This window comes from Moorena sp. SIO1G6 (assembly GCF_010672795.1).
Lineage (GTDB): Bacteria > Cyanobacteriota > Cyanobacteriia > Cyanobacteriales > Coleofasciculaceae > Moorena > Moorena producens.
Genome location: NZ_JAAHFZ010000015.1, coordinates 50,543 through 152,498, shown reverse-complemented (window position 1 = coordinate 152,498; position 101,956 = coordinate 50,543). Strand labels below are relative to the sequence as shown.

Below are 101,956 nucleotides of genomic sequence, written 5' to 3'. Positions count from 1 at the left end.
CAGCCCAGGTGGGGTCGCAATTTGGCTCGAAGTTGGTTAATCTGTTCCATGAGGGTTTGTGGTCTTTGTGGTAATTTCCATCAAACCCTCTCCCTGGCACTTTTTGCAACTTTTGTCCTGTACTGAGACCTGATAGTTATGCAAACCGCCGTAAGAATTAATAATTTTTCATTTTCCATTCTCCATTCTGACAAACAACCTACCCTTTACCGAACGCCGAAGGCGAACAATCTTTTTGAATTAAAAAGTAAGAATGAAGAATTTATAATTTGGAATTAACCATTCTCAATTCTTCATTCTACATTCTCAATTCTTCATTCTTCATTCTGAAGATTCTTCTTTGTCGATGTCTCTCGGATTAGGAACATCAAAAATAATCACAAATTCAGCCTCGGGCATGAGGCGTTTAAGAGCCGACCTATGACCCTCCGCATCGGATCGGTTGCGGAAACGAGCGACAACGACTCGTTGCATCTGTGGTAACAAGCGAACGATTGCCCATGGGTATAGGCGTTGACTGTAAGACATAATGAAATTACCTCCTTTTGAGTGGGAGACCCAGAGCCAGCCCGTGACGCTCTAACATCTGTGGGCTGGCTCTTCACTTATCTCCTTTTGAGTGTTCTCTTTTATAGAATAGCATAAAAATCGCACAATTATAACATATTTTGAAAATTTTTGTAACAATTTTGTGAGGGAGTAGGGAGTAGGGAGTAGGGAGTAGGGAGTAGGGAGTAGGGAGTAGGGAGTAGGGAGTAGGGAATAGTAAATGCGATTGACCATAGGTTACGCTACGCGATGCTCCTTTGGAGCCGCTGCGCGATCGCATTTACTGATCACAGCTAGATGCGATCGCATTTACTGATCACAGCTAGATGTGATCGCATTTACCTACCACAGCTAGATGTGATCGCATTTACCTACCACAGCTAGATGCGATCGCATTTACTGACCACAGCTAGATGCGATCACATTTACTGACCACAGCTAGATGCGATCGCATTTACTGATCACAGCTAGATGTGATCGCATTTACCTACCACAGCTAGATGTGATCGCATTTACCTACCACAGCTAGATGCGATCGCATTTACTGACCACAGCTAGATGCGATCACATTTACTGACCACAGCTAGATGCGATCGCATTTACTGATCACAGCTAGATGTGATCGCATTTACCTACCACAGCTAGATGTGATCGCATTTACCTACCACAGCTAGATGCGATCGCATTTACTGACCACAGCTAGATGCGATCGCATTTACTGATCACAGCTAGATGCGATCACATTTACTGACCACAGCTAGATGCGATCGCATTTACTGACCACAACTAGATGCGATCACATTTACTGACCACAGCTAGATGCGATCGCATTTTCCTACCACAGCCATCTGCGATCGCATTTTCCTACCACAGCCATCTGCGATCGCATTTTCCCACCACAGCCATCTGCGATCGCATTTTCCTACCACAGCCATCTGCGATCGCATTTTCCCACCACAGCCATCTGCGATCGCATTTTCCCACCACAGCCATCTGCGATCGCATTTTCCCACCACAACCGATTCCCGATTCCCGATTCCCGATTCCCGATTCCCGATTCCCAATTCTCAATTCCCAATTCTCAATTCTCAATTCTCAATTCCCTGTAGTATCACCTGTCCAGGGATATATTTTTCCTCTAGGATTGAAAATTGTTATGATCACGGGTTATTCAACAGAAAAACAAAGGGAGCTTTTGCCGAAATACCACTTGCAATTCCTGAAGCTTACAATAGCGATGGTTAATTGAAGCTCAAACTGCTTAATTGAGTATAACGGAAAAAGAAACTAATAATTGTTCGATCTTTTTTCGGTTGCTCAATCGGTCTGGACTAGATCTATCGCAGTTTTCAATTGGTTGAGGTAGATTTTGGAGTTTAGGCAAAAGGCAAGAGGGAACAGGGAAAAAATCCTGTGTACTTCATAGGTATGAGGTAAGCATTCAGCCGTCAGCCGTCAGCCGTCAGCTTATTTTATTCACAAGTTGTTCGGTGTAGCGTGCGCTATGGGCATAAACTGTTTCGGTAGCGTGGCCAAAGGCCTTTAGCTGAATACTTACGATCTGAAAAACCCTATAACCACAGGATCGCTATCAAAAACGCGTTCGCGTAGCGTGACCAAAGGTCAATCGCGTGCATCTCATTAAAGTTTGACTCGGTGATGGGTTACTACCGACCGTTGATTAGCTGACGGCTGAGGGCTGATAGCTGAATGCTTACCTCCCTACTCCCTACTCCCTGCTCCCTACTCCCTAATTCCTACCCAATTGAAAACCTTGAATAGTCGCTTGTTAACCAAATCACAACTTCAGCACAAATCATGAAAAACTCAGAAATACCAATCCCAAATCCCGCCCAAACCATGATGGCGGATGACCAATCCATGACCAATTCACCAGAAACTATGGACAATCAAGACCTAGGGATGGCAACCGCCCCATCCATGGAAAGCCCAAAAGAAGTCATCAACGTTGACGCCCAACATTCCTATCCTCCCTATCCTCCCTATAACCCACCATCCCTAACCCTTGACACAATTACTACTGTGACTATGCCAGTGCTGACTCCTGGTAACAATGGTGACGCCGTACGATTTTTGCAGCAGATCCTAATCAGCTTGGGCTACACCATTGTTAAATTTAACGCCAATTTTGACCGATATACCTACCTAGGTGTGACTCAATTCCAACGCAACAACCGTTTGAAAGTGGATGGAGTAGTTGGCTGGCATACCTGGCGTAAGTTGGGTGAAGCTAGTGTCTCCCGGCGTCGTTACTAGGGCATAGGGAGTAGGGAGTAGGGAGTAGGGAGTAGGGAGTAGGGAGTAGGGAGTAGGGGAGTCAGATCAGTTTTCCCTTTTGCCTCTTGCTTCTTGCCTATTCTGTATTCCCGATTCCCGATTCCCGATTCCCGATTCCCGATTCTAAATTCTAAATTCTAAATTCTAAATTCTAAATTCTAAATTCTAAATTCCCGATTCCCTGTTCCCTCCTGATTAATCATTCGCCAAGGAAAAATTGACACAAATATCCAATATACTGCTCGCTTTGTGTATGCTTTAATTACACAGATACCTCTCTAGCATTTTCATTGTTTCACATCTCAACTGAAAATGCTAGGGTTGATCAGATACTTTAGAAAAGTTAGCAATCAAAAAGACAACCGGATCAATCCGGTCATTTATTATCATCCCTCTACTTAACGTCGAGGACTTTCAACTGCAAGTTTTTTTGGTAGGCGCGGATTTCTCGATCCACAGTTGCCACTGTCAAACCTTTCTCCAAAGCCTGGCTGATCAGCATCCTATCAAAGGGATCGCGATGGAGCAGGGGCAATTTTGATAACTGAGTCACACTACCTTCATCAAGATCGAGACTAGCAATTTGGTGAAGTTCACGCTGCTTTGGCAAAAACTTCTCTGGTGGCTCTGGCAATGGTAGCTTACCCAGTTGATACTTGACTATTGCCTCCCAAACTGAAACAACACTCAAGTAGACTTCGTTATCTGGGTCGCGGATGATGTCTCGAACATCTGTTGATAGCCGAGTGTCGCCACTGATGAACCATAGGAAAATATGCGTATCTAACAGAATTTTCACTATTGCTCAAACCCGTCTAGAATCTCATCTGGCAACGGGGCATCAAAATCATCAGGGACTTTAAACTGGCCGAGACAGAGTCCAAATGGACGTAACTGCTTTTGAGGAGTAGTTTCAGACTGCTGCTGTCCATACTTGCCCAACAGAAAATCAATGAAGTCTAATACCTGCTGCTGGAATACAGGTGGTAGCGCTTGCCATTTAACAAACAGCTCTTCCCTAGTTGCAGTAGGAGCATCCATGATTTATTACCTTAAACTATAGTCCACTTTATTCTAGCTGGGAGTAGGGAGTAGGGAGTAGGGAGTAGGGAACAGGCAAGAGGCAAAAGGCAAGAGGCAAGAGGCAAGAGGGAACGCTGAGCTGACTCCCGATCTCCCCACACTTTCGACAGTTGAGAAAACCGTTGCACTGAGCACATAGTTCCGACACTCCCCCCCGAAGTCCCTTTTTAGATCAATTTTGATCAAAAAACCGTTGCACTGAGCGCACACTTGAAAAAACCGTTGCACTGGCCGCACACTTCCGACACTTGGGACACTCCCCTTGCTTGGAAGTTCCTTTTCCTATCAATAGTGATCAGAAAACCGTTGCACTGAACGCACACTTCAGAAAACCATTGCACTGGCCGCACAGTTCCGACACTGTTGCCTATTGCTAGCATGCCTATTCCCGATTCCCTATTCCCTGCTCCCGATTCCCTATTCCCTGCTCCCTTCTAATTGCTATACTCAAAGCGTTGCCTCTGGAACCATCATCATGCACCAAATTCACTTGAAGGAAGCAGAGACTAAACTGGCGGAACTACTTGAAGCAGCAGCAGCAGGGGAAGAGGTTGTCATCCTCGGTAGTGATGGGAAATCTTTTAGAATTGTGCCAATGATTGTAGTACAAGCAACCCCTAAGTTTGGCAGCGCTAAGGGGCTAGTCAAAATTTCAGATGATTTTGACTAACCGTTATAATATTATAGGGAACAGTGTATCTATTGATTTTTAAATCATTATAAAAAGCAAATGTAGCAATGCCTGCTAAGGATATATTTCATGATGTTGTCAAAAAAGCGCTTGTCCAAGATAATTGGGTAATTACTCAGGACCCGTTAACGTTAGATTTACGCGATCGCCAATTGCATATCGACTTAGGTGCCGAAAGGCTAATTGCTGCACAGAAGGAGAATCAGCAAATTGCCGTTGAAATTAAAAGCTTTATTTCATCTTCTAGTGTCTTTCAATTTCATTTAGCGTTAGGGCAGTTTTTGAATTACCGGATTGTACTACGCCTCAAACAACCACAACGAGTACTTTATTTGGCTGTTCCTTTATCCATTTACGACGATTTTTTTGGTGAAGAACTCCCTCAACTTAGTATTAAAGAGTTTCAAGTCAATCTGTTAGTCTTCGATCCTAACCAGGAGGTAATTGTGGAATGGATAAATTAAATCAGTATCGTGAAGCGATTAAGAAAATATTAACCGATTACAGTAAAATAAAACCTTCGTTTGGTGATATAGACCGCTATACTTCCTTTGATCTAGAAAACGACCACTATCAAATATTCAGTGTGGGTTGGGAAGAGCATCGTCGTGTCTATGGTTGCTTGATTCACATTGATATTATCAATGACAAGATTTGGATTCAATATGATGGGACGGAATATGGTGTAGCGAATGAGCTTACTGATTTGGGAATTCCTAAGTATGATATTGTATTAGCCTTTCACACTCCGTTTATGCGTCAGTATAGTGATTTTGCGGTGGGTTGAAGGGAATAGTGAGTAGGGAGTAGGGAGTAGGGAGTAGGGAGTAGGGAGTAGGGAGCAGGGAGCAGGGAGCAGGGAGCAGGGAGTAGAGAAGTGCGGCTCGTTCCAACTAGGAGCCTCTAGAAACTAGAGGGGTATGAGTTGGGAGAATCGTGAGGAATAACAACCTCAAAAGATTCTTAACTGTCTAGCGGATGTGGGTGAAAACCCCACCCTTGCGGAGATAAGTGACTCCCTACCTTGGCCACACCGAACAGGCGACATCCTGTAGAGTGAAGCTGGCACCAGGGCGCAATCAGTTGAAAAGAAGCAGGTAACAACACTGGCGCTAATGGGGAGGTGACATGGTTAAACAAGTCCTAGAAAAGTGTCCTACTGACCTACCATAACCTGAACAAAACATATGGAATGTATCCCCTACTCTCACAGAGTTATTTTCTCTAATATCTGTAATCTCCGAGAGGGGGATGGGCAAAATGGACTGGCCTAAATCACCAGAACAATCCAAAAGACGGAACGAGTAAAAACGACAGCAAAAAGAGGTCTAGGGAAAGGTCGAAACCCTGGTAAGTTATGTCAAACTTAATCCCTCCTGTCGGGTAGGATGTGACCGGAAACTGGTCACGGGTATCAAGTATATAGATGTTGGAGAAGAGCATGGGTAGACACAGCCAAAAAGCTAGTGACCTTTGGAAAGGGCATCCGTGGAAGAAACTCCGCCAAAACCTTTTCCGCCTACAAAAGCGACTATATAAAGCAGTTCGAGATGGTGACCTGAGAAAAGCTAGGTCTCTACAAAAATTGATAATGAAATCCCGTTCAGCTCAGTTATTGGCCATCCGTCAAGTGACACAGCTTAACAAGGGTAAGAGAACCCCTGGTATTGATGGGAAGACATCCCTCACATACCAGCAGAGATTGAAACTTCTTGAGCAATTGAACCGTTTTGGTTCTGACTGGAAACATAACGGACTGAGGGAAGTCCCGATAGCCAAGAAAAACGGGAAGACGCGAATGCTAAAAATCCCGACAATCGCTGACAGAGCATGGCAATGTTTAGTTAAATTCGCTCTTGAACCTGCGCACGAGGCAACCTTTCACGCCTGGAGTTACGGGTTTAGGACTGGACGCAGCTCGCATGATGCCCAAAAACATGTGTTCGACCATCTGAACTCAAGAAACAACGGCATAACAAAAAGGGTAATTGAACTAGACATCAAAAAGTGTTTTGACCGCATATCCCACAGCTCAATAATGGATAGATTGCTAGCACCGTCGTCTATTAAACAGGGGATTTTTAGATGCTTAAAAGCGGGCGTCAATCCGGAATTCCCGGAGCAAGGAACACCCCAAGGAGGTGTGGTCAGCCCACTATTAGCCAACGTGGCACTAAATGGAATAGAAAGCCTACATCCATCCATCCGCTACGCGGACGACATGGTAATATTCCTAAAGCCAAAAGATGACGCCCAAAAGGTGTTAGATAAGGTGAAGGGATTCCTAGCTGAACGTGGCATGGAAATCAGTGAAGAAAAGACCAAGATTACTCACTCGACAGACGGATTTGACTTCCTGGGTTGGAGATTCCGAGTCCAGAAGAATGGTAAGTTCCGAAGCATTCCCTCAGCGGACAACTTAAGAACTATCAAAAAGAAGATTAAAGCCGTGGTCAACAACTCGAACTATGGTGCAAAAGTAAAGGCGCAAAAACTAGCTCCCATAATAAGGGGCTGGAGAAATTACCACCGGAACTGCAAGATGGACGGCTCCAGGAATTCACTTTGGTTCACAAGTCATAGAGCCTTCAAGGTATTCCTGAAAGAGAAGAAAATCAATCGATACGAAGCCGAAAGGTTAGTAAAGAAAGCATTTCCGGGAGTGAAATACAAGGAAAATAAGCATATTAAAGTCAGGGGCACCAAGTCCCCATACGACGGAGACTTGATGTATTGGAGCGAAAGAAACTCTAAGCTCTACGATAATGCTACTTCCAAAGCCTTGAAAAAGCAAAACCATTGCTGTGGACATTGCGGACACAGGTTACTAAGTGACGAAGTTGTCCACCTCCATCACGTAGATGGAAACCACGATAACTGGAATCCCAGGAACCTAATGGCAATTCACCAGAGTTGTCACCAATACACACACAGTAGCCAAAAAGATACTTAGGAGCCGTGTGCGGTGAAAGTCGCACGCACGGATTTGAAGGAGAGGTGCTCCCCTTAATCGGGGACATCGACTCTAACTAGGCAAGAGGCAAGAGGCAAAAGGCAAGAGGCAAGAGGGAACGCTGAGCTGACTGCCCAGCTCCCCAGCTCCCCATCTCCCTATCTCCCAGCTGGCTATGCCATAATCACTATATATAGCAATCCTATCTGATTCGTGAAAGAAATGGGCTGCTTTAAGGCAGAAGGCAGAAGGCAGCTATGCTGAAGGGACCGGAGTTGGAACTAGTTTTTAAGAAGTCCAGTGATTTTACAAATGATTTAGGATTGCTATAGCGTTTCTCGTAGCTATGAAGTACACATTATTTTTTGCTTCTTCCCTCTTTCCTCTTTATTCTTATCTGCTCCCTGCTCCCTGCTCCCTGCTCCCTAAGACCCAAAAATTTGTACCTCACAAGTTGTATAATTGCTATAGACAACAATGGGGGAGTCATGAACATGAGCGAGGTTGTTTGAACTCTCCACGGGTTGAAACCACGTGGATTCTAAGCTGATGTTACTTCGCGGGTTAAAACCACGCTGCGTAACGCTTCACGATAGGATCTAGAAAGAGAATCCAGTCTGTATCGTTGTGGCAGGTTATTAAACTAAGCCAGTGAGTCACCTCACTGACTCGTCTTCAAAACCGTACGTGACAGTTTCCCGTCATACGGCTCCTCATTATAGGAACCATTTTCATTGGTACCTCTAGAACGGGTTGGCATCTAACTCAGATGAGTCGATTTTCTTTCCGTGCTTTATATCGTGGCAATGTAGGTGAAGTAACTCTAGGTTTTTGTCTGAGTTATTTCCACCGAGTGAGCGTGGTATTATATGATGCTTTTCCATTAAATCTCCATCCTTGAAGGTGAGACCACAATGGGCGCATACCCCTTTTTGCCTTTTCAAAAGTCTTCCCAATTGAGCTGGTCATTTCAGGGTGCTTCTGCATTCTGGTGCTCCAATAAATCAGGTCGCCATCGAATGGACTCCGGGTTTCTTTGACTTTTACGTGTCTGACTATTTTAGTCTTGGCGTGTTTTGGTAGGTAATTATCCTCACCGGTCATGAATACCCAATTGTCTATTTTCGGGGCTTCCCATGGTTTCTTGGGTTTTTCGACCTTAGTTCCCCAATATTTCTTATTTACCCAGGTTTTTGATTTATTAGGATGTCTCCTATATCCCCATCTTTGAAGTTTGTTCCAGAGTAAGTTATCTAGCTTGGAAAATATTTCCTTACTAACTACTGAGCTGTAATAATTACACCATCCTATTGTAATGGGTTTGAGTTTTTTAATTAAAGCCGTTTGTGATGCGGCTTTATGTTTATCAATGACTTCTGAAAGTCGCCCATAATACTCTTCTATTTTCTTCTTGGATGGTTTGATTAAAGTTTTGAAACCTTGTTTTGATTGGTGTTTTCCTACTCCGTATTGTCGGATGTTGAATCCGAGGAAGTCAAATCCTTTAGAGGTGTGGGTAACTTTGGTCTTACTAGGTTTCAATGCCAAGCCTATGTCTTTTAGCCAATCCTCAATGATTCTTTGACATTCTTCTACCACTTCCTGGTTCTTATGCATTATGACGAAGTCGTCTGCATATCGAATTAGACTTATGCTATTTCTTCTCTGGGTTTTGCTCCTTCCTTTTTCTTTTATTGTTTCAGCATAGGTCTTGATTCTTTCTTCCATTCCATGGAGGGCTATATTCGCGCTTGAGTGGAGATATTATCCCACCTTGAGGAGTACCCTCATCTGTAGGGGAGAATGTGTTCCTATCCATCACACCTGCTTTTAACCATTGTTTGATTAATTTTCTCATGGATGGATATGTATTTAATTTTGTAAGTAGAGCATTGTGGTTGATTTTATCAAAGCATTTTGATATATCGGCATCTAAAACCCATTTTGGTTTTTGTTTAATGCTAATATATATTGCTTCGATGGCATCGTGACAAGACCGTCCTGGTCGGAACCCGTAGGAGTTGGGTTCAAAGATTGCTTCCCATTCAGGTTCTAAAGCCTGTTTGGCTAGAGCTTGTAATGCTCGGTCGTATATGGTAGGTATCCCTAGAGGCCGTTTTTCAGTTTTTCCGGGTTTTGGAATCCATACCCTTCTTGTTGGTTGCGGCTTCTTGTATATTTTCAGGCTGGCTACTAAGGCGAGTCTTTGCTTATCAGTTAAAGCTTTTTTCCCGTCTATTCCGGCAGTCTTTTTGCCTTTGTTTTGTTGGGTTACCTTTCTGACCGCAATCATTTTTGCTGACCAGGATTTCATCAGAGTCTTTTGTAGCTTTCTTACCACGCGGATATCGCCACGTCTTGAGGCTCGATATATTCGGTTTGGCAACTTAAAGACAACTAATTCTAGCTTGCGCCAGTTGGTTATCTTCCATTCCGACTGTGGGGCGAACCCCCGAGTTTTAGACTTGTTCATTGCTACTTCTGACTATATCTTTTCCTATAACGTGAATCTGTCTGCGTATCCTAGACATTACTCTAGGCATTAGCTTCTGACTCAATCTTTCCTTCATAGGCCATGCGGCTAACTACCTACTTGGAGACCGACCTCTACCAAGAGTACCTATGAGGTTACTTCGTTCCTGATAACCATTCTTTGAACTTTTAGGGTGATACTATCCACCGGGAGTTTAGGGAAATCATTGTAGAAGCCTTGAATCCTACAATCCTTTGTACTCCGTAACTTATTGTTTGTAGCGTTTCAGCCTTTTTTCGCTACGTTAGGGTGACGGTGGTTCGGGTGTATCTTCCTCTCGTACCCATGAGTTCTATTGCCTGTTACTAACCCCACCTTAGGCTGGTAGAGCTTCACTATTCGACCCCGCTTTAACCTAGAGCTTGTTAATTCTCATTGGTTAGGGGTAGGGCTGTCACTCGGATTTCACGAGGGTTGGTATCTCACCAACATGGTTATCAAGTTGTCAAGGTTCATTTACCTTGCAGTTAATCCCCCTGATTCCATAAAGGTTTTCAGGTTTCTAACTAACGAATCGCACCAAGGCTGCCCTACCGACCTCGGCTAGGGGAAACCCTAGCTGTGTCACTACTTTCCGAAGGATGTTGCATGCTCCAATTACGGTCGATGTCCCCTATTACGGGGAGCACCTCCGCTTCAGAACCGTGCGTGAAACTTTCGCCTCACACGGCTCCTAAGTATCTTTTTGGCTCCAATGTAATTGCTGGTGGCAACTTTGATGTACAGCCATAAGGTTGTCCTTTTTCCAGTTGCTGTGATTTCCATCGATGTGGTGGAGGTGAACTCGTTCTTCATCAGTGAATTTCATACCGCAATATCCACAGGAATGGTTTTGGTCGCTTAGGGCTTTTGAGGTAGTATTGTCGTACAGTCCGGAGTTTCTTTGACTCCAGTAGACTAAGTCTCCGTCATATGGTGACTTAGTCCCTTTGACATTTACGTGCTGATTTTGTTTGTACCCTACGGCTGGAAAAGCTTTCTTGCATAGTTCGTTGGCTCTGTACCGTTTTACTTTCTTTTCCTTTCGGAATTTACGGTTTGCGGTTTTAGCCATAAACCATAAACTATCTCGGGAACTGCTCATGTCACAGCTTTTGTGGTAGTTCCTCCATCCACGCACTATTGGTGCTAACTTTTTGGCCTTAACTTCCGCTCCATAATTCGAGCAATTGACCACGGTTTTAATCTTCTTGCGTATATTCCTATGGTTCTCCACTGAGGGAGTGCAGTGGAATTTTCCGTTTTTCTTGACTCGCATGTGCCAGCCTAGGAAATCAAATCCGTCTGTCGTTTTGGTTATCTTGGTCTTTTCTTCGCTGATTTCCATCCCTCTTTTTGCTAGGAATGTTTTAATTTTCTCTAGCACTTTGTCAGCTTTATCTTTTGGTTTGAGGATTATAACCATATCGTCTGCATATCTAATGCATCTGTTTCTGGGGTTTATTTCCTCTACTCCGTTTAGTGCTATGTTGGCGTATAGTGGACTGACTACACCTCCTTGGGGTGTGCCTTGCTCCGGGAATTCCGGATTGATGCCTGCTTTTAGACATCTGAATATCCCCAATTTCAGACCCGCAGGTGCTAGCAATCTATCCATAATGGAGTCGTGGGAGATGCGGTCAAAACACTTTTTGATGTCTAGTTCGATTACTCTTTTGTTGATGCCGTTCTTGTCCGATTTCAGGTTTAAGAATAGTAGTTTTTGTGCGTCTTGGGCACATCTACCTGTTCTGAATCCGTAACTGAAGGCGCTGAACGTTGCTTCATGAGCTGGTTCAAGAGCGAATTTTGCTAGACATTGCCATGCTCTATCTTGAATTGTTGGTACTTTCAACATTCTCGTACCCCCGTTTTTCTTAGTTATCGGGATTTCCCTTAAACCTTGGTGCGTCCAATTTTCCGCACTGGAGCCTAGTATTTTGAGTACCTCGAACCTTTCTTTGTAGCTTAGGGATTCTTTCCCGTCTACTCCGGCAGTTCGTTTTCCTTGATTGAGTTGTGTCACTTGTCGGATAGCCAAAAGTTGTGCTGACCGGGATTTCATTATCAGTTTCTGTAGAGACCGAGCTTTCCTTAGGTCGCCTTCTCGAACTGCTTTATATACTCGCTTTTGTAGGCGGAAAAGGTTCCGGCGGAGTTGCTTCCACTTTTGGCTTTTCCAGAGGTCACTGTATTTCATACGTGTCTACCCATGCTCTTCTAGAGTTTGTATATCTTGATACCCGTCACCAGTTTCCGGTGACATCTTACCCGGCAATAGGGATTAGACTTGGCATAGTTTACCGAGGTTTCGACCGTTCCTCAGACCTAATATTGTTGCCGTTTTTACTCGTTCCGTCTATCAGATTGTTTCGACGATTTAGGGCAGTCCATTTTGCCTATCCTCTTCTCGGAGATTCCAATTGTCCTGCAAAGAACATTGTGAGAATGAGAGGATGAAGTCGCACATTTTGTTTTCAGATTGTGGCTTTGCGGTTAGACACTTTTTCAGGACTTTTGCTACTGTTACCCATGTCGTCTCCCCAAAGCGCGGTAGTGTGGCTAATCTGTTTCACCTCTAATTCCGCCCTGGTGCCAGCTTCACTCTACAGGTTGCCGCCTGTTCGGTGTGGCCAAGATAGGGAGTCACTTGTCTCCTCAAGGGGTGGTTTTTCACCACCATCCGAAGGACAGTTAGAACTTTTGAGGTTATATACCTCGCGAGTCCCCCTAGTTATACCCCTCCTGTTTCAGGAGGCTCCTACTAGGAACGAGCCGCACTTACAGTCAGCATTTATCAACTCTCCTGCTCGGGACCTATAAAGCCCACGCTTAACTCGCCTTCCGCTTTCCTTCCACCCTTCGGGTTTTGCACCAAGTGTAGGTAGAAAATCACGATCTAGAAAGCTAGCTTTGCTTGTGTAAATTAGAGTCGATGTCCCCTATTACGGGGAGCACCTCTCCTTCAGAACCGTGCATGAAACTGCAATAGCGGCTTCCACCACGTCATCCAAGCTTGCTGAGGGACGACCGTAACGCAAATTCTCTAAAATACTGTCATTAAAAATAAACGTATCTTGACTGACCACCCCAATATCCCGTCGCCAATCTTCCAGACGATAATCTGCTAGAGGACGGCCATTGACTAGAATATCTCCTGCCGTTGGTTGATACAGCCCGATGAACAAATCCACAATCGAAGACTTACCTGCCCCCGACTCCCCGACTAAGGCAGTTACCTTGTTTCGAGGCAGAGTAAAAGTTAGATTCTTAAGGGCAAAATTATCATCGTTACTATAGGAAAGGCTTACAGACTTAAACTCAATATCTTCCCTTAGTCCTCTAAACGGCTCACTGCCCGAGTGCTCAAATACCTTATCTCTCTGGTCTAAAATCGTCTCTAACCGTACCATCCGAGCGCTGTTATCCACAAGAAATGTAATCGTGCCTGAAGTTCCTTTCAAGCGCCCCGATAACCGTTGCAAGGCCAGCAAAAAGGTCAACAACAGGGGTAGGATGGTGGCCTTACCCCCTTCAAATAGTACTGCGGAAGCGGCCAAAATTCCCAGGGCTACCATGGGCAAGGTATCTAAAATTGGCTCCGGCAGGTACAAGACCACTGCCCGCTTTTTTAGTTGTTTCTCGATGTTACCTAATAGCTGATTTGCCCCCGTTAGTGTCTGTGGCTGGGTACCAAAGGTATGCAACAACCTCAATGCTTGGATGCTCTGAGTAATATACTTAACCGACTCCACCTGGCTTGCCGTCACCCGCTTTACCACTCGTCGTAATCGGGGAATCAGCTTGTACTGCACATAAGCCACTGCCAGGATCAGCACCGTTGCCGCCCCTGCCAAGATGGGGGATAGGCGCACGATAATAACCAGGTAAACCAAGGAGAACGACAGATTTAGTACCAGATTGTTGAAGTATGTGATCTGCAGATCCACTGCCAAAGCCGCATCATTGGCAAAAAGTACTAGGTCACCGACCTTATAGCGGCTCACACAGCCATAGCTAAAAGTCATAATCCGTTCAAACACTTTGCCCGTCACATAGGGCTGTGCTTTGGCCGATAGGTAAGCTGTCGATACCTTATTGACATAGTTACTGACACTTAAGCCGATTTGCAGCACCACTGCCCCAAAGATTAATACTAAAAACATTTGCTCTGGTGGCAAAGGCAGAATCTTAGCAAGGATTTGAGCTATTGTTGGATTGGTTGGTGTGTCTGTTCCAGGGTCATCAGTCCCGGTTAAGTAACCAATTGCTAGATAAATAACACCTAGGGTGCTGCCCTCTAGGACGGCACTGACGAGATTAGTAACCAGGTTAATCCCAATCAGCCACCAGTTTTTCCGGGCTGTCTCCCCGACCAGAACATAGGCTGGCGATCGGAAATTAGGAATGAGTTTTTTCAGTTTTTTCACAATTAATATAGGTTTTTTATTTGAGATTTAAATATAAGATTGAACTAAATCGCCCCAAAATCCTTAACCCCATAAAACCCAATCCTTCTAGACTGCCTACGAGTAAACTCTCCCACAGAAGAGTTACCATCCGGATCGATTACCCCTGTTACCTGCTGCCATAACTCAACCGGAGCCAACGATACCTTATAAATGCGATCGCCACTCTTGCACACGTGATACCACTTGCTTTCCTGGCACTGACTACACCAAAAAGCCTCTAGCCACTCTCCTTCCAGAGCTACTGTGGTTTTACTGGCTATCAGCATCAAGGCATATTTTTGTTTAACACCACGCTGCTGAAGTTGTCCTGCTCGATCGGCAAACAACCGATACTTTTGACTAACGCTATCAAGGTAGCAACCATGAATGGGACATAAAATAGCTCTTCGTTTAGAACGCTTCCGGTTGCGTTGACATCGTTTGGTTTGAGGTGTTGATGGTGGCATTAGGGAATTTAGAATTTAGAATGCGCGAATTGAGAATGAAGAATTGAGAATGAAGAATTGAGAATGAAGAATTGAGAATGAAGAATTGAGAATGAAGAATTGAGAATGCGCGAATTTAGAATCGGGAGGCAAGTGTAGAACAGGCATCTTGCCTGTTGCCCAACCCTAGAACCGGCATCTTGCCTGTTTCATTTCCGGGCAGCCAGGATGGCCACCCCACTCCTATTCATTCCGCCCCTCAGCAATGCCCTTATAGCTGATACGCGACACGCTGATAGCTTACATTCAACTCACAAAATTTTCTGAATACGGCCTCTTGCCACTATTCGCGCATTCTAAATTCGCGCATTCTAAATTCCCGATTCTCTACTCCCTACTCCCTTCTTCTCCAAGAAGTCCCACAAATTCTCGCAAAGCCACACTAGAACCAAACTGCCATCCCTTATTAATGTATTGGGGAATTGTTTCTTTCACCGGGAAATTTGGAAAAATTTCGCTGGTTTGAACCTCTAAATAGCGGCCACTTTCAAATCGATAGATGTGAATTGTGTCCGCTTTGTAAATCCAAACTTCTGGAACAGCTAGAGGAATGTAGTCGTTAATATCAGTAATTGAAGTCAGGTCAATTTCTAGGGCGAGATCCGGTGGTGGATCTTGGCTCAGGTCTAGTCTTCGCTTTCCTAAAATTGCTTGGTAATTTTGGATGTAGAAACAAGCATCTGGCTCCACTCCAGGCATTCCCCCTTGCCTGAGGGTAATGGGATCAAAGCTCTGCCAATCTTTTCCTTCATAGCGTAGCAGTGCTTTAACTAAGTCAGCCAGTATATCAGCTTGGTTACCGTGTTCAGGAAGAGGAGCCATGAGCAAAATCTGATTATCTCGAAATCGCATGCGAATACTAGCCCGGTCACCAAGCTTTACCAACAGCTGCTCATAGTCTTCCCAAGTTCCTGGGAACCGCAATTGAGTTCCAGGAGCTAGATCAATAGTGGTTGGGGTGATGGTGGGCAACATATCGCAAAGGGAACAGGGAATTTAGAATTTAGAATGCGCGAATTTAGAATCGGGAATCGGGAATCGGGAATCGGGAATCGGAACCCACCCCTAACCCCTCCCAGGAGGGGAACGGTAATCGGGAGCAGGTGGAAGAAGAGTGGCAAGTGTAGAATAGGCATCTTGCCTGTTTCATTTTATTTAAAAGCTAATAGCTGATAGCTGATAGCACCTCAAGTAGCACCTCAAGTAGCGCATTAGCTGATAGCTTACCCTAAAACTCTTCCCCCTACTCCCTATTCCCTGTTCCCTGTTCCCAGATCCGCTGTTCCCTACTCCCTACATTACAAATCATCAGGATTGACCCCAAGGCTACGCAATCGTTCTGCCAATCGTTCAGCCCGTTGGTGTTCCTGTTCAGCCCGTTCTGCTGAAGTTGGAATCCAATTACCAGCTTCATCATACCAACGCAGCCACAACCCTTCTGTTTCTTGATATTTCCCCTGCCAAACTCCTAACCCTAATTCCAGCCTTGGAAACCAAAATTTCGGTTCAGAAAGTTCTACCGCCTGATACTGTATGGGCATTAATTGAAACACCCGGAACTGGTTGTCATAACGGTCAAAAACCACATAATAAGGAATCCGCATGTACTGCTCATAAGCTTGCCATTTAGTAGGTGGCTTGTTCGCAGACCTTAGGGTTTGTCCTAAATCTTCGGCTTCGGTACCTGGTGATAGGAGTTCCACCACTAAAAATGGGGCTATTCCTTCCTGCCAAACCACATAACTCCAGCGCAGGTCTAGTTGTTGTTGAGCGGGAGTCACACCCAATACCAGAAACCAATCCGGTCGCTTGTGCCATAACGAATTACGGCTATCGTAATATAAATTCAGGTCTGTACCAATGAACATTTCCTCCCTAGGGTAGTTGGGAGGTTGGCAGGTTTCTCGCAATAGTTGGGGTTGGAAGTCATGAAACTCGTCAGGCAAACCAGGCTCCTCTGGGTCTTCACTAGGTAGATCATACATAGTGGGCATAGTTTCCCTGGGAGGACGGGGTGGGTCAGTGTGGTACATGATCCTCTGTTGAACCTGATAGTTTGAGCATAGCATCTTGAGCTTTAGGGAATAGGGAGCAGGGAGTCGGGAATTTAGAATTTAGAATGCGCGAATTTAGAATCGGGAATTTAGTGCGTAGGGTGCGTTAGGGGCGGGCTTGCCCTGATTTTCAACCTCGTAGCCAGCGTTGGGATAGTCCGCCCCGTAACGCACCACCAAGTAGAATTTAGAATCGGGAATTGGGAGCAGGGGGGACAAGAGTGGCAAGTGTAGAACAGGCATCTTGCCTGTGGCCTCAACTGTAGAACAGGCATCTTGCCTGTGGCCTCAACTGTAGAACAGGCATCTTGCCTGTGGCCTCAACTGTAGAACAGGCATCTTGCCTGTGGCCTCAACTGTAGAACAGGCCTCTTGCCTGTGGCCTCAAGTGTAGAACAGGCATCTTCCCTGTTTCCTCAAGTGTAGAACAGGCCTCTTGCCTGTGGCCTCAAGTGTAGAACAGGCATCTTCCCTGTTTCCTCAAGTGTAGAACAGGCCTCTTGCCTGTGGCCTCAAGTGTAGAACAGGCATCTTGCCTGTGGCCTCAAGTGTAGAACAGGCATCTTGCCTGTGGCCTCAAGTGTAGAACAGGCATCTTGCCTGTGGCCTCAAGTGTAGAACAGGCATCTTCCCTGTTTCCTCAAGTGTAGAACAGGCATCTTGCCTGTGGCCTCAAGTGTAGAACAGGCATCTTCCCTGTTTCATTTTATTCAAAAGCTGATACGCGACACGCTGATACGCGACACGCTGATAGCTCATACCTCATACCTCATACCTCATAGCTTACCCGACTCCCGACTCCCGACTCCCGACTCCCTAAAACCATAGACACACAATCTCCCCCTTAATCACTTTCCTGCTGTTGACATCACAACTAATGAAAAGTGGTGTGGGGAGAGACTGAGATCAACAGGACCATCGAAGCCCACTCCTAAAATTAAATACTAGATAGTTATTACTATCTAGTATTTAATTTTAGTTCGTAGGGTGGGTTAGGCTGGGCAAGGATTTTGAGGGATTACCAATCAGTTTGTATCCGCGCCGTAACCCACCTTCTTGAAATTTCGCGCCTGACTACGGACGCTTTTTAATTAGCGCGGGTTGCCAATTTTATTTTTTAGATGATTTCCTAAACAAACCAGTAAAACAAACTAGTAAACTAAACTATTAGTAGTTAGACCCCAATTATTTATTCTTATTAACTGAGAGCTTTCAGGATAATTTAGAAAATTGGTGGGATAATTTTGTTTAATCCTAAACATAGTTTTCTTAAACAATCTAATCCCCATCCTACCCTTTATCATTAATAACTAGATAATCATATAGTCGTTAATTGGCTTTTATGAAATTAGTTAATGTAAGCATTCAGCTATCAGCTATCAGCTATCAGCTATCAGTTATCAGCTTATGGGCTATGGACAGGCTACTTGAGGTGCTTATGGGCATAGGGTAAGCAAAGGGAACAGCTTTTGAATAAAACCGGTAAGCATTAGTTTAATCTGAGTTATGGAAAGCTGTTCGCGCAGCGTGAGCTTTTAGCTCACGGCTGACCGCACCTCAAGTAGCGTGAGCTTTTAGCTCACGGCTGACCGCTGACGGCTGAATGCTTACTAGTTAATTAATAACTTATATAGCACTACGCATTCAGATGTTTAACATTCCTAAACTCCGAAACTTAGTCATAGCTTACTTCTGACTTCTTACTTCTTACTTCTTACTTGCGCCTAGCGCTATAGCGAGCACCGATTGAAATAAATTATTTACTAAAGCAAGTCAAAAAAACTAGTAAAACCAACGCTTATTAGTTAGGCGTTAGGTACCAATTATTTATTCTTAGTAACTGAGATATGTCAGGACAATTGAGTAAATTTGTGGAATAATTTGTGGGATAATTTTGTTTAATCCTTAATTTAATTTTAGGGAACAATTTTTCCAGGAATTAATACTATCAAAAAACGGCGCATAAGTCAAGGTCATAAGGCAAAAGGCAATAGGCATGCTAGCAATAGGCAAGCTAGTGCTGTAGGGAGCGGTTAGCGATAGCGTAACCCCACAAAAGCCTCACGCTTTGTTGGGTTTCGTTGCCTCAACCCAACCTACGCCATGATCTAAAGTCAGTCAACCAGGGGAAATTGCTTATCCTTTTGCCTCTTGCCTTTTGCCTCTTGCCTACTCCCGACTCCCGACTCCCTACTGCCTACTTAAGGCTTCACAAAGAACCTGATCATACTGTTTAGCAATCACTTCAGGAGTAAAATTCTCTAGTAAATACTCACGACCAGCCTGACCTAGGGAGTTTACTAACTCCTGATTAGCGGCCAGAGAGCGGATATAGTCAGCCAGACCTTGGCTGTCTCCATTCACGAAGCTGGCACCGCACTTAGCCTTGGCAATCAGCTCAGTTAAGTACGCTTGAGGAGAGCAAATTACCGCCACGGGAACCCCAGCAGCTAACGCAGAGTAGAGTTTGCTAGGAGCCACTAAGCTTTCCATACCAGGAATCACACTTACTAAGGAGAGATCGCAAGCGGTTAATGAGTAAGGCAGCACGTCTTTGTCTTGGTAGGGCAAAAACCGAAAATTAGTTAAACCTAAGCGCTTCACGTCCTCGATTAAGGCTTCTCGCTTCGCACCACTACCAATACAGACAAACTGAATCGGTTCGTCTTTCAGTAATTTAGCAGTCTCAAGAATCGTATCAATATCATGGCAGCGCCCCATATTACCAGAGTAAAGCACCGTAAACTTATTCACTAAGTTGTGCTTCTGGGCAAACCAGTTATCTGGCTTGGGAAGTGGCACAATCACATCTGGGTTAGCCCAACTGTGAATCACTGCAACCTTGTTAGCTAGTTTAGGACAAGTATCTATCACTCGTTGCTTCATGGCTGAACTGAGGACAATAATTGCCTCCGCTTTACGCCAAACCCGACGATTGAGACCTCTCCAAAATCGAGCCAAGGGATGATCGTGACCAATGACTCCTAACTCCACAGCAATGTCTGGATAAAAATCGTAAATTAGGCAAACATAGCGCATACCAAAAATCCTACGAGCCAGGTAGGCAACCACAGGGAAAAACGGTGGCGCAGTCGTTAATAACACCAAATTACGACGACGATAGTTTTTAACTAAGTGCAAGAAAGCTCGCACAGCAAAAATTAAGCCATTGACAGCCTTGCCACGAATCCGCTGAGGCCAAAGTTGAGCCGCACGCGATCGCTTAATTTGTACTTTTCCCAATTTTTCATACATTGGTGCAGTGGCAGTCTCAAAAGCATAGCCTGGTTGCCCAGTAAACACCTTAATATCCATCCCTTGTTTGCCCAATTGCATCACCAACTCTTGAATTAGCTGGCCAGTCGCAGCATAGTCAGGAGGGAAAAACTGAGTTAGTACAGACAGCCGCAGAGACTGGTCACTAACTGTATTTGTTGGTAACCAGTCTTTAATTGGGTTTGATGTTTTTAGTTGTTTAAGTAAAATCATAGCTCCACTGATAGTCTTTTCAATTGGTTGAAGTACTTTTGTTTTAGGGAGCAGGGAACAGGGAGTAGGGAGTAGGGAGTAGGGAATCGGGAATCGGAAATCGGGAATCGGGAGTAGGGAGTAGGGAGTAGGGAGTAGGGAGTAGGGAATCGGGAATCGGGAAGAGGAGGCACGCGGAGATAGCGCGCGGAGTATGGGGAGATGGCCATCTGGCCATCTCCCCAGCCACATTTAAAATTCAGATGTAATTAAGATCTGTAGCGTTTCTCGTACTAATCAGGTACAAAGAATTTTTTCTCTGCTCCCTGCTCCCTGCTCCCTGCTCCCTGCTCCCGACTCCCGACTCCCTACTCCCTGCTCCCCACTCCCTGCTCCATGGAAGAGCCATGAACAGACTGCCATGCTCTCCAAATCACCAATCCCAGTAAAATCGTTGTACTACCGACAATTACCGGACTGCGAGGAAACTGAACAGAGACTAGGGCTAAACTGCCAGCCCATAACGTGAGGGCGTAAATCAGTAACACCGTTAGTCGATGAGACAAACCTGCCTTTAACAAACGATGATGGAGATGGCGTTGATCAGCCTGGAAAGGTGAACTGCCGTGACATAATCTCAGGGTAATCACAGCAGACATGTCTAAAAGGGGTACTGCCAAGACCAGAAAGGGTAAGAGGACTGTGGTAGCTACGGCACTCTTGACCAATCCAATCACACTCAGGCTAGCGATAGTGAAACCGATGAAGTAGGAGCCACCATCTCCCATAAAAATTTGGGCTGGATTGAAGTTGTAGTACAAAAATCCTAATAAACTCCCTACTAATGCCGCACTAATTAGTGCGGCCTCGGTTTCGCCCATGAACAAACTGAGGAGCAAAATCATCACCCCAGCAATACCAGCCACTCCTGAAGCCAAGCCATCCAGTCCATCAATCCAGTTAATCCCGTTGACAACCCCTGTCAGCCAGAGGACGGTAAGAGGTAAGCTGAGCCATCCTAAGTGTACAATTCCCACTCCTGGAAGGCTGACAACGCTAATCCCCAGCCCCATTTGCCAAGCGACACTAGCAACGACCGCTTGGAGTAACAAGCGCGTTAACGGCGATAAATTCACCAAGTCGTCTGTGACGCCAATCAAGAAAAAGCAGAAACTGCCGAGAAGAACTGCCCAAACCTCTGAAGAAACGTCAGGGGGAAAATCAGCCAACCCTCCTAGACTCCAGACTAAAAACAGAGCAAGTAAGGTGCCAGCACAAATAGAAATTCCCCCTAAACGCACCATCGGTTGTCGATGCACTTTACGCTCGGCTGGTAAGTCAGTGTACTGATACTTGATGGCAGCCGCTTTAACTAAAGGAATAGTCTTGAAAACAATTAAAGCGGCAATAATGAAGGCAACTACATAATATCCAAAGGAAACCATGGTGCAATAGCGTAAGAATTATCAGATCTCAGAACCAGGATTTATAGCACTACGCATTCAGATGTTTGACATTCCTAAACTCCGAAACTTAGTCATATCTGATTTCTGACTTCTGACTTCTAACTTCTGACTTGCGCGTAGCGCTATACCTAAGGGGCTTGTACTTCTGAAGCATCTAATTCTTGTATAAGCTGATTTCCTTGCTCTAATAAACTTGGCCACTCTGCACAATTAGAAGCCACACAAGAATCTAGCTGCTGCACAAGCTGTTGAGCAGCCTCGACCTGCTTTGCGTTATCCACCAATGTTGCCGTATTGCCTGATACATTGGTACCTGTGATGTCTGAAACATTAGGACCAGTAATATCTGAAATATTCAGACCAGTAATATCTGACAAGTTATTCGCCAGCCCAGGCAAAACTGGAGTGAATCCCACCGCCAAAGCAGTGATTGCCAAAATACTGGTAGTTTGATTTTTAATTGAGGAAATGAGTTTCATGATTTACCTCTGTGAATTTACCTCGTGAATTTACCTCGGTGTAACGTGTTAGCTTGCCTTAAAGGCAGTTGAGTCTAAACCAGAATCTCATAAAATGAGATCCACCAGAGAGAGAACATCGCCAATTGAGCCACCAACACCCAAAACAAAACGGGCTCCGTCACCTTGACCAGCAATATCTCTTACGGCTGGAGTAATTACAAGAGGGATACCTTTAAAAGGGACTATTGATGCCCCTATTGCTAAATCTTGTCCCGTCCACTCTGTAATTAAACTTACCGACGGGAGCACTCCCACACCCAAACTACCAAAGAAACCAATACTGTTTTCCCCATTAGTTATTTGTTCTACACTGCGAAACCGACCTGTACCAGCTCCTACAGTGATTACTACACGACTAAAAGGGTCATTAATGTTACGTCTGAGGTTAAACACCTTGGTAACTGCCCCGTAGTAGGTATTCTCGAAATCATTAAATTCAGTCGGACTACCTTCTGGTAATCGTCCCACGTTAATAATTCCTTCTCCTCCTAAAGCAACAGCCCATCCCGGAGCAAATTGAGCATGCAACTTGGCATTCACACCGCCACTACCAAGGGGTCGGCTACCACCAAAACTAGCGATCGTATAGGACAACTGTAATCCCACTGAGTCCCTCGCGTCGCCAAGACCGAAGCCAAATCCTAATGTTCCATCCCTACCACCTCCAATCAAACCACCGCTATTATTGCTAAAGCGCGTGCGAGATTGAAAGCCAAAGCCAACAAAGCCTCTGTAGTTATCAGCTCCAAATCCGGAGGGATTGGAAATGTTAAACCCTGGAGAAATTGAAGAAGTCTTACGGAAATTAGGCGCTAATTTGTAAGAATCTAGTTGCTTTTGTAACTTGCGGATTTGCTCTTGAGTTGATGGAGGAATTGGGGAAGAGTTTGGGGATTCAGAGGAGTCACTAGATTGAGAAACTAGTGTTCTCGATACTAGTTGATCAGGTGTATAGGCTGGAGTAACGTCAGCACCACTGGTTCTAGAGTGCCAAGTCAAAGATGAACTAGATCCTAACCATTGACTGGAAAAACGGCTTCTTGTTGACGTTAATCTTGCTTGAGTTGTACCGGTTTCAGTTGTTACCTTGGGAACCGAGTTAACTTGATTACCAGCAACTATTCCAGCTCCCAAGACTGGAGTTGCTAAGTTAGAGATGGCACCGAGATGGTTAATTCGTTGTGGACTGGCTTTAATCTCAGGGTCAGTAGTACGGAGGGCCACGGGAGTTGCTCCCAGCATTACATTTACCGATGGACCCTTAACAGTAGGAACAGAGGTTCCTAAATCCTTGTAGTTAGATTGTGAATTAGCAGTTGCTGGAGCTTGACCCCCTAGAAACCAGGGAGTTAACACAGCAAAACTGTAAGTTGCAAGCTTGGAAATGTGCATCATGCCTTAAGCTGACTCTGAATTTGAGTGTCAGTCCGTAACGTTTGAATAGTCTAAGTGTGGTGTAGCGCACTCCCAGAAAAACGATGCAGTAATTCAGAAGTGTTGAACATTAATAAAACTTAACAAATATCTAGGCAAAAATAGGTTATTATTTACTAATATTTACCTATTGAATAATTTTAAATTATGAGTGATTCCATTAAAAAAATCATCAAATATATCCTCAAAGATTTACCTAAAAATGATGATCCAGTCCTAAATACTAAATTATTCGTAAGTTGTTGGGTTGGTTATTGTTTGGATCAAAGCTTAAGCAGTATGAGGGATTTATTTCAACGATTAAATTATACGGGAATTAATCTTCATATTTATACTTTTTCCAAAGCTAGCAAACAAAGAAGTATTGAACCATGTCTTGAGGCAGTCGCTCATGGTTTGAAGTTACCGTAAGACAGTTGAGCCTTAATCAATGGAGGCGCGCTTTCCTATGGCGAATTAAATTACGGGGTCGCGCCTCAAGTTTTAACCCTTTTTTGCATAACCTACCAACCATAAAGGCTCAACTGTCTTAGGTTTCGTCTCCGGGGAAACCCCCAAGACCGCGCTGCCTCGCTTTTAATAATTTTTGAAAAGTTACTTCAAAAAAAACAATTTAATAAATCTCAATTTAATCCCTCCAATAAAAATAGCGCAACGCTACCAAATTTGTCCGATTGATTCAACAATAATAACTCTAACCAGCAAATTACTTTTTAAAATTGGTTATAGCCAAGTTAAACTAATTAGTGGATTAAATTTATCAACAGGAGTTCCCGAAGATACTTTAATAAATTTTGGCTCAAATCATGACTATAACTATGGACAAGAAATGATAGATGCATTGCCCAAAAATGCTATAGCCGTAATGGATAGAGGCTTTGCTTCTCTAAATTTTATCAAACAAAATAGCCTAATGAATAATTATTTTGTGCTAAGATTACCTAATAATTATAAACTACAGTTTTTGGAAAAATCTGAGTTTATGAAGGTCGGCACTGGTCAAAAATCAGGAATTTACAGAGTTATTAATTTTTGTGATCTAGAAAATAGATCTGAATATAAGACCTCTCCAAAAACTTGAAAGTATCTCAGTAACTGCTTTTCAGCCCTCAAATTGACCAAGTCAATTAAACCGTTGAATTAACGCTATAATAGGCTTTACGAAGCTATTGATATTAATTTATCACCAAAACTATGAGCAGATATAACCTCAATTGTTTCAGCACTTTCAGAGGCTTTTGTTACTTGTAATACTAAGGCTCCTGTTCCTGGGGGGGCGACATGAGAGCTAAAAAGTAGACTGTATAAGCTTCATAGCTCTCATACCTCGTAAATAATTATCGAGCTTATGACGACTTAAACGCATCAAATTTTCAACTAATTCCCAACATTTATCCATAAAATTAATCCACTTTTGGCCATAATTACCAATATAAAAACTGGACGGTGCGCTTTCCAATGGGCGAGTAAATCGCCCTTGGGTCGCACCGCTATGTCTTTTAGTTGTTCGCCCATATTATTTGACTCTAGCCACATACTTTTGAACTCCTTTTTTATTAATTTTATCTCCTTGAGATGTAGCAAATAGATAAGCAAAAGATCTTAAAAGAACTAAAGACAAAAAACGTTTTCCTACTACATTACTGCCTTCCATATTATATCCACCACTTTGATAATCTCGAAACATTTCTTCAATACCAAAACGTTGTCTTGATGCAGTCGCTCATGGTTTGAAGTTACCGTAAGACAGTTGAGCCTTAATCAATGGAGGCGCGCTTTCCTATGGCGAATTAAATTACGGGGTCGCGCCTCAAGTTTTAACCCTTTTTTGCATAACCTACCAACCATAAAGGCTCAACGTAATCAGGTTTCGTCTCCGGGGAAACCCCCAAGACCGCGCTGCATCGCTTTTTATAAGCAGCAATTGCTTCCGAGGTACTGCTCATATTTGTTATAATAAACCAACCTTCTTTTGTTACGGATTTTCGATAACTCTTTTTCCATTTACAGGCGATATTAAATCCAGCAATTTGTTTATTTTTTGTCACTTTTACATTTTCAAAAAATAAAGATATTCCCGGTTTTAATCCACAATTTTTTAAGGAAATCCAACCCGAATTATTAAGTTCAATTTTTTCCGATTCTTTTAGTCTTAAACAAAATGTAAAACCTTGTGTATCTAGCCATTTAGCCAATTTTACTGAACAAAATTCTCGGTCTCCTTGACAACATCATAGCTATCAAATAGCCCTATAATAGTTGATAAGCTGTTATGCATTTAAGCTGTGATAACAGCATTACCTTGATTTTTAATTTTTCGATCCCATTTAATAACTAATCCTCCTTCATTTAAAAGATGATTGAGCAAAATTTATAACTCTTCGATAGATTCAAAAAGACGATTAGCAATATATTCTTTAGCTGAATGCCAAACTAATTCAATTAAGTTATAGTCTGGGCTATATTTTGGCAAATACTCTAAATGTATATTAGACATCTCCAGAAACTCGGTTTTGACCCAGGCAGTGCAAGGGTTTGAGGTTAATTTTTGGAGATGTCTATTAGGCATTTCAGTTTCTATTTTATCGATATATTCGGCTTTCTTATGAAAACTAGCATTATCCAAAATAATTACTATTTTTGGTCCTTTTTTCACAAAGTATTCTTTTTTATTACCTGCTTTTATCCATTCATTGATTAGCTCTTCATAAAAAAGCTTTAAGACTTCATAAAAACTTTTACTATTGCTTTTTTTAAGAAAATCTACAAATCTTTTCTTATCTGAATATCGTAAAGCTCCCATTACATTTACTCTGCCTTTTCTTCTGTCTCCTCTGACTTTTTTTCGCTTCCCCTTTTTACACCAGTTTTTCCTCCTTATTACTCTTAAACTGAAACCACTCTCATGAGGGGCTGTGTGGCGAACCTGCGTCGCCACCTTGAAAGCCCCGTCCCAAAACCATACCTGTAAAAGCTCTGGGTTTTCTTTTTCTATTTTTAAATATTCGGATAATTTTTCTTTGAATGCTTTTCTTTTTTCAGAATCTCTCTTCGATTCTAAGCTATACTTTGACCAGACGTAAACGTACTTTTTTTTTTCTAATATCCTTCGCACTTGTGATCCACTTAATTTAATTCCTGTTACTTTTTCTAAATAGGTTGCTAATCTTTGGGCTGACCATCGCCCAAATTCATATCCTAATTCTTGTGGTTCTTTTTCGACCGTATCTAATCAAATATCTATGTACTTATCTGTAGCTTTTTGATGATTACCTTTCATTCTTTGATCTTTAAGGGTTTCTAAGTTATCTGGGTCTCCGTGGACACACCAGTAACAAACTTTATTTTTTGAGCAGCCAATAAAATTAGCAATTTCTTGCTGTGTTTTGCCATCATTTAATAATAGCAAGATCAGAAGTCTCTCTCTAATATATCCATTTTCTTCTATTTTTAGAGCTTTTTGAATTTTTGGTTTTTGCTCTGATGTGAGATGATTTTTAGCTGGCATCTTTTTTTATGGAATTGTTGTTAACTCTATTATACCCAATTTAAATGCGCAACAGCTTATAATTTTTTTTTGCTCTGAAAAATTACTTGAACCAAGTTTTGAAAGAAGTTCAAAATAAATTGGTATTGCTCGATTTTTATAAATTAGACTAATCATCAATAAATTTTTGTCCTTCCAATTAGTTCTATCGAGGGCTAAATAAATTTTCTGCTGTTTATTAAATCTTTGAAATATCCATTCTCTAATAATTGGAAACCACAAGGATTTTATTTGAAATATTGGTAAGGACAAAAATCTCTGCAACTTTTTACGTCTTGATCTAAATTGAATGGGTAAAGGTAATGACTCTGCGATTTTTTCAAGTTTAACATTTTTGGTATCTTGTATAATAATGACTACAAGGTTAAGAAATAATAATTGAGATTCGGAAAGTAGATTTTTTAGATGTTTTTGATATAATTCTGGTAGCATTTTAAATTGATAGGTCGTCTTGACAATTTCTGACCTATCTTTTTTTACCATAATTCGCTCAATTTAATATATATCAAGGGTTACAGGGCGCTTGTCGCCCCCCCAGCTCCTGTTCTCAATCTTACCAAACCGCATATTGTCAAAATTACCTCAGAATATTTACTAGAATTTAGGCGAAACCTTTCTCCCGCTATTTTAAAAATTTTCACCAATCTAATTACGTGTTCTACAAATATTCTGTTTGAAGATAATAGCTTGTTATATTTCTTTTCCTGTGAGGTTAATTCACCATTTTTTGGTTTTTTATGGGGAGTTTTTATTTGTTCTTCTCCAAGGTGCGCTTTCCAATGGCCGGGGAACCCGGCCTTGGGTCGCACCTCTATATAAGCTTTGTCTCCACTCAGTCGTTGTTTATCATCAAATTTTTTTAAACTTTCCCGACAAATATTTATATCACTTTTGGGGCCAGGTTTACCCACCACTACGTCCACAATATCTTCCCCTTTTGGCAACACAATAAAGCGGTGCGACCCAAGGGCGATTTACTCGCCCTTGGAGGCGCGCACCGTTTGGTTTTTAAATGTATGACTTTTCTTCTTACCAGAATAGAAATTTTTTTGCTGATTATAATCTTTTGGTCTTTCTCTGACTTGTTCAGCGCTATCTACTATTAACTCATATTCAGTCAAAGCTTCCCGAATTATCTCCGACTCTTCTTCGCACTTTTTTACTTGTTCTAATAGCGATGCAGCGCGGTCTTGGGGGTTTCCCCGGAGACGAAACCTGATTACGTTGAGCCTTTATGGTTGGTAGGTTATGCAAAAAAGGGTTAAAACTTGAGGCGCGACCCCGTAATTTAATTCGCCATAGGAAAGCGCGCCTCCATTGATTAAGGCTCAACTGTCTTACGGTAACTTCAAACCACTCGCTATTGCATCAAGACAAAGAAGCTGGTAGAGCTTCTCTCAAAAGAGATTGCCAGTAGTTAAAAGTAGAGTTTGCTGTAGATTCACTCACCTGAAACTGTAGTCCTAGAAGTTGAAAGTTTATGTGATGTCGTAAGTAAATTAACGTCAAGACTATTTGGTCTTCAAGCGATGCAGCGCGGTCTTGGGGAGGCAGCGCGGTCTTGGGGGTCTCCCCCATGAGCGACTGCCGTGGTTTCCCCCACTCGCTATTGCATCAAGACAGTGATAATTTTTGTGAAGCACCTCCCCCAGGCTTAATTAGCCGGACTTTTTGATTTTGATTTTTTTCTTTATGTTGACGATGTAATAACTTGGCTTGTTCTATCAGTTGATAGAGTTGTTCATGATTTATCCCTAGCAATCGTTTAGTTTGTTTAGGATTTTTCTGGATATAATCCCAAGTATAGCTCATGGATGATATTCCTAAAATTAATTTATCATCCTCTTATTTTACCATAACTTTATTTGTTGGAGAGGTCTAAGGGTCACAGTGGTTAGAACCAGAAGACAGTGAGTGGGATTTGGGCCTTTGGCTTGGGGTGGCGCGACGGCGAGGAGTAGTCATTGTAGGGGTAGTAGTGACAGGGATGTCCTTCGTCATCCCGAGAACTTTAAATGAAGAGCCAATTTACCAAAGCAAATTCCGGATTTTAGTAGAGCCTGTTAATGCTGAAAATGACTTAGGCAATTTAACGCCTGGTTTAGGGAACCAAAACATTAAATCTAGTTTAGACTACCAAACCCAAATTCAAGTCCTGCGTAGTCCTGAGCTAATGGAAGTAGTGCTCGCAGAAGTACAAAAAACCTATCCCGAAATTAGTTATAATTCCCTAATTGGCAATTTAAAAATTACTCGCTTAGGGAAAACTAAGATCTTGGAAATCAGCTACCAGGGAAACGATCCGGATCTGATCCTCACTATTTTAGAGCAATTAGCCAAAGTCTACCTGAACTACTCCCTGAACGAGCGCCAGACTAACTTACGCCAAGGGATTCAATTCATTGAAAACCAGTTACCATCCTTACAAGCCAGGGTAAATCAACTCCAAAACCAATTACAAGCCTTTCGAGAGCGATATCAGTTTACTAACCCAGACAGCCAAGCTGAACTAATCGCTTCTCAAATTACCGCCTTGAAGGAGCAAAACTTAGCCCTTGAACAACAATTAGTTCAAACCCGCTTCTATGTTGGTTCTCTACAAGAAGAAACTGGAGCTCTGGCGGCTCTTAGTGACGCTCCACTATCTCAGCAAATCATTGGTCAGTTAAGAAATGTCGAAACCCAAATCGCTGGGGAATTAACTCGCTTCCAACCACAAAGCACAGCGATTCGACTTCTCCAAAATCAACGGCAAAATCTCCTCCCGATCCTAGAGCAAGAAGCAGAGCGAATTTTAGGCTCCAAGTTAGCAGAAGGTGTAACTGAGGTGCAAAGGCTTGAAACCCAACGTCAAACCTTATTAGTTGCCCAACAACAGCTAGAACAACAGGCTCAACAAATGCCTGCCTTAGCCAGACAATACACCGACTTACAGCTAGAAATACAAATTGCTAGTGAGGGGTTAAACCGTTTTCGGGCTACCCGCGAAACGTTGCAAATCGAAGCCGCCCAAACCGAGATTCCTTGGGAAGTAATTGAAGCCCCAGTTCGGCCAGTGGTTCCGATCTCTCCTAACATCCAACGTAGTCTAACCTTGGGAGCTGTAGCTAGTATTGCTGTAGGCATTGGTGTGGCTTTGATTTTGGAAAGATTAGATAACGTTTATCACAATCTCGAGGAACTAAAACAGCAAAGCAAACTCCATTTGTTAGGGAATATCCCCATTAATAAACAAATAGCAGCAACGCCAAGTAATAACTCCCTAGCCAAAGTAGGAGGTTTATTGTCTAAACCTTTTACGTGGCTAATACCAGCTTTGAAGCAAAAATCAACGCCTTACATCTATTATGGGGACTCCCAATCCTCACACTTTTTGGAAGCCCTACGAGTACTCTATACCAATATTCAATTACTGAGTTCAGACCGCCCAATCCGTTCTCTGGCAATCAGTTCAGCTCTGCCTGGGGATGGTAAGTCAACCATTGCTATTTACCTGGCTCAAACAGCGGCAGCCATAGGGAAAAAGGTGTTATTAGTTGATGCAGATTTGCGTAAACCCCAAGTTCATCCAAGATTGCAATTATCCAACCAGTTGGGATTAAGTAATTTAATTCTCCAAACCCTATCCCCTGAAGACGTAATTGAGCAAAAGTTACCTGTAGCTGGCTTATCAGTCCTAACCTCAGGTCAACTTGTTCCAGATCCTACCAAGCTGATATATTCCCATAAAATGACACAATTGATGGCAGGTTTCCACGAAACCTTTGACCTCGTAATTTATGATACTCCCTCAGTTTTGGGATTAGCAGACGCTAGCTTGCTTACTTCTCACACCGATGGGTTGATTCTGGTAAGTCGCATTGGGAAAACAGATCGTTCTGCTCTGACCCAAGCTCTTGAGAATCTGAAACTGTCTCAAATTCACGTTTTAGGCATTGTTGCTAATGGTGTTAAAGGTGACTCTATTAGCCCTTACAAGTACTACAAATCCGGTTACGGAAACAATCACAAAGAACAGGATTGGGAGGAGGAGGAGAACCTTACCCCGACATTGTTCAAGTAAAAGGGAATCGGGAATCTACCTCACCTATTTTAAACATGCTATATGACCCACCTATTGCTACTAAAATCGCTACAATCAACCAGTGCTTATGCTGGCGTAATCCTGGGATTATCAAGGAGGGAATTGACCAAACTCAGTTAGTGCTTGATGATGGTGAAAATGAACGTCCAGACTTTTCGTTTCTAGTCCTTGGGGATACGGATTCAGATACGAAATATGGAGAGAAGCTGCAAGCACAAATTGCTCAACAATTACGTGAGCACATGGATACTTGTTGCTTTACGTTACACACAGGGGATCTCGTTTATCCCTTTGGGTCGGGTGAGTTTTATCTGGAGAAATTTCTTAAATTCTACCGAGAGGTTTTTGGTATTAGGAGTCCTGTCAAAAAAACTGACACTACTCGACTAGTCTTTAATCACCCGATTTTCCCTGTACCAGGAAATCATGATTACTATGACCTGACTTTTCTGCCCAGATTATTTGCTCAGTTAAGTTTACCTCTACGCCGTTGGTTAAAATCTCAGTTAGGGTTGACGCTAGGTTGGGATAGTTCTAACCAAGGCAAAGCCTATGCTCAAGCTTTTCTTGATTGCTTGAGTCAACCTCACAAGCGCAGTAATTTAGCTGAGTACCTCAACCAACACTATACTGCCAAGACCGAAACGGGAAGATGCCTGCGCTACCAACCTGGTCACTTTACCCGTCTACCTAATCGCTACTATACCTTTAGATATGGTGGCATTGACTTTTTTGCCCTTGATTCCAATACGTTTTGTATTTCTGGCTCTTCGTCTAAACCTAAGGCTGATCCTGACCTAGAGCAACTAGACTGGTTACAGCAACGGTTAATTGATTCTTGGCATGATCCTCAGGTAAGGGGACGAGTGATCTATCTTCATCACTCTGCCTATTCAACGGAAACAACCCGATGGGAGCAGCCAGATGCGATCGCAGTTCGTGGCCATTTACGCCAAGTATTGGATCAGGTGGCTGCTGCTATTGGTTCCCTACCGGAAAAACGGCCACTGGTAGATTTAATCTTAAGTGGACATGCCCATTGCTTTGAGCATTTGCGTACCCTTGATACTAAACATGCTGACTCCAATTTAAATTGGCTAGTTTGTGGCGGAAGTGGTGCTAGTTTGCGGGGTCAGCGCAAAGATGAGGTTGAAGTGATGGAAATTAGTCAGAGCGGTTATGTTCAAATGGTGGCGCGATCGCTTTTATTTATCGGACGCAAAGGTAAAGGCAGAACAGCCCGCTCTCCTCATACGTTCCTACGGATTGATGTACATCAGGGTGTGCCCCCTAAGTTTGTAATTCGGCCATTTGTAGTTGAGAAACTCAAGAATAAGTGGAGTAGTAGTGCCATCAAACCCTTTGTGATCCAGAATTTATAGTAGTTCTCAATGCTAGCTCCCCATCTCCCCATCTCCCCATCTCCCCACACTTCCCATACTTCCCACACTTCCCACACCTCCCACACCTCCCACACTTACCTGTCTTAATCTGGTACTATTTATATAGTCATAGGTCAAAACAACAAATGAGTAAACTGCGCAACATACTAATGGGTGCTGGTATAGCAGCAGTAGGTGCGGTCGGAACTAAAATGGCTGTGGATTATTTCCGCAACCGTGTTGGCGTTCATCTATACCGATGAGGGTCGTAAGATGGTGGCTAGCGTGGGATATACTCCTGATGCAACGGATTACAATATCAATTTAGCTTGCGGCAAAAGAAGCCCCATAACTGCGATCGTGTTACGTGAGTGTGGGGGACGAAACCTTGTAGACGGGAGCCAAACTAATCGGTAGGTTATGAGTAATAGTTTTAAGTTGTCTGAAATAAGGCTCCCGTCTACTTACGGTAATTCCAGGGATGAATTTTGCACAGGGTATGCATGGAATTGCTATAATATATTTACTGATAAACAAAGCCGTTCGCGTAGCGTGGCCTACGGCCTTAAATGCTGGTTTGTTAGCAAAACAGTCTTAAAAAAAAGACCAAGAAAATAGAGCGGCAGCGATGCAGAGGTGCGACCCGTGGCGAATTTAATTCGACGACTGTAAGCGCACCTAAGCGGTCTTGGGGGTTTCCCCCACTCGCTATTGCATCAAGAGAGGGCAGTCCGTTCTTAAAGCCCAGCGCCTCCTAAGCAATAGCTGGATTGGCGCTTGTTGCCTACACTGATTCTATAGAATCAGTGTAGGAGCTGTCACACAGCACACCCTTCGCTGTTGAAGTGAATGGGGAACAAATTACCTCCGGTCAAGATCAAACTGGCGGAGCTGATGAAGTGGATTTTGTCCTAGCTGGTAGTTAAATCGGATTTTTCATTGGATAATCTCTGAATAATAAAAGCGATCGCTTGTCTACGGTGATAAGCGATCGCTTTTATTTCAAGCTAAACTATGATGATCTATACCAATTGTCATCAGGAGTGAGGTACACAGGATTTTTTTCCACTCCCGACTCCCTCGGTGCGCTTACAGTCGTCGAATTAAATTCGCCACGGGTCGCACCGCTCCCGACTCCCGCGCAACCCAGAACGAAAGTACTGACCCAATTGAAAACTGCTGTAAGCTATAGAGTAAACCATTTTTATTCCTTCCGGTCAATGAATAAAAATAAACGACCGAGAGAACAAATTATTGCTGATCTCAGTATCAATTATGTGGAACGATATATATTCTTATGTGGTTACTCAGTAGAACGAGTTGAGCTTGAGTACACTTATGGTTTTGACCTGATTATCTTTACCTATGATGCCAATTGTGAACTTGAAAATGGTAAAATTTACGTCAAGCTAAAGGCAACGGATTTTCTGAGCATGCTAGCCGCCGACCAAGAAACCATAGGCTTTCCCCTAGGACGCTCAGACATAGAGCAATGGTTAAAAGAACCAATGCCATGTATCCTAATTGTATACGATGCTCAAATCGATCTAGCCTATTGGCTGTACTTGCAAGCCTACTTTGAAAACTGGGAAAACTTTGACCCATGGCAAATGGAAGGAACGATTACGGTTAATCTTCCTAAAAAGAATATTGTCAATCAAGATGCCATTAAAAAGTTCGCTCGATATAAAAATGATGTGCTGCGACAGTTACCGGGAGTAATTCGTCATCGTGCTTAGAAAAGTTATTTTTCAAGAGTGTCAGCAGTCAGCATTCAGCCTTCAGCTATCAGCGGTCAGCTATCAGCGGTCAGCTCTGAGCAGATCAAAAAAATGATTACCTGTTTTCTTGATGCAAAGCGCGAGTGGGGGAAACCCCCGCAGGTCGGCGCTGCATCGCTTGTTCAAAAGCATCTCAAGTAGCGTGGCACAGGCTTCTAGCCTGTGAATTAGCCCATAAGCTGAATGCTGATAACTGATAACTGATAGATGATAACTGATAACTGATAGATGATAACTGATAGATGATAACTGATAGATGATAACTGATAAATAATAGCTGATATAAATTTAACTATTAATAGTTATAAAAAGGCATGATAATCAAGGAATGAAAATGCGATCGCCTTTCGGCCACACTAAGCGATTGGCCTTTCGGCCACGCTACGCGAACGCACAAAACCATCCTCTGGGAAATTCCCATAAACCTCAAAATTAGGGAACCTTTTCAGGGGAGGCTTAGTCGATAGATAGAGCAATCCCCTTGAAAAGCTGAATCGGATTGCTATATATATCTAGCGCCATATTAATGGCTACCGGGTGCAATCAGATCTGTTGCAGATATTGACCCATGAGGTAATTTATGCATAAAATCCATTTTTGGGCAATTGCTCCGCTTAGTTTGCTCGGATTATTTGAAATAGCGCTTCAGTCTAGCTCAGTTCTGGCTAACCCTTACTCCAATAACACTCTCCAGAGAGGTTCTCAGGAGCAGATAACTGTGCTAACCAGTAGCTCATCCTTAGCTAAATTCAATACTGAGTTGCTTGGACTAACCAATGCTGAACGGCGAAAAGCTGGCTTGCCACCATTACAGCTTTCTGCTGAGCTAACTCAAGCCGCACAGCTACACGCTGAAGATATGGTGCGCAATGGTTTTTTCAGCCATACTGGTTCAGATGGTTCTAAAATAAGCGATCGCGCTAAAGCAGCAGGTTACCTCTATTCCTATGTTGGTGAAAACATTGCCGCAGGTTACCCGACTCCTGCTCAAACCATTAGGCAATGGATGAAAAGCTCTGGTCATCGCCGTAATATACTCAAGCCTCAGTATCAAGAAATTGGCTTTGGTTATGTCAGCGACCCTTCCAGTCCCTATCGCCACTACTGGGTGCAGGTGTTTGGTTCCCCTCGTTAATACTCAGTCGGGAGTCGGGAGCGGTGCGACCCGTGGCGAATTTAATTCGACGACTGTAAGCGCACCGAGGGAGTCGGGAGCGGTGCGACCCGTGGCGAATTTAATTCGACGACTGTAAGCGCACCGAGGGAGTCGGAATCCTCGTAAACCCCCTTAATAAGTAAGGGAGTTATATCATGTCAGGATAATTACCCTTAATAAAAATCTCCCCATCTCCCCACACCTCCCACACCTCCCACACTCCCCACACTCCCCGCTTGACTCTGGGGTTAGATATATGCCTCCATCCCTTCACAAGAACAAACCAAATTCCTATCCCCAAAGGCATTATCAATGCGCCCTACCACAGGCCAAAACTTGTGTTCCCTTAACCAAGGTGCCGGGTATGCCGCTTCCTCACGGGTATAGGGATGGGACCATTCACTGACCATCAAGGCTTCTGCAGTATGGGGAGCATTCTTCAGCTGATTGTCGGTTTGGTCTACTTGACCCGATTCAATTGCTTCAATTTCCTGGCGGATGGCAATCATGGCATCACAGAAACGGTCGAGTTCCTCCTTCGACTCACTTTCAGTAGGTTCCACCATCATTGTCCCCGCTACAGGCCAGGATACCGTTGGAGCATGGAAACCATAATCCATCAGGCGTTTGGCAATATCATCCACTTCGATGCCCGCAGACTTTTTAAGCGATCGCAAATCCACAATACACTCATGAGCCACTAATCCATTGTTCCCCTTGTACAGAACAGGATAGTAAGGGTCTAACCGCTTAGCCATGTAATTAGCATTAAGAATAGCTACCTTAGTCGCCTCAGTTAACCCCCCACTCCCCATCATGGCAATATACATCCAGGAAATAGGTAGAATGCTGGCACTTCCCCAAGGTGCCGCAGAAATGGCACCAATAGATAAATTTGAAGGTTGAGGCTGTAAGGTTTTGGGCAGGAATGGTACTAAGTGAGGCATCACCCCAATTGGTCCCATACCAGGTCCACCCCCACCGTGGGGAATACAGAAGGTTTTGTGCAGGTTCAAGTGACACACATCTGCCCCAAAGTCCCCCGGACGGCACAGTCCCACTTGGGCATTCATATTCGCCCCATCCATATAAACCTGTCCCCCATGGTTGTGGACAATGGCACAGATCCCTTTAATCTCTTCTTCAAACACACCATGGGTAGAGGGATAAGTCACCATCAGAGCAGCTAGGTTTTGGCTATGGTGCTCGGCCTTATTCCTCAAATCATCTAAATCAATGTTGCCCATCTCATCACAAGCAACAGCCACCACCTTTAAACCAGCCATCACCGCACTGGCGGGATTGGTTCCATGGGCAGAAGTAGGAATTAGACAGATATTGCGATCGCTTTCTCCCCGGTTTTCATGGTACTTACAAATAGTGAGTAATCCTGCATATTCCCCTTGGGAACCAGCATTAGGTTGAAGAGAAATGCCAGCAAAGCCAGTAATTTCTGCTAACCATTCTTCCAGCAGCTGGAATAGAATTTGATATCCCTGAGTTTGGGAGACCGGAGCAAACGGATGAATCTTACCAAATTCCGGCCATGTCACTGGCATCATCTCAGCAGTGGCATTCAGCTTCATGGTACACGAGCCCAGAGGAATCATCGACGTGTTTAGAGCCAAATCCTTACTTTCCAGGCGGTGCAAATAGCGCAGTAACTCCGTTTCTGAGTGATAGCGGTTGAATACTGGGTTGGTTAAGTAGGTACTATGGCGAGCAAACGGTTCATTAAAATCAGCTGCCACCTTACGTGTTACCTCAGCCGCCAACTCTTCCACAGTAAAGAGTAGGGATGCACTGCTTGGTTCCCCTAAACTTGCAAAAATTTCCCACAAGTCTACTAAATCCCTAGCCGTCGTTGTCTCATCCAGGGAAATCCCGATAGTAGTTGAATCAATAATACGTAGATTAATTTGACGTGCTTCAGCTGCTTCGATAATTTCTGACACAGAGCGATCGCTTAATTCTACGCGCAAAGTATCAAAAAACGGTTCTGAGCTAATACTGTAACCTAAGCGTTTAAGTCCCTCCGCTAGGATAACCGTTAATTGATGAATTCTCTCGGCAATACGTTTGATGCCTTGTCGCCCATGATAAACTGCATACATTGAAGCTATCACGGCCAAAAGCACTTGCGCAGTACAAATATTGCTTGTGGCTTTGTCACGACGGATATGTTGTTCACGGGTTTGCAGTGCCAAGCGCAGTGCTGGTTTACCATTAGCATCTTTTGACACACCAACAATACGTCCTGGTACTTGCCGTTTATAAGCTGCACGAGTAGCAAAATAAGCTGCATGAGGTCCCCCATATCCTAGGGGAACACCGAAGCGCTGGGTGCAACCTATAGCAATATCAGCCCCAAATTCTCCAGGGGGTGTAAGCAGGGCAAGGCTTAGAATATCAGCTGCCACAGTTACTAAAGCTTTAGCACCATGAGCCTTATCAATAAATTCCCGATAATCGTATATGGTGCCATCCGTTGCTGGGTACTGAAGCAGAGCTCCAAAAATCTCTTCGTCAAATTCAAAAGTGCGGTGGTCACCAACAATCACCTCAATGCCCAAAGGTCTAGCCCTGGTTTGTACCACTGCGATAGTTTGAGGATGACAGGTTTGGGAAACAAAGAAGTGTTTGGCTTTCGTTTTACACAGACCATAGCTCATGCTCATAGCTTCCGCTGCTGCTGTTCCTTCATCCAGCAAGGAAGCATTAGCAATTTCCAGACCAGTCAAGTCTATAATCATAGTCTGGAAGTTGAGTAGTGCTTCGAGTCGTCCCTGAGCAATCTCTGCTTGGTAAGGGGTGTAAGCCGTGTACCAACCAGGATTTTCCAGAATATTCCGTTGAATTACAGGTGGGGTAATGCAGTCGTAATATCCCATGCCAATGAAAGACCGGAATACTTGATTCTTAGACGCAATTTCTTTTAGCTGAGCTAGGGAAGCATACTCGCTTTGGGCTGGTGGTAACTGCAGGGGTTGATTAAGCCAAATAGCGGCGGGTATGGTTTGCTCAATCAGGCTATCTATAGTGGATATACCCAGGACGTTGAGCATTTGCTCTATTGCATCTGGATTTAGACCTATGTGTCGATTGACAAAAGCATCGGTAGATGGTATTGTTTGTGATGCGGAAAGAATAGGGTCAGATTTCAGCAACGACTGAGTATTTGCTCTATTTTTTTGATCCTGGATATCCAAATTCTGCATAGTAAACTAATTTGTGAATTAAGCAGCGAAGGTGGGGGTCACTTTTGAGGGCTGTGACCCCCTAAGTTGGTAAATCTATAGATACACAAAGCCCGGATGTATAACTAAAGCGATTTAGACCTAAAGCAATTTAGTTCTAAATATACACTATGAAAACCTAGGATACTACAACCTAGAGGTATTGCTAGATTGGTTCTAGATACACAACTTTATACAGCCGGGTTTAGTTATGACAACCCTACTGATCAGATTTTTACCAAAAAATTTGGGTCATTAGCCCCGTCCTTCCAGGACGGCTTTGTGCTAAGATAAAGACATAACAAAAAAATAGTATTCTAGATGAACATGATCTTAAATAAGTAGACAGTGTAAAAAACCTGTTTTGAGATAATCAGGTTGCACAATCAAGTCTAACGATTTGGAAGTCTATGAAAGTCTAAGATCCCTAAGAAAATGTTTATCTTAATATGTTAATTATTTTAGGTACGGTGGGGCACACCGAAACCTAGGTTATAAACCAAATACGCTTGGGTCGAGGCGACCTCTATTTTTCCTGGCTCCGGCCTGGTTAAATAAGTCACCCCATTGTTCGCGCAGCGTGGCCTACGGCCAAGCAAGAATCCCCGTCCTTTCAGGGCGGGGAGTGTCATAGTCTACTCTGCCTCGACTTTGGCACGGTACTCCTCAGGAGAAAGGACACCCTCCAGTGGGTTATCAGGGTCATTCAGCCGCACTTTAATTAACCAACCTTCACCATAGGGGTCTTCGGCAATCTGTTCAGGAGCCTCAATCATCTCCTCATTTCGTTCTACCACCGTACCCGATAGCGGTGAATATAGATCCGAAACTGCCTTGACAGATTCAATGGTACCAAAGTTTTTGTCATTTTCCTTGTTACCCTTCTCAATGGTGTCGTCAATGTCTGGGAGTTCCAGAAGAACTAAGTCACCCAGTTGGTCAATGGCAAAGGCGGTAATACCAATAGTGGCAATTTCGCCATCAAGCCGGACATATTCGTGGCTATCAAGGTATTTGAGGTCATCAGGATATTCAAAGGCCATGTCAACTCCAAAATCAGCAGCAATGCTAATTATCCTTCCTCATTTGTCTTTCGTCCAGCAGCTCTTTGACCACTGACCGTTGACTATTGACAGGGAACCGTAAGAAGTAGTAATGCACTCATGGTTAACTTATACCTACCTAAATCGTTAAAATACCATTACTAAAATATCACCACTAATTGGCAATCTATGGTATTATTCCTTTTATTCCGTCAAAAGGAATAATTTTAACCAAGACTGGCTATTGCTTTGCCTGTTTATGCCACAAATCACTAATAAATTAAAATCAAAATACATGATGTCAGATAGGAGCTGCTCCGATCTGGAAGTTCAGTAGGCAAGCATTTCTAGAGTTTCTCGTAAGTAACGACGTACGCGGCTATCAAGACTATAGTCCTGAAATTGTTCACCCAAGGGATGTTCCATTTGCCAGCGTTGAAATCCTGAACTAGCTGCTATGGCTTGTTTGAGACTGTCCCAAACTTGAGTGTCGTGATCTAATTGTCCGGATTCGGATTTAACGAAGCTTGCCATATGCACCTTACCAAAATTTAATACAGATGAATCTAGTTGGGTAATGCTTAAGTGGTGACATACTCCCACACTTAATCAAAGATTACAGTGTGGGCTTCTTACCAACTCCACCTAACGGTTTGGATACTCGGTAAGCTTTATTAACGACACGGGATGCCCCTCCGCGCCGGAACAATACAATAATCCGGAACAATACAATAAGTTCTATTTTTTAGGCACGTAGGTGGCGGTTAGCTCTTAATTTATTTTACCTACTACATCTAGTATAGACGATATTCAATTGTAATTGTTTCCTTATTCCATGCAATAAGAGCGCAAAATTAATCCCACATCTCAATGCGCATTGAGATGTGGGATTAATTTTGCTAGAAGCTAAATAACCTTTAACCTTCAACCTTAAACAAAACAACCTTCCCAGCAAGGGACCCCTGGGTAAGAACACCCCTCAGCCCTACTTCAGGGAGAGAGTCCGTCGCTTGGTTACCATCTGATAGGTTTCAATGATATCTTTTTCCGTCCAGTCGTTGAATTTATCAACACCCATACCACATTCGTAGCCAGCATTGACTTCCTTGACATCATCCTTAACACGCTTGAGGGAATCCAAAACTCCTTCGTAGATAACTTTGCCACCACGCCGCACTCGTAAACGGCAATTGCGCACGGCTTTGCCTGAGAGTACATAGCAACCCGCCACGGCACCACGACCCACTGGGAAGACAGCTCGAACTTCTACTTCACCCAATGGTTCTTCTACCTCTTCTGGCTCTAACAGACCTTCCATCGCACCTTGAACATCATCCAGGAGTTTGTAGATGATGTTGTATTCCCGCACATCTACCCCTTCCTGTTCAGCTGCTGGTCGAGCACCAGGAGCTAAGGTAGTGTTAAAGCCAACAATAACTGCACCACTAGCAGCCGCTAAGTCCACATCCGTTTCGGTGACTTCCCCAGGGGCAGCCAGTAGAACTCGAATTTGCACTTCACTTTGGGGCAGCTGTTCGAGGGATCCCAGAATAGCTTCCACCGAGCCTTGAACGTCTGCCTTCAAAATCAAGTTGAGTTCTTTGAGTTCACCTTCTTGAGCCTGGGCTGATAATTCAGTGAGGGTAACTCGCCGTGATTTCATGCGAGTTTGCAGGCGAGATTGACGTTGCTGTTGAGCTCTTTCACCAGCAACTGCCCGGGCTTCTTTTTCGCTCTCAAAGACTTCAAACTCATCACCAGCAGCTGGAACATCACTCAAGCCAAGGACTTCCACAGCAAACGAGGGAGTCGCTTGTGCGACTCGCTGTCCTCGGTCATCAAGCATGGCTCTGACCTTACCGAAAACTGAACCAACAACCAGGCTATCACCGATCCGCAAAGTACCGTTTTGCACTAAGAAGGTGGCAACAGGACCTCTGGCTTTATCTAGGTGAGCTTCAATCACCGTACCTTTTGCTGGTCGATCCGGATTAGCAGAGAGTTCTTCTAGCTCTGAGACCAATAGAATCATCTCCAGCAGTGAATCCAAGTTTTCCCTTTGGATAGCACTCACTGGTACCATGATCGTTTCACCACCCCATTCTTCTGGAACCAAGCCCCGTTCTGATAATTCTTGCTTAACCCGATCAGGTTGAGATCCGGCTTTATCAATTTTGTTAATAGCAACTACCATGGGAACTTCAGCAGCTCTAGCATGACTAATGGCTTCAAGGGTCTGAGGTTGCACCCCATCATCAGCGGCTACTACTAGCACAGCGATATCAGTTACTTTTGTTCCCCTTGCCCGCATGGCTGTAAAGGCTTCGTGACCGGGGGTGTCTAGGAAGACAACCTGTTGAATTTTATCCTCATGCTCAACATCTACGTGGTATGCGCCAATATGCTGGGTAATTCCACCGGCTTCTCCTTGAGCCACTTTTGCTTCACGAATGGCATCGAGTAGAGTCGTTTTACCGTGGTCAACATGACCCATAATTGTCACCACAGGTGGACGCCGCTCGAGGTTTTCCAGGTCTTGGACATCCAGCATTTCCACCTTAGTCGCAGCAGAGGCTTCTTCTTCCATCTCGACCTTGACTCCCACTTCCTCAGCTACCATTGTGGCAGTAGGAACATCCAAAGTCTGGGTAACACTCACAGCTATGCCTTTGAAGAAGAGCATTTTAACAATGTCAGTTTCTGCAATAGCCAGTTCATTAGCCAGGTCTCTAATGGTGAGTGAGTCTCTCAAAACAATTTGTTCTGGGCGTTTGGGCTGACTTTTCTGTGTACGACGGCGATCGCGATGATCGGACTTGTTGCTACTACTGGTTTTAGCAGGCTTCTTCTTGTGGCTAACACTCGCAGTATTTGCTTGGCTTTGCTGTTTTTGCAGAGACTTTGGTTTGGGAGGACGAGCCAGAGAAAGACTAACTGAAAATGAACCATCGATTTTGTTATCGATTTGATCTGATCCTGTTTCGAGATCATCTTCATCATCCAGAATCATTTTAGGTCGCCGCTTGAGTTTGGCGGATTTAGCCTTCTGGGCTTTGTCTTCGTCTTCTCCATTTTCTGCCTCCCACTCTTTCTTCTTAGCAGGTCGGGGGACAGATGGTCGCCGGAGCTTGACCTCCTTGAGCAGTTCCTCGGATTCATTGACTAAGGTGTTGGTGTCTTGATCAGAGACATCATCTGTCAGACCCGTTGAGTCAGCATCAATTGCTGAATTTTCTTTCTCAAGACCTGGTTTGCTCCTTTTTGGAGGTCGCTGGAGTTCAGGAACGGGTGGTCTTGGTGAACTAGAACGCTTTGGTGGTGATGTTTCCGAGGGCGTTGACTGTTTATTGATAACAGGGGATTTGTTAGGAGTTGGACTCTTTACTGACTTTGAACCGGAAGAACCCTTTTGGTTTGATTTTATCGGTCGCTCAACCTTAGCAGGCTGAGTTTTTGGTTGTGATACTCTTACAGGGGGTCCAGTTAATTTGGGTTTTTGTGTACTCTCCTGTGAAATGTTCTGGACTGGTTTAGTGGCTAGTTCTGGTTTAGCGGCTGGTTCTGGTTTAGCGGCTAGTTCTGGTTTAGCGGCTAGTTCTGGTTTAGCGGCTGGTTCTGGTTTAGCGGCTGGTTCTGGTTTAGCGGCTAGTTCTGGTTTAGCGGCTAGTTCTGGTTTAGCGGCTAGTTCTGATTTAGCGGCTGGTTCTGGTTTAGCGGCTAGTTCTGGTTTAGCGGCTAGTTCTGATTTAGCGGCTGGTTCTGGTTTAGTATCCTGCTTAATCTTGGTCTCCTGTTCAGTGACCTGCTTAGGTCGATTGAGAGTGCTAGGCTGACGTGGGGGTATAGCAGTCGGCTTGATGGGAGGTTGGGGTGGGATTGCCATTTGATTACTTCTCTGGCTAGAAGTATTGCCAGAACTGCGTTTGTGCTTACGAAGCTCCACAATTTGCTGCTTCCGCTCCCCTTTGGGACGTCGAACTAATTTACCAGAGCTTAACTTAGAACCTTTATTTGCCGATGACTCACCTTCGCTATTGCTTACAGCTGCTAGTTGGTCAGAATATTTTTCGGCTGTCGTGCGAATCCGTTGGGCATCCGATTCTGTAATCGTGCTACTGTGACTTTTAACTGCAATATTGAGTCCTTCACAGATGCTCAAAATTTCCTTGTTGTCCAAATTCAATTCCCGTGATAATTCGTAAATTCTGACTTTGCCGCTGTTCATGCACTATTCCCCTGTCGTACCTACTTGTTGTTAAACCATACTCAACTACTCGAATGACTTTTTACTTGATCAAGCTTTATTGGAAAGCTTAAACGATAAGATAAGCGATGCTCAACAGATAATCAACCATCCATGCTTTTTCGTTGGTGTGTTCACCTCAACGGTAGTTTGATAAGTTTATCTATTATCGCGTGCTTCTTTCCTGTGAAAAAAGCCAAGCAGCATTCAACATTGACGGTTCGGTTAAACCGCCTAATCAGCGCGTATGCCTTTAAAGGTAGCTAGCGTATAATCAAAGTAAATTCACCTCCTTAAGAAACCAGAGCATCAATAGAACTAATGACTTCCTTTCTATCCTAACGATTACTTATGTTCGCCGGACGAACATACATGGAAGCTTTTTCGGCTAGATTCACCCTTTAATTACCTAAATTGGGTTTGGTTGGCATGGTAGCTAAACGCTGCCATAAAGTTTCGTACAGATTTTTTGGCACCGATGCACGCAGTGATCGCCCCAGTCGGTTTTTCTTTTGAGCCGCCGCTAGGCAACTCAGTTGAGGACATAAGTAAGCCGAACGACCCATACCCTGATCTAATTGTACCTTTCGTGACGGATAGACTCGGACAATACGCCAAAACTCCTGTTTTGGTGCTACTTTCCGGCAGCTAAGACAACGTCGATAGTTGGGTTTCATACGGGTTTTCGGTTTGGAAAATCTCAAAAGTCCTCCTTCTTTAAAGGGTACGGTAGATGGAGGCTTGTAGGGCGTTTGCGATTGGGCAAACACCCTGTTTACGTGATTGACTTACCCAAATGAAACCAAAAATCAATGCCAGAGGGCGGTAAAAAGGGTGTGGGCTAACCGGTGGTGTGAAACCGGTGCTGTGAGCAGAAGATGAAAAACTATAGTAGAGATAGTCACACCCTTGAGAGAAGGAGGAATAACACAAGAAGAAAATCACCACACCCACCGGGAGTAAGGGGTAGAATGGGATAGGGGGTAGAGTAACCCAGCAGAAGTGGAAGGATTGAATAAGTCATTGGTTTGGAAGAAAACTGTCAAAGAATTCTTGACCACAGCCGAGACCCTGCACCCCACTACCATTCTAAACCGACAAGCTTAGGGGTATCATTTTATACCATTCCCATTCTCAACCTTGGCCAAACTTTCCTCACCTCAGGGTTAACCCCTAAAATTACTTATTCTTCTTGAGTACTCAAATCAAGCACTGGCTCAGCATCAAGCACATTTTCTGGTGTTTCTACTCCTTCTTGGTAATCTTCCTGTAACTCACTGCTATCGACATCATCTTCTTCTAGGCTCTCCTGTTTAGAAATGTCTGTAGTGTCTTTTTTGTATTCCGCAGCATCTTTAATGTCAATCTTCCAACCCGTAAGGCGGGCAGCAAGGCGAACATTTTGTCCTTCTTTGCCTATAGCTAAACTCAGCTGGTCTTCTGCTACTAAAACATGAGCTTGACGTTCTTCTGGATTGACTAGTAGCACCTGATCAACTTGGGCTGGGCTAAGAGCGTTAGCAATATAGGTAGATGGGTCAGGAGACCAACGAATTACGTCGATTTTCTCACCTCGTAATTCATTCACCACAACTTGAATGCGGGAACCTCTAGCACCAATGCAAGCTCCCACCGGATCAACATCTCGCTCCAGGGTATCTACAGCAATTTTAGTCCTTGGTCCGACATGACGAGAAGGAGGATTAGCTTCCCGTGCTACTGCAACAATCCTTACCACCTCATCGTCTATTTCTGGGACTTCGTTGCTAAACAGATCGACCACTAATCCAGCCGCCGCTCTGGATACCACCAGCTGAGGACCACGGTGAGGGCCTTCCCGGACTTTTTTGAGATAAACCTTAAAGGTGGAGTTAATCCGATAGTTATCATTGGGTAGCTGTTCCCGTTTGGGCAGTTCGGCTTCTACCTCTGGCCGACCAAAACCACTGCTGAGCGCCATAATCACAGACTGCTGCTCAAACCGTAGCGATCGAGATTGCAGAACGGTTCCTTCTAGGTCTTGAAACTCTTCCTTAATCAGCTTACGCTGCTGGTCTCGGAGTTTTTGAGAGAGCACCTGTTTGGTTTGAATCGCTGCCATGCGACCAAACTCTCCTTGGTCTGGAGTCACATCCAAAACCACTGAGTCTCCCAATTGTGCTTCAGAGGCAACTTCCTGGACTTCTTTGAGAGAAATTTGATGGTCACTATTTTGTACCTCTTCGACAATGGTTTTGGTAGACAAAACGCGGAAGCCTTCTTCTTCAATATCAAGATCGACTTCAAAGTTGTCAAAATATTCTTCGTCAAAATGAAATCGTTGGTCTAGCCGTTGAGAACGGCGATAGCGCTCATACCCTTTTAGCAGTGCTTCTCTTAATGCCTGTTGAACTGCAGACCTAGGTAAATTGTGGCTTTGACTAATTTCTTCTATCATTGCCTTAAGTCCAGGCAAACTAACTATTGACATCAGCAAATCTCCGTCTTAAATCTATCCATGGCAATTGTCTTGGGATTTAAAGTAAATCAAGTTCAACTTCAATCCTGAGCCTTGAAGCTTGTACGGGAGAAGCACTTGTAGATCATAGTCAAGCCATTGTCTTTACAAGTACTGCACGCCTACCAACCTTCAAGCAAAATTTAACCCCCATCATCGAGTTTTACTCTGGACACGAGCTGACGGGGAATGGCAAACGCACGACCCTTGAGATTGAGATAAACTCCGCTCTCATCCCGGCGAATTAACTGCCCACGCCACTCTTGCTGCCCCTGATAGGGTTCAAATGTCTGAACAATCACACCAAACCCTTTGAAAGAAATGAATTCTCGGTCTGTGGTTAAGTCCTGTGTGATCCCAGGACTGGAAATTTCCAAAACGTAGGTGTCTAAAATGATTTCCTTAGCATCTAACTGAGCTTCTAAAGCACGACTCATGCGTTCACAGTCATCCAAGCTAGTGTCACGGATGGGGTTGCGGATATAGACACGCAGCACGGGTGGGCGTCTGTTGGTCTGGAAGAGAGCCTCTACAATCTCTAATCCTAAATCTTGAGCCAATGGCGTTGCCAAATCGATTAGTTGTGGAATCAGGGGATGAGTCATGGCACCAATCCAATAAAAAAAGTGGGGTCAACCCACTTCATGGCAAAATCTTTTCCAAGAAGTCTAACCGCCCAAAAGCTTCTGCACATCTAGTTAGCACAAGCCCAATCTCTAGTTACTGGTCTTGAGCTATTGGTCACAAGGTCATGGGCTCGAAGACTCTAAACCCTAGGACAAACCGGAAACTTCCCGCAGAATCATTGATTAGGAGTTACCAGCTTGCCGTTGCTATGTTTGAGTGTGACAGCTCCCACACTGACTCGTTGAGTTCAGTGTAGGCAACAAGCGCCAATCCAGCTATTGCTTTCGGCAAAGCCGACGCTACGCGAAGGTCGCCGCTGGGCTTTAAGAACGGACTGCCCTCTCTTGATGCAAAGCGCGAGTGGGGGAAACCACGCCAGTTGCTCATGGGGGGAACCCCCAAGACCGCACTGGCTCCCCAAGACCGCTTAGGTGCCCTTGACCTAGGCGAATTAAATTCGCCACGGGTCGCACCTCGGCATCGCTGCCGCTCTGTTTTCTTGGTCTTTTTTTTAAAACTGTTGTGCTGACAAACCAGCATTTTTGGCTTTGTTTATCAGTACCCATATTATAGCAATTCCATGCATACCCTGTGCAAAATTAATCCCACACTCATGGCGTAGCATTGAGATGTGGGGCTTCTTTTGCCGGAAGCTAACGCAATTAGCAGCTCAAATGCTTGCCTGATCAAAACTTGAACATGGGGAGTGTTGACGTCTAATCCCTGCTTGGTGTCTGGTGCGTCGGCACTTTCCCACTCCAGAGCCTTAACCTCAGAGCAAGCTGACCCTAGAAGTCAACTTGGTTTTTGTTGACCCATAAGTATTTTAGCTTATGGGCATTATTCGGTCAAACTGTATGATGATCTCTGACTATTTACAATAATTAAAAAAAATGTTTATTTTTTGAATTTCTATATTTTTTGGCTCTACCGAAATTGCTATCTAAAACTTTTAATAAATAATTATTATAATCCTTATGGGGCTGGAGTTTTATTTGTTGAGATAATTTTTTTTATAAAAATACTGCCCAATCATCTTTAATGGTAAATAAGCGCGTTTTTATGCATACTAGGTTCGGTAGAACATATTTTTTTATTTTTAATTATCAATTTAATGGTTTTACTGTCAAGCAAAATAGTTGATATATCCGCATAGAATTTTAAAAAAATAATTAATTATTGGACTAATATTAACTTGATTTTAATACTGTTATTACTGAAATCTTTGACGAATTGCTCTGGTTTCATCTAAGATTTTATCTAAGTCTTCTTCAGATAAGCGCCGGACATAATTTATTTTGAATTCCTCTAACCAAGCTGTGATCAAATACTGAATATCCTGTAATCTATCCTTGGTCTTAATTTCTGCCCCTAAGGCTTCCCTTAAATTTTTCAGTAGGTGTTGCAGGAGTTCGTCGGCAACTGGGTCTTCTTGTATGAGAGTATTAATCCCATCATAGAGTGCCTGAAAAATGTTTTTCACCAATTCCTCTGTTAGTTGCTTCTGGAATTGTCCCAGTCCTGGTACATTCTGAAGTCCCTGATAAAGTGTGGACTGTTTAAGCCCCATGTCCACATAGTGTTTCATGAGAGCCTCTAGATCAGGACGAATTTTGGGTAAGACTTGATCAACCGTCATCTTTACCATGATGGTGGTGAGTTCTGACACTTCATCAATGTCATTAAGGTCAATGTAGGGGCGGACTTCCTGTTGAGACAACCATTTGGTAATTTCACCCCGGCTAATGGAGCCCTGAACTTCGTTAATAACTTGAATGACGACCACTTCTGTCATCTCTTGAGCAATACTGGCAACAAATCCGGAGCGGATTTCTCTGCTAATGGCACTCAGGTCTATTAATTTAGCTTGACCTAAGCGAATGGTAACAGGAATAATTCGTAACCACCGCCATAAGGGTATTAGTAAAAATATGTCATACCAGCGCCACAGCATGGCATCTTGCCACTTGAGTCCAGAATGACGGCGACTGATCAACCAGGTACGAGCCAAAAACTCGGTACTAAATAAAATAAAAAATGGGAAGTCAATCAGTCCGAATAGGTCTATAAATTCGCCATTTTCTCCAATTGGACGGTAATAGTTAGTTTCTATTAAGGGTTTAATCTCGGTGTTAAAAAATACCAAACCTTCCTCTTGACTATGACTTGCTAAGTACTTTTGAGTCCAGAACTGCATAAATGACTCTTTTGCTGAATCCTCAGGATTTGGTATCTGCTTACGCATCTTATTTTTAATCTTTTCCAAGTTTCCGGTTTTATTGGCTACTTGAAAAGGATTGGTGCCAATCATTTCTGAGCTAAGTTCGCGCAGCTCCTTGAGTTTTTTTTCTACTTCTATAGATTCTTCTATAGAAGATAATCCTATCTTGTTAATCTGGTTTTCCAGTTGATCAACTTTGTCCAAATATTTTTTGGTATCTCGGTTGTCTTCAATACCTTTAACTGGGTCGTAGAGCGGAGTGATATCAGGAATGGGAATCGAGACGGGAAAGCCTTTGGATTTGAGCGGACCAATGGTAAAGCTAAATACCTGAATTTTCTGATTTAGCCAGAAATCCCTTAAGGGGATATAGCTGAGGTCAAACAACACCAACAGCAGATTAATCAAGGCGATGATCGCCATTAATCTTTCAAACCAAAGAATGCGGCGAGTTTGAGCTTTATTAGGTATTTTGACGAATTTTTCTAATTTTTGTAAAGATGACATCGGGAAACTTGGGCTTTATACCACTAGATGGTGATGTTTAACTCAGATGCATTGAGTTTCTTGGCGCAGCCATTCCTTCCTGATAATACAGTTCTAGCGGCTTTTTTAGGATTTATTCTGATTCAGTAGTGTTGATCTTGAGAACTTAAAGTATTTAAGCACTTAGTAACAATACCGGGTTTGCAGCATTCGTGAATTGAATTGCTATAAATTTTCAGATTTGATTTGAAAGCGCTATAGTACGAAACTAGGGCGTGTGTTCACACCCTAGTTACAACTGTATTTAAAAAACTTTTTGAGTCCCTTAGCGCATTGTGACAAACTCTTCTGCAGAACTGGGATGAATTCCAACAGTAGCATCAAAGTTAGCTTTGGTAGCTCCGGTTTTCAATGCGATCGCAATTCCTTGAATAATCTCTGCTGCATGGTCTCCTACCATATGAGCACCCAAGACTTTGTCAGTGTTTTGGTCAACCACTAACTTCATCAGGGTTTTTTCATCCCGACCGGGTAGGGTGTAGTACATCGGTCTGAACCGAGAACGATAGACTTTTACCGCATCCCCATATTTATCTCGTGCTTCGGCCTCACTTAGACCAACAGTAGCTGCTTCGGGTGTGGTAAAAATTGCGGTTGGAACATTCTCGTAGCTCATGATCCGGGATTTGCCACCAAATACGGTATCGGCAAAGGCACGACCTTCATTAATCGCAACAGGAGTTAAGTTCATGCGGTTAGTACAATCCCCTACGGCAAAGATATGATCTTCTGTGGTAAGACTGTACTTATCGACTGCGATCGCACCATTTTCAATTGCTACTCCAGTATTCTCTAAACCTAGATTCTGGATATTGGGTATACGACCTGTAGCAGCTAAACTGACAGCATCAGCAATTATACTTGTTTGTGATTCTCCTTGTACCGTTACATTCAGACCAGCTGATGTCTTTTCAATAGCGATGATCCTACTGTTATTTAGCACCCGGATCCCATGCTTCTCCATGGCTTGTTGAATCTCAGAACCGATTTCAGCATCAAATCCCCGTAAAATCTGATCACGACGAATAACCACTGTCACTTCAGAGCCTAAACCATTGAGAATACAGGCAAACTCGACACCAATATAGCCACCCCCAAGAATCACGATCCGCTTCGGTTGTTCCTTGAGGTGGAAAATATCATCAGAGGTAATCGCGTGTTCAATGCCAGGAATATCGGGCTTGACCGGATGTGCTCCCACTGCAATCAAGATTTTGTGTGCAGTTACTTTGCGTCCGCCAATGTCTATGGTGTGGGAATCCGCGAACTTAGCATAACCCTGAAACAGTTCCACTTTGGACTTATCCAACATACGTTGGTAAATGCTATTGAGGCGTTCTGTTTCCTGATTGACTGCTGTGATCATTGTTGTCCAGTCGAGGGTACTGTGTACCTTACTCCAGCCATATCCCTGTGCCTCTTCAAATTGATCAGGAAAATGGGAGGCATAAACCATCAGCTTCTTAGGAATGCAGCCACGATTTACGCAAGTTCCACCTAAACGGTCAAATTCTGCAATGCCTACTTTTGCCCCATATTCTGCGGCTCGTCTAGCTGTAGCAATTCCTCCGGAACCTGCACCAATAACGAATAAATCAAAATCGTAGCTCATGACTCTCCCAAACTTCTGAATTACTATTCGGTTGAAAGATTACTGATTCTTGGTATATAAAAGCAATAGCTGTCGGAGGGAAAATTTTACTGATCGCCCAAGGTAATTATTGTTGTATCACTCTCAAGTCAATCCACGATGATCAGGACTTACACACCAAACTGAAAACAGTAGAGGCATTGCCGGTAACGCCTCTACTGATAAAGCTTTAAGTAAGGTCGGAGGGATGTTACTTTTTAGCTGACTTCAAGTATGCCAGCATTGTATCTGCATCTGAGACCTCGAAGGGATCGGTAGGGCAGTTATCTGCATAGCCTGGTTCTACAAACATTTTTTCAATCTTGCCGTCATCTACCACCATAGAGTAGCGCCAAGAACGCATACCAAAACCGAGATTATCTTTTTCTACCAACATCCCCATTTTGCGGGTGAATTCCCCATTACCATCGGGTAGCAAGAAGATATTCTGAACCCCTTGCTGTTTGCCCCACTGGAACATCACGAAGGCATCGTTGACCGATAAGCAGATCACTTGATCAACCCCTTGTGCTTTGATCTCATCATAGAGTTCTTCATAGCGGGGTAAGTGGGTTGATGAACAGGTGGGTGTGAAGGCACCAGGAAGGGAAAATAGCACGATACGCTTACCGCCAAAAATTTCCTGTGTAGTCCGGTCTTGCCAGCGGAAGGGATTGGGTCCAGGAACTGACTCATCTCTGACTCTGGTCTTAAATACTACGTCGGGTACTTGATTGATAACCATCTTGTCTTACTCATTCCTTTATGATTGTTACTATTTAATCGTAGTCGTAACGAGTATGAGTTGTCAAGGAAATTTAGCAGATTTAGTTAAACAACAGTTGACGGGTACCCGTCAACTGTCAAGCAACCCTTAATTCCTTAATTTGATGGCTGTGCCAGTGGCGGTAATGAGTAGCAGCACCCCCTTTTCATCAACGTTAATTGTTCCAGTATCCATACCAATGCCAATCACAGCATCTGCTCCTAGTTGTGAGGCACGTTGTTTCAATTCTTGGAGGGCTTCTTGGTGTCCTCTTTCAAAGACTTTTTCATAACTGCCAGTACGTCCCCCAATTAAATCTCGAATACCGGCAAAGAAATCCCGCAGTGCATTGGTGCCGTAAACCACCTCAGCAGTGACAATGCCCAAATACTCTTCAACAATCGCACCTTGAATAACATCAGTAGTGGTTACAATCATCAGTCCTGCCTCAAAAAATGGATCAAATGCCACCAGAATAGCTAATTTCTACGGCTAAATCATGGAATTATCTAAATATAATTACTTAATGGCATGCTACACCATCCTGACGTGCTGCCCTTTGCACCGCCGCAGCAACCGCAGGAGCAACTCGCTCATCAAATACTGAAGGAATGATATGTTCTCGATCTAAATCACTGGGATTAATCAGGGATGCGATCGCAAAAGCTGCTTCGAGACACATATTCACGGTAATGGTTGACGCCCGACAATCTATAGCGCCACGAAAAACCCCTGGAAAAGCCAGAACATTATTAATCTGATTCGGATAGTCACTACGACCTGTAGCCATTACTGCTACATCATCTACTACCAATTCTGGCTGAATTTCCGGGATAGGATTAGCCATAGCCATGACAATGGGCTTGTTTGCCATCGACCTGACCATGTCTGGGGTGAGAACCCCAGGTACACTCACCCCAATAAACACATCAGCATTGCCAATGGCACCAGCCAGAGTACCCGAAGCATCCACAGCAAATTCTTGCTTTTGCTCAGTCAAGTTAGGGCGTTTAGTGGAAATAATGCCTTGGGAGTCGCATATCCAAATTACACCTGCACCAGCTTTACGGAGTAACCGGGCAATTGCCATACCGGCAGCGCCCGCTCCATTAATAACAATTCTTACCTCTTCTAGGGATTTCTTGACTAGCTTGAGGGCATTGGTCAAGGCAGCAAGGGTGACAATAGCGGTACCATTCTGGTCATCGTGAAAGACTGGAATATCTAACTCCTGCCGCAGTCTGGCTTCAATATCAAAGCAACGGGGAGCACTGATATCTTCTAAGTTAATACCACCAAAAACCGGCGCGATAGTTTTAACGGTTTCTACGATCTGATCCGTATCTTGGGTAGCTAGGCAGATAGGAAAAGCATCAATACCAGCAAACTCTTTGAACAGCATTGCTTTACCTTCCATCACTGGCAAAGCGGCTTCTGGCCCTAAGTTACCCAACCCCAACACTGCACTGCCATCGGTGACCACAGCAACCATGTTGCTTTTAATGGTAAGGGAGTAGACCTGTTGTGGGTCAGATGCGATCGCTTTACAAATCCGACCCACACCAGGAGTGTAAGCCATAGCCAATTCAGATTGATGCTTAAGGGGGATTTTGCTGTTTACACTGATTTTGCCACCACGATGGAGGTTGAAGGTACGGTCATAGACATTTAGGATTTGGACATCGGGCACTTCCTTAACCGCTTGTACAATCTGTTCAGCCTGTTCAGTGCTAGCTGCATCTACGGTAATCTCGCGAGTAGCAATTTTCCGAGTTTTCTCCACCACCATAATTTCTCCCAAGTGACCGCCAACAGACGCGATCGCTTGAGTTACGCTGGCTAACATCCCGGCACGGTTGGGGTATGTTAAGCAAATAGTCAAACTGAAACTAGGATTTGGGGTCAGGTCTACCATGCTGTATGATCTGGGATTCTAGAAATATCTTGGCGCAAGCTGATTTCCTGCTATTTCAATCTAGACTAAACTAGACTTTAGTTCATAGTTGATCGCAAGCATGGGATAGGAATAATTTAGGGACCTCCAAAAAATCAACTATGCCATCCCTAGTAATGATAATCATTTAAGATGGAAAAACTGTCAATTGATTATTAATAAACCACTACTGACTGCAAGCTTTCTTGCCATCGGTGCTATTCTGGCAACGATTGCCAGTTTCGTTTTCGGCGTGCCCTGGCTGGTGCCAATTTTAGGAGCAGCAGTACCCTATCCGATCTTTTTGTTTCACGTTCGTCACCGTCAATACATGAGGGCCCTAGGGTGGATGCTGCTTTGGGCATTGTTTCAAAGTCTTGCGGTTGGGATTGGAACCGCATTGGCTCCAGAAACCGCAGCTCAGGTAATCCTAAATGGCTCTGACTACATCGAAGAGCAGCTTCTTTGGATTCGTACAGGAGAAGGAACAGAAGGATCCCTACGTTTGTTTCTGCCAGATCATGTCCAACAGTACACAGTTTTTTGCTTTCTATCCCTAGTGACTTTTGGAAGTGCAGCGCTAGTGCTGGGAACTTACTTGCTCAATTACATGAATTTCTACGTAGCACAGCTAGTACAGATCAGTGTCAATCCGTGGCTAGCTGCCCTAGTGGGATGGCCGCCCTGGTCTGTGCTGCGAGTGGTGGGATTTATCTGTACCGGAGTGGCTCTAACTGCTTTGGGACTTAATCTCGTTGCTAAAATCACCAGATCAAATTCCCAGCATCCCTTTCCTCAACGCTATCTCCTGATTGGTATTGGCTTTGTGGTTGCAGATATAATAGTCAAGGCAACTCTAGCACCGATTTGGCAGCAGCTTCTATCGTTTGCTCTTCTGGGCTAAGGTGACCCAGGAGAGCAAAAGCATTCTAGCCTCCAATCAACTGCCAGAAGCGATCATCGTCTGAAATAGCCTCAAAATCCGGATCATTACTGGCTTCTTCCCGATACCTTGGATTTAGCTCAATCGCCTGCTCTAGGTTTTCCACAGCTAAGGTTACTCGACCCTGGGAAGAATAAACTATTGCTTTGTTATAATAACCAGCAGCATACTCAGGTTGAATCTCCAAAGCCCGATTAATGCTTTCCAATGCCTGATCATTCTGTTCTAGCTTGACTAAGGTAGAACCTCTGTAATTCCAGGCTTTATGGGAGTCGGAATTTAATTCAATAGCCTTGTCAAAAGAGGCAACAGCTTCTTGGTATCTTTCTAATACATCTAGAGCCATGCCTCGATTCAACCAGGCTACTGTATTATCTGGCTGAACTTGAACAGCTTGGTCGAAGGAGCCAAAGGCCTCTTCATGCTTTTGTAGCATTCCCAGTGCGACTCCTCGGTCAACCCAAGCTTGATGATAATTTGGCTGAATTTCTAGGGCTTTGTCATAGGAAGCGATCGCATCTTCGTAGCGTCTCAACCGTCTTAGGGTCATGCCCCGGTTTAACCAGGCTTTGTAGTGGTCTGGTTTGAATTTAACCACCTTATTAAAAGCAACCACTGCTCCTTCATACCGCCGCAGTTCCATTAAAGCCAGGCCTCTTTGATACCAGCTATCTGGGTCATCTGGCTTGATTTCAATTACTTTGTCATAGGAAGCGATCGCATCTTGATACTGCTGTAGTTCCCATAATGCCATACCTCGCTGGTACCAAATATCAGGGTTATTCGGTTGAAGGTCAAGAACTTGATCATAGGAAGCGATCGCATCTTGATACTGCCCTTGAGAGAATAGAGTATTGCCCTGATTCACATAGTCATCTGGATTCAAGAACAACTTAGGATGGTTAGATTTGAGGCGTTCTAATTGTTCTGTCAGAGTTTGAGTGTTTTGCAGCACTTCAGACAGAGCAGCTTCTGCAATGGATGTTGGGGAAATCTCTGCTAGTTGTTGTAGAATCTTATCCTTCTCGGTTTGAGCATCAGATTCGACCTCAGACAGCTGAGCAGCCAAGGTTGTTTCCAATTTGTCCAGATTTTGAAGGATTATATCTTTTCGATTTTGAATGTCCGACTGTAAATCATAAAGTTGAGTTTTAGCCTCTGTTTCTAATTTTTCCAGACTCTGAATGGTCTGAGCCTTCTGGGTTTTAATTCCTGATTGAGAGTCATAAACTTCAGTGTTTAAGTTAGCCTCTAGCTCTTTCAGATGCTGGAGATTCTTATCAATTTGCACTTCAATCTTCGACTGGGATTTTGAAAGTTGTTCAGTAATGTCATTTCCTAATTGCTCTAGCTTCTGAAGAGCTAAATCGATTTTATGTTGAGCTTTTTGTTCAGCATCCACCTTAATGTCAGATAGCTGAGGAGTAAACTCTGTCTCTAGCTTTTTTAGATTTTCTAGTATTAAATCCCGTTGCTGTTGAGCCTTGGCTTCAAGTTCAGACAATTTTGAGGCAAACTCTGTCTCTGATTGGTTCAGTTTATCCAATACTTTATCTTGATGCCCTTGGACATTGGCTTTGAGTAAAGATAGTTGAGGAGCAAAATCAGAGGTGAGTTTTTCTAGATTCTTGAGGTAACTGTTCCTTTCTTGATCAGCCTTTGCCTTAAGCTCAGACAGTTCAACAGCAAACTCAGACTCTGATTGATTTAGTTGCTGCAGGACTTTATCCTTATGTTCTTGTACATTCCCCTGAAGTTCAGATAGTTGAGGAGCAAAGTCAGCACTTGATTTTTCTATGGTTTGCAGGTAATCTTTGCTTTGTTTTTGAGTCTTGGCTTTCAAGTCAGACAGTTCGGAGCCAAACTCAGTCTCTGATTGGTTCAGTTTCTTCAGTATTATCTCTTTCTGGGCTTGCACATCCGCCTGGATTTTCGATAATTCAGGAGTAAATTCAGCCCCTAATTTTTCTAAATCTTTTAAAGTTAAGTCCTTTTGGTTTGCCGCAGTTTCCTTAAGAGCAGACAGTTCGGAGCCAAACTCAGTCTCTAATTGATTCAGTTTCTTCAGTATTGTCTCTTTCTGGGCTTGCACATCCCCCTTGAGTTCAGATAATTGGGGGGCAAACTCAGCGCTTAAGTTTTCTAGATACTTCAGAAAACTATCCCGTTGCTTTGTAGCGTCTTGCTCGAGTTTAGACAGTCTTGATGCCAAGTCAGTCTCTAATTGTTCTAGCTCTTGTTGAGTATCGGTTTTTTGCGTCTTGATTGTCGTTAATGCCTGTTGCTGGGACTGAGACAATTTCGATAGCAGCTTAGATAGATTTTCTCGTTTAAAACTTAGGTCTTGTTTAAACTCTGCCGCCTGCTGATCTAGCTCCAAGGCAATCTCTTCAGTTTTTTCTAGGATACTTTGAACATTTTTATTAGCACTGGCAATCCTATCTTCCAAGTCAGTCATTTCATTGAGGTGAGCTCTCACGATTTGCGCAACCTCACGAATCACAGACCTTCTTAGCAGCCACAACGCTGCGATCGCGGCCACCAGTAGCAGTACCAGAGTCACCAGCACAATCAGCAAAACATTAGACAGGAGCGTCACCCGCTTAAAGCTAAGATTAGCGTCAGTTTGAACTGGCTTTTGACTTGAGCCCTGAGCGACTATCTGTTTTGGTGGGTCAGGTTCGATGGATTGGGCACTGCCAAGGCCAACAGGCAACAGGAAAAATGACAAAACAATAGTGCTTCGCCACACCAGTGCTAACATGTCTTGATTTTTACGCTTCATCAGAACGTCCTTTCTCTGTTGTTGACACTCCCCGGGCCTTAAGGCGCGGGAATTCTTTCTTCCCAGGGATTCCGACGAACTTGCCCTCAGAAAGCATCTTGACCGTGTGTCCCACGGCTGCAAGCCCACGTAGGCAGACTACTTGAGCGGCTGCCACATCTCTATCTGTGGTATAACCGCAATTTTCACAATGATGGACACGCTCAGCCAAGGTCTTTTTGCCAGTTTCAGTTAAACAATTGGGGCAAATTTGGCTAGTCTTTTTAGAGTCTACTTTTTGGAAGTAAACTCCACGTTTAAAGCAGCACTGCTCTAGTATTTGGAAAAACTGACCCCATCCTGCATCTAAACAGTGCTTACCCAGCATACCCCTGGCCAATCCTTTTGGTTTTACTGTCCCTCCACAGGCTCAGAACCGTGTCCCACAGTCCTAAACTCAACTCGCCACTCTCACCTTGGTATGACAACAATGGTCAACCAGCTGGGGCAAGAGTCTTCCCTGAACTCTGCTCTTTTTGTACCAAGCGTCTTACCGCTACGAACGGTGATCTGTTCCGAGACAGTCAGGCGGGTCAACAACCAATACTAAATTAGTGCCAAATAACACGCTTTGACAACTCTTGAGGGGGAGTATCCATCCCCACCTTTTTGAAGAATGGGGAATTTCGTCCCAGAGACGAAACCACTCTTGCCTCCCCGGATTTGTTAAATCCATTTCTTCTAGTTTGCCACCTCCTGACACTGGCTTCACTAATTTAATTCATCACCTGTTTAATCAGAAGCGATAGAGCCTGAAGCTGGCTCGCACCCCAGGGTATCGTGACCTTGATAGCGTTTACCATTTGCGGTGCGACCCCGGTCGGGTTTCCCGACAAGCGTGAAAGCGTACCAACAGAGGTGAGCTTGACCAATCTGAAGACTCAGTAAAAACCAGATTTGATCAAGTTTGCTGAGATTTAGTAATTGGTCCATGACTGAAAGGGTTAATGCCGTTTGATCGCAGTTTTCAAATCCGTAGACCAATCCGTAGACCACAGTTAACACACTGTTGGTTAAACCAACAGCTCCTTCTCAGCTTACCGCCTAATCAGCTATGGCGCTATCCAAGCTATAGCAAGTCTTCAAAGTAGCACTACAGATGCAGATGGCCAGATCGGGAGATGGCCAGATCTGACAAGGGTAGGTTTTTTACTTTGGAGATAGGTAATAGGTAATAGGTAATAGGTAATAGGTAATAGGTAATAGGTAATAGGTAATAGGTAATGGGTAATGGCTAATCGGTAATGGGTAATGGCTAATCGGTAATGGGTAATCTGTATTTCGGACCGGTCCATTACCCCGACCAGTCGGGGAATATGGGGAGATGGGTCGGTAATCGGTGGAAATTCTGGTAGAAAATCCCACATATTTTGCGAAATTTATTCCCAATGCCAGTACGTACTCGCCCTGCTAGGTAAAAAACCTACCCAAGTGAGGATGGCCAGATCGGGAGATGGCCAGATGAAATTGATGTGCAATTCATCCACCAATTAACGAGAATCCCTACCTTCAGAAGGCAGGGATTCTCGTTAATTGGTTTAATGTAGTATACTGTCAAGGAAACTTAGTACTAGTACAGGGGACACGGAAATAAGCGTGTAGGACCAGCTCCGACCTTTGTAGATGAAAGTGGTGACTTATTTCTGCCAGCCTGGACTAGGTGGAATCAGTACAATCTACGTTCTTCCCACAAGAAGCAGTAGTACGGTACACTCCCCAAGCCAGCATTAGTCAAAATTGATACCTTTATGACTGGGTTGGGTTCACAATTGTCTTCCTCAGATATCACATCTAGGTTGGCCTGGTTAAAGAAGATGCCTGAAACCAGGCTTTTGATAGCTTGGAAATTATGGGCAATCCCAACGAGCACAGATAACAGCGTTTGCCAGACTACGGCAAAGGTTGGTTTGATGGTTTCGTTAATTGTTGTTAGCATGTCAACACCCTTTATAGTATAGATTGAAAAAAAAATTGTCTAAAAATGCACCCTTTAATACCCATGGCCTACTTGCACTGGTTCAACCTTTCCAAAAGAAGCAGTAGTACGGCACACTGCCCAAGCCAGCATTAGTCAACATTGATACCTTTATGACTGGGTTGGGTTCACAATTGTCTTCCTCAGATATCACATCTAGGTTGACCTCATTAAAAAAGATGCCTGAAAACCTGGTTTTTATAGCTTGGAGATTATGGGCAATCCCAACGAGCACAGATGAGAGCGTTTGCCAGACTACGGCAAAGGTTGGTTTGATGGTTTCGTTAATTGTTGTTAGCATGTCAACACCCTTTATAGTATGGTTCGAAAAAAAATTGTCTAAAAATGCACCCTTTTATACCTATGGCCTACTTGCACTAGTTCAACTGCTGTCTGTGGATCCTGTTTACCCTAGGCTGTGCCATTGAAGACAGCCTGATTAGCCATACCACAAGGGGTGGTTTCTCCCATAGTTGTGGCTAGCATGGTTTTATCCTTGAGCTGACAGCAATAAAACTAGTGATTTCAGCTCATCTACATTTGATAAATTTTGAAAAATCAAAAATGGTGGAATTTGTTCTATTTAATTACCCATTCTTGATTTATTTTCTAATCTTTAGATTTTATTTATATTTCTCTGGAGCTATCATCCCCAATTCCTCCTATTTTATATTTCTTAAACAAACAACTCTTGATGAAACGTCAAGTTTATGGTTAGCCAAGGGTTTTCTATGGTTTCGGACCAGTTAATCACCCTCGCCCCTGGCGTATCTTAAAGTTTTGTAATGTAATTTTTGATTTGAAATTACATGAGAATTTCTTGCTATTAACTCATCCTTCCTCCAAGATGATCTGGGATTGTTGATCAAGAACTCGGCGACATCAAGCACCAAACTCGGCATCGTTGGCGTTTTGAACCTAGAAGCTAGCTGCAACTTGCCCCTAAATGCGACAAGATTCCAGTCATCTCTATGGGGGAAAAGATTGAGGTATTTGGTTAGGTGTAATGTAGATTTCTTAATACCTAACACTCTTAACACCTAACACCGGGACACTAATTTACTCCTTCTACCTTGGCGATATCCAGAAGTGTCTTGAGTACCGAGTCAGGGTTCAAGCTGATCGAATCAATTCCTAACTCCACTAGGAAGCAGGCAAATTCGGGATAGTCACTTGGTGCTTGACCACAGATACCAATCTTGCGACCATTTTTCTTGGCTTTTTCTATCACCATCCGCACCATCTGTTTCACTGCTTCGTTGCGTTCGTCAAAGATATGGGCAACTAACGCAGAGTCACGGTCTAAGCCTAGGGTTAATTGAGTCAGGTCATTAGAACCAATGGAGAAGCCGTCAAAGATTTGGCTATACTCGTCGGCTAGGATGACGTTACTGGGGATTTCACACATCACATAGACTTGTAACCCATTGTCTCCTCGCTTCAAGCCATGTTTTTCCATTTCCGCCAGCACCCGGCGACCTTCATCAGGGGTGCGACAGAAGGGAATCATGGGGATAACGTTTGTGAGTCCCATCTCATCCCGTACCCGTTTGAGTGCCTTACATTCCAAACCATAGGCTTCCCGGTAGATTTCATCACAGTAACGAGACGCCCCTCGCCATCCTAGCATCGGGTTCTCTTCCCTGGGTTCAAACTGTTGACCCCCCAAGAGATTGGCGTATTCGTTACTCTTGAAATCTGACATCCTGACGATAACTGGTTTGGGATAGAAAGCAGCAGCAATGATGCTAATCCCGTTGGCTAGTTTATCCACAAAGAAGTCAGGTTTATGCTCATACAATGCTGTCAGCTGAGCAATTTCTTCCTTGACCGATGGATCTTCGAGTTTATCGAAGTGAATCAACGCCATCGGGTGTGCCTTAATGTGATTGGCAATGATGAACTCAAACCGGGCTAACCCCACCCCATCGCAGGGAAGAAAAGACAGACTAAAGGCTTTCTCTGGGTTCCCCACATTCATCATGATTTTGGTGCGGGTGCGCGGTAGGTTGTCAAGGGGGGTTTCTTGCACCTCAAAGGGCAGCAACCCTTGATAAACCTTGCCTTCATCTCCTTCTGCACAGGAAACTGTCACTGGTTGGCCTGTCTTCAATTGGTTAGTGGCATTGCCACAACCCACAATCGCGGGGATACCCATCTCACGGGCAATGATGGCAGCGTGACAAGTGCGACCTCCTTGGTTAGTTACGATAGCACTCGCTCTCTTCATGATAGGTTCCCAATCCGGATCTGTCTTGTCCGTGACCAACACCTCTTTGGCTTGGAAACGGTCAATCTTGTTGACATCCAGAATTACCCTTGCTTTGCCTTGACCAATCATTTCACCGACGGCGCGACCGGTGGCTAGCACAGACGTTGCCTGCAATGTCTCTACATCGCCTTTAAGTTGGTAATGACAAATAACATTGGCAGATTTCTGGGATTGTACAGTTTCCGGACGGGCTTGAACAATAAAGAGTTCACCGGTTTTCCCGTCTTTGGCCCACTCAATGTCCATGGGGGTGTAGCTACCCCGCACCTGGGAATAGTGGTCTTCAATGATGCTAGCCCACTTGGCTAGGGTGAGAATTTCTTCATCATTGATCGCGTATTTTCCCCGTTCTGATGGCGGCACTGATATATTTTTCGTCAGTTTCCCGCCGTCATCATAGACCATTTTGACTTCTTTGCTGCCTAGACGTTTGTCTAGGATAGGGCAATACCCCTCTTGGAGAGTCGGCTTGAACACCAGGTATTCATCAGGGTTGACTGCTCCTTGGACAACGTTTTCACCCAAACCGTAAGCTGCTGTTACTAAAGCGGCATTTTTAAATCCGGTTTCGGTGTCGATGGAGAACATCACACCAGACGACGCTAGGTCTGAGCGCACCATTTTCTGGACACCGACAGAGAGAGCAACATCAAAATGGTCAAAGCCTTTAACAGTTCGATAGGAGATGGCGCGGTTGGTAAAAAGGGACGCAAAGCATTTGTGACAGGCTTCTAAAACCCCTTTTACTCCGTGGACGTTTAGATAGGTTTCCTGTTGACCAGCAAAGCTAGCATCAGGTAAGTCCTCAGCGGTGGCACTGGAACGAACTGCTACATCTGTATTGTAATTTGACTGTAGGCAAGTGTCCCGATATTCTGGCTCAAACTGCTCACAGAATTCCTGGGGATCATTCCCATAGCGTTGGCATAGTTGTTGGTAGGCTTGCGCGATCGCATTGGCTAGTTCTTTTGGGAATGGCGTATTGAGAATTAAGCTTCTCGCTTGCATCCCCCTTTGTCGCAAGTTATTTACATCTTCCACATCCAGGTCAGAGAATCCCTGACGCAGCTTGGCTTCTAACCCAGCTTTCTCAATAAAGTATCGATAGGCATAGGCTGTAGTAGCGAAGCCAGTCGGTACTCTCACTCCTACTGGTGTAAGTTGTCGGATCATTTCCCCCAAAGAGGCATTCTTTCCCCCGACTATGGCGATATCGGCAATACCAACTTCCTCAAACCAGAGGACGAAGGCTTTGTCTTTGGCACAGTCTTTGGCAGATGGTGGGGCTTTTACTGGAGCAGTGGTGACCATATGATCCTTCTCCTGAGGTTGACTTCCAAGGGGAGTAGTAATGGTTTTCTGCCTCAATGGGATTGTGAAAAGTCCGATGAAGCACCTGAAGTTGTGGCAGTTTCTGAACTAGCATTACCTCAAGGCTTAGCCTCTTAGGCAGACAACTTCACCTACTCTCAACGTTACCTAATGATAACGTTCACGAATATGCCATTGTCTTAACTCTAGCCTAGCCATTGATTGCTCCCCTTCATTGAGCTATCTACTCTATCGGGGCTGATACTACTAGTTTAGACAATTTTCCTCTTAGGAGGTCATCTTTCTTAACTTTATTTTATATACAACACAGAGGTTTTTTAAACATAAATCAGAAATGATTAAGTATAAGCCAGAAATGATTGATTTTTTTTATAGATATAAAAAAGGGGATGAGTTTTTGTTAATTTTCATGATTTGGGTTAGCTCCCCATAATTTTGTATTTTAGTTTACATAAATTCTCTGGCAGTTGTATTTTAGTTTACATAATTTTTCTGGCAGTTGCTATAGGCTAGAAAAGCTGGGTAAAATAGTCATATATTTATCTATACTAATATTTCCCTTCTCTGCTGCAACGGGCAAGGAAATAACTGATCGCTACAAATCACCCCCTCACCCCTTTACACCCTCATCTTCAAAAGAACTGGTCACAAATTTATGGTCAGGTGTACTAATTACGGGTAATGTAAGGGGTCGTTATCGTTTCTAATCTAGTTGAGAATCATCCGTCACCCATTCCCTTATTACCCATATTATAGCGCTTTTTAAGCTAGTAAGGTACAATTTTTTGGGTTTTAGGGAGCAGGGAGCAGGGAGCAGGGAGTAGGGAGCAGTAAAGTCAGAAGAGGGAAAAGGTAAAAAAATATGTGTACCTCATGAGGCTAAAAACCGCTATATCGATTCTCAACAATACAGGGACTATTTTGGCAGTAATTAATTTGACAGTAATTAATTGGACTTGGTACTAGAGCTTGTTGCCGATCTGGCTCAGGAAATCCTTGGGTGTCTTGACCTGCTCAGCACCTTTTACTCCTTGTGGTCAAAACCCATCCATAACCCCTTTGATGCTACGCCCTTGTTCGGTTTCAGCTACAATTTCCTTTACCGGATTGGGGGGGTGGAAGAATGGATAGGGCAGACTTCTGGGCACTGCTGGATAGGATTCAATAAGTTGATTGGGTATGCTTCTTTGAGTACAATCAGGAAGCTATGTCCAGATGCGCTCCCACAGCGTGAGCAAAGCTCAATCGCACAGGGTGAACTTTGCTCAATCCCTTGAGGATTATGAGTTGGATTAGATTTAAGGGTCGGATCATTTCCTGTAGCTCGGATCAAGTATGAGCCAGATGCTTCACAGAAGGTGATGGCAAATTTTAGCTGGGTCGAAGTTCCGACCATGACCTGATATAAGTCAAGGACGGTTTTAATAAAGTGGGCGTTAACAATGATGATGTTACTCCCCCTGACGAAATTTCCATGCTAACCACTTTCAGTTCGATTCCCACCGACCTCTCTGCCTTAGTTAAACACTAAAAACCCTAAATTAAACGGTAAACTTATATAATATTCCCAGCCGAAGTAAAATAACTGCCAAAATGCCAAATATATCCCCGCATCATAGATACTTCTTCTGATGGCAAGTGGCCTTCTGTAGATCTAATTATGACCTTAGCCTTGACAAAAATGCCTAAGTATGAATATAGAAAAGGGAACAGGGAACTTCGGATCAAAATTCTCACAATTCCTACACGGATTGCTATACAAGCAAACTAACATCAACAAGCCACAGTTGTTGCGAAATTCCCGGCAAAATAACTCCCACAACTTACACAAAACTGGACTCCAAAACCTATAACTAGTAGGGTGCGTTATTAACGCACCCTACTAGTAGAGTTATTGCCTAAGTCCTGTTCTCAAAAAGAGACTAGACCACTGGTGATAGTAAGAATGATTAGTGATTAATCAGTCTATTTGAGCCATCTATGTAAAAAATGCATAATCCCTAAAGCCTTAGAATGTCAAGGGTGTCTATGTCTACTTTGTATCTCTAGTTACTGGAGTGGCTGTAGTGCTTAACTCAATGCTTGGGGTTGCTACCCCTTGAACTACCAACACTGAGCAAGGAGCATGGTGAACAACATAGTTACTCACACTACCCAGCACCATTTCTTTTAAACCCCCAAGCCCTCGACGACCTAGAACAATTAAATCCGCACCCCACTTTTGGGCTAGATCACAAATTCCTAGACCCGGATCTGCCAATTGACAAGATACTTCGGCAGCGATACCATCAGCATTTGCCTGTTGAGCATAACTCCTTAGCCACCCTTTGTTTTCCTCAAGGTGTTTTTGGAGATTTTCTTGCTGAACCTTTCGGATACTACCATACACGTCTACATCGGCTATGGTGCCAAGACCTACGTAAGGAGTCATCATTTCCTGAGGTTCCCAGTTAAGGCAGTGTACTAGCATCAGAGTACTCTGTTCCTTTTCGGCTAGGTCTAAAGCCTGTTCAAACACTGCTTCTGCTTGGGATGAGCGGTCCATTGCTACCAGAATCTTTTTGTAAGCCATGATTAGTTTTTCCTCGTCTCTTCAAATTATTCAAATGGGGGCTCGAAGACATGGAATTTAAGTACTTCCAGAAAATAAATTAAGGGTTGCCCTTGTCTGGTAAAGATAGGGAAGATGGGTAAGATACTGAGGTTCGCTGGAAGCTATAATCCCTGACCTTGAAGACGTTGAGTGAATAATTTATTGTAGTCAGTGGTTTAGTCAGTGCTGTAGTCAGATGCTACTCAATGTGATAGGGTTCTATAATTTAATTATAGAAAAACTACTGACAGATATTATACTGGTTAACTATTTGTAACACTTATTGTATTGCTCTAGAAATAGCAATGAGATGATAATTATTAGGGTGAATGATTAAGGAACCCTAAAACTAGAGAAAAGTAGAGTTATTGCCCCATTTCTGTTACCTTACGCAATAATAAGGTTCAAACCAGGAAATGAACGGACTCGACTGAGGTGAATCAGGCACTAACTCTACCACTCCGTCCTTATTAAGAATCCATCGATTAGCTTCAATAATTCTAGACCGACGTGAGTTAACTGCATTGGGCTTAGCAGCATGATCAGGATTTTTCCGGCGGCGAGTTCTGTGGCGAGGTAATGGCCGTAAATCCATCCACAGGGTTTCACCCACAAGAGGTTTAGTGGGGTCTGTGGGTAAGCCACCCCGCCCAAATTGGGTAAATTGATTGCCGAGATCGGTACCGCAACCAGTGGCAACTAGCAGTTTGGGATTAACAAAATTTTCCGGTAGCTGGAATAATGCAGCGCTAGGGTCGGGGTCAGGTGCATTAATTTCCACAGTACCGCTAAAGGAAGCTCCCAGTTGGGAAGAAGCGGTAATATCACTATCTGGGGTTTTTTGTTCTCGAAATTCAGTGCCAAAAATGCCTAAGGCATTAGACATCTCCAAAAATTAACCTCAAACCCTTGCACTGCCTGGGTCAAAACCGAGTTTCTGGAGATGTCTATTGATAATCACTCGTCCGCCAAAGCTATCTTCAGCATTGGCCGTGATATCGCTATTTTCTAGGGCAACTAGCAAGTCAGTATCAATAGTAATATTACCGCCAGTGGCAGCATTTTCGGCATTGGTACTGATATTACTGCGATCGCGCATTAGGATTAGCTGGGAATCCAGGATAATATTGCCCTGCTCCCCAGCACTGACTTCAGCAGAAAGGCTCCCTAATTGATCTAATACAATCGACTCAGCGGTAATGTCGAGATTACCAGCCTTGACCCGAATGGTAATAGTGCCAGCATCCCCAGCTCCACGGGTAGAAGAGGAAAATCTTGCTTGATCACTGACAAGCAAATGCTGAGTTTCAATGGTTAAATTGCCCCCATCCCCGGAGCCCTGTGTAGATGTATAAAAGCCGCTGGCAAATAGAAGACGATCAGGTGAGCTACCAATGGCTTCGACTAAGTTAGCTCTAACTATTACACTGTCCCCATCCCCATTACCCCGATTAATGGAGCGAATTTGAGCGCCATCACGCAACTGCAAAACTGGAGTGTCAACAACCACCCTCCCAAGCTGGCCAGTTGCTTCAAGTGTGGCGTTGCTATCGATGCGCCCACGCTCTTCAACGGTACTTGAAAGCATCATAGATTCGTTTGCAGTCATGGTAATCTGACCAGCATTACCGGAGCTCAAGGTCTCGGTAATTACAATACCGATACTTTTTAGCTACCAGAATCTACCAAAGGCTAATTCTGGCTCACTAATGCAAGCTGTTCACGAAGTGTCGGCTTTGCCGAATCACTCAGCCAGGGGGTATCTCCCAAAGCTCGTAGAAATATTCCACGAGCGCCGTTGATATCTCGTTCGCGAAGCGTGACCAAAGGTCAATCCATTGTTCGACCATCAACTTTTGATTTAATAATTTTGCTTCCGCCTATATTGACCAGTTCTCCTGTCCAGCTGACAGTTTTACTGGTATAAGCTTCACAAACGTCTACGACGATTTTTCCAGTCTCTTGAGCTTTGTGTTTCAGAAACTCTTTGAATCGATAGTGAGCAAAGTTGAGCATGTTCCGGACAGTCTTAGATCTTATTCTCCTATTCCCTTTTTTAGACATTTGAGCTGTTTCAAAAGTGGGCAGTAAAATAACATCAAAGTTGTCAACCATAAATCTAGCCGTCTTATGATGAAGCTCGTTTATTAGATTCTGGATTTTGATTACCATCCGTCGGGCAGCTTTCCTCCTTCGGCGTTTCTGTCCAGCCTTAGATTTACTAATCCTAGACATCAAATTATCTAAGTGCTGACATAATCGCTGAATCCGAGAAAAATCTCCATCTCCAATCTTTCCTACAGATGTTTCACTAAAGAAAGTGATAAAAGTCCTAACTCCAGGGTCTAAAGCAACTACTCTGCCTTGGTTTTCGGTTTTATTTTTAGTTACTTTATAGGGAACAACTAGATAATAGTTCCCATTGTTACTGGTTAGTCGGCAATCGCAAATATCATCAGGAAGACCTTCAGTATAAGTTATCTTTCCCAGTTTTGTGTGATATATTCCCGCCACGGAAACTGCTGATTTTGGGATATAGCAAGACTGAATGGGGTTTTGGCGAGACCTGAACCTTACTCTGTTTATTTGTGAGGTCTTCTTGTATTTCTTTTTGGCCTCCCGAACAGCAGTGCAAGCATCCTTAATCGCTATAGATTTAATTTGATAAGGTACTACTTTACACCACTCAGGTAGGCAGGGTAAGCGCAAGAATCAATCAGGAGGCTGAGGGGGTGACATGATCCCTTAAAAGCTTACTATATAAAGCTTTGAGGCCAATTATCTCAGGAAAGATCAACTCCCAAATTGACCCTACGCATGATTTTCTGAAAGCTCAAACCCTTATAACATAGTCCAAGGTCAGCCCCAAACAGCATGTATCTTTTTATAACTAATGGGCTGAACTTATTACCCAGTAAGGATTTTAGCTTGCATGTCACCCCCCCAGATCAGGAGGTCTTATTCTAAACACTATTGAGATGAACTTTTAATAGTGCTGAGTTATCTTGGCTTAATATCCTGATAATCCTTGCCCGAGCTCACATTTTGGATCAATTTTTATGGTGCTTCCCCTGGCTTATTTACCAAGGATATCTACCCTGTTGCTATGGTAAATTAGTATCAAATAAGATGCACCCACTTCCATTAACCCAAAACGAAATTACTCATAGCAATTGAGAATAGTTTAATTTAAATCTCGGCAAGAGACATAGTGATACCAAGGCTTGGGTGGGCTAGTGGTATCGGTAGGGAAAGAGGTCAGAATAATCGTACCATCGGGACCAGTCATCCAACCTTGAGCTTCCACAATCCGTTTTGGCTTAGAATTCTGTTGAGAATTCTTTTCGGTCGAGGGAGCTAACGTCTGATTGTGATCAATTTCACTAAGGGTTTGATCATCTAGAGTCACCCAATCAGCAATGATGGTTTGACCAATAATCGGGTCGAAGGGACTGGCCGGAATGCCACCTCGTCCAGTAACAATAAATTCACCAAGTTCATCTACTGAGATTTTCCCACTCCTCGGACAGCTAGCAACAATGAGTGATGATGGGTCAGTTAAATTGCTTGGTAGTTGATCTAATCCCCGAGAAGGGTCAAGATTGCCCGTATTTATGGTCACTATTCCTTGTGGACCAGAATCAGAACTGGCATCTATATCATTAGTGCGATTGCCTGGGATTGCTCTGCGCTCCTCAATCAGACGGACATCTTCGGCATCAATGGTGATCTCACCGCCTTGACCCTGTGCAGCTTTGGCAATGATATCGCTACCATTAGGACCAGTTGGGGGAAAGGCAATTAAGACATCGGTATCAATATCAATGTTGCCACCCGTAGCTTTTTCGGAAGCCTCTGCGGAGATTAGGCTTTCGTTGAGCATCACTATTGAGTCTGATACGTTTAGTGTGATATTCGCTCCATCTTCGCCTCCACTCAGTTGAGTTTCAGCTAAAAGTGTGCCGTTGTCAAGCAACAGGGAATTAGCTTTAATGTCCAGATTTCCTGCTATCCCTTTCTCACTTTTGACTGTTATTTCCCCTTCATCCTCAACTTTGAGGGCATCAGTATTGATTGTGATATCGCTGGCTTGACCGATAGCTTTCTCTTTAGCAGCGCTGGAAATGACTCCACCATTAACAGTTAGTGTATTGGTGGTTAAATCTATAGGTCCACCGTTACCATTACTATTGGTGCTAGCATCTAAGGCTCCGCCATCAGTCACAGCAATTGAGTTAGCGTTAATTTTAATCTTACCACCGTTGCCCTGTGTTGACCTAAGATCCACACCAGTCAAGATCTGACTAGGTTGGTCATTAATGCCCACTCCGTCTATTAAAACCTGATCATCAACCGTAATGATCACATTGCCACCATTTCCCTTCTCTTGAGTACCAGATTGTAACCTAGCACCTCCAGTAATCGCCAATGAACCTTCTTTAACTTTGATCTTGATATCGCCACCATTGCCATCGCCATTACTTCTAACATTACTAAATATGCCAGTAGTGATTGACCTGGTTTTGTCCACTCCGTCAAGTAAAACCACTCCGTCAACTAAAACGCGATCGCGAGCTTTGATTTCCACATCACCCCCGTTTCCTTTGCCACGGGTTTCGGAATTTATCACAGCACCGTTGGTAAACGAAACTGACCGACCTTCAATCAATACGTTGCCACCGTCGCCCTCTGCTGTTTGTCTAACTCGAGTGAATATAATACTTGAAAAGCTTGACACCTTATTATTCCTGTTTTTATTTCTGAATATTAAAGCGCCATCAAAGATAACGTCATCCTCAGCAATAATTGATATGTTGCCAGCCTTTCCTTTGTCATATATTTCAGCACTTATTTGACCGCCATTGGTCACAAAAACTGACTTTCCCTTTATGGTGATGTCGCCACCATTACCTATAGCTTGTGGTTTGTTGCGAAACCTTGGGTTTTCTCTATCTCGACCGACCCGAGAGCGCAACCCGCTGGCTAGTGTCAGATCACTGTTTACCCCGTCAATGGTAACTGTATCGCGAGCTGTTATAGTTATATTGCCCGCATCTCCTATTCCCAGGGTGTCAGCTACGAGTCTAGCACCATTGCTGATAGTGACTGATTCGGCATCAATCGATATATCTCCTGCGCTGCCGATTACGGAAAAATCCACTTCGGTCAGAATCGAGTTACTGTTCTGGTCAACGATAACTTGGTCATCAGCAATAATTGTTACATCTCCACCATTTCCCTGTCCTTTGATCCTCGACTGCAAGAAAGCATCATTCATAAACAAAGAGCCTGTGGTCATGGAAATACCACCACTATTACCGATAGCGTCTTGTTCTATGTTGTTGAAAATTCCAGTAGTGTTAGGATTTTCCGGTTTCCCTTCAAAGGTGACTGTATCATCAGCAACAATAGTCACTTTCCCTGCATCAGCTTGACCAAAGGTACTGGTTTCGATCTGAGCACCCCCTGTGGCCAAGAGTGACCCAGTATCGATAGTGATATCCCCACCTTTTTCGGTACCGAAGGTATTGCTAATAATAAAACTTCCGTCAAGGGATAGTTGATCATTTGTAACCACAGTAATATCCCCTGCTTTACCAGAACCGGAAGACGCATCAATGCTTTCGCTTATTTCAATTCCGCCTCGATAATCAATAATCACCTCACCACTATTTCCCACAAACCCGCCGAAATCGTCATCAGTGCGGAGTGTTCCAATCTCCAGCTTGTTACTAGGATTAGCTCCATTCGGTTGATACTGATTGGTTAACAATACCAGTCCATTCGGTGCTTTAATCGAGATGTCACCAATTTTGATATTTGCACTAGTAGCAGCAGTACCAAAGTTAGGCGCAAGGTTTCCAATATCCGTATTTCCTGGCAAACCCCCCAGTAATGTCCAATCTATGCCAGCACGGATATCTAGGGTAGGTTGGCTACTGCCATCAATTACTACAGACGTTCTCGCTTCGTCCGACAAGGTCACATTAGCCAGACTAGCTAAGAAGGGATTGGAGTTATCAGGGCTAATGGCATTATCTGCTGTATCGGTAGAGTTAATTTCGATGTCACCAACGGTAACACTACCTCCTGCCAAAATATGGAGTGATGCTCCGGTATAGTTTCCTAAACTGACATCCCCATTGGCCAGAATTATCGGATCATGGGGACTGACTAAATTTCCCGGTAGCCCATCCAACTGTTCGATGCTGACACTGCCGCCAGCGGAATAGTGAGCATCCCCGGCTACTGGACCCGGCGATCGCAACTGTAAATCAGAACCAGCCCATAAACCACTATCGGTATGGTTATGGGCTGCAATATCAATTGACTGATTACCCTGAATTACTAGCAAGCCACCAGAGTACGCGATAAACGGTTGCGCTACACTATCCCTAATCGTGACTGTATCTTCTGCCAACAGAGTCAAATTTTTACCAGCTTCCAGTTGACCTTGTAAATCCAGATTACCTGCGGCTAGGGTTAAATCTTGTCCTACTGCTAAATTCCCACCATTTGTAATTCTTGTCCTCGGGTCATATTTACCATACTGCAATCCTGGGGTGATATTAATCGTTAACAGTGGCGGGGCTTCTGGTGATGTGGCACTAAACTCTTGCCCATCACCAAATACCAAACTATTGGCAGTAGACGCTACAAAGGAACCAGCTACATCTAATCTTGCCTTGTGTCCAAACACAATACCATTGGGATTGAGCAAAAACAGATTTGCTGATCCATCTACTCCCAAAGTGCCTAGAATATTGGATAGATTACTTCCAGTTACTCGTGTTAAAATCGTCTGGATCCCAGAGGGATTAGCAAAATAAACCCGTTGTAGTTCTCCTACATTAAATTCAGCAAAACTATGGAACAAATTCTCCCCACGAGTTGCTCCCCCTTCAATTAAATCTGCCAGCGCCCCCTTGACCTCTACATTAGGAGTTACCCTTGACGCTTCATTTCCCAAGCTGCCATCGGGAGTAAGTTCAGCTACAACTGGAGCAGAAAACCCCCAAGCCAAACATCCGGTTAGGCAAATTATCCTTAATTCTAAAAATGCACCAACAGCCATAAGCATCCTAACCAATAAAATCGGATTATTGGGAAATTATATAACAGATTTTAAATTAGGATCATCAAAACAATTTGAACTTAACTAATCTTAATTATTAGGTAAATTATTAAGTAAATCATTAGGTAAATCATTAGGTAAATTATTAGGTGGGAATCCAACAGGACTTAAGCCGCCAAACAGTTTTACTAAAGAATAAGATAAGTAAGTACGTAAGCATATGCGCTACAGATGGTGCTACTTGAGGTGCCGTCAGCCGTCAGTGGTCAGTAGTCAGTGGTCAGTGGTCAGCTTATTTTATTCAAAAACACCGATCTAGTAGGATGGCACAGTCTTCGACGCATCGGACCTAAGCCATAAGCACCTCAAGTAGCGTGCGCGTAGCGCTAATCGCTGATAGCACCTCAAGTAGCGTGCGCTAATCGCTGATAGCTGATAGCTGATAGCTTAAGTAAGTACTACCATTAGACAACTAATAGAGCACTAACTATGGGCAATACCTTTGGACATCTGTTTCGGATCACTACATTCGGAGAATCCCACGGGGGTGGGGTTGGGGTAGTCATTGATGGCTGTCCACCGCGACTGGAAATTTCTGCGGCAGAAATTCAGGTAGAACTAGACCGCAGGCGTCCGGGTCAGAGTAAGATTACTACTCCTCGTAAAGAAACCGATACCTGTGAAATTGTTTCGGGAGTATTTCAGGGCAAAACCCTAGGCACACCAATTATGATAATGGTGCGCAATAAAGACACTAGGCCCCAAGACTATAGCGAGATGCAAAAAACGTATCGGCCTTCCCATGCTGATGCTACTTATGATGCTAAGTATGGCATTCGTAACTGGCAGGGGGGAGGACGTTCCTCAGCCCGGGAAACTATCGGACGAGTGGCAGCGGGTGCGATCGCAAAAAAAATTCTCCAGCAAGCTGCTGGTGTAGAAATCATTGGCTACGTCAAGCGTATCAAAACCTTAGAAGCTATCGTAGACTCCAACACCGTCACTCAAGACCAGGTAGAAAGTAATATTGTGCGTTGCCCTGATGGGGAATGTGCTCAACGGATGATTGAACTAATTGAAGAAACTGGACGTAGCGGTGATTCCGTTGGGGGTGTAGTAGAATGTGTGGCTCGCCATATACCCAAAGGCTTGGGAGAGCCAGTCTTTGATAAGCTAGAAGCCGATTTAGCCAAAGGGGTGATGTCCCTACCAGCTAGTAAAGGTTTTGAGATTGGCTCTGGCTTTGGGGGCACTGTACTTACCGGCAGTGAGCATAATGATGAATTTTACACAGACGAAACCGGTGCAGTGCGCACGGTTACCAATCGCTCCGGTGGTGTTCAAGGTGGCATTAGTAACGGCGAGACTATTATTATTAGAGTAGCGTTTAAACCCACTGCTACCATCCGCAAAGAACAACGTACTGTCACCAGTACTGGTGAAGAAACCATTCTAGCTGCTAAAGGACGTCACGACCCTTGTGTCTTACCCAGGGCCGTACCTATGGTAGAATCAATGGTTGCTTTAGTATTGTGCGATCACCTGTTGCGTCATCAGGGTCAGTGCGGTACTTTGAAGCATTAACTTACCAATGAAGACAAGCACTTCCTCCGAGTTTTTGGTTAAATTTTGGGGAGTCCGAGGCAGTATACCTAGCCCTGGACGGGACACAATTCAATATGGCGGCAATACGTCTTGTGTAGAGATGCAAGTTGCTGGGTTACGCCTGATTTTTGATGGCGGTACTGGCTTGCGGTTGTTGGGAAAAAGCCTTAAGCAGCAGTTACCCATTGAAGCTTATTGGTTTTTTACTCACTACCACTGGGATCATATTCAAGGCGTGCCATTTTTCATTCCAGCCTTTGTGGAAGGGAACATTTTACATATTTATGGCGCAGCTCCCCCCGGGGAGTGCATGGAGCAACACTTCAAGGAGCGGGTGTTACACTTGAATGCTCCAGTTCCTACTAACAAAGTAAAGGCAGATTTGAAGTACTATGACTTAGAACCAGGTCACAACACTGTCACCATAAAAGATATTACCATAGAAACTGCTCCTTTAAATCATCCTAATGGTGCTATAGGCTACCGCGTAACCTGGCAAGGGCATTCCGTGTGCTACTGCACCGATACAGAACATTTTCCTGACCGCCTTGATCAACATGTGGTGTATCTAGCCCGTGATGCTGATCTATTAATATACGATGCTATGTATACCGATGAAGAATACCACAACCCCAAATCTCCTAAGGTAGGTTGGGGTCATTCTACCTGGCAGGAAGGCGTCAAACTGGCAAAAGCTGCTGGTGTTAAGAAACTGGCTATCTTCCACCACGAACCCAATCACTGTGATGATTTTCTCGACAACCTAGCCGTGGAAGTCAAAGAAGTGTTTGATGGCGCGTTTATAGTCAAAGAAGGGATGATTGTTACGGTCAACTAATGCTGAAGGTTTGAGGTTGAAAGTTTAAAGTTAAAGGTTGAAAGTTTAAGTGTTGAAGGTTTAAGGTTTAAGGTTTAAGGTTTAAGGTTTAAGGTTTAAGGTTTAAGGTTTAAGGTTGAAGTGTTGAAGGGTTAAGGTTTAACGTTGTTGATCATTATTTGTCTACCGGAAAAGCATAGATGCCCAGATGGTTAGCAATTGCCCGTTGGCGCGTAGGAATACGAGTCTGAATCGGTGAATTTAACACCCGTAGCTTATTGTTATTTGCTACTACCAGAGTGGTGGAACCACCCCCATCCAAATTGAGGGCGCTATCCGCTCCTAATTCTTGAATAATAGTAGTCAATTCAGCCAAAGTAACCCCTTCGCTGTAAAAGCGCTGGCGACCATCAATAATAATTAACCATAAGGTTTTGCCTGATTTATCAATAGCCACAGCAGTGCGGGGATACAATAGTTTTTCATCTGTATTATCTCCCAATACTGCTGGCTTCCCTTCTTTTAGTAAAATTTCTCTACCGGCTATTCCCTCAGATGTCCCTAGAGGACAACGGTTTTGATAGATTTGAGCCTGGAGAAGCTTTGAAATACAAAGCACTGAATAATTTTTTGATTTTGGTGGAGCATAGGATTTACCCTCAGAGATAACTTGCCCTTCTACTTTGACCGGATCACCACGTTTAGGATAGGAGTCCGGTGGATACTCTCGAAAAGGATAAAAGAAACTACCGTTGATAGCTAATTGTAAGTTAAACTCTCGCACAAATTCCGAGGTAGTCCGGGCAGCAAATTCGTTTTTATTGATAGTATTTCCTGGTGTTACTAATAGTTTAATTCCTGGTGCGGTTAGGTCTATGGTAACAGTATGTACCATCAGGGGACGGGGATATTTTCGAGCATCTCTTTGATACACAATGCCTGGGAAAAGTTGTTGCTGCTTGTCAGTGGGAAGCGGACGCTTGAGCAGCAATCCGCCATAGATCAAAACTGGCACGGTCACAATGCTCACAATACTGATGCTGGTGGTAAGCAGAATTCGCTTAACTCTAGTTATATTTAATTTTTTCATGCTCTAAGCTGTTGTGCATTTAAACTGGATATTCATGGGTTTTATTACTACTATATTTTGGTCTATAATAGCTAGAGCAATCCTCAATTAATGGTGATATTTTTTTCCCGACTCCCGACTCCCTACTCCCGACTCCCGACTCCCGACTCCCGACTCCCGACTCCCGACTCCCGACTCCCTACTCCCTACTCCCGACTCCCTGTTCTCTACCGGTAAAGCATAGATGCCCAGATGGTTGGCAACTGGACGTTGGCGCGTAGGAATACGGGTCTGAATCGGTGAATTTAATACCCGTAGCTTATTCTTATTTGCTACTACCAGAGTAGTTGAACCACCCCCATCCAAATTTAGGGCGCTATCGGCTCCTAATTCTTGAATAATCTTAGTCAATTCAGCCAAGGTAACCCCTTCGCTGTAAAATTTCTGGCGACCATCAACAATAATTAACCACAAGGTTTTGCCTGATTTATCAATAGCTACAGCAGTGCGGGGAGAGAATAGGTTCTCACCGCCACGACCTCCCAAGACTGCTGGCTTTCCTTCTTTTAGTAAAATTTCTCTACCGGCTAGTCCCTGAGATGTACCTAGAGGACAACGTTTTTGATAAATTTGAGCGCGGAGAAACTTTGAAATACAAAGCACTGAGGAAGTTGCTTTTGGAGGAGCATAGGATTTGCCCTCAGAGATAACTTGGCCTTGTACTATGACCGGATCACCACTTTTAGGATAGGAATTCGGTGGATACTGCCGAAAAGGATAAAAGAAACTACCATTGATAGCTAATTGTAACTTAAACTCCCGCACAAATTTCGAGGTAGTCCGGGCAGTAAATTCATTTTTATCGACTTTATTTCCTGGTGTTACTAACAGTTTAATTCCTGGTGCGGTTAGGTCTATGGTAACAGTATGTACCATCAGCGGACGGGGTGAGTTGCGAGCATCTCTTTGATACACAATGCCTTGGAACAGTTGTTCCTGCTTGTCGCTGCGAAACGGACGCTTGACCAGCAATCCCCCATAGATCAAGACTGGCACGCTCACAATACTGATGCTAGTGGTAAGCAGAATTCCCTTCAGTCTAGTTATAATTATTTTTTTCATGGTACAATAATAAGTTTATGGATAAAATATTTAAGATTAATCCACCAACTTAACCTACTCGCCTGTCAATGGCAAATTGTCGTGACATTGGTTTAATTGCTGACTTACCGTGGTCGTGTAGGTATCTACCAGATCAGAAATCGACTATGACTGAATCAATTCGCTTCCTCATGTGTCCCCCTGACCACTACGATGTGGATTATGTGATTAATCCCTGGATGGAGGGAAATATTCACAAGTCATCGAGGGATCGCGCTGTAGAACAGTGGCAAAAACTTCACTATGTCATCAAAGAGCATGCCCTAGTCGATTTAGTTTCTCCTCAATCCGGTTGGCCAGATATGGTATTTACAGCCAATGCGGGATTAGTCTTGGGCAAGAATGTGGTGCTTAGCCGCTTCCTCCACAAAGAGCGCCAGGGGGAAGAACCTTATTTCAAGCAATGGTTTGATGACAATGGCTACACTGTCTATGAACTTCCTCAAGACTTACCGTTTGAAGGAGCTGGGGATGCTCTGCTAGACCGGGAAGGGCGTTGGCTGTGGGCTGGCTATGGCTTCCGCTCAGAACTTGATTCCCATCCATACCTTGCTAAATGGTTAGATATTGAAGTTGTGTCCCTGCGGCTAATGGATCAACGCTTCTATCACTTGGACACTTGCTTCTGTCCCCTGAGTGGTGGCTATTTACTCTACTATCCCCCAGCATTTGATGCCTATTCCAACCGCTTAATCGAAATGCGGGTACCACCGGAAAAACGAATTGCAATCACAGAAGCTGATGCAGTGAACTTTGCTTGCAATGCGGTCAATATTGATCAACTTGTAGTGATGAACAAAGCCAGCGATCGCCTTAAAGATCGGCTCAGTCAAGCTGGGTTTGAGGTGATTGAAACCCCCTTGACGGAATTTATGAAAGCTGGTGGTGCTGCTAAGTGCCTAACCTTACGGGTAACTGAACCAGTCCGCAGTGAAATCCATGGCAATCAACCGGTTGAAAGTCGCATTATTCGTTTGGAAGGTCATTTGCTTGATTCTGGTATCATCAGCCGTGCCTTGGATTTAATTGTTGGAGGTGGGGGTAGCTTCCAGGTACTTAACTTCGACCTAGGAACACAGCGGCAAAGCACCTCTAATGCTGAACTGAAAGTCTCCGCACCAGATCATGAGGTGATGGCAGAGATTATGACTAAGCTGATTGATCTAGGAGCTGTCACTCCTGCCCAAGAGGTGTGTGATGCTAACTTGGAACCTGTTACTCAAGCAGGGGTTGCTCCCGATGACTTTTATGTTACTACGATTTATCCTACAGAAGTACGGGTTAATTGTGAGTGGGTTAAGGTACAAAATCAACGCATGGATGGTGCGATCGCAGTAACTGAAACCCCAGACGGTGTCATCGCTCGTTGTAAACTGGTGCGGGATTTGGAAGTTGGAGAACAGGTGATCTTGGGAGTAGAAGGAATCCGGACGGTGCGCAAAACTCAATCCCGTGAACAACGCAATCAGCAAGAATTTAGTTTTATGGCATCTGGGGTCTCTAGTGAGCGCCGGGTAGAATTAGTAGTGGAACAAATTGCCTGGGAGCTGCGCCAAATCCGAGACCAAGGGGGTAGAGTTGTAGTGACAGCAGGACCTGTGGTGATTCACACTGGCGGTAGTGAACATTTATCCCGTTTGATTCGACAAGGGTATGTTCAGGCGCTTTTAGGGGGAAATGCGATCGCAGTTCACGACATCGAGCAATCCCTGATGGGAACCTCCTTGGGTGTGGATATGAAACGAGGAGTAGTTGTCCATGGTGGACACCGACACCACCTCAAAGTAATCAATGCTATCCGTCGTTGCGGTAGCATTGCCCAAGCTGTAGAACAGGGTGTATTAACTAAAGGGGTGATGTATGAGTGCGTCCGCAATCACGTACCATTTGTCCTAGCCGGTTCCATCCGAGATGATGGTCCTCTGCCAGATACCCAGATGGATTTGATTAAAGCACAGCAAGAGTATGCCAAGTTATTGGAAGGGACAGATATGATCTTGATGCTGTCTACTATGCTCCATTCTATTGGCGTCGGCAATATGACTCCAGCCGGAGTGAAGATGGTCTGTGTGGATATTAACCCCGCCGTAGTGACAAAATTAAGCGATCGCGGTTCAGTAGAATCTGTTGGTGTTGTCACTGATGTCGGTTTATTCCTTAGCCTTTTAGTGCAACAGTTAGATAAGTTAACCAGTCCTTATCTAGCCAAGTAATTAGTTTAACTGTTGAAGAATTAAGAATTAAGAATTAAGAATTAAGAATTCTACATTCTACATTCTACATTCTACATTCTTAATTCTTCATTTATTATTAAATTATTAACTTGCTTTATAATCCATAGTTTCATTGTCACTAGGAACCAAAACCCAGTCTGAGAGTCTTAGTTTCTGATAGGTTGCCCAGCCTTTAGAACCGCCAGGTACTGGGTAATCTGGGACAGCATATTCGCGAAAAGCTGTGTAAGGACGCCAAGCCTCATAAGGGGAAGTCCGCAAGTGCAACATTTTATGTTCATTACTACCAAAGCTCGATAACCAGCACATTTGTTTTACCATGGGATACTCCTTGATTGTGAATTAAAGCTAGAGAGCCTTGGTTAACTGACCATTTGAACAGTAAGTAGGTGAGAAATTCCTCTGAATTCCTGAGTTGCTGAATTCATCGATAATTTAGCAATTCAGTCATGTTAAATGTATTTATAGCTACCTACGTGATGCACTTAATAATGTTATTATGTCTCAGTCGCCTTGACTCTAACTGCTGTGTTTATTGTTTCTTCAGTAATTTAGCTGTGGATTCCGGATAATTGGGTTAAGCTAATCAGAATTTAATTTGCAAATTTCCCGTATTAGACAAAAGTAAGCGGTCAGCGGTCAGCGGTCAGCTATCATGCTTAAAATAAACCTCGTTCGGGTAGCGTGCGCCTATGGGCAATAAATTAAACGAATGCTTACCTATAGAAGCTGATAGCTGATACGCGACACGCTGATAGCTGATAGCTTACTTCCATCCCTTGCCCCCTGAGCTTACTCACTCCAAGGTGGAGGATCTCCGATTAAACTGTGCTTAACGAAATTCCTGAAATGAATTTCACGAATTGACATCTGTCTATAGAGCTCGCACAGAAGATTCTTTGCTTGTTCAAGGTCAAGATTTTGAATTTGCGTCTCAAACACCTTAAGATTGAACTCCTGTTCTAGGGAAAATTCTATTGGTTGATGTTTTTCCATGATGATCTGACTCCTATAAATTTCCAGAAATTAGGGATTGGTTAGACCCCATTACCCACGTTAATTACGAGTGGGTAACTTGAATCATTAATTACTTATCACCTTGAGTTGGGATTTTTATGCAAGGATTAGTGTAAATAGGCTTTCTACTAGTTATGATGGCAAATTTTACGAGACTTTACAGTACCCTTGCGGGTACTTTGTATCCTACCCAAACCTATCCTTAACTATCACATCGGTAAAGCAACCAGAAAATGCGATGTTCCGTTCGCGCAGCGTCTGGCACTGCCAGTAAGGAACCGCTTCGCGATCGCGCTTCAGGGGATATCGAGAGAAGCCGAAGCCCTAAACCTTTAGGTGCGCTTGACCCATTAAGAATTAAATTCGCGCTTTGGTGCGCGCCTCCTAGGCCGGGGAACCCGGCCTTGGGTCGCACCTTCGGGTCGCACCTCAAGTAAGGTAAGTAAAAATACTTAAAGGTATCTGAGTTCTGATTGCTATATCGATAGTTTCAGCATAATTGGCAGACAAGAGTAGAATGACTCAGTATTGATCTCAGTTTTTTGTATCAGTTGTTTCAGTTATCAGATAGGGGAGTTTGTTCGCGTAGCGTGGCCTACGGCCAGGGGAAAGAATACCCCATCCCTGCAACGGGTGGGGATGAATTTCCCTTCAAATACTCAAGGTAGCAAGCCAGTCTTCCCTAAAGCTTCCAGGTAACCATTCAGCAGTCAGCGGTCAGCCGTGAGCCAAGGCCATTCGCTGATAGCAGCTGAATGATTACTGAGAGTTAGCTTTTGTTAAAAAAACTATCAGTAAACTGTCGCAACCCGAAATACCATTTAACGACCGGGTCCTTTAAGTAAGGCTGTAAAAGTCTCATCTTCGTAGATTCTTCGTAGTATGCGGTCGATGCAGCAGATTCAGAGGCAAGCAAACGCTCAATTACTTCTAGTATTTCTGGGGCTTGAGAATGCTCTGCCTGGAGATAATCGATAATATTGTAACGATACCAAGGAGCGACATTAGGTATGTATCGAAGTTTCTCGCGAATACGATCCGCGACGACAAAATTATGCTTAGTGAATAAACGGTGCCAGTAATCCCTGGAATGAAGATTGATATGTCCATGGCCGCTCTGACTAGGAACTGCTGCTGAAAATACCACGATTGGGGCAACACTAGTCATCCAGCTGATTAGTATTGGAGATATTTCAGGTTCTAGGTGTTCAGCAACTTCCAGAGAAATAGCAAGATCGAAATGCTGGTTGGAGAAACGATTAGCAATGGCTACTTCGTCATTTAGATCAAGTTTGTGAAATTCAATAGATGATTCTGAGAAATCAGGTTCGGAATAACCATCTACAGCTGTTACCTCTACACCCAATCTGGCCAGCTCTCTAGTAAGATGCCCAGGACCACATCCAAATTCTGCTACACGTTTTGGTTGATAAGTTTTAAGGATTGTTGACGCTATAGCTTGATAATTGGTATCGAATATTTCACTAGTAAAATATTCTGAATTGTAATCAAATGCAGCCTGAGTCATAGAATTTACTTCAAATTTATACGTGAGCTGAAACCGAGACAGATCTTACATCAAACAAGTGATGCTAGACAGCTCTGAAAATGGTGTTGAATTTACAGGCACTCAGTTGAGGAATTGAACAAGTTAGGGTAGCCCATATATAGCGCTAAGCGCAAGTCAGAAGTTAGAAGTCAGAATTAAGCTTAGACTTACGTTTCGGAGTTTAGGAATGTCAAACATCTGAATGCGTAGTGCTATATCTATCAAGCAAATTGGCAAGATATATTATACCATCAAAGCCAGAAGTGTTGAATCCAGTAATAAAAGTTTACATTTTCCAGCTATTGTTGTTGTCAACGGATGCAGTCGGCCAAAGGAGGTTTCCCTGATGAGCGACTACCAGTGCGGTCTTGGGAGTTTCCACGCCAGTCGCTCATCTGACTCCCCATCTCCCCATCTGCCCATCTCCCCATCTGCCCATCTCCCCACACTCCCCTCTGTTTCCCTATTCCCTGTTCCCTATTCCACAAAGCGTGGATTAGTCCACAGTAGCCAACCATTCAGTAATCCCATCTGCGATCGCATTAGCCAATCGTCTCTGTTCTCGGGAATTGCTAATCCATTCAAATTCCACTGGATGAATCATAAATCCCAATTCCAACAGCACCGAAGGAGCTTTGTGAGGACGGGTTAGGGCGAGATTATTCCAAAATACTCCGTAGGATGGACGCCGGAGCTTTTGGACTAAATAATTATGCAAAAACACTGATAAATCGTGGGCTTGGGCATGATACCAAAACATTCCGATCCCAGCAGTATTAATGGCATCACCATCATCTGGTAACGCATTATAATGGATAGAAAGGGCAATAGTTGGTTCTAGTTCGTGAATCATATCCATCCGGTCTCGTAATGACACATCCTTGTCAGTTTCCCGTGTCATATATACCGTTGCTCCCCGTTGTACCAATTCCTTTTGCAACAATTTCGAGACTACTAAATTAACATCCTTTTCTGGATACCCATTCGGTCCCCTAGCTCCTTTTTCTGCTCCCCCATGTCCGGGATCAAGCAGTATCTTAATTCCTGCTAACCGTTGAGTGGATAGACCCAGTATTCCTCTACTGCTCAAGTTTGGTGGATGTCTCAGAGACAGAATGAGAGTAGTGCCTTCATACCTCAAGTCATACCCCCACTGCTGCTCAGATTTGAGTCTAAAATTATACTGCACCCGGTCTGGAGTCACTTGGTACCAGTCTAGGCGCTTAATCACTGGGTCATCATTTAGGAAAATCGTATCCGTTTGAGCGGTTAGATTATGTAGCGTTAGGGTAAAGGTTTTATCGGACTGCTGCACACTCACTGGTACTGGTATCTCTAGGGGAAAGAGAATTTCTGTTGCTCCAGGTACCTGTCGGGAAGTAATACTGCGAATAATCGACTTCGGGGGAGTTGCACCAGCAATCACCTTGGTTTCCTTCTGGCGAATCCAAGCACCATAATCAAGACGTAACCAGTCTCCTTGTTTACCAGTAACTGCTGCTCTAGTTCCCTTTGGTAGAGGAGTTAAGCGAGAATAGCTAGTACTCGGTCCAGTGCGGGCAACCCCAGCCTCCTCTATTACCTCTATCACCTCTAAGCGGTTAGGAGATAGAATTTCCACTGTACCTGTACCCCGCTGACTGACTCTCTCGCCATTGAAATTTAGTTGAAACACAGGGTTGCCAAAATTTCCAACCTGTGATACCAAAGCGCATCCCTCGTAGTTATTAATGACTGCACGAGGTGTAGGTTGGTTTTGACCAGTCAATACAGCAAAATTGGAGGGAAGTTGGGCATCTTGGGATTGAGGGAGTAAGGAAATCTGTTGATTGCCCAGGGTGACGGAAACCCTAGCACGAGGGGATGCGATCGCACCAAAACAAATCTGTTCTCCAGGTAATCTAGCAATATCTGCTGCTGGGGTCAGGGAATCTTTCGCAAATCCCAAACCTGCTGGTAACTCTGGTTCAGTAGACAGTCGAGTTACCGTAACTTGAATTTCCTGGTTTAGATAGCGCAAGGTAAACCGATTTTCTCCCAGCTGCAAAGGGAAACTAGGAGCAAAATTCCCACTTTGGCTACGGGGGATAGGTTTACCATTGACCAGCACCTGTGAAGTAGGGGCTGCAGTACCAATCAAGAAAATTTGCTCTGCAGTAGTTTTATGCTCACGGGGGGGATAGGCCAGGAAAAGGGGTTGCTCAGCCGAAACAGGTAAAACAAGTAATGTAATCACAGAAGCTAGTATTGCCCAACTCAGGATTTTTTGCATGCTTTCTCGTCAACAGCAGGATAGGTTACCATTGACACTCCCCGGCCTTGTATAAGCGGGGATTCCTAGATCAACGAGCCGCCTTAAACCGCCGTATTCCTATTTTTGACGCCGCCAAAAACAGGACAGTACTTAAACCAAAAACCCGTATTGACCAAGTTCTTAGTCAACTTACGACAGACCCAGAGGGCGATTCTCCCTAGGCGTTTAGTTACTTAATAGGAAGTGCATGTGCATAGTCCGTTTCCCTTCCTTTTCACTCGGTTCCGGTGTGCCCCACCGTACCGTTTTTTTTTCTCAAAGCGTGATTTTTCTGGGTTCACACACCAATTGGTAGTTGATGATTGGGTTTTTAAGGAGGATTTTCCCTACCCTCCGGGCATTACTACTTTAAGGTCAATAAGTTACGGGTCTCTCTCCCGGCTCACCCTCGGTTTTTCAGCCTTTACCCTATATTCTCAGTATACTCTGGCGCTATATAAGTGTCAACCTTTTACTGAAAGATTTTTTAGGCGACTTTAGTCGCGCTTGTTTCTTCATCCCCGGTTTAAAAACACGGGGATGAAGACTTGTACGGATCCTAGTAATTAGCCCAATCTTACCAGGACTATCCCAATCTGATTTAACCTGAGTGCGAGATCAACAACTATCGTCCCATTGACGAGTCTCTAGTCAAAGAGTGTTTAGTCTCTAGTCAGAGTAATTGATTTTCCAGGAATTTTTCACCAGAATTTGCGAAATAATCCACCAATCCTTCTGTATACTCCCACTAACCTTGCTCAATTATTCTTTGGGGAGATCAGCAGGGTAAACGTATGTTATTTTGAAATGCCTACTGGATATAAGATTGATAAAATAAGTATTTTTGCTTATTAATTGTTAAATCTTTGTTAGGTGCCCTTTCCGCATCTAATTATTAAATTCGCCACGGGTCGCACCTCTTGATGCAGTTGCTCATGGGGTAAACCCCCAAGACCGCACTGCATCGCTTCTGAGTAAGGTTTCTATAATTTAGATCTGTGTGCCCTGGGGAGATTCAGAGTCTCTGGTGCTAGGCATCGATTGATTTAGTGGTAGACTCCATACATTAACTAATAATTTTAACCGTTTCACCTCCAACAGTGTAAAATTCTAGTGTAAAATTCTAAGGCATCTTATATAGCAATTCTTGCTTATAGCAATTCTTGCTGCCATATACTTTAGTGTTGCCCAGGTAAATCCTGGTTTCTATATTTGGATGGCTCTACCCCTTAGATTTTCCTATACCATCATGGTAGGAATTCCAAGTTATATGGAAAGAATCAATTAGATGTGGGCCTAGAGCAAGTATTATTCTCTCACTAAATTACCCACTCATGCAATTTGTTAATGGTTTACATTTCCGTAATTTGCGCGGTGATGTCTTTGGTGGTCTGACTGCTGCAATTGTCGCACTACCATTAGCTCTAGCTTTCGGAGTATCCTCCGGTGCTGGGGCAATTCATGGTCTTTACGGCGCTGTTTTTGTCGGTCTGTTTGCCGCTCTGTTTGGCGGTACTCCCTCTCAGATTTCTGGTCCCACTGGCCCGATGACCGTAGTGATGGCAACGGTGTTTACGGCGCTAGTGGCTAAAAACCCAGATACTGGCCTAGCCATGGCATTCACCGTTGTCATGCTAGGAGGGATATTTCAAATCTTATTTGGGCTGTTGCGGCTGGGGAAATACATTACCCTGATGCCCTACACAGTGATATCTGGCTTTATGTCAGGGATTGGTGTGATCATTCTGCTGTTACAGATTGGTCCATTTTTCGGGCATCCGAGTTCTGCCAATGTGGTACAGTCTGTCCTGGATTTTCCTAGGTTCGTGGCTAATCCCCATTTTGCCGCTACCGGTTTAGCAATCCTGACTCTGGTGATTATGTTTGGATCACCTCGGAGGCTGAATCGATTAATTCCATCCCCCCTACTAGCACTGATAGTCTGTACATTGATATCGGTTGTCTTCTTCGGAGACCTCCCAGACAGCGAGCTCAGACGGATTGGAGAAATCCCCACAGGCTTACCCAAGCTGTATTTGCCAGTCTTCAATTTCAGCCAAATCAAAGACATGATTGGCTATGGTCTAATGTTAGCCACCTTGGGTGCCATCGACTCTCTGTTAACTTCCCTGGTTGCTGATAATATTACCCGTACCCAGCACGACTCTGACCGGGAATTAATTGGTCAGGGTATCGGTAATACGATTGCTGGCTTGTTTGGTGGCCTACCTGGTGCTGGTGCTACCATGCGGACGGTAATCAATGTTCAGGCTGGTGGTCAAACTCCGATTTCAGGCATGATTCATGCCCTAGTGCTGCTGGTGATTGTTGTGGGTGCGGGAAGCCTGACTCAAAGTATTCCCCATGCTGTACTAGCGGGCATCTTGATTAAAGTAGGAATCGATATTATTGACTGGAGCTTCCTCAAACGAGCCCATCAAGTCTCCATCAAGGCAGCAGCATTAATGTATTTAGTGTTATTCATGACTGTATTTGTTGACCTAATTACAGCCGTTGCCGTTGGGGTGTTCATTGCCAACCTGTTGACTGTCAAAAACCTCAGTCAGCTACAGATTGATCAGGTCAAGGAAATTACTGCTCCTGATGATGGTGAAAATAGTTTGAGCTATGAAGAAAAACAGCTTCTGAAACAGGCTCGTGGTCGAATTTTCCTATTCCGTCTCGGCGGGCCAATGAGCTTTGGTGCAGCCAAGGCTATCTCTCAGCGGATGGGGATTGTGGAAAAGTATGATGTCCTGATCTTAGATCTGAGCGATGTTACCTTGTTGGGAGTGACGGCTTCTCTAGCGATAGAGAATATGGTTAAAGAGGCTCGTGGCAAACGTCGTGATGTGTTTATCGTCGGTGGTAGTGATAGGGTTAATCAAAGGCTGGAAAAGTTGAAAATCCTGGAACTATTACCAGCAAGAAACCGAGTTAGCGATCGCATCGAGGCATTAGAGCAAGCAACTGCCTTGATTACGGGAGAGCAATCACATATCAATAGTGATTTAGCCCAGGAAAATCCCATAGAGGTCAATAGCGCTGCCGCTAATTTAGACCAAACTAAACAATAAGTTGGTTTGGTTGTTTGTCAGAATGCAGAATGCAGAATGCAGAATGGTGAATGCAGAATGCAGAATGCAGAATGTAGAATGCAGAATGCAGAATGGTGAATGCAGAATGGTGAATGCAGAATGGTGAATGGTGAATGGTGAATGGTGAATGGTGAATGTAGAATGGTGAATGGTGAATGGTGAATGGTGAATGGTGAATGGTGAATGGTGAATGGTGAATGGTGAATGGTGAATGGTGAATGGTGAATGGTGAATGGTGAATGGTGAATGGTGAATGGTGAATGGTGAATGTAGAATGCAGAATGTAGAATGTAGAATGGTGAATGTAGAATGGTGAATGTAGAATGTAGAATGTAGAATGTAGAATGTAGAATGTAGAATGTAGAATGGTGAATGTAGAATGTAGAATGTAGAATGTAGAATGTAGAATGTAGAATGTAGAATGTAGAATGTAGAATGCAGAATAAAAAAAATTACAATTCTAAATTTTAAATTCTAAATTTTAAATTCTAAATTCTAAATTTTAAATTTTAAATTCTAAATTCTAAATTATTGTTAATTATCTAAAAGATTAGTCGGTAACCCATCTATACTCTCAGTATTTTTGGCTTGCCAATACTCGTGAATTCCCTTTTCTCCCTTGTTATTCGCCCACTTGAGCAGAGTTTCCCTCTCTCCTTTTAAGTCATACAAGGGTACACCATAACCACAGGAGGTTTGGGCAGATTCTACATTCAATACAATAATTTGCCTTTCCCCTGGTAGGCTATTGAATAGGGAGTAGACTGTTTCCCATTCCTTATCCCTAGGTCGAATTACCTGACCGTGACCATAAAGGCGGAGAATTAATGGCTTTTCAGTGAAGCTACAAAACATAATTGTCATTCTGCCATTTTCCAGCAAATGAGCAGATGTCTCGTTACCGCTACCGGTTAAATCTAGATAAGCCACTGTTCTACTATCAATACACCGAAAAGTGTTAATACCTTTGGGGGATAGGTTAATACGACCTTGATGGGGAGCTGTGGCTGTAAAAAATATCTTTTGCTCCTCAATAAACTCTCTTAAATCTTGATTGATTTCTGAGTAAAACTTAGCCATAGTTTACCACAGATTACTCTAGTAATATTGTATCATAAAAATACGCAAATAAAACGCGATCACAGTTATCTAATTTATCTAATTTATCTATCAGCTAATGCGTTACGCGCAACTATCGATAATAAGTTATCTGCAAATAACTATACATTAAATTTTATTACCCCGACTCCCAACTCCCAACTCCCAACTCCCGATTCCCGATTCCCGACTCCCGACTCCCGATTCCCGAATCCCTGTTCCCTTTGGTATATTAACCTTGACGCCTTTGGAGTCATACCAGTGTCTAACGAAATAGACGATATTCAGCCTGAGCAACACAACAGTTCTGACGCTCAACTGTCCCCACAACAACAGGGGCAACGACTAAAAGAATTAGCACTAGTCTTTTTTAAATTGGGGACAATTGCCTTTGGTGGCCCAGCTGCTCACATTGCCATCATGGATGATGAAGTAGTGAAGCGACGACAGTGGATGAGTCATGAGAAGCTGCTCGATCTACTGGGAGTTACTAATCTTATTCCAGGCCCTAACTCTACAGAATTAGCGATTCACATCGGTTATGAGCGAGCGGGATGGCGAGGGCTGTTTGTTGCTGGTTCTTGTTTTATCTTGCCAGCAATGGTGATTGTCTGGATCATGGCAGCAATTTATGCCCGTTACCAGAGTGTGCCCCAGGTAGAGTGGCTCCTTTATGGTATCAAACCAGTTATCATCGCCATTGTTTTACAAGCGTTATGGAAGTTGGGAAAAAAAGCAGCAAAAGATATTCCCACCACAGTAGCAGGAGTTGCAGCTACTGTCGCTTTCTTCTTAGGCACCCATGAAATTCTATTACTGCTGTTGGTCGGAGCTGCAGTAATGCTAGTTAAAAACCTTTGGCGTAGAGGAAACAATATCACAGGTGCTTTACTTATACCTTTCTCTAGTGTTTTAGCACAGACCGGTGTACCATCCGCTGCTTCTATATCTTCCGCTAGTGTGTTCTTATTCTTCCTAAAAATTGGCTCCGTTCTATATGGTAGTGGCTATGTGCTGCTGGCGTTTCTACAACAAGATTTAGTAGAGCGCCATCAATGGCTTACTTCCCAACAACTGCTTGATGCGATCGCAATCGGTCAAGTCACTCCCGGTCCTGTGTTTACCACTGCTACCTTTATTGGCTATCTGCTGAATGGAAATGTTGGCGCAGTAGCTGCAACAATTGGAATCTTTTTGCCTGCCTTTGTGTTAGTCGGAATCCTCAATCCTTGGGTGCCCAAGCTACGCCAATCCCCCTGGGCAAGTGGATTCCTAGACGGTGTTAATGCCGCTTCCTTAGGACTGATGACAGGAGTCACTTATATCTTAGCACGTACTGCTTTAGTAGATTGGTTAACCGTTATGGTAGCAATAGTTAGCGCGGTGCTGGTATTTCGCTTTAAGGTAAATTCCGCATGGTTAGTATTAATCGGCGGAATTATCGGATTGATTTCACAATTAGCCCAGTTGTCGATTGGGTTTTAGGGAGTCGGGAGTCGGGAGCGGTGCGACCCGTGGCGAATTTAATTCGCCTACGGAAAGCGCACCGAGGGAGTCGGGAATCGGGAGAATGAGGTAGAAAGAATTTTTTCTAGTTTTACTGTTCCCTTGGCTAATAGTATTACGCTTTTCCTTTAACCATGTTCACTAGAATCCCAATAACTTTATTAATATCGCTAATATAATAACTATCATTATCGATATAAGCGACATTTTTTTCAAGCTTAACAAACCTCCATTCATCCCCTGTAGTTACTGCACCATATACACAGGGTAAATCATAACTTTCTTCTTGATTAAAGAGTTGAGCAGCATACATTTCCGCAATACATTGACCTAAGCCAGAAATAATATTTTCATTCTTAGCTTCAACTATTGTAATTACCGGCAAATCTAAATATAACTGCTCTTCTGAACCACTAATGATATAATCGCAAAATCCAGTTAAGCCTTTTTCCTTATCGACATTAAAATCAATCCCTGAGAATAGACTAATTTTTTGAGATGATTTTTCTTTGACTTCCAGTAAAATATTAATAATGATTAGTTCTGACCTAGCTTTTTCCGTATTAATGGCTAACGCTAAAGGGAGATTTCTTTTTAAGGTCTGTGCGAGATAATCACTTATTTCAATTTCTTCACTATTGGAAAATAGTGACTGATCCTCCACAGTCTGGATATTAAAGTCAAGCTTGACTTTTTTTAGAGTAAAGTCACTGTATGCCACTTAAGTCTCCTGGTTTTGAGCTTAACGGTAAGGTTGAGCTGTATCTATTTTATAGGGCAGTCCGAAGAAACGTGACAATCGGGCAAGTAGCGAATTGCACTAGGAAGTCTGCTGGAACTTGGCTGCGATTGACCTTGGCCAAAAGGCCACGCTTCGCGATGAAGCTAAGCTTCCGCTAAAAGCGATCGCATCAATGGATTGCTGCTGACTATAAATTGCCACCTTAGCTGTTCATCCGTAAGCAATCATCTAGCTTCACCCTTCGCGGTACAACTTTAATCAATATTTTGACCTTCTTACGGTAGTCTTAGACTTACATAAGTACAATGGTAGATTTATATGTCCAACAATCCTCTTGCAGAGGTCTTCGGATTCCCAACTAATAACTTCACAGAACAGGCAAAGCGCTATCGTCGCTACAAACTGTGTCCTTATAACAATAAGGTGCCGAACTGCACCAAAGATAAGGCAAACAATCCTCTAGGTGTATGTAGTATCTATCACAGGGGTGAATCCGTCATTACTTGTCCAGTTCGCTTCCGACAGGATTGGCTAATTGCTGAAAATGCCGCTAATTATTTCTTTGGAGAGGAAACTAATTGGACTTCCCTGACAGAGGTTCGCTTGAAAGATGCCAATGGTCAGTCCGCTGGAAATATTGATCTAGTCTTAGTTTCTTATGATGATCGAGGAAACATTTTAGATTTTGGCTCTGTAGAAGTGCAAGCTGTTTATATTTCTGGTAACGTTAGAAAACCTTTTGAAAGGTATATTAGTAATCCTGAAGACTGGGAAACTATAGATTGGGCAAAATTTAAAACTTATTATCCTAGTCCAGATTATCTATCATCCTCACGCAAACGCCTCCTCCCTCAGCTTTTGTATAAGGGGTCAATTTTTCGTGAGTGGAATAAGAAACAGGTAATTGTTTTACAAAAGAGTTTTTTTGATACTCTGCCACAATTGCCACAGGTTGAATGGGATAAATCGGAAGTTGCCTGGAATCTTTACACCCTAGAGCAGCAAAAAAATAGGTTTTATTTGACGTTAAACAATGTCATTTATACAGAATACTGGGCGGCAATTAACGCTATTTCAACACCGAAAGCTGGTAAAGTAGAAGATTTCATTGAAGTGCTTCAACAGAAACTTGATGATAAACTAGATAATCCTCCAGACACTCAAACCATAGTAGATCTTCCTTTACAATAAAGGATAAGCCAATGACTCAACTTGAGCTATTTAATACTGCCTCTATCACCAGTAATAAAAAAGTCATAAATGTAGCTAGTGTGCCGCAACGTAGCCCATTTCGCTATGCTGGTGGTAAAACTTGGCTAATACCCCAAATTCGCCAATGGTTGTATAATAAAGGTGGTACAAATAAGGAACTTTTTGAACCTTTTGCTGGTGGAGGTATAGTCAGTCTTACTGCTGCTTTCGAGAATTTAGTAGGTAGAGTGACAATGGTAGAAAAAGATGAAGGGGTTGCTGCTGTGTGGCAGGTTATTTTAGGTGGTGGTGCCGAATGGCTAGCGGAAACTATTGTCAATTTTAATCTAACTCGAAATAGTGCCAAGCAAGCTATTGATTCTGCTAATCAATCTCTGGAATCTATGGCTTTCGCAACACTAGTAAAAAATCGCGTTAATCGTGGTGGAATTCTGGCTGATGGTGCTAGTTTTATGAAAAATGGGGAAAATGGCAAAGGAATCACGTCACGCTGGTATCCTGAAACCCTGAAAAAGCGTATACTTTCTATTGATAAAATCAAGACAAAAATAAAATTTATTGCCGGGGATGGGTTTGAGGTTTGTGAGCAAAATTATCACCGCAACGATGCTATTTACTTTATTGATCCACCTTATCTAAAAGCTGGGCGCAGGCTCTATCGATATTCAGCAGTTGATCATGAAGCTCTATTTAAACTTGCTAGCAAATTAGAAGGCAATTTTTTGATGAGCTATGACAAGACAGAAGAAACAAGGGATCTAGCAAGTCGCTATGAATTTGCTATACAACCTATTGCGATGAAAAACACTCACCATGCCAAGAAAACAGAATTGTTGATTAGCCGAAATTTAGATTGGTTTTTAGGGTAGTTATTCAGCTCTCAGCTCTCAGCTCTCAGCTCTCAGCTCTCAGCTCTCAGCTCTCAGCCATTGGCGGTAGCTTCTTTCAATACAATTTGATACTCAGCAATGTTCATGGTTTTGCCACTTTTGCTAGCAAGCGATGCAGCGCGGTCTTGGGGAGGCAGCGCGGTCTTGGGGGTTCCCCCCATGAGCGACTGCCGTGGTTTCCCCCACTCGCTATTGCATCAAGAAAACGATTGGGCTTTGCCTTGCCATAATCAAACTGGTACTCAGGCAGCATCTCATCATCAAAGTTTGGTGATTCACTGAAAGGTGTTTTGTTCATAGATACGATGCTGAAAGTCGCTCTTCAATTAACTTGTATTTCGAATAAAATAAGCTGACGGCTGACGGCTGACGGCTGACGGCTGACAGCTGACGGCTGACCACTGACCACTGACCACTGACCGCCCATCCCTGGCCAAATCAACTCACTTTAAAATCAGAAATCGTCTCAATCCACACCCTAGCCCCACATTTTAATGGGTCATCCGGACGATACATCACCCGACAGGGGCCATTGACTTCTACCGTATGACCGTAAGTATTTTTAGAACCCCGTTTCACCGTGATCACAGGGTTGCGCTCCCCGCTCTTGAGATTTTGGCGAATTACCTTCTGATTAACGTGAATCACAGCTTTCGTGTACTCCGTACGCTTTGACCAATTCCGCTTCGGTCCGCGAGTACCAGGGGTGACCACCGGCATACCGTCAAACAGAGGAATCACCCAAGTTCTACCCACCTTATAAGCCCCCTTAACTCTGCCCTTGCTCAGCAGGAAACGGACGCGAGTGGCAGAAACACCTAGTAATTCAGCAGCTTGGGCGGTAGAAATCATCATGGCGGTTTAACCATTGCTTTAACGTTACTGTTAACTTAACACAAATTCTCATAAAATGCAAGGGGTTAGAAAAACTATGGCATTGACACTATCTCTAGTTAGAGGGTGGTAAGGGTTTTAAGAGAGGAAAGAGTTAAGGGGGTTAATAAAACTGTTGCATTAACGCCATCTCTAGCTAAAGGGTGGTAAGTGTTGTAAAAGTTGTAAGCGAGTTAAGAGTGGAAAGAGGGATAAAAAAAACTATTGCAGCGATGCAGCGCGGTCTTGGGGGTTTCCCCCATGAGCGACTGCATCAAGACACTGACACACTACATTGGTCAGCAGCACACAAAAGAGCGATCGCTATTTTGAGAACCGGTATGTGATCGCTTTTTGAGAACCGGTATGCGATCGCTTTTTGAGAAGCAGTATGCGATCGCTTTTTGAGAAGCAGTATGCGATCGCTATTTTGAGAACCGGTATGCGATCGCTATTTTGAGGACCGGTATGCGATCGCTATTTTGAGAACCGGTATGCGATCGCTTTTTGAGAAGCAGTATGCGATCGCTTTTTGAGAACCGGTATGCGATCGCTTTTTGAGAAGCAGTATGCGATCGCTTTTTGAGAACCGGTATGCGATCGCTATTTTGAGAACCGGTATGTGATCGCTATTTTGAGAACCGGTATGTGATCGCTTTTTTGAGAACCAGTATGGGATTGGCCTACGGCCACGCTACGCGAACGCACCAAATACAACTAATACAATTCTCGTTACTGTTGCCAGCTCCAGTTCCTAATAGCAGTCGAAGTAAAGATTAAGACATCTTTCTGTTCCCTGCTCCTCTTCTCTCCTCCCACACTCCCCACACCTCCCACACTCCCCACCCTCCCCACACCTCCCACACACCCCACACCCCACACCCTACTCCCTACCCCCTACCCCCTACCCCCTACTCCCTACTCCACTTCACAACCAATTTCCCAACAAAATAAAAGCCGACCAGTAAAAGGGGTGACTAAATTCCGGCGTCTGCAACAGCTCCTGTTGAGCTTGACCCAGAGCTTCAGCCTTGGTAACTTTGCCTGTGGCTAACCTCTGATAAAAGTGAGTCATTAACTCTGCAGTGGCTAGATCGTCCACATACCAGAGACTGGCAATGGTACTGCGTGCCCCAGTACGCACTGCTACTCCAGCCAATCCCAAAGCCGCTCGGGAGTCTCCTGCCGCTGTCTGACAAGCACTGAGGACGAGTAATTCAATCGGATTTTTTTGCTTTTGATCCGCTGAGATCAGAGTATTTAACTCATTGAGATTGATTACGTCGTCCCAGGTCAGGAGAAAGGTTTCTTCAGCTACTGAACTGAATTGACCATGAGTGGCTAGATGGAGCACTTCGTACGCAGAGTTATTAACTTCTGTATTGAAGTTGGATTCAGTAAAGGATTCATTGAGTAGAATCAATGAGGGAACTTGAGCCATGATATTCTCTAATTCTTCCTTCACCCCAGGAAGTGCTCCTAAATTGGGACGATGGGGACGAGTTTCCGTGACTCCAGCAGCCAGAACTGAAACGTTTTCTCTGACATTGGCTTGAGAGTCGATTAATTGTAAACTAGGTGCTACCGCAATATTATATTTCTCGATAGCATAGTTTTCCCCGTCATAAAGCACAGACATGGGAATATTCCGCAGGGCTCCGTCTGGAATAAATACTAGGGTGAGGATGTTGCTGTTGGCTAGTTCCGCTTCAATGGGGGTGATTAACCAGTCGTGTATTGTTTGCAAGTTTTCCTTTTCAAGACCTCGCCAAGGGCTAGTAATAGTTCTCCAAGCCAAAGCCAATTGTTGTTCTATTTCTGTTTGAGGTAAGTTAGTGGTGATTTGGCGCAGAGGTTGCCCGGGCAAGGTGACAATTACTTCCAGGCGGTCTGGCAAGATAATGGTATAGAATATCGCGGCTTTTGGGTCTATTTCATCGATATTAACTGGTTTAGCATCTAGACAGGCATCCCTAAAAAAGTTGTCTAGTTCTGCTAGTTGCAGGGATTCAATCACATCTCGTGCTTGTTTGAGGTTTTCTTGAGATGCATTGGGTTCTAGGAGTAGTCCTACTAATTCTCGGTAGACTGGTTCGACACTTTCTCGAAACTCAAACTGAATATCGCTACTAATCGCGACTAGGTCGCTACGAATCGATTGCAGGGTTTGCACCGATTGAGAATAGGCCGCGATCGCACCTTTTTTATCTGCTTTTTGGTTGAGGATTCTGCCCAGTTGCCATTGCCATTGATAGGCTAAATCGGGAGCATTGACTTGTTGAGCAATTAGTAAGGCTTTTTCCGTTAAGTCTTGGGCTTCATCAAGACGTGATGCGTGTTCGTATAAGGTTCCCAAGTTACCAATAGCTTCAGCTTCCGCTCTTTTATCTCCCAACTCCCTAGCCAGCTTAAGGGCATCGGCGAGATAAGTAGCCAGGGAGTTGGGAGATTTGAGATTTGAGTTTTTACTTTTTGACAGGGTTTGGGCTAGATTAATTCTAGCACTTATTGCTGTTTGATTTGGAGATAATGTCGTTAAGGTATAGTCTATCCCTGACAATAACTTTCTGGCTTGTGACCACTCTTGTTTAGCTATCAATATACTTAGTTGATTTAATTGTCCCTGAATCTTAAGATCCGGTAAGGGAGATTCCTCCACAACCCGTTGATAGAAATCCATTGCCTCTTCTGTTTCCCCTTGTAATCTAGCTGTATCCCCCAAACTGAGTAGACTTTCAGCAATCAAAGTCTGATTTGGTAAGTTTTCGGCGATGGCTAAACTTTGTTGTAAAATTTCTTGAGAGTCTTGGAATTTACCCACTCGGCGCAGGATATTACCTAGGTATTGGAGGGCGGTACTTTTGAGTTTACTATCCGGTTGCTCTTGGAGAGTTTCCTTGATTTTATTTAACGTTTTATTAGCTTGATGATACAACCCTAATGATCGTAAGGCTTGCACTTGGTAAATCTGACTTTCTGTTAATCGATTCAGATCTCCTAGGTCTTGGTAAATAGCACTAGTTTGTTCCCAATTTGATAAAGCTTGTTTAGCATCACCTAGAGATAAGTATACTTGTCCTTCCACTGAAAAAATTTGGGCTTTTAATTCTTGAGATTCTTTAGTATTAGGTGAAAGTTGTGATAATTTGCTAGAACTCTGGGATAGTGTTTCTTGAGCTTGTTCCAACTTTCCCAAACGTTGATAAACTAAAGCTAGATTAACTAAGGAGTTTATCTCACCAATAATATCCCCGCTCTCCCTGTAGTTACTAATAACTTGCTCCAACAACGGTATCGCCTTTTGATATTGCCCTGTTTCATAGAGGTGTTGGGCTTGTTGTCCTAGGGAATCGGGAATTAGGCGTTGCTGAATCTTCGAGTGAATGCGCGACCGTTTAGTCTTGTTAAAGCCCCCTAAATCATCCAAATTTGGGGGACTTTGGGAGTTTTGTTCCCCCCAGCGAGGGATTGCTCGCTGGGGGGCTAGGGGGGCAAAATTATACCCAAAATCAGCAGAATTTGATAAGGCTTTCCCGGATGGTAGTAAACAGGTTAATGCGATGGCAATTACAAATGATAGTTTTTTCATAATAATTAATTAAGGGAATTGGGAATAGGGAATAGTAATAATAGTTGATTAACTCTTGCCTCTTGCCTCTTGCCTTTCTTTCAGAGAGTATGTTCACCTTTTAAATAAAAATGCTATAGCAATTTTATATCCCATAAGGTACCTATTATCCCCCTAAATCCCCCTTAATAAGGGGGACTTTGAGGTTGAAAAGCGTACCTCATAACTACGATAAACGCTATATATTACTCTTCCCTACTCCCTGCTCCCTGCTCCCTACTCCCGATTCCCGAATGACAATCAAGATGGGGCAATATCTGCTCAACAGGAGTACCCCTAAACGGTTGCGCCGTCAGAATAATTGTGCCATCCTTGGCTCTGACCCAGCCTTGGGCTTCGATAATCACTTTTTTTTCTTGGGCAGGTTGAGGGCGTCTGACATTAGGTTGTTGCTGCAATTTTTGTCTCCTGGTGCTGGCTGAGCCAGGACGAGTTCGCCAGCCTACTGTTCTGTCGATATTAATCAGCGGATCTCTTCGAGTCGGTGGTAAACCCCCTTTTCCGATAATGGTAAAGGAACTCCCGCCAGCAATCTTATTGTTCTCAAAGCCACAAAGGTCATTGGCGAGGATTGCTTCTGCATCGACTAGGCTTGCTGGTAATTCGGTTAAGCCTGAGGTGGGGTCTACGTCTGGGGTATTAAGTATTACTTCACCGCTGAAGGATGGGCCAAGGTTGGAGGTGGCGGTTATGTCATTTCCATCAGTTTGACGTACCCGAAACTCTAAGCCAAAGATGCCTTGGGCATTAATGGTAACACTACCTCCTGGGCCAAATTCAGCATTGGCGGTGATGTCGCTATTTTCCAGACCGACTAGGGTATCAGTATCAATAAATATATTGCCCCCAGTTGCATTCTGGGCGTTAGTGGTAATGTTGCTTTCGTCGAGGAGTCGGATATCACGAGCTTCTAGCTCAATATTGCCTTGCGGTCCTGCTGTTTCTGCTGAGATCCTGCCATCGTTGTTTAGGAAAATGGAGTTGGCATTAATCTCTACGGTGCCTGCTGAACTATCCTTTTTCATGCTTCTAGCACTAACAACTGCTCCATCAGAGATAATTAACTCCCCAGTGGTAATTTTCAAAAACTCTCCCGCATCTCCTTTGCCTTCAGTTAGATTAGTCAAGGTGCTGGGAATCCCACCATCCACTGAGGTACCAATCACTTGAACAGATTCAGAGGCATCGACAGTCAAATTTCCCCCGTCCCGTTCACCTATTGTGCTAGTTGAAACAACTGCTCCATCTTTGACAATTAACTCCCCAGTGGTAATACTCACATCGCCCCCGTCCCCAAGACCCATTGTGCTAGCTGAAACAAATGCTTCATCAGAGACCATTAACTTCCCAGTGGTAATAGTCACATTTCCCGCTTTTCCTGTCCGAAAAGTTTCAGCTTTCAAGCCGCTGCCCAACCCACCCGAGGCTGAGGTACCAATCACTTGAACAGTAGAGTCCGCATCTACAATCAAATTTCCCCCGTCCCCTTGACCAAAAGTGTTAGTAGTAACTTGTCCTCCATTCTGAAGCAAAAAAAAGTCAGTGTTAATCAGAATGTCTCCCCCATCTCCCGCACCGAAAGTTGAAGTAGAGAGGGTGCTAGGAATTGGAAATCGAGGTCGAATCAACCCATCAATCAATTTCACAGACTCAGAAGCATTCACAGTCACGTTTCCTGCCTTGCCCTCGTCAAAAGCGTTACTTAATACGCTTGCTCCATCCCTAAGGGTCAACTGACGAACATCGATGTTTATATCTCCACCGGGTAATGAGGTGAATGTGCTTGCTCTAACGGTAGAGGTTCTACCAATATCTAACTGTGAACCCCGGATGGAAATTGCTCCGTCGCTGTCTTGGGCAGCCAGGTCATTTTGTTCTTCAACGCTGGTACTGATAAAAGACCTCAGTATTCCGATATCCCGAAAGTTCTCAATACCTTCGTATCCCAAAACCCAACCTTTCCCTTTTGGTGTCAAACTTACCATACCTGGACCAGCAACACTACCCAGTTCAATTCGTCCACCTCGTGCTTCTAGAAAAAATCCTTCTAAGGTAATATCGCTTCCTACAAGAGCTAAAGTTTTACCAGGTTGCACTCTTAGCCCTAGTCCTTGAAAGAAACTCTGGACACCACTAATTCCTTGTGCCCTAATACTGCCTGAGTTTTCTCCATATTGCAAACCAAGAGGCCCCTTAATCGTTAACAGAGGTGGAGCATCTGGGTTGGTGGCGCTGAATTGAAAACCATTGTCAAACAACACACTATCAGCAGTACTCCCAAAAAATGACCCTCCCAGATCTAGTCTGCTATTAGGACCAAAGACAATACCGTTGGGATTTATCAGAAATAAGTTAGCATTTCCCAACACTCCCAGAGTCCCTAAAATATTGGAAACATTACCTCCAGTTACCCGACTCAGGATGTTCTCAATTCCAGCCGGATTAGCAAAATAAACCCGTCCCATCTCACCCACATTAAAATCTGAAAAGCTGTGGAAGAGATTACTGTCTCTAATCGCGCCACCTTCAATTAAATCTGCTAGGGCACCCTTAATAGTCACATTGGGCGTTACCACAGACCGTTCATTACCGAGGGTATTATCTGGAGTAATTTGCCCTAATGCGGTAGTTGCAGCCAGTAGAGAACACAGAACAAAGGGACTTGCTTGCAGAAGTCCGTAAACCACAGCTTTCATGTTAATCAATCAAAATGCTCCCGATGTCTGGGATTATTTCATAAAATACCTGTTGATTCTGTTAAGTTTTATTAGGTAGGGTGGGCAAAGTAATCTATTCGTGACGAATCAAAACAAGCAAACGGTTTTTCCGTCAGCATTCAGCCGTCAGCATTCAGCCGTCAGCTAAAGGCTCACCCTGGGCGAACAGCTTTTTGGCACATGCCACAAGCGCTGTGACTTTACTCAGATTAAACTTTTGCTTACCTGTTTTATTCAAAAGCTGTTCCCTTAGCTTGCCGATAGCCCATAAGTAGGGTAGGGTGGGCAACGTAATCATTTAGTGACCAATCAAAAGAAGCAAACTGTTTTTGCCCACCCTACAAGCTGAATCCTTAGCTGACTTGCCGATAGCCCATAAGTAGGGTAGGGTGGGCAACGTAATCATGTAGTGACCAATCAAAATCACCAAACTGTTTTTGCCCACCCTACTCAAAGTAGAGTAGGGTAGGGTGGGCAACGTAATCATGTAGTGACCAATCAAAATCACCAAACTGTTTTTGCCCACCCTACAAGCTGAATCCTTAGCTCACCTTATAATCAGAAATCGTCTCAATCCACACCCTAGCCCCACATTTTAATGGATCATCCGGACGATACATCACCCGACAGGGGCCATTGACTTCTACCGTATGACCGTAAGTATTTTTAGAACCCCGTTTCACCGTGATCACAGGGTTGCGCTCCCCGCTCTTGAGATTTTGGCGAATTACCTTCTGATTAACGTGAATCACAGC

At 43.8% G+C, this 101,956-nt stretch carries 80 protein-coding genes and 11 pseudogenes; 26 read left to right on the top strand and 65 right to left on the bottom strand.

Annotation, left to right across the window (positions count from 1 at the left end):
• Window positions 1-321 precede the first annotated feature (321 nt).
• Together F6K63_RS17000 and F6K63_RS16995 are read right to left on the bottom strand one after the other, a co-directional pair.
• Entirely contained in the window at window positions 322-528 is a 207-nt protein-coding gene (locus F6K63_RS17000) for a hypothetical protein (protein WP_287312738.1), read from the bottom strand.
• A gap of 51 nt (window positions 529-579) precedes the next feature.
• The gene (locus F6K63_RS16995; RefSeq protein WP_287312737.1) at window positions 580-783 is read right to left on the bottom strand and encodes a hypothetical protein; all 204 of its coding nucleotides are present in this window, start codon (window positions 781-783) and stop codon (window positions 580-582) included.
• A gap of 556 nt (window positions 784-1,339) precedes the next feature.
• Between F6K63_RS16995 and F6K63_RS16990 the strand changes: the two genes are divergently transcribed.
• On the top strand, window positions 1,340-1,798 hold the full coding sequence (locus tag F6K63_RS16990; protein WP_287312736.1) for a hypothetical protein: 459 nt from the start codon (window positions 1,340-1,342) through the stop codon (window positions 1,796-1,798).
• A 569-nt stretch (window positions 1,799-2,367) separates the two neighbouring features.
• Entirely contained in the window at window positions 2,368-2,826 is a 459-nt protein-coding gene (locus F6K63_RS16985; RefSeq protein WP_009149902.1) for a peptidoglycan-binding domain-containing protein, read from the top strand.
• Between the two features lie 415 nt (window positions 2,827-3,241).
• On the opposite strand, the gene F6K63_RS16980 is transcribed toward F6K63_RS16985, so the two are convergent.
• From F6K63_RS16980 to F6K63_RS16970, 3 genes are read right to left on the bottom strand one after another with little or no spacing between them, the layout of a single operon-like run.
• Window positions 3,242-3,646 (bottom strand): type II toxin-antitoxin system VapC family toxin, encoded by a 405-nt coding sequence (locus tag F6K63_RS16980; protein WP_009149899.1) that lies wholly within the window; start codon window positions 3,644-3,646, stop codon window positions 3,242-3,244.
• The gene (gene vapB / locus F6K63_RS16975) at window positions 3,646-3,888 is read right to left on the bottom strand and encodes a type II toxin-antitoxin system VapB family antitoxin (protein ID WP_009149896.1); all 243 of its coding nucleotides are present in this window, start codon (window positions 3,886-3,888) and stop codon (window positions 3,646-3,648) included. Before vapB ends, F6K63_RS16980 begins: the two co-directional genes overlap by 1 nt.
• Window positions 3,889-3,899: 11 nt before the next feature.
• The gene (locus F6K63_RS16970) at window positions 3,900-4,067 is read right to left on the bottom strand and encodes a hypothetical protein (RefSeq protein WP_154659903.1); all 168 of its coding nucleotides are present in this window, start codon (window positions 4,065-4,067) and stop codon (window positions 3,900-3,902) included.
• A 233-nt stretch (window positions 4,068-4,300) separates the two neighbouring features.
• Between F6K63_RS16970 and F6K63_RS16965 the strand changes: the two genes are divergently transcribed.
• The 3 genes from F6K63_RS16965 (at window position 4,301) to F6K63_RS16955 (ending at window position 5,408) form a co-directional block, all read left to right on the top strand.
• The gene (locus tag F6K63_RS16965) at window positions 4,301-4,600 is read left to right on the top strand and encodes a hypothetical protein (protein ID WP_287312735.1); all 300 of its coding nucleotides are present in this window, start codon (window positions 4,301-4,303) and stop codon (window positions 4,598-4,600) included.
• 68 nt (window positions 4,601-4,668) lie between these two features.
• A complete protein-coding gene (locus F6K63_RS16960) occupies window positions 4,669-5,085 on the top strand; it encodes a XisH family protein (protein ID WP_287312734.1) in 417 nt (138 codons plus the stop codon).
• Window positions 5,073-5,408 (top strand): XisI protein, encoded by a 336-nt coding sequence (locus F6K63_RS16955; RefSeq protein ID WP_009149888.1) that lies wholly within the window; start codon window positions 5,073-5,075, stop codon window positions 5,406-5,408. Before F6K63_RS16960 ends, F6K63_RS16955 begins: the two co-directional genes overlap by 13 nt.
• Here F6K63_RS16955 and F6K63_RS16950 read toward each other — a convergent pair.
• A complete protein-coding gene (locus tag F6K63_RS16950; RefSeq protein ID WP_287312733.1) occupies window positions 5,374-5,514 on the bottom strand; it encodes a hypothetical protein in 141 nt (46 codons plus the stop codon). The genes F6K63_RS16955 and F6K63_RS16950 overlap by 35 nt on opposite strands.
• 548 nt (window positions 5,515-6,062) lie before the next feature.
• Between F6K63_RS16950 and F6K63_RS16945 the strand changes: the two genes are divergently transcribed.
• Window positions 6,063-7,574 carry a group II intron reverse transcriptase/maturase gene (locus F6K63_RS16945; RefSeq protein WP_287312732.1) on the top strand — a complete coding sequence of 504 codons (1,512 nt, stop codon included), beginning with the start codon at window positions 6,063-6,065 and terminating at the stop codon, window positions 7,572-7,574.
• Window positions 7,575-8,235: 661 nt separating this feature from the next.
• Here F6K63_RS16945 and ltrA read toward each other — a convergent pair.
• From ltrA to F6K63_RS16900, 8 genes and pseudogenes are all read right to left on the bottom strand, one after another.
• A pseudogene (gene ltrA / locus F6K63_RS37875) lies at window positions 8,236-10,047 on the bottom strand (group II intron reverse transcriptase/maturase).
• Window positions 10,048-10,780: 733 nt separating this feature from the next.
• Entirely contained in the window at window positions 10,781-12,286 is a 1,506-nt protein-coding gene (locus tag F6K63_RS16935) for a reverse transcriptase domain-containing protein (RefSeq protein ID WP_287312731.1), read from the bottom strand.
• A 745-nt stretch (window positions 12,287-13,031) separates the two neighbouring features.
• Window positions 13,032-14,516, bottom strand: coding sequence for an ATP-binding cassette domain-containing protein (locus tag F6K63_RS16925; protein ID WP_287312730.1), 1,485 nt, complete (start codon window positions 14,514-14,516; stop codon window positions 13,032-13,034).
• Between the two features lie 44 nt (window positions 14,517-14,560).
• Window positions 14,561-15,004: a hypothetical protein gene (locus F6K63_RS16920; RefSeq protein WP_287312729.1), complete on the bottom strand. Its 444-nt coding sequence runs from the start codon at window positions 15,002-15,004 to the stop codon at window positions 14,561-14,563.
• Between the two features lie 366 nt (window positions 15,005-15,370).
• Complete coding sequence (locus F6K63_RS16915) at window positions 15,371-16,018, bottom strand: Uma2 family endonuclease (protein WP_009149813.1); 648 nt, start codon at window positions 16,016-16,018, stop codon at window positions 15,371-15,373.
• A 43-nt stretch (window positions 16,019-16,061) separates the two neighbouring features.
• Window positions 16,062-16,193 carry a hypothetical protein gene (locus tag F6K63_RS16910; RefSeq protein ID WP_267872083.1) on the bottom strand — a complete coding sequence of 44 codons (132 nt, stop codon included), beginning with the start codon at window positions 16,191-16,193 and terminating at the stop codon, window positions 16,062-16,064.
• 148 nt (window positions 16,194-16,341) lie between these two features.
• Entirely contained in the window at window positions 16,342-17,076 is a 735-nt protein-coding gene (locus F6K63_RS16905; RefSeq protein ID WP_287297493.1) for a Uma2 family endonuclease, read from the bottom strand.
• 96 nt (window positions 17,077-17,172) lie between these two features.
• Window positions 17,173-17,340 (bottom strand): hypothetical protein, encoded by a 168-nt coding sequence (locus F6K63_RS16900; protein WP_271969434.1) that lies wholly within the window; start codon window positions 17,338-17,340, stop codon window positions 17,173-17,175.
• 417 nt (window positions 17,341-17,757) lie between these two features.
• Here F6K63_RS16900 and F6K63_RS16895 point away from each other — a divergent pair, with 417 nt between their 5' ends.
• Window positions 17,758-17,925: a hypothetical protein gene (locus tag F6K63_RS16895; RefSeq protein ID WP_287297490.1), complete on the top strand. Its 168-nt coding sequence runs from the start codon at window positions 17,758-17,760 to the stop codon at window positions 17,923-17,925.
• Window positions 17,926-19,287: 1,362 nt separating this feature from the next.
• Here the strand turns inward: F6K63_RS16895 and F6K63_RS16890 are convergent.
• The 4 genes from F6K63_RS16890 to F6K63_RS16875 form a co-directional block, all read right to left on the bottom strand.
• Complete coding sequence (locus F6K63_RS16890; protein ID WP_287312728.1) at window positions 19,288-20,817, bottom strand: glycosyltransferase family 4 protein; 1,530 nt, start codon at window positions 20,815-20,817, stop codon at window positions 19,288-19,290.
• Window positions 20,818-20,933: 116 nt separating this feature from the next.
• Window positions 20,934-22,010: a glycosyltransferase family 4 protein gene (locus tag F6K63_RS16885; RefSeq protein ID WP_009149809.1), complete on the bottom strand. Its 1,077-nt coding sequence runs from the start codon at window positions 22,008-22,010 to the stop codon at window positions 20,934-20,936.
• 149 nt (window positions 22,011-22,159) lie between these two features.
• Window positions 22,160-22,510 carry a hypothetical protein gene (locus F6K63_RS16880; protein ID WP_009149808.1) on the bottom strand — a complete coding sequence of 117 codons (351 nt, stop codon included), beginning with the start codon at window positions 22,508-22,510 and terminating at the stop codon, window positions 22,160-22,162.
• A gap of 87 nt (window positions 22,511-22,597) precedes the next feature.
• On the bottom strand, window positions 22,598-23,947 hold the full coding sequence (locus F6K63_RS16875) for a hypothetical protein (protein ID WP_143764229.1): 1,350 nt from the start codon (window positions 23,945-23,947) through the stop codon (window positions 22,598-22,600).
• Between the two features lie 186 nt (window positions 23,948-24,133).
• Here F6K63_RS16875 and F6K63_RS16870 point away from each other — a divergent pair, with 186 nt between their 5' ends.
• Window positions 24,134-24,397, top strand: a complete 264-nt coding sequence (locus tag F6K63_RS16870; RefSeq protein WP_009149806.1) for a hypothetical protein — start codon at window positions 24,134-24,136, stop codon at window positions 24,395-24,397.
• Between the two features lie 104 nt (window positions 24,398-24,501).
• Window positions 24,502-25,049 (top strand): annotated as a pseudogene (locus tag F6K63_RS16865) (transposase); the annotation flags it as partial.
• Window positions 25,050-25,502: 453 nt separating this feature from the next.
• On the opposite strand, the gene F6K63_RS37870 reads toward F6K63_RS16865, so the two are convergent.
• From F6K63_RS37870 to F6K63_RS16830, 7 genes and pseudogenes are all read right to left on the bottom strand, one after another.
• On the bottom strand, window positions 25,503-25,673 hold the full coding sequence (locus F6K63_RS37870) for a hypothetical protein (protein ID WP_009149803.1): 171 nt from the start codon (window positions 25,671-25,673) through the stop codon (window positions 25,503-25,505).
• A gap of 217 nt (window positions 25,674-25,890) precedes the next feature.
• Window positions 25,891-26,208, bottom strand: a pseudogene (locus tag F6K63_RS16855) (IS4 family transposase); the annotation flags it as partial.
• Window positions 26,209-26,264: 56 nt separating this feature from the next.
• Window positions 26,265-27,494: pseudogene (locus tag F6K63_RS16850) on the bottom strand (IS630 family transposase).
• 54 nt (window positions 27,495-27,548) lie between these two features.
• Window positions 27,549-27,965, bottom strand: a pseudogene (locus F6K63_RS16845) (IS4 family transposase); the annotation flags it as partial.
• An 80-nt stretch (window positions 27,966-28,045) separates the two neighbouring features.
• Window positions 28,046-28,711: pseudogene (locus F6K63_RS16840) on the bottom strand (HARBI1 family protein); the annotation flags it as partial.
• 205 nt (window positions 28,712-28,916) lie between these two features.
• Window positions 28,917-29,063 (bottom strand): annotated as a pseudogene (locus F6K63_RS16835) (helix-turn-helix domain-containing protein); the annotation flags it as partial.
• An 84-nt stretch (window positions 29,064-29,147) separates the two neighbouring features.
• A complete protein-coding gene (locus tag F6K63_RS16830) occupies window positions 29,148-29,345 on the bottom strand; it encodes a hypothetical protein (RefSeq protein ID WP_009149795.1) in 198 nt (65 codons plus the stop codon).
• A 109-nt stretch (window positions 29,346-29,454) separates the two neighbouring features.
• Here F6K63_RS16830 and F6K63_RS16825 point away from each other — a divergent pair, with 109 nt between their 5' ends.
• The 5 genes and pseudogenes from F6K63_RS16825 (at window position 29,455) to F6K63_RS16805 (ending at window position 35,915) form a co-directional block, all read left to right on the top strand.
• Window positions 29,455-31,596, top strand: coding sequence for a GumC family protein (locus tag F6K63_RS16825; protein ID WP_287265403.1), 2,142 nt, complete (start codon window positions 29,455-29,457; stop codon window positions 31,594-31,596).
• A 35-nt stretch (window positions 31,597-31,631) separates the two neighbouring features.
• Complete coding sequence (locus F6K63_RS16820; protein ID WP_287265404.1) at window positions 31,632-32,999, top strand: metallophosphoesterase family protein; 1,368 nt, start codon at window positions 31,632-31,634, stop codon at window positions 32,997-32,999.
• Between the two features lie 146 nt (window positions 33,000-33,145).
• Window positions 33,146-33,326 (top strand): annotated as a pseudogene (locus F6K63_RS37865) (hypothetical protein); the annotation flags it as partial.
• 716 nt (window positions 33,327-34,042) lie between these two features.
• Window positions 34,043-34,738 (top strand): DUF4365 domain-containing protein, encoded by a 696-nt coding sequence (locus tag F6K63_RS16810; RefSeq protein WP_202799246.1) that lies wholly within the window; start codon window positions 34,043-34,045, stop codon window positions 34,736-34,738.
• A gap of 622 nt (window positions 34,739-35,360) precedes the next feature.
• Window positions 35,361-35,915, top strand: coding sequence for a CAP domain-containing protein (locus F6K63_RS16805; protein WP_287265406.1), 555 nt, complete (start codon window positions 35,361-35,363; stop codon window positions 35,913-35,915).
• 269 nt (window positions 35,916-36,184) lie between these two features.
• On the opposite strand, the gene gcvP is transcribed toward F6K63_RS16805, so the two are convergent.
• The 13 genes from gcvP to F6K63_RS16740 all read right to left on the bottom strand — a co-directional run bounded on the left by gcvP (window position 36,185) and on the right by F6K63_RS16740 (window position 54,660).
• Entirely contained in the window at window positions 36,185-39,154 is a 2,970-nt protein-coding gene (gene gcvP / locus F6K63_RS16800; protein ID WP_287265407.1) for an aminomethyl-transferring glycine dehydrogenase, read from the bottom strand.
• A 653-nt stretch (window positions 39,155-39,807) separates the two neighbouring features.
• Entirely contained in the window at window positions 39,808-40,215 is a 408-nt protein-coding gene (gcvH, locus tag F6K63_RS16795) for a glycine cleavage system protein GcvH (protein ID WP_287265410.1), read from the bottom strand.
• A 330-nt stretch (window positions 40,216-40,545) separates the two neighbouring features.
• Complete coding sequence (locus F6K63_RS16790; RefSeq protein WP_071107112.1) at window positions 40,546-40,749, bottom strand: hypothetical protein; 204 nt, start codon at window positions 40,747-40,749, stop codon at window positions 40,546-40,548.
• 451 nt (window positions 40,750-41,200) lie between these two features.
• Entirely contained in the window at window positions 41,201-44,440 is a 3,240-nt protein-coding gene (gene infB / locus F6K63_RS16785; RefSeq protein ID WP_287248486.1) for a translation initiation factor IF-2, read from the bottom strand.
• 419 nt (window positions 44,441-44,859) lie between these two features.
• On the bottom strand, window positions 44,860-45,135 hold the full coding sequence (locus F6K63_RS16780) for a YlxR family protein (protein WP_044492698.1): 276 nt from the start codon (window positions 45,133-45,135) through the stop codon (window positions 44,860-44,862).
• A 506-nt stretch (window positions 45,136-45,641) separates the two neighbouring features.
• On the bottom strand, window positions 45,642-46,928 hold the full coding sequence (gene nusA / locus F6K63_RS16775; protein ID WP_287262948.1) for a transcription termination factor NusA: 1,287 nt from the start codon (window positions 46,926-46,928) through the stop codon (window positions 45,642-45,644).
• A gap of 170 nt (window positions 46,929-47,098) precedes the next feature.
• On the bottom strand, window positions 47,099-47,560 hold the full coding sequence (gene rimP, locus F6K63_RS16770) for a ribosome maturation factor RimP (protein WP_008182529.1): 462 nt from the start codon (window positions 47,558-47,560) through the stop codon (window positions 47,099-47,101).
• Between the two features lie 405 nt (window positions 47,561-47,965).
• Window positions 47,966-48,148, bottom strand: coding sequence for a hypothetical protein (locus tag F6K63_RS16765; protein ID WP_131827260.1), 183 nt, complete (start codon window positions 48,146-48,148; stop codon window positions 47,966-47,968).
• Between the two features lie 647 nt (window positions 48,149-48,795).
• Window positions 48,796-50,310, bottom strand: coding sequence for a hypothetical protein (locus tag F6K63_RS16760; protein WP_008182523.1), 1,515 nt, complete (start codon window positions 50,308-50,310; stop codon window positions 48,796-48,798).
• 304 nt (window positions 50,311-50,614) lie between these two features.
• A complete protein-coding gene (gene gor / locus F6K63_RS16755) occupies window positions 50,615-51,961 on the bottom strand; it encodes a glutathione-disulfide reductase (RefSeq protein ID WP_008182520.1) in 1,347 nt (448 codons plus the stop codon).
• Between the two features lie 229 nt (window positions 51,962-52,190).
• A complete protein-coding gene (locus tag F6K63_RS16750) occupies window positions 52,191-52,724 on the bottom strand; it encodes a peroxiredoxin (RefSeq protein WP_287248494.1) in 534 nt (177 codons plus the stop codon).
• A 129-nt stretch (window positions 52,725-52,853) separates the two neighbouring features.
• A complete protein-coding gene (locus tag F6K63_RS16745; protein WP_044494012.1) occupies window positions 52,854-53,183 on the bottom strand; it encodes a YbjQ family protein in 330 nt (109 codons plus the stop codon).
• Between the two features lie 85 nt (window positions 53,184-53,268).
• Complete coding sequence (locus F6K63_RS16740; RefSeq protein ID WP_008186990.1) at window positions 53,269-54,660, bottom strand: NAD-dependent malic enzyme; 1,392 nt, start codon at window positions 54,658-54,660, stop codon at window positions 53,269-53,271.
• Between the two features lie 187 nt (window positions 54,661-54,847).
• On the opposite strand from F6K63_RS16740, the gene F6K63_RS16735 reads away from it, so the two are divergent.
• On the top strand, window positions 54,848-55,582 hold the full coding sequence (locus F6K63_RS16735; RefSeq protein ID WP_287248497.1) for a hypothetical protein: 735 nt from the start codon (window positions 54,848-54,850) through the stop codon (window positions 55,580-55,582).
• 25 nt (window positions 55,583-55,607) lie between these two features.
• Here the strand turns inward: F6K63_RS16735 and F6K63_RS16730 are convergent, their stop codons facing one another.
• On the bottom strand, window positions 55,608-58,406 hold the full coding sequence (locus F6K63_RS16730) for a tetratricopeptide repeat protein (protein ID WP_008186985.1): 2,799 nt from the start codon (window positions 58,404-58,406) through the stop codon (window positions 55,608-55,610).
• A pseudogene (locus tag F6K63_RS16725) lies at window positions 58,396-58,788 on the bottom strand (zinc ribbon domain-containing protein); the annotation flags it as partial. The pseudogene F6K63_RS16725 and the gene F6K63_RS16730, both read right to left, overlap by 11 nt.
• A gap of 35 nt (window positions 58,789-58,823) precedes the next feature.
• On the opposite strand from F6K63_RS16725, the gene F6K63_RS16720 reads away from it, so the two are divergent.
• Window positions 58,824-59,000, top strand: a complete 177-nt coding sequence (locus F6K63_RS16720; protein WP_154659857.1) for a hypothetical protein — start codon at window positions 58,824-58,826, stop codon at window positions 58,998-59,000.
• A 177-nt stretch (window positions 59,001-59,177) separates the two neighbouring features.
• Here F6K63_RS16720 and F6K63_RS16715 read toward each other — a convergent pair whose 3' ends face one another.
• From F6K63_RS16715 to ppsA, 5 genes are all read right to left on the bottom strand, one after another.
• Window positions 59,178-59,441, bottom strand: coding sequence for a hypothetical protein (locus F6K63_RS16715; protein WP_131827261.1), 264 nt, complete (start codon window positions 59,439-59,441; stop codon window positions 59,178-59,180).
• A gap of 86 nt (window positions 59,442-59,527) precedes the next feature.
• Window positions 59,528-59,812, bottom strand: coding sequence for a hypothetical protein (locus tag F6K63_RS16710; protein ID WP_008186979.1), 285 nt, complete (start codon window positions 59,810-59,812; stop codon window positions 59,528-59,530).
• Between the two features lie 299 nt (window positions 59,813-60,111).
• Window positions 60,112-60,381, bottom strand: coding sequence for a hypothetical protein (locus F6K63_RS16705; RefSeq protein WP_008186977.1), 270 nt, complete (start codon window positions 60,379-60,381; stop codon window positions 60,112-60,114).
• An 82-nt stretch (window positions 60,382-60,463) separates the two neighbouring features.
• Window positions 60,464-60,721 (bottom strand): hypothetical protein, encoded by a 258-nt coding sequence (locus F6K63_RS16700; protein ID WP_008186976.1) that lies wholly within the window; start codon window positions 60,719-60,721, stop codon window positions 60,464-60,466.
• A gap of 753 nt (window positions 60,722-61,474) precedes the next feature.
• Window positions 61,475-64,003 (bottom strand): phosphoenolpyruvate synthase, encoded by a 2,529-nt coding sequence (gene ppsA, locus F6K63_RS16695; protein ID WP_287312727.1) that lies wholly within the window; start codon window positions 64,001-64,003, stop codon window positions 61,475-61,477.
• Between ppsA and F6K63_RS16690 the strand changes: the two genes are divergently transcribed.
• A complete protein-coding gene (locus F6K63_RS16690) occupies window positions 64,004-64,141 on the top strand; it encodes a hypothetical protein (RefSeq protein WP_008186969.1) in 138 nt (45 codons plus the stop codon).
• Between the two features lie 845 nt (window positions 64,142-64,986).
• On the opposite strand, the pseudogene F6K63_RS37860 reads toward F6K63_RS16690, so the two are convergent.
• The 6 genes and pseudogenes from F6K63_RS37860 to F6K63_RS16660 form a co-directional block, all read right to left on the bottom strand.
• A pseudogene (locus F6K63_RS37860) lies at window positions 64,987-65,521 on the bottom strand (adenosine-specific kinase).
• Between the two features lie 535 nt (window positions 65,522-66,056).
• Window positions 66,057-66,596 carry a universal stress protein gene (locus F6K63_RS16680; protein WP_008186964.1) on the bottom strand — a complete coding sequence of 180 codons (540 nt, stop codon included), beginning with the start codon at window positions 66,594-66,596 and terminating at the stop codon, window positions 66,057-66,059.
• 403 nt (window positions 66,597-66,999) lie between these two features.
• Window positions 67,000-67,503, bottom strand: a complete 504-nt coding sequence (locus tag F6K63_RS16675) for an S-layer family protein (RefSeq protein ID WP_008186961.1) — start codon at window positions 67,501-67,503, stop codon at window positions 67,000-67,002.
• 15 nt (window positions 67,504-67,518) lie between these two features.
• A complete protein-coding gene (locus F6K63_RS16670; protein WP_287296330.1) occupies window positions 67,519-68,226 on the bottom strand; it encodes a hypothetical protein in 708 nt (235 codons plus the stop codon).
• A 221-nt stretch (window positions 68,227-68,447) separates the two neighbouring features.
• Window positions 68,448-69,326 (bottom strand): RNA-guided endonuclease TnpB family protein, encoded by an 879-nt coding sequence (locus F6K63_RS16665; RefSeq protein WP_353813038.1) that lies wholly within the window; start codon window positions 69,324-69,326, stop codon window positions 68,448-68,450.
• A gap of 475 nt (window positions 69,327-69,801) precedes the next feature.
• Entirely contained in the window at window positions 69,802-73,692 is a 3,891-nt protein-coding gene (locus tag F6K63_RS16660; RefSeq protein WP_287312726.1) for a two-partner secretion domain-containing protein, read from the bottom strand.
• 489 nt (window positions 73,693-74,181) lie between these two features.
• Here F6K63_RS16660 and aroC point away from each other — a divergent pair, with 489 nt between their 5' ends.
• Together aroC and F6K63_RS16650 are read left to right on the top strand one after the other, a co-directional pair.
• Window positions 74,182-75,276 (top strand): chorismate synthase, encoded by a 1,095-nt coding sequence (aroC, locus tag F6K63_RS16655; RefSeq protein ID WP_287312725.1) that lies wholly within the window; start codon window positions 74,182-74,184, stop codon window positions 75,274-75,276.
• Between the two features lie 7 nt (window positions 75,277-75,283).
• Window positions 75,284-76,135 carry an MBL fold metallo-hydrolase gene (locus F6K63_RS16650; RefSeq protein ID WP_071107053.1) on the top strand — a complete coding sequence of 284 codons (852 nt, stop codon included), beginning with the start codon at window positions 75,284-75,286 and terminating at the stop codon, window positions 76,133-76,135.
• Between the two features lie 154 nt (window positions 76,136-76,289).
• Here F6K63_RS16650 and F6K63_RS16645 read toward each other — a convergent pair whose 3' ends face one another.
• The gene (locus tag F6K63_RS16645; protein WP_071107052.1) at window positions 76,290-77,204 is read right to left on the bottom strand and encodes a phosphodiester glycosidase family protein; all 915 of its coding nucleotides are present in this window, start codon (window positions 77,202-77,204) and stop codon (window positions 76,290-76,292) included.
• Window positions 77,205-77,291: 87 nt separating this feature from the next.
• Window positions 77,292-78,305 (bottom strand): phosphodiester glycosidase family protein, encoded by a 1,014-nt coding sequence (locus F6K63_RS16640; protein WP_271969406.1) that lies wholly within the window; start codon window positions 78,303-78,305, stop codon window positions 77,292-77,294.
• A gap of 146 nt (window positions 78,306-78,451) precedes the next feature.
• On the opposite strand from F6K63_RS16640, the gene argZ reads away from it, so the two are divergent.
• A complete protein-coding gene (gene argZ, locus F6K63_RS16635; RefSeq protein ID WP_071107051.1) occupies window positions 78,452-80,557 on the top strand; it encodes a bifunctional arginine dihydrolase/ornithine cyclodeaminase in 2,106 nt (701 codons plus the stop codon).
• A 105-nt stretch (window positions 80,558-80,662) separates the two neighbouring features.
• Here argZ and F6K63_RS16630 read toward each other — a convergent pair whose 3' ends face one another.
• The 5 genes from F6K63_RS16630 to F6K63_RS16610 form a co-directional block, all read right to left on the bottom strand.
• Window positions 80,663-80,899, bottom strand: coding sequence for a hypothetical protein (locus F6K63_RS16630; RefSeq protein ID WP_071107050.1), 237 nt, complete (start codon window positions 80,897-80,899; stop codon window positions 80,663-80,665).
• 471 nt (window positions 80,900-81,370) lie between these two features.
• Window positions 81,371-81,574: an NblA/ycf18 family protein gene (locus F6K63_RS16625; RefSeq protein WP_071107049.1), complete on the bottom strand. Its 204-nt coding sequence runs from the start codon at window positions 81,572-81,574 to the stop codon at window positions 81,371-81,373.
• Between the two features lie 790 nt (window positions 81,575-82,364).
• Window positions 82,365-83,123, bottom strand: coding sequence for a class I SAM-dependent DNA methyltransferase (locus F6K63_RS16620; RefSeq protein WP_071107048.1), 759 nt, complete (start codon window positions 83,121-83,123; stop codon window positions 82,365-82,367).
• Between the two features lie 332 nt (window positions 83,124-83,455).
• Window positions 83,456-83,662, bottom strand: coding sequence for a hypothetical protein (locus tag F6K63_RS16615; RefSeq protein WP_071107047.1), 207 nt, complete (start codon window positions 83,660-83,662; stop codon window positions 83,456-83,458).
• Window positions 83,641-85,416, bottom strand: a complete 1,776-nt coding sequence (locus F6K63_RS16610; protein ID WP_287312724.1) for an N-acetylmuramoyl-L-alanine amidase — start codon at window positions 85,414-85,416, stop codon at window positions 83,641-83,643. The genes F6K63_RS16615 and F6K63_RS16610 overlap by 22 nt, the downstream gene beginning before the upstream one ends.
• A 1,355-nt stretch (window positions 85,417-86,771) precedes the next feature.
• On the opposite strand from F6K63_RS16610, the gene F6K63_RS16605 reads away from it, so the two are divergent.
• Window positions 86,772-88,514, top strand: a complete 1,743-nt coding sequence (locus tag F6K63_RS16605) for a SulP family inorganic anion transporter (RefSeq protein WP_008183946.1) — start codon at window positions 86,772-86,774, stop codon at window positions 88,512-88,514.
• 555 nt (window positions 88,515-89,069) lie between these two features.
• On the opposite strand, the gene F6K63_RS16600 is transcribed toward F6K63_RS16605, so the two are convergent.
• Complete coding sequence (locus F6K63_RS16600) at window positions 89,070-89,615, bottom strand: pyridoxamine 5'-phosphate oxidase family protein (protein ID WP_287297577.1); 546 nt, start codon at window positions 89,613-89,615, stop codon at window positions 89,070-89,072.
• A gap of 279 nt (window positions 89,616-89,894) precedes the next feature.
• Here F6K63_RS16600 and F6K63_RS16595 point away from each other — a divergent pair, with 279 nt between their 5' ends.
• Window positions 89,895-91,118 (top strand): chromate transporter, encoded by a 1,224-nt coding sequence (locus F6K63_RS16595; protein WP_287255257.1) that lies wholly within the window; start codon window positions 89,895-89,897, stop codon window positions 91,116-91,118.
• A gap of 136 nt (window positions 91,119-91,254) precedes the next feature.
• On the opposite strand, the gene F6K63_RS16590 is transcribed toward F6K63_RS16595, so the two are convergent.
• Window positions 91,255-91,860 carry a hypothetical protein gene (locus tag F6K63_RS16590; RefSeq protein ID WP_287312723.1) on the bottom strand — a complete coding sequence of 202 codons (606 nt, stop codon included), beginning with the start codon at window positions 91,858-91,860 and terminating at the stop codon, window positions 91,255-91,257.
• A 339-nt stretch (window positions 91,861-92,199) separates the two neighbouring features.
• Between F6K63_RS16590 and F6K63_RS16585 the strand changes: the two genes are divergently transcribed.
• From F6K63_RS16585 to F6K63_RS16575, 3 genes are all read left to right on the top strand, one after another.
• Window positions 92,200-93,072: a NotI family restriction endonuclease gene (locus F6K63_RS16585; protein WP_287312722.1), complete on the top strand. Its 873-nt coding sequence runs from the start codon at window positions 92,200-92,202 to the stop codon at window positions 93,070-93,072.
• Between the two features lie 11 nt (window positions 93,073-93,083).
• Entirely contained in the window at window positions 93,084-93,962 is an 879-nt protein-coding gene (locus F6K63_RS16580; protein ID WP_287312721.1) for a DNA adenine methylase, read from the top strand.
• A 105-nt stretch (window positions 93,963-94,067) separates the two neighbouring features.
• Entirely contained in the window at window positions 94,068-94,265 is a 198-nt protein-coding gene (locus F6K63_RS16575; RefSeq protein WP_287312720.1) for a hypothetical protein, read from the top strand.
• 156 nt (window positions 94,266-94,421) lie between these two features.
• Here the strand turns inward: F6K63_RS16575 and F6K63_RS16570 are convergent, their stop codons facing one another.
• Window positions 94,422-94,838 carry a helix-turn-helix domain-containing protein gene (locus F6K63_RS16570; protein WP_287312719.1) on the bottom strand — a complete coding sequence of 139 codons (417 nt, stop codon included), beginning with the start codon at window positions 94,836-94,838 and terminating at the stop codon, window positions 94,422-94,424.
• Between the two features lie 182 nt (window positions 94,839-95,020).
• Between F6K63_RS16570 and F6K63_RS16565 the strand changes: the two genes are divergently transcribed.
• Window positions 95,021-95,203 carry a hypothetical protein gene (locus F6K63_RS16565; protein WP_287312718.1) on the top strand — a complete coding sequence of 61 codons (183 nt, stop codon included), beginning with the start codon at window positions 95,021-95,023 and terminating at the stop codon, window positions 95,201-95,203.
• Window positions 95,204-95,784: 581 nt separating this feature from the next.
• Here F6K63_RS16565 and F6K63_RS16560 read toward each other — a convergent pair.
• From F6K63_RS16560 to F6K63_RS16545, 4 genes and pseudogenes are all read right to left on the bottom strand, one after another.
• A complete protein-coding gene (locus tag F6K63_RS16560; RefSeq protein WP_287312717.1) occupies window positions 95,785-98,445 on the bottom strand; it encodes a CHAT domain-containing protein in 2,661 nt (886 codons plus the stop codon).
• A gap of 224 nt (window positions 98,446-98,669) precedes the next feature.
• Entirely contained in the window at window positions 98,670-101,180 is a 2,511-nt protein-coding gene (locus F6K63_RS16555) for a two-partner secretion domain-containing protein (RefSeq protein ID WP_287312739.1), read from the bottom strand.
• Between the two features lie 319 nt (window positions 101,181-101,499).
• Window positions 101,500-101,727 (bottom strand): hypothetical protein, encoded by a 228-nt coding sequence (locus F6K63_RS16550; protein WP_044493093.1) that lies wholly within the window; start codon window positions 101,725-101,727, stop codon window positions 101,500-101,502.
• 16 nt (window positions 101,728-101,743) lie between these two features.
• A pseudogene (locus tag F6K63_RS16545) lies at window positions 101,744-101,956 on the bottom strand (DNA-binding protein); the annotation flags it as partial.

Excerpts from the sequence above, each read along its gene's own strand:
- F6K63_RS17000 (WP_287312738.1), bottom strand. The coding sequence starts at position 528 with ATGTCTTACAGTCAACGCCTATACCCATGGGCAATCGTTCGCTTGTTA.
- F6K63_RS16995 (WP_287312737.1), bottom strand. The coding sequence starts at position 783 with ATGGTCAATCGCATTTACTATTCCCTACTCCCTACTCCCTACTCCCTA.
- F6K63_RS16990 (WP_287312736.1), top strand. The coding sequence starts at position 1,340 with ATGCGATCACATTTACTGACCACAGCTAGATGCGATCGCATTTTCCTA.
- F6K63_RS16985 (WP_009149902.1), top strand. The coding sequence starts at position 2,368 with ATGAAAAACTCAGAAATACCAATCCCAAATCCCGCCCAAACCATGATG.
- vapB (WP_009149896.1), bottom strand. The coding sequence starts at position 3,888 with ATGGATGCTCCTACTGCAACTAGGGAAGAGCTGTTTGTTAAATGGCAA.
- F6K63_RS16970 (WP_154659903.1), bottom strand. The coding sequence starts at position 4,067 with ATGTGCTCAGTGCAACGGTTTTCTCAACTGTCGAAAGTGTGGGGAGAT.
- F6K63_RS16960 (WP_287312734.1), top strand. The coding sequence starts at position 4,669 with ATGCCTGCTAAGGATATATTTCATGATGTTGTCAAAAAAGCGCTTGTC.
- F6K63_RS16955 (WP_009149888.1), top strand. The coding sequence starts at position 5,073 with ATGGATAAATTAAATCAGTATCGTGAAGCGATTAAGAAAATATTAACC.
- F6K63_RS16945 (WP_287312732.1), top strand. The coding sequence starts at position 6,063 with ATGGGTAGACACAGCCAAAAAGCTAGTGACCTTTGGAAAGGGCATCCG.
- F6K63_RS16935 (WP_287312731.1), bottom strand. The coding sequence starts at position 12,286 with ATGAAATACAGTGACCTCTGGAAAAGCCAAAAGTGGAAGCAACTCCGC.
- F6K63_RS16920 (WP_287312729.1), bottom strand. The coding sequence starts at position 15,004 with ATGCCACCATCAACACCTCAAACCAAACGATGTCAACGCAACCGGAAG.
- F6K63_RS16915 (WP_009149813.1), bottom strand. The coding sequence starts at position 16,018 with ATGTTGCCCACCATCACCCCAACCACTATTGATCTAGCTCCTGGAACT.
- F6K63_RS16910 (WP_267872083.1), bottom strand. The coding sequence starts at position 16,193 with ATGAAACAGGCAAGATGCCTATTCTACACTTGCCACTCTTCTTCCACC.
- F6K63_RS16905 (WP_287297493.1), bottom strand. The coding sequence starts at position 17,076 with ATGTACCACACTGACCCACCCCGTCCTCCCAGGGAAACTATGCCCACT.
- F6K63_RS16900 (WP_271969434.1), bottom strand. The coding sequence starts at position 17,340 with ATGCCTGTTCTACACTTGCCACTCTTGTCCCCCCTGCTCCCAATTCCC.
- F6K63_RS16890 (WP_287312728.1), bottom strand. The coding sequence starts at position 20,817 with ATGTGGCTGGGGAGATGGCCAGATGGCCATCTCCCCATACTCCGCGCG.
- F6K63_RS16885 (WP_009149809.1), bottom strand. The coding sequence starts at position 22,010 with ATGGTTTCCTTTGGATATTATGTAGTTGCCTTCATTATTGCCGCTTTA.
- F6K63_RS16880 (WP_009149808.1), bottom strand. The coding sequence starts at position 22,510 with ATGAAACTCATTTCCTCAATTAAAAATCAAACTACCAGTATTTTGGCA.
- F6K63_RS16875 (WP_143764229.1), bottom strand. The coding sequence starts at position 23,947 with ATGATGCACATTTCCAAGCTTGCAACTTACAGTTTTGCTGTGTTAACT.
- F6K63_RS16870 (WP_009149806.1), top strand. The coding sequence starts at position 24,134 with ATGAGTGATTCCATTAAAAAAATCATCAAATATATCCTCAAAGATTTA.
- F6K63_RS37870 (WP_009149803.1), bottom strand. The coding sequence starts at position 25,673 with ATGTTTCGAGATTATCAAAGTGGTGGATATAATATGGAAGGCAGTAAT.
- F6K63_RS16830 (WP_009149795.1), bottom strand. The coding sequence starts at position 29,345 with ATGAGCTATACTTGGGATTATATCCAGAAAAATCCTAAACAAACTAAA.
- F6K63_RS16820 (WP_287265404.1), top strand. The coding sequence starts at position 31,632 with ATGCTATATGACCCACCTATTGCTACTAAAATCGCTACAATCAACCAG.
- F6K63_RS16805 (WP_287265406.1), top strand. The coding sequence starts at position 35,361 with ATGCATAAAATCCATTTTTGGGCAATTGCTCCGCTTAGTTTGCTCGGA.
- gcvP (WP_287265407.1), bottom strand. The coding sequence starts at position 39,154 with ATGCAGAATTTGGATATCCAGGATCAAAAAAATAGAGCAAATACTCAG.
- gcvH (WP_287265410.1), bottom strand. The coding sequence starts at position 40,215 with ATGGCCTTTGAATATCCTGATGACCTCAAATACCTTGATAGCCACGAA.
- F6K63_RS16790 (WP_071107112.1), bottom strand. The coding sequence starts at position 40,749 with ATGGCAAGCTTCGTTAAATCCGAATCCGGACAATTAGATCACGACACT.
- infB (WP_287248486.1), bottom strand. The coding sequence starts at position 44,440 with ATGAACAGCGGCAAAGTCAGAATTTACGAATTATCACGGGAATTGAAT.
- F6K63_RS16780 (WP_044492698.1), bottom strand. The coding sequence starts at position 45,135 with ATGAAACCCAACTATCGACGTTGTCTTAGCTGCCGGAAAGTAGCACCA.
- nusA (WP_287262948.1), bottom strand. The coding sequence starts at position 46,928 with ATGTCAATAGTTAGTTTGCCTGGACTTAAGGCAATGATAGAAGAAATT.
- rimP (WP_008182529.1), bottom strand. The coding sequence starts at position 47,560 with ATGACTCATCCCCTGATTCCACAACTAATCGATTTGGCAACGCCATTG.
- F6K63_RS16765 (WP_131827260.1), bottom strand. The coding sequence starts at position 48,148 with ATGGGTACTGATAAACAAAGCCAAAAATGCTGGTTTGTCAGCACAACA.
- F6K63_RS16760 (WP_008182523.1), bottom strand. The coding sequence starts at position 50,310 with ATGTCATCTTTACAAAAATTAGAAAAATTCGTCAAAATACCTAATAAA.
- gor (WP_008182520.1), bottom strand. The coding sequence starts at position 51,961 with ATGAGCTACGATTTTGATTTATTCGTTATTGGTGCAGGTTCCGGAGGA.
- F6K63_RS16750 (WP_287248494.1), bottom strand. The coding sequence starts at position 52,724 with ATGGTTATCAATCAAGTACCCGACGTAGTATTTAAGACCAGAGTCAGA.
- F6K63_RS16745 (WP_044494012.1), bottom strand. The coding sequence starts at position 53,183 with ATGATTGTAACCACTACTGATGTTATTCAAGGTGCGATTGTTGAAGAG.
- F6K63_RS16740 (WP_008186990.1), bottom strand. The coding sequence starts at position 54,660 with ATGGTAGACCTGACCCCAAATCCTAGTTTCAGTTTGACTATTTGCTTA.
- F6K63_RS16730 (WP_008186985.1), bottom strand. The coding sequence starts at position 58,406 with ATGAAGCGTAAAAATCAAGACATGTTAGCACTGGTGTGGCGAAGCACT.
- F6K63_RS16710 (WP_008186979.1), bottom strand. The coding sequence starts at position 59,812 with ATGTGGGATTTTCTACCAGAATTTCCACCGATTACCGACCCATCTCCC.
- F6K63_RS16705 (WP_008186977.1), bottom strand. The coding sequence starts at position 60,381 with ATGCTAACAACAATTAACGAAACCATCAAACCAACCTTTGCCGTAGTC.
- F6K63_RS16700 (WP_008186976.1), bottom strand. The coding sequence starts at position 60,721 with ATGCTAACAACAATTAACGAAACCATCAAACCAACCTTTGCCGTAGTC.
- ppsA (WP_287312727.1), bottom strand. The coding sequence starts at position 64,003 with ATGGTCACCACTGCTCCAGTAAAAGCCCCACCATCTGCCAAAGACTGT.
- F6K63_RS16690 (WP_008186969.1), top strand. The coding sequence starts at position 64,004 with ATGATCCTTCTCCTGAGGTTGACTTCCAAGGGGAGTAGTAATGGTTTT.
- F6K63_RS16680 (WP_008186964.1), bottom strand. The coding sequence starts at position 66,596 with ATGGCTTACAAAAAGATTCTGGTAGCAATGGACCGCTCATCCCAAGCA.
- F6K63_RS16675 (WP_008186961.1), bottom strand. The coding sequence starts at position 67,503 with ATGTCTAATGCCTTAGGCATTTTTGGCACTGAATTTCGAGAACAAAAA.
- F6K63_RS16670 (WP_287296330.1), bottom strand. The coding sequence starts at position 68,226 with ATGACTGCAAACGAATCTATGATGCTTTCAAGTACCGTTGAAGAGCGT.
- F6K63_RS16660 (WP_287312726.1), bottom strand. The coding sequence starts at position 73,692 with ATGGCTGTTGGTGCATTTTTAGAATTAAGGATAATTTGCCTAACCGGA.
- aroC (WP_287312725.1), top strand. The coding sequence starts at position 74,182 with ATGGGCAATACCTTTGGACATCTGTTTCGGATCACTACATTCGGAGAA.
- F6K63_RS16650 (WP_071107053.1), top strand. The coding sequence starts at position 75,284 with ATGAAGACAAGCACTTCCTCCGAGTTTTTGGTTAAATTTTGGGGAGTC.
- F6K63_RS16645 (WP_071107052.1), bottom strand. The coding sequence starts at position 77,204 with ATGAAAAAATTAAATATAACTAGAGTTAAGCGAATTCTGCTTACCACC.
- F6K63_RS16640 (WP_271969406.1), bottom strand. The coding sequence starts at position 78,305 with ATGAAAAAAATAATTATAACTAGACTGAAGGGAATTCTGCTTACCACT.
- argZ (WP_071107051.1), top strand. The coding sequence starts at position 78,452 with ATGACTGAATCAATTCGCTTCCTCATGTGTCCCCCTGACCACTACGAT.
- F6K63_RS16630 (WP_071107050.1), bottom strand. The coding sequence starts at position 80,899 with ATGGTAAAACAAATGTGCTGGTTATCGAGCTTTGGTAGTAATGAACAT.
- F6K63_RS16625 (WP_071107049.1), bottom strand. The coding sequence starts at position 81,574 with ATGGAAAAACATCAACCAATAGAATTTTCCCTAGAACAGGAGTTCAAT.
- F6K63_RS16620 (WP_071107048.1), bottom strand. The coding sequence starts at position 83,123 with ATGACTCAGGCTGCATTTGATTACAATTCAGAATATTTTACTAGTGAA.
- F6K63_RS16615 (WP_071107047.1), bottom strand. The coding sequence starts at position 83,662 with ATGGTTGGCTACTGTGGACTAATCCACGCTTTGTGGAATAGGGAACAG.
- F6K63_RS16610 (WP_287312724.1), bottom strand. The coding sequence starts at position 85,416 with ATGCAAAAAATCCTGAGTTGGGCAATACTAGCTTCTGTGATTACATTA.
- F6K63_RS16605 (WP_008183946.1), top strand. The coding sequence starts at position 86,772 with ATGCAATTTGTTAATGGTTTACATTTCCGTAATTTGCGCGGTGATGTC.
- F6K63_RS16600 (WP_287297577.1), bottom strand. The coding sequence starts at position 89,615 with ATGGCTAAGTTTTACTCAGAAATCAATCAAGATTTAAGAGAGTTTATT.
- F6K63_RS16585 (WP_287312722.1), top strand. The coding sequence starts at position 92,200 with ATGTCCAACAATCCTCTTGCAGAGGTCTTCGGATTCCCAACTAATAAC.
- F6K63_RS16580 (WP_287312721.1), top strand. The coding sequence starts at position 93,084 with ATGACTCAACTTGAGCTATTTAATACTGCCTCTATCACCAGTAATAAA.
- F6K63_RS16575 (WP_287312720.1), top strand. The coding sequence starts at position 94,068 with ATGGTTTTGCCACTTTTGCTAGCAAGCGATGCAGCGCGGTCTTGGGGA.
- F6K63_RS16570 (WP_287312719.1), bottom strand. The coding sequence starts at position 94,838 with ATGATGATTTCTACCGCCCAAGCTGCTGAATTACTAGGTGTTTCTGCC.
- F6K63_RS16560 (WP_287312717.1), bottom strand. The coding sequence starts at position 98,445 with ATGAAAAAACTATCATTTGTAATTGCCATCGCATTAACCTGTTTACTA.
- F6K63_RS16555 (WP_287312739.1), bottom strand. The coding sequence starts at position 101,180 with ATGAAAGCTGTGGTTTACGGACTTCTGCAAGCAAGTCCCTTTGTTCTG.